The following is a 115343-nucleotide window of genomic DNA, read 5'->3' as shown; positions in this document are numbered from 1 at the left end:
AATTAACTTATTTGTTTCTAGGTCGATAGCCATTGAATTGATAGTAATATCTCGGCGGGCTAAATCATCCTCAATAGTGATGTCAGGTGATGCATAGATAACAAAACCATTATGACCTTCAGATACTTTTCGTTCTTTTCTAGCTAATGCTACTTCACAAAGTTCTCCATCAATATCCATACGATAAACAGGGAAATCTTTACCTTGTAACATAGCAGTAGGGAAGAGACTCTCGAATCCTTCTTGTGATATACCAGTGACACAATAATCTTTATCTTTTGGTACGATGTCTAATAGTAAGTCACGAACAGCTCCACCTACTAAATAAACCTTTGCATTACATGTTTTTAATGTTTCTACGATTTTAGTTAATTCCACAAAGTTCACCTTCTAGCATTTTCTTGTTGTTACTAATCCAAATTAATGTTTTATCTCTGAACTCTGTATCGTTCGGTCCCCAGTGTTCAGCTAATAGTAAGATAGAAGCAGGGAGGAGGCGGATAACTCGCTTCATTAAATCCTGCTCTGGTGCACGTCCAGTTACACTAATAAGACAATCGTGAATAGTGTTATTTATACCTGACATCAAATCACGTCCTTAAGATGTTTTTCTTTTACTGTATCTTGATTAAGTAATCCTTGAAGTTCATCAATTAGGTACTGAGTTTCTTCTTTAGTTAATAAGCATCCATTTAGAATAGACTTACGTTGGCCATTCGCATCGTAGCCGTCATTTTGAATATTTAACTCAATCTTATCCTTACGCTTACGCAAGATAACATTGTGTCTTTTAGCGGTAAACTTATTAGGAGTACCAGGTGAATACGTAACGTTTGTATCTTTTCTAAGGATAACAACATCCTTTGTTTGATTCGTAGTTGAAGTACTCATTACAAGATCTTACCTTTCTTAAATAAAAACTTTTGTGGGTTATGAAGAATCCCATTATCTAATAATGAAGGTTCTTTTAAATAAAAAGAGGAAGACTCCATCTTTATTTCGATATCGGGTTCTACCGCGCGAAAAGAACCTATTAAAAACTTACCTTCATTAAATTCTGCTTCAATATATCTGTTAGAGGCAAAACCATTGCTCAGTAGTAAGTCAAACAACACTTTGCCTTTGTATGACTCTAATTTTTTCTCGATGACAGGAATCTTTCCTAAAGGACTTACGTATGAAAGAGAGTAGATAACAACAGGATATTTACAATCCGATTTCACAATTTCAAAGTTAATAGATTCCTTTGTATATAAATGACGGACAAACTCCAAACGGATATCACAATCTGTCCTATCTAATCGTTTGCAATGTACTAGCACATCCTGGTATATGTTTTCCACGGGATTACCAACAACCTCTACTTCGTAGTCTTTGTCTGTAATGGTTCTAACCCAATACTTATCACCGATAGATATACTTTCTTTATCTGCAAATTTCATAAAAACACACCCTTTTAATGATTTAAGTATTCTCCATGTGTATCATAACCACATCTTGTACAATATCCAGCTTGTTCTATGTCATAACTCCAATAACCAGTAACAACTGTGTAAGTATCCCAATCATGACCTTTATGTTTACATATAAGACGTTTAATAAACTTAATCATATTTGTGCAATCTTCAGTGCCTTTTGTAGTCCACCATTTTGACACCATAGAGTTAAGTTTTCCTCCAGTACTTCGCTAACCTTATCGCAAAGCAGGAGAATCTCTTCCGGATTATAAGCATCTTGTTTAACATCGTTACGAATAGACTTAACTAATTCCTCAATCTCCCCAAATGACATAGGGCGTCGTTCTACAACTTCTACAGAATCAATCTTAGATATCCGTAATCTATTTAATCGAGACTTAAACTCTTTACCATCTATAGAGGTGAACTTAAGCACCTTGTCGGAGCACTCAAATATCATATCTCGATCCAAACAATTCTTTACTTGTTCGAACGGAACATTGAATACCATTCTTTTACTGCTATGTGTCCACAAGCTAACAGTAAGAATGACCTGCTTGGTCTTATTTAATTCCGTTAACAGTTGCTTATAGTTTCTAAACTTCATAGCTTATCTCTCCTCATTATGGCTTCATACCTTCATCTAACATTTTCTTTAATTCCCGTACCTGGCTTAAAGGAGTTCTTATGCAATAAACATAGAAGGGAACTGGTTCCTCATTTGATTTCTTGCAACTTTCGCAATACCAATTCTCATACACATATTGATAATCGTTCATTGTTTTCAAAATATCACTCCTTATTTGATAAGTTCGCCTAGTTCCTGCAGCGTAAATGTGACTTCATGCTTATCTCTTTCATCATCATGATAGATTGTAATTTTCTCTCCTTCTTTAGTCCAACCAGCATGGGGGAGTTCACCAGTTGATTGTTCACTGCCAAGAATACCTTTTAACTGTAATGCCATAACCTCAACATTTTTCTCTGTTTCATTATCGGTAATTATTAAACAGTTACCCATGATACTACCTACTACACGTAAACTTAATCGACTCATATTAATTCCTCCTACATTATTTATTGCTATACTATTTTCTTTTTGCTTTCTGCTTCAAGAACTGTAATTGCTAAATCAAGTGCTTCTCTAAGCATTGTGTATCTTTCAGGCGGGTAATTCGACTTAATTGCCTTTATCGCTTCTTCGTAAGTCATTTTATTCACCCCTTATTAAATGCAAAGTTAATTGCTTCATCTTTGTCGGCAAAGACAGTTAGTTTTTCATAAGATTGAGTGTAGCCGCAATTACCTTCTGAAACGAATCGTTTTGCTTCACCTTCAGATGTAACGGCAACTCCGAATGGCATATCCGTCGAGCGCATAGTGCCATCTCCATCAGACAGTAATACATACACTTCTTTTTCTTTATCTACACTTAATAGGTCAGATATTAAGATAGGTTCAGACTTCCAAGTAACAAACTTGTACTCTCCTAATTCAACAGCTCTGCATCTACGTTGTTCTGCTATAGGTATAGGAGTTTTAGTTTCAATCCAAATGTCATAACCACCTCTTGATTTACCATGAGGGATATAGTTCGTTTCTTTATCTCGATGTGGTTTATTAACAAATACATTTACCGATCCAATTTCATTACGAACTAAGTATGTAAAACCTTTTAAGAATAGATATCGTAGTTCAATTTCTTCCGCGTATGTTAACACCATTACTTTCCCTCCTATAATTTGTAGGTAAATCCTTCAATAAGTCAAAGAAGGAAACCTAGATTGAATGATTACCTTAGCGATAATCACAACACAACAATTCGCTTATTTACTTCCATCCGGTAGTCCATTCACAATCACAATATATACAACTGTAACTGTATTTTTTCTCTACTCTGACTGAAAAGATTCCTTTTGTTCTAGTTGCAACACTTCCTAGGCAGGGTTTACCACATTCAGGGCAAGAAGTATCTTTTTCTCGCTGTGCACGCTCTATCTTTGCTTGTGCAGATGTTTTGGTTATGATCTTAGTCACGCCGTCAATCTCTCCTTAGACATTTTCTTTTAGTAACTCTAAGATAATATCCATGTCTTTATCTTTATCTTCAATGCGTTGATAATTCTTAGCTCTTTCACAGAAAAACTTGATTTTGTGCATAGTCTCAACAGATTTACCCAGGGCGCGCATAGTTATCTCTTCTTTACTAGCTAACTTATCAAGTAATGTATGATAGTCACCATGTTTCTCTATATAGTAATTACAAGGACCAACAGTTAAAGCACCAGTAGGATCTTTCTTCTTCCATTGATCACTAGCTACTTGCATGACATAACCAAACTGATGTTGATTCTTAGATACAAACTTTTGAACATCATCCATAACCTGCTCCTCCTTATTCGCAAACCTGCTCTAATTTTGTAACAACTTCATACTCCCAGTGGTACACACCTTGAGCATCTTCATTCACATTTACCGAATCCTTCTCAATTTCCTTAACGGTAAATATATCTCCAATCATAAAATCACTAGCAAAGTGTTTTTCAGTAATCACGATCTTTTCTCCGACAATAGCTTTCCGTTTAACACTTGCAACTACCTTCGTTTTCGATTGCTTCGGAAGCTGAGTAGTATTATTGTAATTAGGTGTGTGATACCAATTGTTAGGCATTATAAAACTCCTCCTTATGTTGTGATACACTTAATCCTTAACAACAACTTCGTAGTATCCATCAACAAGTGAAGAGTGAGGGATATGGTCAACAAAGTTATCACTTTCGTATAGAACTTTAAAACATGGACGGGGAGAATACCCTTCAGGTGTAAACATAACAAAACCGATTACCTTTGGATTTTCCTTAGAGTGACGAAAGTTATAAGAATGTAGCGACTTTAAATAAATAGGTTGTTCTTGCATATTATTTCCTCCTAAACATCATGACTTGTCTTCCACATGAATCAGTGAATGTATGATGTAAGACACGACCTTCTAACTCTTTAACATCTACATGCTCACCTGTATAAACATTAATAAAGACTTGTACCATAGCAGCTACTTTCTCATGCTGTGCAGAACCTATATAAACTTCCAACATAGTAATCTCTCCTTATGGTTTAACTTTGCCTTCAATTTGTAGTTTCATTACTAAGTGAGATGCTAAACGTTGTTCATTTTCAGTGAGTCTAGCACCAGTTAGTTTCTTATATATAACTTTTAGTTCATTACTAGTGAAATTCATATTACGTGTAAGATTCATATTCTTGTACACTCCTAAACTTTTTTTGTGAAATCGACCGAAAAATACCGAAATGATATATATTATATAGTGGGCGGGAAAATTCCCCGGAAACAAATCTACTGCTTCTTCTCTCTCTATATAACCCACTGTATAGACTCATATATACATACCTATATAGACATAACACTATGACATAACGATTATATAGAACTACACATCTACTACTATATAGACCTACATGTAAGACGCTATTACACAAACTATATAGATAAACATAACAGCATCTATAGACAGTAATACTAGACCTAATATATATAGGACATGATCAGTTTCATCCATTCAGTAACCTCCAAACCCTTGATATGACTGCGTTTGTACTTCTCTATATATGACAAACACTTAGACTATTACCCTATGATTATGTGTATCTACTATATAGACATTCTCTTTATCTACTGCTATATAGACAGAGACACACACCACTATATAGACGTCTACTATATAGGGAGAATCACATACTTTATGTTTACGTACAGGTAGGAAAGGGGATAGACCACCACCAAAACCTATGGCATTCAGAAGGCTTAGAAGGGGCGGAGACCCGCTTCACCCCCATCGAGAGGTGGTGTTTCAGCCTATTTTGAAAAAGCCCCCTGTAGGGAATTTATACGTAGTTTGTTTGTCTACTATATAGGTGACGAAGGCATTGACTACACCGACTGCCAGTTGCCATTCTTCGACCATCTTTTTTGCACGATGGTATGCGACTTCTTTCGGATTGTTGACCCAGTTGATGACACGTCGTTCTTTGCGAGTGACGGTGCCGTCTGTATCTATATAGATGACTTCGTATTTGGTGAAGGCCCAAGTGCGTTCGTAAATGTTGACGATGAACGTTGGCATAGTAATCTCTCCTCAGTGAATAAAATTGTATGGTTGCGAGAAGGCATCTTCTACACGTAAGCCGGGTGTCGTTAGTTCTTCTTTGAACATCCAAGCCAGTGAGTTTCCTGTCTCGATTAATTGTTCTGGTATGAATAGTTCAAGATGGGGGTTTCGCAAGTTCACCACTGCATCCATCTCAATGTCGCCTTCGATGACGAAAGCTAAGTATTTGTTTGTTTCGTGATTATATCCAGCTACGACAACGTGACCGATAAATGATGACATTGTATATGCTTCGGAGTGAGCAGGGGAGAAGCCTGGACAAAGTGGTGAATTCTTCATATATGATTCCTCCTATATATACTTATGAGAATAGTACTCGTCCGTTTTTGTCTTTATCTAGATAGTCTTCACAAAGAACGATTGGTTGTTTCGCTTCAACTAACATCCCTTTAAAAGTTAATCCATCAACAATTCCTTTAGATAAAGACGGACGACCTTTGAATACGTCATATGTTCCGTCCTTCATCTTCACCGCAATAAGATCCGCTGCCCAAATAATTTGTTTAGATGTAAAACTTTGAAAAATGCTTCCTTTTTTGTTTTCCATAATGTTTTCCTCCTATATAGTAACCATCTTAGTCTGGGGCTAACGCCCCAACGCTACTTATATAGTTCATGACTATATAGAGCAGGGTCCATGTAACCAAGTCGTTCAAGTTTGTCATAGGACGCCGCAGCTTCTTCATGGGAAGAGTAGCGATGAGATATATGTTTAAATGTCATCCAAGTATCAGAGTGATAGAACTGTAGTCCTATATAGTAAGAACTGTCATCTACTTTGATAATGGATATTCTCGTTGAAAAGTGTTTCACATAATCATCTTTCTGTTTGCTTAGTATGACGAAACCGCTGGTTTCGCTGATGTGTGATATTGCATGTTTCGTAGCAGTCTGTCGAATTCAACTTTATCGAAGTCATTGAATTCTCCGTTACGCCAGCTAGACGAATGAACAATCTTTTGCATCAAGTTGGACATGTCTTTTACAAGTGCCATTAAGTCTTCATGTACTTCTTCGTCAGTCTTACCTGTATGTAACTGATCGAAAGAAATCTTGGATTTGTTCGGGCGCATAGCTGCCGTCATCTTCCACATGGTATTGACTGCAGCTTCGGTAGTTGACTTGATGTAAGGTTGTCCTGCTACACGAGGGATCAATAGTGCGATGTCATCTCTATATAGTTGATCGACTTCATCTGTGTTGATTGTTTTATTGTTGATAGCTACCGGAATTAATTCGTTCATGATTATCCGCTCCTGTTCGATTGATGACTAAACCTAACCATCTCATTAGGTAATGTCTAGACTTGTAATACAGTTGTAGATGTGATATAGGACATGGACGTCGTTAGTTCTACATTTGACTAAGGGGAGATAGTCGAAATTAAAATGGACGTCGGTAGTCCTATATTTAAAAAAGGGGAGGGGAGTGATCCCCTCTTATAGTTGTGGCGCAGGTTGTACCACTGTTTGTTGTGGTTGTTGCATAGCCATCATAAATTGTGTCATCTGTTGCATCATTTGTTCCATGTCCTTCTCAAGCTTTTCTATACGAGAGTTGTCCTCTAAAGGAATCTCTGTAGTAGTTGGTTGAGGTGGAACTAAAAAGGACGACGCCTGTTGAGGAGTCATCCCTTGTTGTGGTTGCATAGGATTCTGCATCATTGGTTGCATCCCAGGCATAGGAGCCATAGGCATGAACATGTTCGGTGCAGGTTCCGAAACAAACATATCTTTAATTTTAGAAACGATAGAACCACTATTCCCTTGGTAATGACTTTTAATCAAGTTGTTAACTTGACGTTGCTGTTCAGCTTGTAAGATACCATTAACATGTGCTTGCTGAGCTTGTTGCATCAACTGGTTGTAGTCGATACCTTTCTCTGCACATAGTAATTGAGTCATCATATTGTTAGCTGCACCTTGTATGTCTGATTGGAATTGTCCATATAAGTTATTCATGATTAAATCTCCCCGTTCTAGTTATTGTTAATACACAAAATGGGAGTAGGCGTTAGCCTACCCAAACAAAATCCTCGGCATCATTGCTGATTTGAGAAACCTTACCTTCATTGATGTAGTCATTCAGGTTATCTACTTCAATTAAAATATGTTCAATCTCATCCACTGTACGGAAAGACAACGCACCTTGATTAGCATTGTTCTTTAATACTTGGATAGCATACTCTGCTTTCTCACGATAAGATGTCCCGACTGGGGCAAAAGCATATATAGATTGACCATTGAAAATAATATCAGTCGGCTGTACAGGTTTACCTACGTGGTTATACAACTTGACTGTAACGTTATCAACTGCAAGTTCACCTATGTTGAATGTCTTAATCTTTAAGTCATCAGCATATAGAATGCCTTCTACTTGATTAACTCGTTCAAACTTAGAATCAACTTTCTTCTTTTCTTTCTTAACAGTAGTATCAGAACCATTGTTAGGGGCTGTGATACAAATACGAATAAATAAAGCAAACGTTAATATCATTCCAATAAATAAAACCCAACCGTTACCTTCCATGACGATCTCTCCTTAAATTGCAATAGTGTATGTGCCATAAGGATTGGTAGGTTGATCAGAATCTATAACAGAAACAATACTGATTATGATGTCACCTCCAACTCCTCTTAATGAACCAATGACAGAGATGCATAGCTCTTTGTCAATTACGATAAATCTCTCATCGTTGTGTAAATCTAATATGTCATCAAACGCATTCTGAATCATCATTACGACAGCAGCCTCGAATACGACGCGGTGCTTACTACGTTTGATAGAGTGATAGGAATACTCAATCACTGTCGGTATACCATCAATGGTGATGCAAATATCTTTGTTACTATCAATCTTACTTTCGAACTTTGTATAACCTTCGAATAAGGTGCTCATTACTTTTGACCTCATCTTCCTATTTAATTGTCATAAAAAAAGAAGCAGGGGACTAGACCTGCTTCGTTAACGATTCAACATACTTTAAAACTTGTGCCTTCAACTCATAGCTGAGCTGAACATTCTCGTAGTACTGTGGATTGCCTTGTACTTCAACTTGTGTTTGTCCAGGTGTGATTAGATAGATTGTTCCTGGATTATTCTTTGATTCAGCAATTGTTACACGAATCGTTCCACAAACTAAATATAAGATACAGTTACAAACCATACCGTATGACTTCTGTAGAGCATTTGCAGGATACACCTTAATATCCTTTAAACCGTATTCCTTGTTGTGTGTTCTTACTGGTACATTTACTGTGTGGTACCAAACTGATGATTGAATTTCTAACATGTTAATATCTCTCCTTAAAATATATTTAGATACAAAAAAGGAAGAGGACGTTATCCTCTTCGACGTTTACGTTGTTCCATGATGTTGTCTGCTACAGTTAAACGAATGCAAAGAAGTCGATCCTCTTTTGACATTGCTAACCATTCTCTAGTGTTAATCTTCATTATGATAACTTCCTTTCATCTACAGGCAAGAACCCTATAATAGTAGAGTTCTGCCTCCCGAATTTTGCTATATATTCAAATGTGTGTTCCCGATTATTAATGGTGCATGTTCCCACTAGGGTGTATTCATTAGGAAGATCAAATTCCTCTACGTCTTGGAACACGACTTTTTCACTGCCTCCATCTACACGTAATACATGTAAGGGCATATTCTTTATATTTTTTTCTTTCTTTATTCGAAGACCATTCCATACGTTGGACATCATTAAGCCTTCAAAACCTTTTTGCATTAAGCAACACCTCTGACCGCTTTATCTACCTCTGCATAGTCAGCCTCCATAAGACCAGCAATCATACGTGATGCTAGAAGACTTGCAGATTTAAGTACCTTAGTTACGCCATTACAGAAATAAGTGATCTCGATAATACCTTCCTCAATCTTTCTGGCTACTACAGCAACTAAACCTTTTGTTTCTTCTTTTGCAAGGTAAATTGAATTGTCGTTCGTTGTGATTTCTAACATGATGGATTCTCACCTTTCGGATTTAAGTTTTTTGTGTAAATAAAAAAAGAGAAAAGGGGATACCTTCTCTCTTAGATTGGTAAATCTTCTTCTTTAACAGTTGGTTCAACTTTGTCTCCTGCATCAACTGGTTGCTGTTGTGGTTGTTCAACTGGCTGTTCAGTTTGCTGTGCCATATCCTGAGGAGCAGGTGGCGTATAAACAGGAGTTTGTTGACCATACTGCGGAACTTGCATAGGTTGTTGCATACCCATCATAGGTTGCATACCCATAGGCTGTTGACCATACATAGGTTGCTGACCATAATTCATAGGTTGTTGCATACCGCCCATACCCATTGGTTGTTGCATTCCGAATTGTTGCTGTGGCATTTGTTGTTGCATAGGAGCTTGTCCAGTCAACATCGCTTCAGCAAAACGAAGAATTTGAGCTTTAACTTGTGGAGTTAAGTTAATGTGCTCCCAATAGTTCTTTTGACCTGTTTGTGTATCTACTCCATTTTCAGTTGAGATAGTCTGTACGAATGGTGCTTGTGTACGAGGACTCATACGAACTTGGAATGAAATACTACCAATAACAGAACGTAATAAACCATTGAACATAATGCCATGTGGCACTTGGTTAGCAGATGCAGGTTTCAATGAGATATTCTCAATACCTAACTGCATATTGCTTGGTGCATTTGTTACACCATACAGATAACTACTATTTTGACGATACCAGAACGGGTCAGACTGCTTCTGTTGCTGTTGACCAAATTGTGGTTGTTGTCCAAACTGTTGTCCGTATTGCGGTTGTGTAAATTGTTGAGTTGTCATAATAAAATCTCTCCATTTCATAATTAAAATTTTTAAATCAAAAAAGGTAGGGGAGTTAGCCCCTTGAGTAGTACACTTAAACTTTTACGTACTCTATATTTAATTAGAGGAATTATTACCTCAAGAAAGGTAAAGGAGTTATCCTTGTGGGTACAGAACCAAACGTCCAGTTCTATATCCAAACCATTCTTTACATCACTATCGGATAGGGCGTTAGCCTCTATCCATTACGAGGGCACGTCCAGTTAAAGATTCCCGCTCTACTATTAATAGGCGGAAGGATAGGCGTTAGCCTGAACGTTAGTGAGGGTGCGTTAGCACCTATACGGTTGACCAATGCGTTAGCAGTGGGCAACAGCCCTGGCCGAAGGCCCGGGTAAATCCCGTCCTTATATCTACGTTCTTCATAGAAACGCACATATAAAAACAGGAGCAGGGAAGAATCCCCACTCCTACAAATCATCTTACAATTACTAAGTTTTCTACTGCTCGTGTAACTACTGTGTATAACCATCTGTTAGCATTCTTATATCCATCAGCTCCACGATTAAATACTCCACTTTCATTAATTACATATACAGTCTTCCATTGTGAACCTTGAGAAGCATGTCCAGTAATAACATATCCAAACTGAACTTCTACGCCTAATGGGATTTCGCGTTTTCCTTGAACTCTAAGCTCCTTGTTCTTCTTACGAATCTCAGAAGCTGTCTTTCTCTCAAACAATACATCCTCGTTTACTTCAATATAGCGATGTCCATCAAATGCTTCAGGAGTAAACTTGAACTTAATATTTCCGTTACTTAGTTTCTTAACTTCAGATACTTTACCACGCATACCGTTAGTGACTTGAATCTCACCATTGTTACCACCATCAATGTTCTCTTTGATTACAACAGTTTCATCATTCATAAGAACTGGTTCATTAAAGCCAAGGTGTGAACGAATAGCTTGGTTTAAACTTTGACGAGTTTTATTCATACCTGCAATAACAACACCGCCGTTAGAAACTACTTTTGCATATTGAGCAATAGATACTCTACTGCGATTAATAACAAATACTTTCCCACCAATGTTCTGGTCTCTATTAGGGAAGATGTATGGTGCTCCATTTTCTGTAGCCTGACGAATAGCCATTGATAAAGCAACAATTGGATTATCTGCAGCTTGGCGTAATACCTCAGTAAGGATTGCATCTGGATTAACAAAGAAATACTCTTCATCTTTAACAGGAGGTAGTTGCCCAGGATCTCCAACGATTAATACTTTGCATCCAGCTTTCTTAGCCATAGGAAGAATTTCCTCAGCCATACGTCTACCCGTCATAGAGAACTCATCACCAATGATTAGTCTTACACCGTATAAGTTTTCTGCAGAAGGGACAAAGCGAGTACGTCCATCTTTCATTAACTCAGGAACATAGAATAATCGATGTAATGTAGAGCAAGAATATCCAGGTGTCTTTTCTTTTAATACAAGAGAAGCAGTACCAGTTGGTGCACACATACGAACTTGATCCGCTCTAATTCCAAGTTCCTCTAAGATAAAGTCAACAACAGTGGATTTACCTACACCAGCAAATCCTGCTAATTCAAACTTTCCGTAACCATGAGTAGTAGAGTACCATCTCTTAATCTTGCTTACTACTGATTGTTGACTAGGTGTTAGTACGATATCTCTTTTCTTCTTACGCTTATCTGGTTGAACAGGTTCAGTAGTTTGATCCACATTGAATACAGGTTTAGGGCTAGCTACAATATCTTCTGCTACAGTTACAGCATCAACGGGATTAGTAACTGGCTTTTCCTTCTTTGTGTTTAAGTGGTTAAGTAATTGGTTTGTTGTCATAATAGTCATATCGAAATCTCTCCTTATAATTGGCTTTTTAGTTTTAAGTCTTTAATTTTTATCTGTCTATATAAAAGAAAAAGAGCAGGGAATAATCCCCGCTCTGTTAAATCGGTAGAACGATGTCACCTAAGTCTAGAGTTGCTTCTTCTGGTTGTGTAGGTGGTTCTGGATATTTAACTTCTGGAATAAGAATTGATTCATCAAACATTGATGGTGCTACTACAATAGGTTGAACTGGTTGAGCTTGTTTTACTTCTGTAACTACTTCTAAGATTTCTGCATATAATCCAGTGAAAGTAGAGTTTGCAACATTCTTCTTTAAGTGAGTCATTACGCGAACAGTGTGACCCATATACTTTTCTAATTCAGCACGAATCGTTTTGTTCTCTCTATTGTCAGCAAGAGAACCAATGAATTGACCATCTTTATAAACAAGGTAAGATGTTGTCATTGTTTGTTCATTTACCTCAATTTTCACTTCCATAATACCTGCATCAACAGCTGCTTCTTTCATGTTCATGATTCCACACTCTTGTGCAATGTGAGATGCCTTTAAGTCGCAAGAAGATGCGAATGGACATCCTTCACATGGCTTATCGATACGAACATATAAGTCATACTGTTTGTTGCCAAGTATATATTCTTGTGGTGCAGGATCTTCTACGATATCTTCCACTACTGGTTGTGGAGGAATGAATGGTGCTGGCACTTCACTTGTGTGTTGTACAGCATCTGCCGCTTGTTTCATTAAAGCTGGCATCATAGCATCTATTTGTTGTTGTACTAATGTATTAACATCTACAGACTGTTCTTGTTGAACAGGTGCAGTATTTGATTGTTGCATCCAAGTTAAGCCTTGTTGTAAAGCTTGTGTCTGTTGGTTAAGAGCCTGTGCTTGTTGGTTTAATGTGTTCATATACATTGCAAAGATTTCGTTGTTATTCATATTCATTTCTCTCCCTTTATCTGATAAAATAAAAGGGTAGCGGATTAACTCCACTACCCAAATGATTGTTTTTAATTATTAGAAGCGAACGATAGCAGTCGTTCCTTCTTCGCCAAATGCGATTTCTGTAACAGGGATTTCATAGATACCAGCCATGCTGAAGTTTGTTGGAGCAAACCCCATGTATGCTGCATCTTCACGAGTAACTGCCATAGCGTCAGTAACTTGTGCATCTTTGTTTAAGAAGTACATTACAAGGCGAACAGAATCTTGCTGTTGTTCTGGTTTAATCGCAACACGAACGTTACGGTTAACAGAAACAGTTTTATTCGCTACTTTTGCAACCGGGTTCATAACACGAACTTTCACTTGGTTAGAAACTGCAGTTGGAGCTGCAACTTTCTCAACTAAGCTAGATTGTAAAAGAGTGAATGTAATATCTTGTGGAACGAAATAAGTCTCAGAAACTCGGCCAGAGATTAAAGAGTTCATTTCTTCCGCAAACACTTCGAATGGTAAAGCAATGAATCCGTTAGATGCTACGAAACGATATTCGCGGCCATCTTTACGGTAAGCAGCTTTACCATTTGTTTTTGCTTCATTAACTAATAGGTATAGAGTACCAACTAATTGACGAACATCTAAACCTAATTCTTTTGCAGTTGCATACATTTCTTTACGAAGTTCTGCTTTGTATAGGTCACGAGCCATTTTGTATTGAGATAATGTAGCATCGTAATTAGCACGGATCTTAGCAGTCTTCTTAGCTTTAGTTAGAGATTGCATGTTTTTCTTGCGGAACACACCAGCTTCTTTAAGTTCAGCTTCAGCTTGGTGCATAAACTCTTTCTCAGCAGCCGCGCGAACATTCTCTTTTTGAGTGTAAGCATTGTATAGGTTAGCAACATAGTACTTCACTGCATCAATTGATTGTGGAGCAACTTCCATATGTGTAGCAATACGAGTACGAATTTCATTCTTAGCAGTATTGCTGTGACCTGTTTGGAACTTCTCACATAATGCCACGATAGCTTCTTCTGCATAGTTAAATACAAACTCATAAGCACTATCATTGTTTACAACACCAAACTCATCTTTCTGAGATGCTAACCATTGTGGCTTCTTAACTTCGAAACCAGTGATTACAGCTTGACCAGATACTTTATCTTGACGTACAACCGGGCTGAAGATATGAGCGTAAATACCTTTTTCTTCAGCAAGTAATGCGAACTTAGCTTCATTTGTTAATTCTAATTCTGCTTCTTCAAAGAAACGACCTTCGAAGTTAGCGAATAATTTGTTGATAAGAGGCATAGATAGGTAAGCACCACCGTGTTTAGGACGGTCAATTTCCCAACGACCAGCAGTACATAAAGCAAGTAAGTCAGCTTCAACTTCCGCACGTTGAGCAGCATTTAATACTGAACGAGAAAGAAGGTCAGTTAAGATCATTGCACGGTTAGCAATTACACCGATTAAGCTTGCTTCAATTGTATCAACAGTGATTTGTTGAGATAGTCCAGCAACTACTTCTAAGAAATCATGACGGCGAGCAGTACCGTTCTCACCTTTTAATTCTTCTGGATTGAAGATTACATTGTTACCTTGAACGATAAATCCATTTACATCTTTAGCTTCTGGCTTAGTTTCTTTTGCTTTAGCAGCTGCAGTTACGTAAGTAGGGCAACCTGTAGAGAAGTCAACAGCAACACCATTCTCGTATTTAACATAAGCATCAACGAATGGAAGTACTGCTTGATTACCGTATAACTCAACTTCTTTACGGATACGAGCATTAACCATTACTTCGTCAAAGATGATGATTGAAGTATCACCATCATGGTCAGCACCAGCTTGTTGTGCAACAACCCAAGAGAAAGCATCGAAGAACGTAATACCTTGCCATAAACCTTGTTTAACAAACTCAGCATACTCAGCAGATTGAACCGCAGTTACAACTGGAATTTCATGAGTTACTGTAACAGGGAAACGAACAGATAATGCCTTACCTTCTTCTAGGAAGAACTCTTCATCTTTCTTAGATGGTGCAACTACTTCATAAGCACCTAATACAGCATCTTCTTTAATTGCAGTGTAACGACCTGCTTTAGCTGCATTGTAGATAGCGAATACATCTGTGAACATATAACGAGTACGAGCTTGAGTAGTGAATAGTTTAGAATCTAATAATTTGTTAAGCTTCTTAACTCCTAAACCAACAATCTCATCTTTAATGTATTGCTCATCAAGAATGTCACCGAACTCTTGAGCAAGACGTACATAGTCAACCGCCGCGAATTCTGTTTCTGCTTCTTCCTCAGCTGCATTAAGCATTGTTAAGATATCAGCAGTCATTTTCTCTTCAATAGAATTCTTAACGAAATCAACGCTATTTGTAACACCTTGTTTTAATTCTTCAACAGATAATCCCATTTGTTGTGTAGCTTGAGATGCAACCCAGATACCGTCGTTACCATCTTTACGTTGTCCAACTACGAATAATTGGAATCCATTTTCTTGGATATCAGCTAAGATATCTTCTGATTTAACCATACCGTCAGTAAGGATGATATCAGCATCGAATAATTCACAGATTGGGTTGAACTGGAATGAAGCCCCTTTAACTGCGTTAGAGATACGTAATTGGAATGCATCAAAGCTATTGATTACTCCTGCAGAACGTAAACCTTCAGTGATACGATCATTGTGCCATCCTTGTCCATCTGTAAGGTTACGAGAAAGAAGAGCTTTAACAGCATCTTTGTTATCCCAGTTATTGAACTTTTCAACACCTACAAATGCATTATCTTTATTTAATACGTTTAACATAAAGTCTTGATCCATTGCGATTTGACCAGTGAAATCATCAACTAAAGCGATTGTGATTTTCTCGCCATCGTTGTTTGTTACTACGATGTAAGCTGGTTTAATTTCACCAATTACATTACGAGTTCCAGCAGGGAAGAACTCAACTTTGTGGTTGTGGCTGAATGTGCTTAATAAACCTTTATCAGCTTTAAGGCCATTAGAACCTGCTAACATGAAACGTTTGTAAGACTTAGCAACATCCATTACATTGTATCCAGTTGCTTCACCATTTAATTTGTGCTTTTTACCATAAGCGCGCTCATCTTGACCAGTTCCTAAGAAGTAAGTAATTACATCTTCAAGAGTTTTGAAACCAACAGCACCATTAGAACGAGCTTGAGACATTGATTTAGCATACGTTTTGTAAGAGAATGTTTCTTCTTCAGATACAACAGAACCGACTTCTAATTGACCATCTTCACGGTGTAATACAGATACCTCAGAGAATACCGCTTTTAATACTGCGCCGTTTACTTCTTCACCAAATGGTAGAGAAGCAGATCCGTCGAATGTACACATTTCATCAAGGATAACTGCTTTCTGTGGTTCTTCAATACGTAGAGTCATACCATCCTTGCTGTACTCTTTAACAACATTGATTGTTTGAGTCTTCTTACCTTTAGCCATTGCAAAACGGTAAGCCGCTAAGCTACCAGACATCTTTTGGAATAGAGAGTTAACATTAGTTAGATTGCTTACATTAGTATCCTTAGCAATGTAGAAGCGAACATCATCACGCAGTACTACCTTCTTGTTGTCGTCTTTTCCTACTTGAACCATTACATTCTCCATTAATTCCTCTACATCGAAGTCTACTAATTTACCTAGTACTTCACCACTAGATGCTACATAGATATCACCCATGTTTAATGCTGCCATTAATACAGTTTCACGAGTCTTCTTACCGTGTACTTTAGCCTTAGCAGTAAGACGGCCTTTTAAGTTTAACTTCTCTAATGCTTTGAATTCTGCAGATTCCATGAACTTAGGGAATAGACCAGGCATAACCACCATTAAGTAATCGATTACTTGCTTACCAGTAGCAGAAGAGAACTGGATAGATGTTTCAGTACCAGTTTCATTTGTTACTACGAATTTGTTACGACGAGCATCTACAGTTAATGCAGTTGCATCAGTACCAATGAATTGTGAGAATAATGGAGCCTTTACACCCATACCGAATAATGCTTTAGCGATTTGTCCTGAAGCGTTTTGTACTACCTGTAAGTTACCTGCTGTGAATACTACTGTTTTGTTTGTCATTTTAATCTCTCCTTTAGTTGTGTTGTTTACAGTTGTGTTAGTGTTGTTAGTCATAGTTGTGTTCTCTCCCTTGATTGTGTTAGTTCCTTGAGTTGTTGTAGCTGTAGTAGTGTTAGTCATGATAATTCCTTTCGTATGCTCTCATTTAACTGGTCAGGAGCTAGACCTATATTTGTGGGTCGGTAGTAGGGGGTGGGCATCGAAAGTCCACCAAGTAATACCTATATATACCACCTTGCGCCTCAAAAATTTTTAAAAAATCCAGCCTATATAGGGCAACAAGTCAGGAAGAAAGAAGGCGGTTATCTGTAGGGCACAGCCCAACAGCGGACGACTACCTTCTTTTTATTTGTGCCTACAGTCAGGAATGAACGAGCCGGTGATGAAGCCAATAGTATTTGATTGAGAAAATGTGACAAATTGGTTAGGTTATGGCTGAAGTCAGGAAAGGAGGGCGAGTACATGGAAGGACTTATGTATGAACGATTTGAACAAGACCTACTTGATCATTGGGTAAAGAGTCAGGAGTCAGCAAGGGTGGGACAAAAGACCACTGTTGTATGTCTTCAAATGAACAATGGGTTTGAAGTAGTTGGACAGTCAGCTTGTGTAAACCCAGATGAGTACGACTATGAACTAGGTGTCTATTACGCTACTAAAGACGCGCTTAAAAGAATCGCTGATATTGTAGCTTACCTTGAACATGAAGGTACATTTTAGGTATCAAGTCAGAAGAGAAGAGCGTGGGAAGTAATCAGTGCTCTTACATGTTTTAATCTTTTCAAAATGAACCGCATTTAAAAACCTCGATATAATATCCACTCAAATAAAACACATACAGGAGGAATCACAATGGATTTCGGACAAGCATTGATCTCATTAAAAGAAGGAAATAAAGTAGCACGTAATGGTTGGAATGGTAAAGGACAGTGGATTGTACTAATGCCTTCATTATTTCTAGAAGCAGGTGTAGTAAATGGACGTACATCTAAACATCTAGGACAAGGTGTAGATTTAGATTCTCAACCATATTTCGCCTTATATACAGCTCAAGGCAAATGGCAACCAGGATGGGTACCATCTACATCAGACGTTCTATCAGAAGACTGGGAAGAAGTAGCTTAACAATAAAGAGAACCAGTCAGGAGAAAAGGAGGGCGGTAAAATGTCTGTAGAAAAACGTATGGAAGAGTTACGTCAAATGGAAGTAGAGACACCTGAACAGTTAAAGGTAAGAGCTACAAATGAATTAGTATTACCTTCTACTTGGAAAGTGTCCAATGAGACAAGAGGAATGATTAATCAGTCTATGGAGATTTACAACACAAAACATGGACTATATGCTTCTGTTCCTATGCTATGCCAAGGTGAGAGTTGTCCTTATGCAAGTGTTTGTCCGTTACTTGATGGAGGAATGGATCCAAGTGGTTCTCGTTGTCCTCTTGAGATTGGACTTATTATGAAACGTGTAGATGAATACCAAAAGGAATTCCATGTTGCTGATAATGACGTAGTTGATATGAGTTTGATTAAAGACTTAGTAGATTACGATGTTCAGTTATTCAGAGCAGAGAACCGAATTGCTATGCAAGGTGACTTCATCGAAGACGTTGTTGTAAGTGTAACGGATAACGGTCAGGAGATAACAGCCCCTCAAATATCTAAGGCAGCTGAGTATAAAGAGAAGATTATGACGAAGAAACATAAGGTTCTTCAATTGATGCACTCTACTCGTTCTGATAAAGCAGGAGATAGATTAACTCTTACATTGGACCCAAGTTCTTATGCATCTCAGTTAATGTCTCAAATTGCATCCACTATGGAGCCTGGACAGATATTCGATGCAGAGTTCGACGAGGTTGGGGAATAGTTTTCAGCCTTGGCAAAAAAGCTTTTAGAATTGTATTAATCGTGCCGGGGGCGAACTTTCCCCGGTGCGAGGAATCAATTGTCGAAGACGTTTGATAACGCTCTGGTTAGCGGCGCTTAGTCGAATCATTTTTATCATACACGGAAAGTAGGTGGTATCTATGACTGCTAAAGAGCATGTAATTGACACTTTTGCTACCTCTAAGTTTCTACAAAAGAATAGGTCGAAAATAGCGATGGGTGCTGTAGGTTTTGGATTAGCTAAGTCTATTGTAGATGGAGAAGAAGATGATTTATTTACTTCTGCAGGAAAAGGAATCAAAACAGGTGCTGTAGTTGGTGGTCTAGCTTATGGTGCAGAACACTTAATGAAAACTCAAACTGTTCAAGATCTAGTAAAAGGTGAGATTTCTGACGTAGGAAAAGAAGCTATTAAGAAAGTGAGTAAAGGAAGTAAAATGCTTCTTTCAGGTAACAAGCTAGGTACTGCTATGAAAATGGGTATGTACGCTGTTGGTGCTGCTACTGTTTTAGATGCAGGACAACGCATGGGTGAAAACCGTGAAGCAGAAAAGATTAAGAGAGAGCAAGAATATCGTCTTGAGCAAAAAAAGAAGAAACAGAAGGATAAGAACAAGAAGTATTCATATGGAAACATAAATCAAGGAGAAGTCGTATTTGACCTATTTGAAGCAAGAACAGGTCATCACAAGATGGGCAACGCTAAATTTAATTAAGGCGGTGTAGTTTATGGCAAGATGGCATAAAAGCGCAGAAAGAGTAATGAGCGCAGTAAGTAGGAAGATCAATAATAGTCCTGAACTGCTAGAGCGTATGACATCACCAGTTAAAGGTGTAACTAGAACAGTAAATGGTCCTATTGCACGAACTCCTAATTTTGTTCCGTCTAGCTCAACAAACTTGATGGACGACATGATATCTAAGGCTACTGCGCCAAGAGATAAGATTCGTGCAACAAGAGCACAAGCAAGAGCAGGACAAGGTTCTAAGAATAAAGGAAGTCTTAGAAATGCAACTCCGGAACAAATTCAAGCTAGGAAAGAATCGGCAAGAAAAAGTAAGTCAGCAAGAGAGACAAGAAAAAGAGTAGCAGGTTCACAAGAAGCTCTTAATGGTGCTACTCCAAACGATAAGTTTCTTGGCCGTATAGGTGCTAGTGCAAAAACCTTACTTGGCTCAGGAATGGAAAACCTTAAAGCAGAAGGTAATTTAAGAAAAGCAGGTATAGGTGCATTTCAATCATCGGCTGCTTCTGCAGCTGTGCATGGTGGTATTGGTTACTTACAAGGAGAAGATCCTTGGGAAGCAGCTAAAACTGGTGCAGTACGAGGTGCTTTTGCGGGTGCAGGTTACCACGGTTTAAAGGCTGCTACACACGCCAATAAAGGTTCTATAAAGGGCAATCTTAAGCACATAGGTTCTACTACTCAACAAGTTTACAAAGCCCATACACCAGCAGGAAACGCTGCTATGAGGCAGAATGGTGTGTCTAATCAATTAAAGCGTGTGCTAGAGGCAAATCAGATGACTCAAAAAACAAATAGCATATTCGGATTTAATAGATAGGAGGTAAACAATGGCTATTTTAAATTCAGTCAAAAAACTTGCTAAGATAGGCGTTCAAAATACTAAGATTGGTACAAAGATGGCTGCTCATAGTGTTAAAAACAGTCCGAAAACAATTACTAATGGAGTTAAGAACGCTCCAAAGAATATTGTTAAGAGTACTTTTGTTGATACAAAGGATAAAGAAAAGACGTTGAGTAATTTCTACACTGGTAAAAAATTAAATCCAAAACATGTTATGGCTGTTGGTGGAGGTTACCTTGCCATTAATAATGCTAAGTTAGGGTTTGAGCATAAGACAATTGAACCTCTTAGATTAGCAACTATGAATAACTATCAGGAGATGGGCGCGCCGGACGTCATGATGTATGACGGCGTAGGACAAGAACGTGCCCCTAAGAATCTAAACGCTGATGGTAGCATTGTATTTGGTCTTCACAATAATAGAAGGGGGTAGTTTAGATGGCATTAAAAGCCGTTTCTAGTGTATTAAAAGCAGTAGGTTCTAAGGGTGGTAAGAAACTTGCTACAGCTGGTGGTCTTGCATTCGGAGCCGATACTGCAATGAACTTATATGGTGGCGATGACTTAGGTACATCTGTACTAAAAGCTGGTGTTACGGGTGCTTTAGCTGCTTCAAACCCTCTACTATTTGGGGGAATAACTGTTGCAAGCATGGCGCAAGATGGCTATTGGGGCCTACAGCAATTCAATCACCAAAAGAAACAATGGTGGAATGCACAGTATGCAACAAACAATAGAGTTGGCGGAAATTATGTGGATACACAAAGAGCCCAAACTATGAGACAAGCAGCTGTACAAGCCATTCAAGGAAGTAAGATGAACGCAAGGAGTGCGCTTGGCGGAGAAGCTAAGATATTAAACCCTTACGCATCTAGAAGATATTAAAAGGAGAATAGAAGTATGAGCCAATTTACTAAGTATGACCAGGAAATGCTCGAAATTATTCGTGATCCTGTTAAGTGGACAGAGCATCACTTAGGAGAAAAACCACGTTGGTATCAAGAGCAAATCCTTCGACATCCGCATCATCGTAAAGTTTTACGTTGTGGTCGTCGTATCGGTAAATGTATAGAAGAAAATCAACGAATCATCAATCCGAATACGGGAGAATACCAATCGGTAGGAGAGCTTTACAATGCTCAAGTTAATGGTAGCGCTACACCACTGTTAACGCTAAATGAATCCTATCAGTTAGAAAATAGCGAAGCCTTCTTTATTGAAGATAATGGTGTAAAAGACACATTCGCTGTTGTAACAAAACATGGAGCAAGAGTTGTTCTTACAGGAAACCATCCAGTATTAACAGTAGATGGGTGGAAAGAAGTTGATGCACTTCGCATCGGTGAAAGTATCGCTACACCTAAATTCTTACCTGTATACGGAACAAAACAAGTCGATAAAAACAAGCTCCGTATCCTTGCGTACATGCTCGCTGCGGGCCGTTTTAACAAGGATAGTATTAGCTTCCAGGCGCGCTATGAAGGCGTTAGAGAGACGTTACAGGCGTCTTGTGAGGCACTTGGTATTAGAACATATCGTGAGCGTCATAAGAAGGCTACAATCTATTTAATGAACTTCAGTAGCTTCGAGTTTTATAGAGAAATAGAAGAGAAAAAAATCCCTTCATTTATCTACGAGTTAGATAGAGAACACTTAGCATTCTTCTTAGGAAGTCTGTATTCTGCAGGTGGTTGGTTCTTTGCTGGCCGTATCTGTGAAATCGGATACGCTACGAAACATCGTCAGTTCGCATTAGACTTAAAACACTTACTTCTACGTTTTGGTATCCAAGCGAATTTACTTCAAAAGGAAATGAACGACTCTGTTTATTACCACCTTATGATTTATCACCGTTCCTCAATCTTATTATTCCTCGAACATTTAGCTACACCAGAGCGCAATTATGAAGAAATTCAACAACGCGCACTTGAAATGAACTCTTCTGAACCAACACTCCCTAAAGAAGTATGGAAATACATTGAAGAAGAACGAATTGCTAAAGGAATCAAGAAAGCTGAGGTAGTTGGAAAGGGTAACCGCCGCTATCGTACAGAGAAAGGTATCTCTTTAAGTAATGCTCGTGTATATGCAGAGAACTTACAATCTGCAATGCTACATGACTTAATTAACTCTCATGTATTGTGGGAGGAAGTAGTAGAGATCATTCCTCTTGGTAAGAGACAAACTTATGATGTTTTCGTTCCAGAGACTCATAACTTAGTAGTTGAAGATATCCTTGTACATAACACATGGACAATGTGTGCTCATATGTTGTGGGTGGCATTTACATGTAACGGTGGAACAAGAATGGCAAAAGGAGCAGCTTGCGTTGTCGCGACCCCTTATGATAACCAAGCCCGATTAATCTTCGACCAATTAAAAACCTTCATTGATAATAACCCCGTTTTACAAGAGTCCATCAAATCTATTACTAAAAACCCTTACGTAATTGAGTTTAAAAATGGTTCAGTTATCCGTCTGTTCACTGCTGGTACACGTTCCGGTTCAGAGGGTGGATCTCTTCGTGGACAACGTGCAGATTGGTTGTACATGGATGAGGTTGACTACATGGGCGATAAAGATTTTGAATCTATCTTTGCCATCGTCAATGAAGCACCTGACCGAATTGGATGTATGATTGCATCAACCCCAACAGGTCGAAGAGGGATGTTCTATAAAACATGCACTCAAATGAAGCTTAATCAAGATGTGAAAATGAATAAAAATAACGTTTATGATATGAGGTCATATAACCGTACCTTATCTGAAGGTTGGGCGGAATTCTACTTCCCGACAATGGTTAACCCTGAGTGGGGACCTAAGATGGAACGTGAGTTACGCAAACTATTCTCAGAAGCAGCTTATGAGCATGAGGTACTTGCAGAGTTTGGTACAGAGATGGTTGGGGTGTTCAACAAGGATTACGTTGACGAAGCTTCAAGCATTGGTTACAACTACACTACATCACCAACTCATGATGGTCCTATTGCAATAGGTATTGACTGGGATAAAGCAGGGGCAGCTACACAAATTGTTGTTACCCAATACAATCCTTTTGAGGTTCGTCGTCCAAGACCAGAACTTGGAGAAACAGAACCATCATTCGGACGATTCCAAATCATTAACCGTATTGAAATCCCTAAAGGGGAATTTACATACGATATTGCAGTTAAGAAAATTATTGAACTAGATGGAGTTTACAATCCGTTTGGTATCTATGCAGATGCCGGGGCTGGGGAATACCAAATTGAGCTTCTACGTAAAACACTAGGCGACAAAGTTAAACGTGTTCACTTAGGTAGTTCTCAAATGGTAAGAGATCCACACAGTAGAGAGTTTGAGAAGAAACCGTTAAAAGCATTTATCGTTGACCAAACGAAATTAATGTTAGAGCGTGGACAACTCCGAATCCCTCATCGTGAAAAAGACGAAACACTAGCACGACAAATGACAAACTACCAAGTAACTCGCTATAGTCCAAAAACAGGTGAGCCTACTTTCACAGACGTAGACGAACATGCTTTAGATGGATTGATGTTTAGCTTACTAGGGTTCATCAATGAAAAACCCGAATTAGCTGCAACTGTTATCAATAAGCCAAATGCTAAGACAATAGCGAAGGTGAAGAAAACATTTACTGATCCGTTTAAACAACAAGAAAGTGCAGCTAATTCTAGTGATTCAGAGTTAAGACAGAAATCAAAAACAACAAAAGTAAGACAAAGAGCTGCCCAAGGTTTTGGTTGGGGTAGACGTGGCACTAACATGAATATGCCTTCCCGCGGAGGGTGGTAATAAAGGGCGACAGGTATCCGCAATGGGCCTGTCGTCTTTTTTAATAAAAGGAGGATAACAACATGGATGAAGTTTTAGGAAAGAAAGTTGAAATAGATACCGAATTAGAACGTTCCGTTATAGAGTACAGACCAAGAGTAAAGTACGAACCGAATAAACCGTTCACTGTACATTTGCAAACAGAAGAAGTTATAGGAGAAGACCCGGAAGAACTTGAAGAAGATGGTTCTTTTGTTCCCGAAGAAAAACCTGCTAAACAATACGATAAGTTTGTCGATACATTAGATCAGATTAAGGTACTTATTGATTCTGTTGAGAAGAAGATAAAAGACCTAAAGATTCCTATTTCTCAGGTGGAATTAGAAAAAATCTACGAATCACAACCATCATTCGATCCAAGCATAGCTAACAATGGTTTTATTGATTTTGATATATACAAGAAAACATTTGAAGATCCAGAAGCTCCTGCAAATTCACTTATCCAAGACATTGTTCATTCATATGCAGAAGATGTAGAAGGTAATTTAGATCTTGAATTTTATGAAGACCTAAAGGAATTGCAATTAACAGTAGAAGAGGGATACTTCTTATTTAAAGAAACAGTTTTAAAGAATTACCTTGATGGCGACATTCCTGCTGAACCAGAAAGAAATAAGGACTTCACTGAACAAATCGAAGAAGCGGTTAAGAAACAAAAAGAATGGTTTGGACAAGTAACAAAACTGTATAAAAACAATGAAGGTACATATTATGAATCCCTTAGAACAGAGTATGGTTCTCCTGAATTCTTTAAAGCAAGTGATGAATATTTAAAAGCAAAACGCCCTTATGATATTGCGATTCGTGAGGAAAAAACACTTAATGAAATGAGTTCTCTTGTAGATGGTCTTCTTATAGCCTCGGAAGATTGTTCCGACTCTATTAAATCCGGATTAGTTTTAGGTAGCGAGATTGATAGTGAAGGGGTTATGAATTTATTAGAAAATCAAGCTTCTACTAAAGAACAACTTACCGATTTACTCAAATTAACGCAGTTATCCTTGAAGCTACAACTTAACCAACAAATTGAAGATAAAAAACAATATCGAGATGTATTGAAGAACATCAACAATCTTTCTCGTAAAAAGCGCTCACATGATGAATTACTTATGGCGTTCGAACTTCGAAACAAGATGTATCTAAACATGTATGACTCATTGCAACACTTAGAATCTCCAAGTAAAGCACCTGGGGTGGAATCATTCCTAAACCAAATGGCTGGAGGATTAAGTCTTGTACAAGGACAGTATGATTCATTCCTGCAAGATGTGTATGCAATGTATATGTCTGAATACGAAGTGAGAAAAGAGAAAATCGATAAAACGTTAAACAAGGAAAATGCAAGAGCCGGTTATTCTTTGGTATTAGAGTATCTATAAGAGAGGTGTACTAAATTGAATATGATAGAACGAATTCGTAAAGGAGTTCGATTAAGAACTATTAATGAAGCACCTTCCGCAACTAAACGTGACCCAAAGAAAATTGCAGTTAAACGTTTAGGGCAAGCCGTCAAAACTGCGGGTGGGGGAGGAGACTTCGAGAATTCGCCAGTTGATTTAGCGGAAATTGGACGTGCTTATTATACGGACAGTTATATTCGCAGAGCTGTCGATAAACATGCAGCCTTAATGTTTAAAAATGGTTGGGAGATTTCGGGGAAGAACGATCAAGCAGTTGAGTATGTATGGACCCGATTAAAACTAATGTCAGAAGCAACAGGTCAAAGTATAGATTCATTCCTACAAGAGATTTCTGACAACCTAATCCTTTATGGTAATGCCTACGTTGTAAAAGCTCGTGCAAAGACGGGTGGGTTACCAACTGGTGTTACAGCTATAGGATACACAGGTAAACAACCAATTGCAGGTTACTTCCCCTTAGCTGCTCCAAACATCACAGTAAGTCGTGATGATAATGGTAAGATTCTAGCTTATGAGGAGACTGCAGGTAGTGGTGGTGGAGAAGGTGTTCAATACAAACCAGAAGATATGGTCCACTTCACCTATCGCAAACCAAGTGGTCGTGCTTACGGTATACCATTCATCTTTAATGCTTTAGATGATGTTAAGCTCCTTCGCCAAATCGAAGAGAACGTAGCAAGATTAATTTACCGCAACCTATTCCCTCTATATTTATACAAAGTCGGTATTGATAAACCGGGCTTTGAAGCCACAGATGAAGAAATAGAAACACTTCGAGAAGAAATCCGTAACATTCCTGTAGATGGAGCCTTAGTTGTTCCAGAGCGTCACAACATTGAAGTAGTTGGTTCACAAGGACAAGCTATCGATGCAAATGGATACTTAAAGTATTTCCGTCAACGTGTATTCTCCGGATTAGGAGTAAGTGACACAATCATGGGTATTTCGGATACCGCTAATAAATCCACATCTGATAATCAATCCTCAGATTTAAATGACTCCGTGAAAGACTTCCAAAAAACATTCGCCGATATTGCTAAGTTCGCAATCATTAATGAGCTTCTTTTTGAAGGTGGATTTGATCCTATTTTAAATCCAGATGATGAAGTGGACTTTATATTCCACGAGATTGAATTCGATGCAAAAATCAAACGCGAAAATCATGTTGTTCAATTGTTTATGCAAAACACAATTACGTTTGAAGAAATGCGTCAGTTACTTGGTAAAGACATAACAGTAGATGAATCTCGTCTATATGGAAATATGTTTAGCGCAGCAACAAGCACATCTGCAGATAGTGAAGGTGCCGCTAATCAGGGTAACAACAAAGATCAGCCAGAGAATCAACATGGTAAGCAGACAAGCCCAGGTAAGCCTAAAACATCTGAGACGAAAAATAAGAGTGTTTCAGTTTCAGAAAACACAAAATTGACCGAGGCTACTCAACTGGTTAATTTGTCTGAGTCATTACAAGTTGGTTCATTCACTGAAAAGATGGAGAAATACTGGTCTGATGCAATGGAGGATGTCCAAGATAGAGTTTCTAATCAACAGGACACTGAAACCATAACTGCATTTACTACTGGTCTTGTTACTCAACTATTCTATGAAAAGACTCGTCCATTTGTAGAGCGTTCATTCCTATATGGATTCCAAGATGGATTAAACCAAATGGGGAATCAGTTAACGAAATTACAGCCGGGCGATACAGAAATCGCGGTAGAGAAACATAGCCAATCATTTAAGAAGTTAACACAGGATATTACAAGTTCTGTATCAGCCTGTTATGAAAAGGAAACACCAGTTGCTCATGTTAGCCATGCATTTATAGCTAATCGTTATCGTATTGGATTTATCGCGAAACGAATCGCCTATGAAGTTTATAACTATGGAGTTGCACTAGCAGCGGAGAGAGCCAAAAAAGACAGGGTTTATGTTAAGCATAAACCTAATTGTTGTAAGACATGCTTATCCGCTTCTTCTGAAATCCTCTTAACTGATGGTTGGAGAACACAAATACCACCTCATCATACCAACTGCGAATGCACAATTGTACTTACCAACAAGGAGGTCATCTAAAGATGAACATTTTAAAGTGGAAGGGTCTTGATATTGACCCTAAGGAAATTCATGAATCTGTAACTACGAAAGCAGAAATCTCACAAATAGATACAGCATTTAATGAATCTACAAGCGAAAGTGGAATTACTGTTCTTTATCCAAAGATTGAAGCAATCCACGAAGGAAGAACTCGTAACTTTAACCGCTATACTGCAGAAAAACTAAAAGGAAATCACGAATTAAAAAGTGGTGTTTATAGTTGGACGCAACCTTTCCCCAAACCCGTTATCCACAATCACGACGTTAATACAGAAGCTACTGGTCGTGTTTACTCCGCTTCATTCACTGAATATACTTCAGCTGGTCGCCCCGGCATTATCGTAACTCCTAAAATTACTCAAGAAAAAGCAATCAAAGATATTCTAGAAGGTCGTTTATTAACTGTATCTATCGGTGCAACTACAAACGCTGCTGTATGTACTGTTTGTGGAACAGACATCATCAACGAAGGTTGGTGTGGTCATATGCGTGGAGAACAGTATGACGGCAATGTATGTGAATGGGTTGCTGGTGACTTATTCTTCGACGAATTAAGTTGGGTAAACGTACCTGCCGATTCCGATGCAATGATTACAACGAATGGATTAACTAGCAACACAATGTCTACTGGTGAAGGTGTTACTGATTTAGGTGGGGGTAAGATCGTGGCAAGCTCAATCAAAGCTAATCATATCGATACTTCGACTTCAACGTTGACTCCTGATTCTGGAGTGGTTAAAAGTGTAAGTGAATCAAATGAAAAGGAGGAAAACATAGTGACGCAAGAGGACAAAAATGTTGTAACTGAGCCAGTGGTAGAAGAAGCTGCTCCGGTTACAGAAGAGAAAGATGAAGCAACTACAGAAGAAACTGTTGTAGAAGAGACAGTAGAAGAAGCTACTCAAGAAGTTACAGAGGAAGAAACTCCAGCTACGACTGTTGAAGAAACTCCAGTAGTCGAAGAGCCAGTTGTAACAGAACAAGAAGAAACTCAATCTGCTGAACTTACTCAAGTTCAAGAAGAGTTAGTTGAAGCTAAAAATACGATTGAAGAACTAACAAGTGCAAATGAGAAACTTGCAAAAGATCTTCATGAATCTACTGTTGGTTTCCTAGTTGATCTACGCATGGCAGTGGGTAAAGAATCTAGTCGCGAAGATGCAACTACAAAATTTGCTGCTCGTTCTATCGAGTCCTTACGTGATTCTATCTCAGACATTCTAGCAGAAAAGCCACCTATTCAGACGACTCGTACTGTTGAGCATGTAGAGAAACCGGTTGGAAAAGTTGTTACTGAAAGTAAAACGTTGGCAACTGAATCATTAAAGGTTACAAGTAATGAAGAAGCAATTATTCGTCTATTAACTGGACGTAGATAAAACCCCCAAATAACAAGGAGGCACATTCAAAATGGCACAATTTCCAAATGTGAATGGTTCTTACAAGTTCAAAGGTAAGACACATACTAACTTAGTAATCTCTGAAGGTAATGCTCCGGCGGAAGATTTAATTATCTCTCGTACTAACGGTGCAGAAACTTTCATCTATGAGTACGGCCCAGAGGGTAACCAAACGGTAGTACTTGCAAAAGGTAAAATCGTTGAATTAGTTGGCGCTGAGTATGATCCTGAAACAGGTCATCAAAAAACAGCTGTTAAACAAGCGACAGATGCAGCTGAAAAAATTGCTGGTGTAAACTTACACAACGTTTATTCTCGTCGTCGTGACGGAATGCATTCAACTTTAACAAAACCAACTGTTATCACTCGTAACTATGTTGAGGTTCCTTTATTCGAAACTGAAGGTACTGACACTTTAGAAGCTGCTCAAGTACTTGCAAAAGCAATGAAATTTGGTGCTGCTGTATCTGAGAAAAAACAAGATACAACAAAATTAATGCCTGGTGACCGCGTTGTTTCTGACAAAGACGGTAACTTCCGTAAATACGTAAAAGGCACAGATGCTCCTGAAGCTATCGTTGGACAAGTTTGGGCGAAAGAAACTGAACTTCCACCAGCTGGATTCCTTCAATACTACTCAGAGTTAGTTAACCCTGAAATGGAAGCATTCTTAAAACAAATGTCTCACGCTCCATCTCCAGGTGCTCCAGGTACAGGTATAGGCGCATTCCCTTATGGATCTTCTTACACAGAAAAAGGTTGGAAGCCTGAATTCGAAAAAATGTTAGGCGCTAAAGGTTTAACTGGAATTCCATTCTTAACTGACGGATTCTTCCGCGCTCAAGAAACTCGCAACTTCGGTGTTGCTACTGGAACTGCTGGTGCAATGACACTTAACGCTAACGTTGAAGCTGTTCGTGGTGCTGAAGGTACTACTTTCGACGCTAAAGACAACAAAGTAGTAGTTGGTGCAGGAGTTAAAAACGCTGCTGTATTTATCAAATTAAAACAAAAAATCGATACTACTAAACTAGCTAACGTAGCTGCTCAAATCGATGGTAAAGCAGTAAATGCTAACGATATGCACGTTGACGTTACTCACAACACTGTTGTTATCTACTTACCAATCAATGAAACTGATGCAGCTGTAGAACACACTGGTTTAACTTTAACAGTACCAATGGTAGTTGATCCAATCGCTGGAATTCCTACTGCTTGGGATCACAAAGGTTCTGTTGGTGCAGTACGTATCTTACTTCAAAAATAATCAACTTCGAAATACCCCTCACTTATCCTTCTAAACATGTAATCTCCTAAAACAATAACCTAATAGTTTAACCTTTACGGTCCTGAGATCAACAGCTTAAAAGATAAGTAGACACAATTCCCATTTAAGGTGGGGGCTGGAAAGTCTATAATCCCCCACTTTAAATCTCACCACAAACACTCAGGAGGATACATATATCATGGAAAAAAATCAAAATATTGAACTTCATGAGAAGTACACAAAAATGATGGCATATGCAGGAAAAGTACCTGCTAAGCAACGCGTACAAGTAAGTGAAGCATTAACATCGGCTGATGCAAACATTTTAATCCCGAAAGTAATCTCTACAGTAGTATTAGAAGCTGCTGAACCTTTAACATTAGTATCTAATCTATTCCAAAAGGTTACATTAAATGAAGGACGTTCAATGGAATTCATCCACTTTGGAGCAATTCGCGCATTCGAAATCGGAGAAGGACAAGAATATCCAAACCAAGCACTAGACTTAGCTCAAGGCGGAATCGGATCTGTAGATGTTAAAGTTAAGAAATACGGTTTGAAAATCGCTATTACTGACGAAATGATTTCAGACTCACAATGGGATGTAATCGGATTACACCTTCGCGCTGCTGGTCGTGCAATGGCTGCTAAGAAAGAAGAAATTTGCTTCAACGAATTTAAGAAAACTGGTCACGTAGTATACGATGCAGAATTATTCCCAGCTGGTACTGACGGACACCCTACAGGTCGTGGATTCGATGGCGAACTTAACGGTACATTATCTGCTGAAGATATCATCGACATGGCTGTATCAATCATGAGCGCAGGATACACTCCTACAACAATCATCATGCATCCTCTTTGCTGGTCTCTATTTGCTAAGAACGCTGCTTTAGAAGGCACAAGCGTTGCTGCATTTGGACAAGGCACTTCAAACTTTGACCCTCGTACATTCAACACTTCGAACGCATTAGGCTTAGAAGTAGTATTCTCTCCATTCGTTCCTTTCGATCAAGCTAACAAGAAATTCGATTTCTTCCTAGTAGACAAAAACAACGTTGGTGTAATGCTAGTTAAAGACGAAATCTCTACAGAGCAATTCGATGATCCAACTCGTGACATCCAATCTCTAAAATTACGTGAGCGTTATGGCGTAGGCGTACTAAACGGCGGAAAAGCAATCGCTGTTGCTAAGAACATCAAGTTCGCTAAAACTTACCCAGCTCCAACTCGTAGCTTTGCTGATATGCCTTTACCAAAGGATATGCAAGGTGCAGAAGCTAAGAAGCACGATGTTATCTAATTAAATAACAATTATGTTCCTACGGAGCTCCTACAGTTGATGTAGGGGCTTCTTTTATAGGATAGACCAAAACATAGAACTGAAAGGATGTATTATTCATGAAAGAATTAAAAGTATTTTTATCTCCATTTTATTTTGAAGAGGAATTCGAAGAAGAAGTGAGCGGTATCTTATTTAAAAAAGCTGGAGAGCATTCTATTAGCTCAATTTCTGTACATTCAATTGATATTGAAGAGAATAAGCTGTCAGGTATCCAATCCGCTTTACGTAAAAACATCTTACTCCCTTATGACAAACAAACTCTAGAATTCGTTAATGGCAACAACATTGCTGAAGATGAAGAACCAGTTAAACCAGAAGAACCAGTTAAACCAGAAGAACCAGAAGTAGTTGAACCGGAAAAAGAAGAACCAGAAGTAGTTGAACCGGAAAAAGAAGAACCAGTGATGGAAGCAGCTGCAGTTAAACCAGTTAAGAGAACTCGTAAAAGCACTAAAAAAGAAACTGAATAAGCGAGGTGAGGTAGATGCCTTCTAATGCATATCTAGTATTGGGTGTTAATCCGGTATCGAATGAATCAAATGTAGAGCTATCTACTAAAATAACAATCACGTTCGCTAAACATATCAATCTTGATACGTTAAATAATAATACGATTCGCCTAAGAAAAGTAAATGGTGATTTCGTAGAGCACACTGGGCGATATAACAACGTGAATAAAGTGTACGAGATTACTCCTAACACTCCACTTGAACCTAATACACAGTATCAAACAATGGTAATGGGCGGGGCAAGCGGGGTTGCTTCAATCGATAACAATTATCTTCCTAGTACAAAGACATATGAGTTTGTAACTGTTCAGAAAAAGGGAATTACTGCTTTAGAAAACTTGGTATTAGCGCAAGATTATTACTTTGTTTCTGCTAAGTGGGACTTGCCTAATGGGTTAGTAGATGGGGAAGAGATTTACTTTAATGTTCGTCTATCAACATCTAACAATCCCGAAGCGTATGATTTGTGGCCAAAGAACCCACTAGAGGGTAAAACAACAAGTCTTAGCTTCACTATCCCTTATCGTTTAGAACCAGAGAAGAATTATTATGTACATGTTCAAGGTGTTACAGGTGATAAGGAGACAGCTTGGTTAACAAGTCAAATTTACATCGAGAAAAAAGGAGAACAACCCGTAACTCCACCAGTAGTAGAACCACCAACTACAGGTGATGGTGGAGAAAGCGGCGGGGGAGGAACAATAGTTGGTCAGTTATCTATTGTCGATCATTTCCCTCAAACAGGAGAGTTACAAAAACCTTCGGAAGTAGTTGTCGTGTTTACAGATACTATTGCTAGTAGCTTATTCGGGGAAGATCAACCCGAAACAAACCCTTTATTCTACGTTGTAGAAGCTCCATACAAACAACAGCTTTCCTTAATTGATATGAGAGGTGCATATAGCCCTAATAAGGCTATAAAAGGTCGTATAAGCCTAGATGAAGAGAATGATAACGTATTAGTCTTTACACCTGTAGAAGGCCCTACTGTCTTTAGACAGGGTAAGGAATATACAGTAGTAGTTTCTAAGAATCTAAAAGGCGAAAACACTTTACCTACTGGAATGACGTATACATTTAGTTTTGTAGGTACACCAGAGCATCTACATGGTGACATTACTCAAATCAGAGAGGTATTGAAACAGTTTGGATTAAATCCATCAACTCGATTCCTTCAGTCATTAATGAGAAAGTACAGTCAGTTTGCATGTGATATATGGTTTGAATCACCAGCATTTGATGAAGAACTTCATAAAGATGGTGACGCGCCTTATTACATTAATGAATATGTAAACACACAAGTAACTATCGACTCGTTACTAAGCGGTGGAAGTGCTGTTTCTTCAAGTGGTGATGAGAGCATTAAACTAGGTGACTTATCCGTAACGAAGAAGGCAGGAAGCTCAAGCTCAAACAATGTGTCTTCTATGATTAGAAAACTACAAGGAGCATTAAAACCTTGGGAAGATCTTATTCATGGTCATCACAATAGAGGATATGCAAAACCAGGTAACGCAGTAAAAGGTGAATCAGTATCACCATATCCTGATTTCGTAACAAGAACTACACTGAAAGACTTCGATAAGTAGGTGAATAGATAATGAGAGTAAGTTTCGACCTATCTAATGAATTCAAAAAGATCTTGGAAGAGTACGGTCATGATGTACTGGTTCTTAGACAAGATAAAAAGCTTTTATGTTCTTGTTATAACGAAGTAACCCAAGAGGCAGATCGTAATTGTCCGATTTGTCTCGGACTGGGTTATTCTTTCATTGCTGAAAGGCATACGACAAGAGCTGAAACGATTGCTTTAGAACCACAGTTAGCAGGACTCTTAAAGGAAAATCCTATTGGAGATGTATTAACAGGAGGTAGAAAGTATTACTTCCAACCAAACATGATAGCTAACGAAAAAGACTTGATTGTAGAAGTGGATTGGGATAATTTCGGACGACCTTCTTATAAAGATGAGGGTATATGGAAAATCACAAACGTAGACCACACTCAGGATCTTGGAGAAGGAAAAACAATTTACAAGGTCTACTATGCTACTGTACAACCTGTAAGAAGCAAAATACGTGGCATTCGCATTTCAGAAATAAACGGCGTAAAACAATACAATATTTTATTGGAGGGGTAAGAATGTATAAATACAATCAACTTATCTTCCCTTCTCACATGGAAAAGAATACTCGCTTTCTAGTGTTAGCGGGTTTTTCTTTTAATGGGCCAGTAGGGACACCTTTTATCATCCGAGAGAACACAGACCCGTCTTATGTTCTTGGTGATTGTCGTCTAACGGAAAACGTAAGAATGGCAAGAAAGAACAGGATTACACCACTAATCCTACGATTAAATGGAACACATGGGGAATGTGTAGTTGATCATGATGAATTAAACACTCCTGCACTTCGATTTAAAACATTAGAAGCAACGGATGAATCAAACCATATCAGTATTCACTTATTCCCAACTCATATGGTGGTTAAAGGTATAAACAATAGTTACTCATATTTGTTTGCTGATTATAAAGGCTTAGATGAATTAGCTTTTGCAATCAAACAGGATCTCTATTTTAAAGCAGGAGAAGTCGATGTAGAAGTTGTTAATCAGATTCCTATAGCAGGATTATGTTTAGCAGAAAGACACGTTCGATTTACAGGAGCGGACGATGGATTCCATTATGTAAGTAATCATGATGATTCAGACTCAGACGATAAGCTCCAAATGCAATTACAGCTATTAAGAGATAGTTTAATTGATGAAGATGGAAGCGAATTGTTCTTTACAGGGGAGCTAAGTAGTTTTCAAATAGATACACTTCTATTTACAGACATTCCTTACGAAAAAGCATCTGCTGAACTAACCTCTATATTTGGAGAATTTGCTAAGACGAAAACAAGTGAACAATCGATTTTTTGCTCAGCTGTTTTATGCTCTGACTTGTTCTCAGGAAATCGTTATGGAGTGACAGGTGAAGATACATATGAACCTCAGATACAAACACTTCTAGAAAAGGCCTCTACTAATAAGGAAAAAAGTCGTCATTTGGAACATGTAGAAGTTGTAGTTGGTGTGCAGGATTCGGAAAATCCTAAGTACTTATCTATGCCAGCCGCAGCAACTTACGCTTGTATGCGATACAAACTACCTAATTTCCACAATTCAGCAACTAATAAACAGCTACTGTATATAAATACGTTACAAAGTAGGGAACTCAAAAAGGTTGAAGTTGCTAAATTAACAAGTAGTGGTTATATATGTATCGTACCATCAATTAAAAAAGGATTTGTTCCTTTTTCCTCAAAAAATCTTTACCCTCAGAACACACTCTATTCAAAACCTCATTACCTTCGAAGTATAAGTTACGACGTTAACCGAATCGCTGGATTCTTCAATCAATACATTGGAGAGCCATTCAGCTTCGTATTACTTCAATCCATCATCACACAAGTTGATGCCTTCATCGATAATCTTTCAGAAGATCATCCAATCTACAGAAATGTAAAAATGGAAGTCTTAGATTATGACCAAGTAAATCTTACTCTATCAATCTCATTTGAGTTGTATGGGGAAATTGAATCGGTTAAAACTTCCTTTAGTTATATTCCATCAAGTGAGGTGAATGTTTCATGGTAGTAGAAATCAATAAGCCAACTCAAGCAAATGGTTCTATGGACTATGAAGACATGACAAAGACAATCAAGTATTTATTAGATGCCGCATGGGGCCCTAAGTGGGGAAGTTTTATTCCCGACGGACCAAATGTAACAGATGACAAGCATGTAGAATACCCGGTCATCGTTCATTATCTTAGCGTAATGCAACCAGGTTTAATCGGTAAAAACACCAGAGAAATTAAACCACGTCAACGTTACCTTGCTTTTAATGAGGATTCTAATGGGACTCTACCACCTGCAACTAAGATTTATGGACAGGTATTTGATGCGGAGATTGTTTTTGAGATTTGGGAAGAAACCAATGCGCGAGTGGACAAGCTCACAAAAGAGTTTCGTCAAACGCTTGCAACATACACGGGATTCCTTAAAGAGAAGGGGCTTAAAGAACTTCAATTCGTAAGGATGGAAACAGACTTATCAAAGGCAAATATACGTGATGCTAGTAAGACTCGTAGACTTGTTTACTTTGCTAAGTTCGAAGAATTAACAGAAGTCCCTGTAGATATCTTCCGTGTGATAGATGTCGTAGAGAAGAGACTCCAAGAAACAACAAACACTCAACTGGGTGAATAGCGCTCGTCGCTTTTCAAATACAACAAAATAAAGAGGGGGCAAACCTATGCTTTACGAAAATCTTCCTGGCATTAATGTCACGCTAAAAGATGGTGGCTTAATTATTCCAGAACGAGGCGGATCAGAGTCGATCCTAATCATCGCTCCATCTCTTGCGAAAGATGCTCCTGAAGAACCAGTATTAATCCGTAGTTCATCTGAACTTGTGCAAGCTGGATTCGGTGATTTCTATGTAGCAGGAGAAGTTAACCCGATTGCTGCAGAGTGGAAAGCTGCTACTGATGGCGGAGCTAGAATGGTATACCTAGTAGCTCTTAAAGAAATCAGCACAGAGCGCGCTACTGAACTTGAGCAATTTGCAATCGATGCTTATGTAGCTGAAGGAAACACTTCACAAGAAGCTGAAGCTAAGTTCAAAAACGTTTTAGTTGGTACTACAGAAGCAGTTCGTATCCGTCGTAAGTTTATCTATTTCTACGACTTACTAATGAGCGACTTACTTGATTTTAATGTAGATCACGTAGTTCTTAAAGGAGTCACGCTTGAGGACGAAGCAACTAACCTAGTTGGTGAATTCTTCCCTGAAGTTCCAAACTCTGAAGATTTCCCTTACATCAGTGGAATGGTTACTTCTTCTTATGTAATGGAATCTAATTCTATTGTTTATCCAGTAGAAATTACAACTGGAACTAACGATAAGCTAGTAGTAAAAGTTGATGGTAAAGATCTAACGTTTACGCTTCCTGAAAAGACTTACAACGGCAGCACACTAACTATTAGTGACTTAGTAAAAGATATCAAAGCTGTTATCGATGCAGATCCAACTGGTATCAAAGCTAACGTAAGAGAAGACAGTGGTAAAATTGTTCTTTACTTCGATGCTCCTGCTTCTGTACAAGCTGGTACAACAGCTACCGGTCTTCAATTAAGTAATCAAGTAGCTAAATGGCAAAAAACTAGCTTTGGTGTAATCCATCGCGGTTCATTTGCTCAAACAGTTGCTGATTATTGTTCTATGAAGACTTTAATGAAGTCAGCTGCTATCGGATACATCGGGGTTAAATCTCCAGTAGATACGAAAGTTTCTACAATCCGCAAATATGTGGACGAGCTAGCTAAGCTTGACACAGAAATCTCTCCTTACCTTCAAGTAGTAGGGTCTGAAGTTGGAGTAATCATGCCAACAACAAACTCAATGCACTATGTAAATGGTGCGACTCACTACGCTGCACTACTTTCAACTCTTCGAAAAGAAAGTGCTCCTACAAACAAACCAATCAAAGGTGTTAAAGCTATCCGCTTTGACTACTCTCTTCGCCAACTTTCTAAACTGACTAGCAAGAAAATCGTTACATTCCGTTTGAAAGATTCAACTCAACTAGTTGTTACAGACGGAATCACAACTGCTCCATCTATCTTTATGGCTGGAAAAGTACGTGAAAGTGACTTTGCTCGTTTATCTACTCTTCGTATCACTCAGCTTGCAATCCAAGTTGTTCGTGAAGCAGTAGAGCCATTCATTGGTGAAGCGAACGAAATGCCACAATACAACGCAATGAACACTGCTATTAAGTCGGCATTAGAAAAAATCCGCGAAGCAGGTGCTATCCAAGGATACAAATTTACAATCGGGAACCTTGGAGTTTACTTAGACGAAGCAACAGTTAATTTAGAAATCATCCCGGCATTTGAATTACGTCGTGTAGAAGTTCAAGTTAACTTAGCTCCTCCTGAGTACATGCTACAAAGCCTTGGTCAATAAGAACCATTGATGAGAAGAGGGGAATCAACGCCCCTCTCTTACATAAAAGAATAACAGGAGGTTACTAACCTATGAGTACAACAGCTTCTCGCTATAGCAAAACATTTACTACTTACGGTGGATCAGACATCGTATGTACATTTAATGGACAGGTAGTTGGTCAATTACAAGCTATTACTTACTCAGTTACTCGTGAAAAAGGTCCTGTGTATGTAATGGGTGACCCAAACCCAAAATCTTTCTCTCGTGGTAAACGTGGTATCGCAGGAAGTTTAGTATTTACTATCTTCGACCGTGATGCACTGTTCAACCTTAAACAACAAGCTACTGTTCACCGTCATGGTTTAAACCAAACAGATGCCCTAGCAAGTAGCACTACTCAAGTTTTAGATGTAGATGCAAACGCTGCAGCTTTAACTCAACGTAATGACCTTGTACAAGGATGGCAGACAAAACGTAAAGCCAACTTCATCGACGAAATCCCTCCATTTGATATCACTATCAACTTCCTTAACGAATATGGACAAGCTAGTAAAATGGAAATCTACGGTGTAGAGATTCTTAATGAAGGAATGGGCTTAAGTGTTGATGATAACACTACAGAAAAAGCTTGTACTTTCATCGCTCGTAACATCGTTGAGATGCGTCCACAAGATGATTGGGAAGTAGAATAATAACAACTAAAGAGGTGCTTCGGCATCTCTTTTTTGTATTTGGTAGCAAAATTATTTTCGAGTGGTTATGTTCCGTTTATAGAAAATAGAAAGGCAGGTGTCTTCATGACAAGTAAATACCAGAAGACTTATACGAGTTTTGCAGGTACGGATATTGTTGCTGTTGTAACTCCCGAAGGCGGTAAGTCTGTAGTGTTAGGTCAATTACAGACAATCTCTTATTCTGTATTTAGACCAACAGCTCCGGTGTATGCCTTGGGGCAGATTGCAGCTAAAGGTGTTGTGCGTGGAGCAAGAACGGTGGCAGGAAGTCTAATCTTTACTGTATTTGACCGTCACGTTTTATATGAAATCATGAGAGATCATAATAACAATTCAGGTAATTGTCCTATTAATAAGAGTGATGAGCTTCCACCATTCGATATAACAATTAACTTTATGAATGAGTATGGACAGTCTTCAAGATTAGTAATCTATGGGGTATATCTTATCTCAGAAGGACAAACGATGTCGGTTGAAGACATGATTACAGAAAATACAATGGAGTTCATTGCTTTAGATATAGACACAATGAAACCAGATGTTTTTGATGAAGGGTGGTAAGAAGTATGAGTGATGGAGCTTACACACCAACAGGTCAATCTAAAAAGGGTTATGCGAATTATTACTCAGGAACAGATATCAGAATCTATTTCGGGGACAACTGGATAGATGAAATTGTAGAGATTGAATGGACAATGCAAGAGCAATTAGCACCAATTTACGGATTTGCTTCATATACGTGGGACAAGGTAGCTAGAGGAAATCGTTTTGTTCAAGGTTCTTTTTCTATCAACTTCAAAGAAGCTGGTTATTTACAAACCGTACTTAATAGTTTAAGTTCTGAAATGACAGACGAACAAGAGTGGTTCAACCTATCAGAATTTAACGGTGATGGTGGACAGAGTGCCCACAAAAACACAAAGGTTGAAGACCTTATAGATAACTTCCAAGCATTAGCAGATGATTATGAAAATGCACTGTGGGGAACAAACTCTAATTCTTCTAAGTTAATAGATAGTCGTAAAACCGATACATTCTTTTATAGCACAAATGAAAACGCAAAGAATAAGGCTTTAAAGGAACATGGTTTCAATATCTTATTAACTTACGGGAATAATCCTTGCGCTGTTAGAGGAGCAGGAAGCTACAAGACCGCTCAAACAATTGTCGGTGTACAACTAACAGGTGTTTCTCAGAGAGTAGATCCATCTGGAAACCCCATTTCTGAAGTATATACTTTTATAGCGAAAGATATCTCAGGAAATGTACAAAAAGCGTATTAGTCTGACTAGACGGTTTACATAACAGAGTTATAGTAACCTAAAAGTCGTTTATATTTATGAGAGAAAGAGGAGGAAACACAATGGCAAAACGTACTGAAAAAGAAGAAGTTTTCATGGAGGATCAAGAAGCTCCAGTTGTACCAGCAGGAGAAAAATTTGATGAAGATGATGTTTCAAAAGCAGAACAAGAAATCTTCCCAGGTGGTCCAACTTATAACGAGTTAGAAAAATGGAAGTCAATGTACGCAGGAGAAGTATACTACACTGAATTTGATGAAGAAAACCAATTCGTATGGCGCCCAATTAAGCGTAAAGAATACAAGGATATTGCTAAAATTCCAAATGCAGATAACTTCTATAAAGAAGAACGTATTTGTGAGAAAGCAGTTCTTTTCCCTGCTAACTACGGTTTCATGAATATGACAAATGGTAAAGCTGGTATTCCTACACTGTTACATGAAATGGTGTTAGAGAAGTCAGGATTCGTAGCGAAAACAGGCGCAATGCGCTTAAGCTAAAAGCGGAGGAGGCGTATTATCGCCTCCTATTTTTATTATAAGGGGGAAATAACATGTTAATCGATCCTAATTTATTGAATGACAAGGTAGAAGAATTACCTATTGAATTTGAAACGTATGAAGAAGAAGTATACTTCAAAGAACAATTGCGTATGTGGCATGAAGAACACGGACATATTTTCATGCAGGAAATAAGTGATGTACTATTTTTCTTCCGTGCATTAAGTAAAGAAGAGTTGAAAATCGCCCAGGAAGTATACAACGATGACTATGAACGAACAGAATACATCTGTAAAACTTGCGTTATCGAACCAGTTATTGAGGACTACTCATTAGATATTTTTGCAGGTGTACCAGAAATTCTTTGTCGTTCTATTCTAGAAGAGTCAGGATATACAAAGGCACAAAAAGTTAAGATCATGATAGCTAGATGGGAAAAACATATGGAGGATTCAGAAAATCAACTTCCATTAGTAATAAAAGAAGCATTTCAAGATATCCCATTAAGCGAAATAGAATCATGGCCAATGGCTAAAACAGCAGAGTATTATGTTAAAGCTAAATGGTTGCTTGAAAATCTAAGAGGATTACAATTAGTGAATGAATCAGATATGCAACAAGAACAGTAAGGTGGTGAATAAGTATGGCTGATAAACGCTATACGGGTGAAGAGAAAGAGAAGAGTCATCTGCTTAGTAATATAGCAAAAACAGGTTCCCTTATCGGTGGAGGAGTAATGGCTTACCGTAACCGAGCAATGATAGGTAAAGCTATGTCTGATTTATCTAGTAATGCAGCGGTCACTGGAAGTAGGGTATTAAGCAAGGATGGACATGCATACAGTGCTTTATCCGATGCAAAAGTATTTATGAAGGGAATATCTGATGCTCTTGGTGATAATCCATCTGTTATTAGAACATTACGTGGTGGATTTGATAGTAACATACAGGAGAAAATGCATAAAAACTTCGAAGCTTCTGTCCGTAACAATATCAAGAAGAGACAAATGCTTACGAATCGCCCAGGTCAAAACAATACAGAATTCGTTAGTCGTTACTATAAAGAATTCCATAAAAGAAACATGGGTGGTCTTAATAAGTTTGAATACGCTGCTACTCAATCATTCCGTCAAAATAAAATCCTTGAAAACCTACGAAAACAATCCTCTATTAAAAACAATGGTGGGGACAAGATTCTTAATGCTCTTACCCATTACCACAATCAGAATAAAGGTATTTTTAATAGTCCTGCTGATCACGTTGATGACTTCATAAAGCAACTTGAAAATGGGAAGTACTCTCATAAGGTTAAATTCCAAGATGATACACAACGAAATGTATTCCAAAAACAAATGCTTCAAACTCTTGAGCAGTATAAAGATACTAAAAAAGTATTTGAGGGGAATAAAGGATCAATCCTATCTCAAGCGAAAGCGATGGAGACTGCTTCTTCTTATGGTTTCATTCAAGATGCACTCAAGCAAACTGATGTATTAAGTACTCAATTTAAGAAAAAAGGATTTAATCACACTACGTTAAAAGATGCTGAGAAGTTTGACGTAGCTACTAAACGTAAATATGGATTAATTGTTGATGATATTGATGAAAAAGGAAATGAAAAGTCTATCGATGTTACTAAGGAGTTAAGAAAATTCTTAGACAACAACAAACACAATGAAGATTTAAATGCACTGTTAGGTAAAAAAGGAATATCTTTTAACTTCGAAGATATGATTCTTGATAAGAATTTATACACTCATGCAAAAACAGGTGAGATGATAGACAATCGACATTTAAAATCTGGGGCTGTTAGTGCAATAGATTCTTTCCAAGAAAGTGTTAAAGTTCCCTTTCTTAATATTAACCCGGTTGATTTAACACCTTGGCAAGCATTCCGTTCTGGTCAAGCAAAAGAGGGGATTCAAGTATTAGGTGCTGGACAGGTTCACGGTTTTGTAAGGAACTTAGGTGACCAAGCTTTCGATGGGGTAGCTAAAACAACTCAAGAAGGAGCTATCCGCAATCCTCTAAAGAATAGTGATCATTTCTATACTGGTGGAAATGTTTTTCGTTATACAGAAACAGGTGGACTAGATTTAGTTGATGAAGGTCTATACTTGGCTCCATCACAATTCGGTGCATTCTCACGTATGCATAAAAACATGACCAACTACAGTGAAAAAGATGTAGTGGATGAACGTGGATGGATGAAGAAACTATTCGACGTTGGATATCAGGAAAATGAAAGCCGAGCAGAAACATACAGAAAAGCATGGGATAAGCTTGCAGATCCAATGTACGGGCCAAATGCATTAAGAGGTTTAGTATATGATTTACATACCTCTAAAGAAAACCAATCAGATATGATTCGTGATGTTTACAATGTTATGCGTGTTGGTATGGATAAGAGCGCAACAAGTCTTACCCGTGAAGCTACAGAAGTTCTTTCTCCTCACGTAAACAAGCTATTTGACCACATTAAAGTAAATGGAGAAGCTTTTGACTTTGCTAGATTAACTGATGACGACTATGTAAAAGATGCAGCTCTTATATTTAATAAAGAGCTTAAAAATCAATCATCTAACATAGGAATGTACAAGTCTCATACTCGTTCTGTATACAATGAAGACTTATCAGGTAGAGATGCTTTAAAACATTATGAAGATCCATCTGTTAAGGAATTAGGTAGATGGACGCAGAAGTACATTAATGACCCTGAAGGATTTAACTCCTCAAGGGAAGCAGCAGTCGATAAAAACCTACCATCTTTAATGGAATTTATGGTTCCTACATTTGGTGACGATGCAGCACTTATTCCTGCAACTGAAAAACTTCGACGTTCTTTCCATCAATATGCTTTAAGAGCATTAGATAATGAAGCAGGAGACTTTGCCCCGGATGTTGTTAAAAATGGAGCAAGACAAAGAAGTTCCCTTGCATATTTAATCGATGCAAGAAATAAAGGCATTCTCTCTGAATCAGACGTAAAGAATGCGAAGGATTTAGAAACATTAACTGATATTCTAGGTTATGACAATATCCACAGTATTGATGCAAGACCTCGTGAAGCGAAGACATTCCTTGAGGACGTAATGAACATTCATAAAGGCGATGTTGGTTATGATGATACTAAGTTAGTATTTGAAAGCGGCGGAGTTATTCTAAATGGTTTTGGTCAAGATCTTCAAGAAGGTATTCTACGTGCTCAACCTCTTACAGGTAGAAAACCAGAACCGGGCAAGCCATCTCCTAATGGTGCTGATTTCATCATCATGCGTAAAAGTGGGCTTGGTAAAGCTGGTAAGGAAATCGTATCAGAGCTAAACATAAATAACCTAAAAAATTACGGTCCAATTGATGATGGTTGGGATCTTGCAATTAATACAGAAATGTATGCAAGAAATGCTTCCTCAACATTAGTTCAACAAGGCCTAGCAGTTTCAAAAGAGATGTTAGCAGGAAGACACATTAATGGAGATTCCTTAGAAAATGTAACAACTTCAACTGCTATTATGTACGGATTGGCAGAACGTCTAGATAATCAGTTAGGTAACTTCGGATTGAGTTTATCTCAGAAGAATCTAGGTTCTTTCCAAAGTATTATCGGTAATCAATATTTACGTCGTATTGTTCTTCCATATGCAGCATATCAACAAGCTGTTTACTTTGATGGATTAACAGGGGATACGGTTAGTGATACAGCAGCAGACGCATACGTAAACACTCATACAACTCTTCAAAGTATTAAAGAAGGGCTTGGTATTAACAAGGCGTTACGTCCTTGGGCAAATGTATTTAAAAATGCAGGTGCTGACCAAGTTGGAGAATGGCTTGGAGTTAAGCAATTAGACTTTTTAACATTCGGCATATTTAGTGATTTCCGTAGCGGTGAAGATACTAGAGAGTACTACGAATCTGGTGAAGATGCAATCCGTAAAAATAGATACTGGGGAGTTGGTTCTCCTTCTCCTTGGGCTGGTGGAGGAATCGACCACTTTGAAGCCAACTGGTATCGTAAATTAAAGTCTGATTATAAATTCACAGATACTATGTATGGTAGTGAAAGTGAGTACTGGGCAAATAACTGGATGCCTACATTAACTCATCCGTTCGCTCCTATTAAACACTTCCTAACAGACCCTTATCATTATGAAAACAAACACGAACTAGATAGACCATATGCAATCACTGGTGGTTTCAGTGAGCTACAAAACATTCCTATCGTCGGTAACCTTGTCGATGGAACTGTTGGTCGAATCTTAAAACCTCGTAAAGAGCACAAGGGGTTAGAAAAAGCACATGAAGAATATATTTCTTCTATCAACCAATTCATCCAAGATAAGTATAGTCCAGTTAATGATGGTTCTTATGTTGGTATTTCTGGAACAGGTGCAGTCACACAATATAATATGTACGCTGATCAAGGAACAGGTGATTACTTTGGTGGTTCAGCAGCTAATTATGGTGCTGATGCTGGTATTGTTAACTACGGCAATGGAATTACACCTACGTATAAAACAAACGTTGCAGGCGGTGGTGCAGGAGGCCCTGTAGGTTCTATAGGTGGATCAGGTGGAACAGCGGTTGGCGGAAGTATTATTGGTAGAGGTATGAGTGGTGCTACAAGAGCCCAAAACATTTTAGCTGAACAAAACTATGAACTTGCTCAAATGGGTGATGGTGTAGAAGCTAGCACAGTTAATAGTTTAATGAAGCTTCGAAATATGGGAGTCCCTCAAGATCTTGACAGTATTGGTCAACTTGATAATTTAACAGGCTTGCTTAAAGACGGATTCTACAGTGCTTCTGAGTTAGGTGGTATCTATGGTTTCTTAACGAAAACAGGAATTGGATATGAAGAGTCATGGCGTGGAACAACACTTGCTCCATCAACATTAATGACTTCTCCAAGTCGTGCTTTTTGGGATATGAACCTTGGTGGTGCCGGTGGTGCACTATCGGAGATTGGTCGTCGTTATGTTCCTCGTGACCCTAACAAAGATTATTACTCTCCAATTCGAAACACGATGCCTGAATGGTTGCCAGGTATAGGTTCATCAACAGATTTCTTACACGGTGATCCATATGCGAAAATACAGAAGGGTGAAATAAGACTTCCTGGTAAAGCATATGAAACTCTTTATAAGCTTCATCCGGACGGAACTGGTTCTGGTGAATTTGCAGACTACGGTGTGTTTGACCGTTTCCGTATCTTAGCAGATGTTGATCCTGATAGTGAACAGTATAAAGTAGCTAAGCATCAAATCTCATTACTGCGTCAATCTGGTGGTCTTACAGAAGATATGGCCAAAGAAGTTGATGAGATTAAGAAACAGGTTCACGACAAACAGGATACATATCATTGGTACGATAAGAAGTTTTCAAATGCTGACATTCAAGAAAAGAATGTAACAATCTCTAAAATTATCGATGCAAATACGTTCATGGTTCGAGAGTTCGATGCTCCAATTAAATTAGCTGGTATCAAATTAACACAAAAAGATAACCAAGATGTTATTGATTGGATGGGGCAGTATCTAAAAGTTGGTGAGAAAGTTAAGATTGGTATCGCTGACGACCCTGTTGCACGAATGAATACTGACACATATGGCTCAATGGATGCTGTTGTATACACGAACAAAAATGAAGATGGTCGTTTCTGGTTTGAGACTAACAAAGGTCAATCATTAAATGCTCTTATCGCAAACCGAACTTGGAAAAATCCAGTTCAGATAAAAGATGATGGCAGCCCGACTTCTACAAGGGCTCTTTATTCAAATGACATGGTAACTGTCGGTAAGTATACTGAGATGTTAACGCATGATATTCTTCCTAAAATACCTTTCGTCGGAATCTTAGCTGATAAGTTTTTACAAGTACGTACACCGATTGAAAGTTATAAGAGAGATCAAGTATACGGTTCAGATTGGAGACCTTGGACACAGCCATATGAAGGTTGGATTAAACCGATGGTAAATACGGTTGCTTCTCAAAATCCACTTATTGCTGGTGCAGAAATGGCAGCCATTGGTCACCTTTGGGGGAAGACTACAAAAGCTAAAGGGTTAGGACGTGTCGCTGGATTCGCTATCGGTGCAGGACTTTCTACTCTTCGTGTATTAGATGAAGGAGCAGGCAGAATCCTTCCTGGGTTAGATAATGTTTGGATCCCTCAAGAGCGTGAGGATGAGCGAGAAATTAACCAGTACTTTGACCGTTTAAAATACGTTAAGTATCGTGGTCTTTACGAAAAAGCTAGTCAGCTTGCTAAAAGTGAAGAGGACGTAGATGTAGAAGAATTCTTTGATGCTGCAGCAGAAAAAGGACGAAAAAATAAAGGCTTAAAACGTTACCTAACAGACAAGAAGAAAACATTGTCGTGGGCTAAAAAAATGGGTTATGGTGACACCGAAGCCGTTAAATCACAAATTCATGAACTCTCTGACGAAATAGAAGGTATTTCTTCTGCAAAAGAAGCCTATCAATCAGGTAAGTATACATCTTTAGCTATTAAGTATCGACAAGAATATGAAGGTACTCTATATAGTATGGGTGAGACTGGAGCCTCTGATAGAACATCGTTAATGAGAGCCTTAACACCAAAAGAGCGAGAATACATTCCTCGATTCCTTGAGACGACTAGTAGTAAAGAGCGTCAGGAGATTCTAAAGTATGTTCCTGAGGACATTAAAAGAATCTTACAAGGTAGTTGGGGGCTTAAGGTAGATAAGCAAGAAGATATTGAAGATTACTTTGATAGTCATTATCTACCGAGTGAAAATTGGTCCGGATGGAACGCGGGTACAAATCTTGATGATATAAAAATCAAGGTTATGAAAAAGCAAGGTGTAAACCCAACTACTTCTGGTTATTGGAGTAAAGACCAAGCTAGAGCGGAGAAATCAGGAGAAAAAGCAATACCAATACACTCTTTAAGTAGTTTGATCGATACAGGTCGCTTGCGTGAGGTGTTATCAGGAATGGGATTGTCAGATGTAGATGTCCAATTAACAACTTCTTATGGAGAGGGACCAGGTGGAATTAATACTTCCATCGACATCATGAAAGATATGCAAAATGAAATTTTAGATAATCTTAATGCAGGGATACATTCCTCATTATTCTAAAATACATTAAGCGGCGTTCAGTCTTTTTAGACGGGCGCCGTTATTTATTAGGAGGGTATTATGGAAGGAATCGAAAGAGTACCTATAAAAAACAGAGCACTAACACCTGCTTATGAATCTGCTGATGGTTCAGGCAAGATTAGAATGGAGAACGCAGCAGAACGTACTGCTGCTGAATATAGACAAAGCGCAATAGCTCAAACATATAACGAATTAACAAAAGACAATCGTATTAGTTCATTAGGAATTTGGGAGTCAGCTCGTACTCCAAATAGCTTTAATGTGAATGCTCAACAAGCATTAAATCCTTTTATGAGTCTAAAAGGTGATGACAACGTATTGTTCTTTGATATAGAAGCGATTGGTACACCCGAACACATGAGAAGTAATAAGGGGTTAGATTTGTTTGCAATGACTGAGTTATCCTTTGGCGGGACTAAATTTAATGGAAAAGATTTTGTTAAAAATCATGGCTCTATTGTTTCAATGGCAGTCGCTCCCGGAAAAGATGAGTATGCTCGACTAAAGCAACAGATTAACAGATTAAAACAAAATCCAATGATGGCAGTTTCACAAGATATGCACCGTACATTACTGGATTTAGCTAAGTATTCTGATGCGAGTAAATTTAAAAGTGCTACAAGTAACGGAAAAGCTTACATGTCTTTACTAGGACATTCTCGTGTTCCTTCTGCAGGTACAGCTTTTACAAGAAATACAATAGAAGAAATTGAGAGAGGCCTTAATAACCTTTACCACAAAGGAACAAAGGTTGAAGATGCGTTATCTATCTTCCAGAATCAGATTAGATCTACTAATTCAAAGTTAGGTGGATACAACATTCACCACTATGACTTACCAGCTATTATTGGTGCTGCGGGAAATAAAAGCACAAAAGAGTTCTTTAGAAAAGTATCAAAAGATTCATTAGATTTTTATCATGGATATTCTGCTACTGCTAAAGATCCATACTCATTAACTGGTTCAAGTTTACGACAAGAACATATCCATCAATCTTTATTAAGTAAGAAAAAGATTAAAGCGAATCAATCTTCTTATTTGTATCACTTAGCAAAAGACGATATTCAGGCGAATATTGAAATTGCGGGATTCACCCACAACAAAATCAAATCATTCATCCAAGAATCGAAGAAATCTCCAGCTTACGCCCTTAATCCTTCTACATTAAAAACAGAAATCCTAAAAGCGGGACAAGACGTATTCTCTTATCAAAGTGGTTATTTTGATAAAGAGAAGCACAAGTACAATCTTGTGGGAACAGTTGAGGGCGATGGAAAGATGAAACCCCGATGGGCTAATTTAAACACATCTCTTCCTTCAAATGAGAATTTCACAATTAAAGAATTTTTACAAGACGTAGCATTACCAGGAACAGATAAGAAAGGGTTCGGTGCAAGACTTGATTCTAAAGATATTAAAGGTAAAAGCATCTTATTAATGTCTGAAACTCAAGAAGGACTAGCTCAGCAAATTCATGGTTCTTTCATGCCAATGGATGATGCAATTTCTAAAAGCCTGCGTGATTTAAAAGTAAAACATGACGCTTCCTTCCGTGAATATGAAAGAATGTTCGATAATAATGGATGGAAGAAAATGAATGAATACTACAACTATCTAGATAAAGCAGGTAGTGTCGGAGAAGGTTTTGACTGGAAATCACACGTTGTTAAAAATGGAGGAACAGAAGAACTAGCTATGAAGTTCCCTCATATGGTCGCACGATTAGAAGGGGAAAGAGACGTATGGGGAACAGCTATGAGCACTCTAAAAGCTTCAGGGTTAAGTGACGAACAGAAGTCAATTGCTCTGCGACACCTTAAAAATAAGTTAGATGAACAAGGCGATAACAAAGCTCATGTAACTGCTAAAGGAAATAGATTTTTCGATTTTGCTTTTGGAGAAGAAGATAAAACAATTTTCAATGCAAAAGATACGAACTCAATCAAAGGTTCTTTCCGTTCTTACATTAATGGAAGAAGAGGGGATCGCATTGGAAATCCTGAAAAGTCATACAAGATGGCTCGTATTGACGAATTACAGGATATCATCATTAAAAACTTCAAACTTTCACCGGAAGGTAAAGCTTCTAACGATGTAAAATATCTTATAGGTCAGATGAAACAGGAAGTTATGTCGGGTAATAAAATCGAAACAGCTCTTACTGAAATGTCTAATCTTGTTCGTGACAAGGTAGAAAATATGGGTACAGACAATTTCGTTCGTGAAGTAACTAATCAAATGACGGATAACCGAACAACTGCAATCAAAGGGTTAATGAAGAACCTACCAGATGTTATGCATGAAAGCATTGAGAACGCTCGTTCATACAAAAATGCTAAAGACATATTAAATGGTAATAGTCCACTAAAAGGATTCTTAAGAGAGCAGGATAATCGTATTAAGAGATTATTTGAGAAGAATTTCGGCACACATGGAATGAACGATGCAGACACAATTAGTAAAGCAAGTGGTATGGCTGCAAAGTATGAAGATCTTGTAGGTAAGATTTTATCGTCTTACAGCAATGACTTTAATACTCAAATTCGATTTATGGACGGCGGAAATCCTCTACTTATCTTAGCTGATAAAAAGAGTGGTATGGATTTAAGCGAAGTAAAGACATATGAAGAATTAGTTCGTAACCCTAGACTAGCTACTATTGAACTTCCATCCTTTGATAATGATATGAAGGTAAAATACGGTGGCAACCGAAAAGCTTCTGTTGTTCGTTCTGGTATTGGTGCAAAAGGAGCTTATCATAGTACATCAGTTACAGATGCTCTTAATATGATTCTTGATTACTCTAAGAAAGCAAAAGAGTTGTCTGAGATAGCTGAAGGTACAGGAAATAAGAACGCATTTGTTCAAATCAGACAAGGACTTCGTTATCGTGTTGGAAGACAGGTAGATCCAGTCCCTACTGATGCAAGTCGAAAACTACATTTCGATGATAAAGAAATGTTTGATATTAAATCAGCTATTAGTGGTGAAGTTCGTTCAAGTAAATGGGATATCACGGGCTATGCAGAAGCTTGGTATAAGGCAAATCAAAAAAGATTAGGTTTGAACACCTCTGCTGATATTATTGCTCAAAATGCAAAAGAAAAAGGGATTACATTCTTTGAAGCAATGGGACAAAGAGCAAAAGGTTACGCTACTGCCGGAGGACTTCTTGATTTCGCAAATGGTGCTTCTGGATTAAAAGGAAGTATGTTTGGTATTAATAACCGTTCTGCTTCAAAAGGTTTCGTCGGTACTGCAAATACAGATGCTCGTACTTATATGGCATTAGGTAACTACTATGCTGATTCAGTAGAGAATCCACACAAAACAATCAACTACCGAAAAGTAGACCAAGAAGTTGCATCGAAAGTATTACGTGGTTCTGGTAAAGACCAATCGTTCCGTACAAAAAACAGCTTTATTTCGTCAGCTGCATATAAAGCACTTGATGATGCAAATGAGGTCCGCGGTATTACAATGCAAACAGGTTATATGACAGATGAAGAAATTGCATTGAAGCTAAAAGATGCTAATACTGTTGCGAAATACAAGAGCATGATTGATACAGCTCAATCTAAAAATCAAATCTCACCTGTAGAAGCAAGACAAATGAAGAAATCTTTAGATATGGGTATGCTTTCGACTAGTGAAGGTCTAGCGTTTATGGATCACAAGCTAATGAAAGCCTTTGATGGAATGGACGAAGTTCGTATTAATATGAACGCTGAAAAAGTAATGTTCAACAATTCTATTGAAGTAGCTATTGAAAAAGAGGCTGAAAAACAAGGTCTTGGTAATGGTCTATGGAAAGAGAAAGGAATCACTTTTGATAAGCCATTAAATATCGATATAAATTCTATGTTTAATGAGAAGAATCATCTTACACTTGGAAAATATGAAATTAACAATATTAAAAATGAAATTGTTGATGACAAACGTTTTAAGAAAGGTGATAAAGTATCTATCCTTGGATTCAACGCAGATGACATTGATAAGAGATCTCTTGTGTTAGGTAGACAACGTAAAACAGGACATGGATTCAAAGCAGTAACTGAAGGTGGTTTCCGTGCTACTATGACTCCTATGCTTGGAGAAGTTATGAGTGACTTATATGGCGTAGAAGGAGTAGAGCAGGTAATTTCTCATCTTGGAGAAAAGAAAGGTGCTACTGATTTACCGGCATTAATTCGTGGTTATGATACTCAGATTCGTCAACAATTCGGCGGCACAGTAGATAAGAAAATCACTGGTTACGGTTCGGAAGATAAAGCACTGTCTTCATTCTACAAAGATGTTGAACAAATGCTTGGTATTAAAACTACTAATCAAAATGGTCAATACGTTGTAGATTCCAACTTTGGTTTAGATGGAAAACAGCTTGATCAAAAAGGTCGCGAGAAACTTTCAGCTAAGTGGATGAATGAGTTAGGTCTTAATCGTGAAGTGTTTGCTGATATCACAATGGCCCATGATGTTTGGAATCGTCAGGGTGGAATTGACCGCGGTAAGATAACTGTTAAAGAGATAGATATGTTAGATCGTTCTTATACTCGAACAGGCATATATAAACCAGGAGAGACTTCTACACATGCTAGCTTCATGCGTGATATGGTTTATGGTTCTCAAACTGCACCAGAAATTAAAGCTCAGCAAAAAGTATTTAACGAAATGGTTAAAGTTGCTGGTAATTACGATAACGGTTGGACTCCTAAAGCAGGAGATGTAGTTATTGATTACACTTCTGATGGTATGGGGGTAATGACGGATGTAAATGCACAGATGAAAGGTGGAGTACTTCATGTAAGTAAGGATTCATTCGAAGCAATTCCTCAAAAGCCTGGTCATAGTCAAACATTCACTGTTGGTGATTACAATAAAACGATTATTAATGCCGGAGCAATAGAGTTTAATCTAGAGTCTGGTGGTAAAGGTAAAAAGATTCAAGAGCACCTACTTAGCACAAAAGGAACAGCGTACTTAAAACTTCCGGAGTTCGCAGGGAACCAACACATTCCTCTTCTTGATATCAATTCAATGAAGCTACCTAGTGATGTTAACTATGTTGAGAAGACAGAGTTCCTCGATACATTAAAAGGTCACTATGCTTCTATTGCGAGAAAAACAGAAGAATACAATGGCTTATTCACAACAGATAAATTCTCTGCAGAAGATGTAGCTAAACGACGTGGAAATTTAGAAACAGAGATTAACAGAGAAGTTTCTAATCTTGTTACAACTCTTGGTGATTCAACTTCAAAAGAAGGTATGGCTAAGATTATGGCAAGAAGACTTCCAATGTCTTCTCAATACCAATTTGGAGGCGTTAACCCTGCTTTAGCTTATCAGAAAGACGGCGAAAAGTGGGTAAACAATGGTATCGCTAAAGAGGGCGAAGTCTACATGAACGAGAAAGATGTTCGTAATTTAATTGGCGACAAGGCTGAGAACATTGCGAAATCTTGGGGTACAGATACTGCGAAAATCAAACCAGAGGACATGACGGATTATGTTGTGAAAAACTGGAACAAAAACGATGTGTTCTCAACTACTATTCGTTACCCATCGATTGACGTTGGTACGACTCAAGCTCTTAAATTGAAAATCAGTGATGCTGTTGGTGAAGGGCAAGTAGTCGGATTGCGTGGTATGGCCGAACGTATTTCTGGTGACTTTGACGGAGATAACTTAGCGGTATTCTTAACTCATTATGGAATAGATGATGAGAAACAAAGAAGTGCAGTATTAAAGGACATCACTAAGCTACATAATTCTGATACAGCGAAGAACCAATTGGCAGCTGACGTAATTATGAACAGTATGGAAAAAGACTTCCGTACAAGCGTATCAAGTGCTACTGGTTTAGACGCAACTCATAAAGATGTTGTAGCTGCTTCCGAAGCATTCTTCTCAGGTAATAGCACTAAGAATCTTACACTTGGACACCTACACGGTGCTGAAGCACATGAAAAGATTCGTGAATCTCTTCAAAGTACGGGTGTATATGATGATTGGGGAACAGTTAAGAATGGTGAATTCGGACTAGGTAAGGCCGAACACGAAAAATCAATCTTAGCTCGTGCAACTTCTTCTACAATTGGTAGTGTAGATAATACACGTATGAGAATGTCTGCAGCGTTTATGACGATGGCGGAAACGAAATACAAGCTATTCAATGAAGCAGAAGGAGCAATGAAATACTCTAGAGATGATTATGTACGAGAAACTGCAATGGTGGATGAATTCCTTCGTGAATATTCTCAGAAGTCTATCTCGGCTAAGAAAGTAGAAGGTTCTAAGCAAACTGCAGAAGAGGTAATGGGCGACCTTTACAGCATGATTGATAAAATTAATAATCCTAGTAACGGATTGGATTATGATTTAGCTTCAGCTGACCTTGTTGATCGTGGTCTATTTAAGAGCAAACCATTCCTAGAAGTAGGAAAAGGTGAAGTTTACAAAGGATCAAATCAGGAATTCATTAAGAAGTCTCTTCAAATCTTAGGTGGAGCAGAAGAAGTTTATAGTGAAATGGGTGTTCAAGGATACCGACAATCAAGTTTACTTGTAGCTGCTTCTCAAGGTATTGGATTCCATAACTTCTCCAACATGGTCAAAACAGGTGAGCACATCCCAGGCATGGATGCTGTAACTGAAATCTCTAACATTGCTAAAGAGTACGGTAATGCGAGAATGGCTAAGCACCAGGAATTCTTCGAAAAATCTGTACAACGAATTCATGAGCGCAGATATGCAAACATTGAAGATCGTTTAGACGATGCAGTTAGTTCTGTTGAAATCATGGGAGAAAGAAAAGCTGTTGAGCCAAAAATCATGTCAAATGAAGCAATGCCACTTCATCGTACAATGAGAGATGAAATGAATGAGTCCCTTTCAGATATTGCAACTGCTGGTAAGAAAGCATTTAGTGGAAGCGCAGCAAGTTTCGCGGGGGTTGGACTTATGGGGTTCGGTGCATTATGGGCAACAAACGCCCTAATGAAAGGCGCACCTACACCAGAAGGGTTACAGGAAATGGCACCAGTGGCACCAGAAACTTTAGGGGCTCCTACAGCTCGTGTAACACCTAACCAGAACGGTGAATACATCAATATATCTGTAAAGGCTTCGGCTGCTAAGAGAATGAATCATAATGACCTAGCAGCTATGCTAAACAATGAAATCATGGCTATGTCGAATGTCAAAATGAGTACAAATGTGAATGTAAATGACAATTCGAGAAACATAGATAACAAGTGGTTAGAGGGCGCGGTTGCAAATGCAATGAATAAGGGTTATGCATATTAATAGACAAATGAGAGTTAACATTTTGTTAGCTCTTTTTGTTTTACTACAAAAAAGAGGTGACATGAATGAAAGAGAAAATATTAATTACCTCTCTAACAAGAGTTAGAAAAGATGCGCCTTGGCGTGTTGGTATATACATAAATCAGAACTACACGTTTATTAATGTAGGGAGCAAGGGGAGTGTAGCAACTAGCCCAAGATTCAACATGTTCCTTAATGAAGTAGAAAAGAAAGTGTCTCGTTACCCTGTAGACATTAGTTTTTATTCAATAGCTGATAATAGAGAGATGGAAGTCACTACGATGCGTAACCAAATCATCTATTTAGATTGTGGCTACAATTCTCACAGACTATTATCAAGCGCTAAATTCTACTACGAAAAAGAAGTGCTTGGCAATCCGTTAGAAATAGCGCAGCAAAAACCAGAAGAAGAGAGCAGTGGATTCTTTAGTGCAATGGAAGAACATAAAGAATCAGTTGTTACTTCAGACTATATTGCGGTTGGAAGATTAGAGAAAGTTACAGATGGTGATACAATTGATGTAAAACTGGTAAAGTTATCTGATTTCTTATCTTCTAAGTTAAAAGTAGAAGAAACAATCACAATTCGATATAACGGCGTAGAAACACCAGAAACATTGCAGCCGGGAGCAGAATCCTATAAAGACCCTAAAAATACTAGGTTAGGAAAAACATACGGGGTTACAATGCAAGATATGTACGAAGTAGGGGAAGAAGCCCATAAACAAAACGAGACACTCTTAGGTTGGAAAGCAAACCAAAAACCACTTGTTGTTATTCACTTTGATCGTCGGAAAATGGGAGAAGCACCTCTGACTGATGCAAAATATGGTCGATATATTGCAGATGTTTATGCTACGGAAGACAAAAGTGCTGATATCCTATTTAACAGGGTTAATAGCGCAGAAGGTCAGAAACTTGTACACGTAAACAAGTCCCTTTTAGTAACAAAATCTAAGAAGTTTCCTCAAGTTCCTCTTGGTATTTTCCCATTTGAGTATGCAAATACTTTAACAGTTCTTAATCCATTGAGTTGGATTCAGGAATTAAATTTAAAAGCATATGACACAGGTATTGGTGCCCCTTCAACAGGTGGAAGCGATGCAGAGAGTACTCCTGATATCGGTAGTGATGAACCTTACGATGAAGATATCAATCCCGAAACGACAAATATAAAAGGAACAACAACTCCTGCTCATAACGCTTTGGACTTTTTCAGCCCTTATGACGATAGGGTGTCAATTTTTACAGAGGGTATTAGTTCAGTCGAAGATTTAAAAAGACATTCTAAAGTTAGGATTGGTGATGTAATTCTTACAATTCCACCTACTTCTATTGATGTAAACAAAACTTCAAACATCTCCAAAATAAAAACACTTCGTACAAAATCCTCTGTATTAGTTAACCGCGGTCAAACACTTACTACGTTAAGCATGGATCTTTATTTCCACGATCTAGAATCAATTAATGGTAAGAAATACCCTTGGAAGAAAGAATACGGAAAAGGAGAAGAAGCTAAGTATTTTTACGTTGATGGACTTAGACCATTACTTGCACAATTCGCTAAAGCACCGTTTCTTCCTATTGATAACTACTACATTAATGATGTATTAGGTATTCGTGATGTAGCTTTAATGAATATCGAAGTAACGACAGTTCCTAATTTTCCAGAGTCCTTAACTGCCAAATTAACGCTTGTTGAATTTAATTCAGAAGCATACTTAATGGATAAAAGTACACTGGGCGATTCTGTAAATTACCCAATGCTAAGATGGTATTACAATCAATCCCTAGCTCCTCGCGGAGACAAGTACCGTTACTTCAAAGGATTAGATGGCCAACTTAAAAGTGATATCAAATTTACTCTTGCTGATGAGTCATTCCTTACAGCTCGAAGAGACGCTATCAACTACATGAAGAATGCAGATTCTCCAGAACTAAGAAAAATCGAATTAGAGACAAAGAATGATGAGTACAAATACAAAAAAGAAGATGCTTCTGTTGCTAATGAAATCCTGGATCAATATAAACGCTATAAAGATTCTACGATTAAGCCAGAAACAATTATTGATGATCTTCGAATGGGATTTGCTGATAGTAACTATTGGTACATGGTTAGCGAACTTAAAAAGAAATACAACAACTTAAAAAGAGAAGAAGCAGAAAACGTTCTACGTGAAGGAGCGGAATTGTTTGCTAGAATTTACGATGGTAAACACAAGGGCTCCTTTACTAATCTGCGTAATCAAGAAATCTTCATTCCATACCAGTCTCGTTTGTACTTTAAGACTCGATTTGATTGGTCAGGTATATCTGCTGGGCTTAATTACTATGACGAAGATCCTCCAGTAGATTACTCAAAAGAACCATACAAAGGAAAAGAGGAAGATGGTCTTATCCTTATAAAGGAACTTAAAGATCCTGGTAACCAAAAAGCACTTGAAAAGGAATTTAAGAAGTATTATGAGAAAGGACTATTCCGTATTCCTGCTAATGATGCTGGGATAAAGGCAATTAAAAACATTGCAGACGGTGCAAAGAAAATGGAAGATGAAGTAGCTAAATACAAAGACGAATTTGATGAGTACATGAGAGTCATTGAAGCTAGTGAACGTTTGATTCCGATGAGAGAATATCCGATCTCTGGTAAGGTTATCCCAATCTCTATCAATGCTCGTTTCTCAAATGAGTTTAGTATATCTCATGTTCAGTCTAGTGAAGCTGCAACCCTGCAATATATGGGTGGTGGAGATCCATACATTGATTTACTCTTGGAGGTAGATGAAGATGGCGCAAGAGATTTCAACAACCTTATTGCAACTTCTGACCAATACGCTAAGAAATTTAATCAAGGTATTACAAATGGATATATCGGTATTGAAAATGATCTTTCTCAGTTATTTGGTATTCGATATGTAATGTTCGAAAGTATCTCTGTAAATACAGTTCCTAACTTCCCAGGAAGATACCAAATCATGTTACAAGGTATTGGGTTTGATAAAACGCAACGTCAACGTGAAGAATTAACTGCACTACCTGGTAATAGCAAACAAATGGATCTTGAGAAGTTAAAGATCAACAAGACAGCATTTATGAATGACCGTATGATTGAAGCTAGACTTCACAAGCTAGAAGTTTATCCTGATATGGAACTTCCTACTTACGCTCAAATTAATGCCGTATTGCCAGAGCTGGATGCAGGTACAAAAGAATATCCGAACATAACAAATGGAACATATCTTGATCCCGACTTCTATTTCTCTACAGGTAACACGTTAAGACAATTAATTGAAGAGTCGTACCTTGGAAACCATCAATTAAACATGTTTGATGCTACAGGTGTAGCTGCTTTCACAAGTAATCAATCAGAGAAATTATTTGATACGACTGAAGAGGACTGGGACAAGCTTAAGAAGTTAGAAAAGACTGAAGGTGTAGGACCTCTTGACTGGAAGTTTGATTGGGGTAAAAAGGAAGATGCTAAAAAATCCGACGCTCCAAATACATCAGCAGGAGCTGTTATGGCTGACCAAGGCGGCACTGCAACTGTAAAGAATGCAGACGTTCAAAAGTTTTTAACAGATAAAAAAGATGATAAATTTGCTTATGAAACTTTCCCGACTATGGAAGAATGGAAAACACTCTTCCCTGATGGCGGAAATGATTATGGTACATTATCTAAAAACCCTAGTGGCGATGAAGCACTTATATACCAAGAACTTAATAGTCTAGTTGATAAGTACTTTAAGAAATACTATTCAGCTCCTACATTCATTGAAGAGTGTCGCGGGGATTTAAAAGAGGCAGACAAAACTAAAAAGGTAGTCTCTTATCAGCCTGCGGAAGATATTTATTACGCAAGTTTCAAAGTGAGAAGAAGTAAATTAAGAGGCCCAGATACTACTGCTATTGGTGATTTGATCAAGAAAGAAGTCATTAAAGAGCCTAAAAAACCAAATGGTATGGATCATATGGACTTCGCTAAAACAGAATCAAAAATCACAAAAGAACGATTTATGACGCTTATGAAAGCATTCCTTGATAAAACAAGTCAGTGGAAACATTTCAAAGGGACAAAACCTACTGTAGGCAAGTCTGGACGTGTAGGGTTAGCGCAAGTAGATGTTTCTTCAGCTGATATGAAGGTTGATGAAGTAAAACGCTTAATGTACAACTGGAGATACAATTTACAAACAGCAGTGAAGCAGCTTGCGGAACACTACGAGAAGCTAGATAAGTTAGATAAGGATCGCGAGAACTATGAAGTTTATTGTCGTCCTTGGGATGGAATGTTTGCCCTGTATGAAAAGCCAGATGCTAAAATTAAATTCTCTAAAGATATCGAAGATAATAGTTTTGCAAGTGGCGTTATGAACCGTTTCAACCATTATGCGACTAAGCCATTTAATACATTTAGTGGTTATAACAAGGATGTATATAGAGGGTATGCCGGACTAACTCTAGACGAGGGTATTACGATGGGTGATGGAAATAAAGATGACTATGTTGATGAACTTCTTGAGCTTGAGTACTATGATTTATCAGTACTAAAAGCGAATAACTTGAAAGTTGATTCCGATAAGAAAAATATCAAGAAGGTTATGAAAAAACATCTAGAAACCCTGGATAAAAATTCACTATACTCTATTTATGAGAAGCATTTAAAAATGCTATATGAATTAAGTAAGACAGATGGATGGGTTGAAAAAGGTATAGACTTTCTTGGGAAATACAATCCAGGTAACCTTGCTACGTTTGGTGCACTTGGAAAAGCTACCGATAAACTAACAGACAAATTCGCAGGTAGTAAAAAAGATAAGAATGGATACGAGTATTCACAAAAAATCTACGAAAAAGGTGCGAAGCTTTATGAAACAATTCATCAAGTTGATGAGACGGCTGAAGCTTCAACAGGATCTACAGACCTGCGTTTGTATAATGATGTTGACCCGCGAACCCTGTATGAGGAAATGTTCTATGATTTAAGATACCATGACCAACGTGGAAGAATGCTTCGTGCATTCCCAGGATTCCAGATGTTTATTATCCATGAAGGTGATTACTTTGGTAAGTACAAGTTTTGGGATAATATGTACGGATTCAACGCTATTCAAAGTATAGACGTTCACCGTTCTCGTAAAATTGCTGCAGATACAGCAGTAATCTCTATGACTAATGTTTACTCAAACTTAACAACTCGTCGTACCGATGTTGACTATGTAGACCGTCAGTTAAAATGGTGGGACAACTACGTTTGGAATGAAATCCCTCAAGATTTAATTGATAAGAAGGAAAACGAAATTCACAAGAACCTTTTCCTAGAAACAGGAGCGCGTATCCATTTAAGAATGGGTTATGGTGCTACAGCTAGTGCGTTACCAGTAGTGTTTAATGGTACGATTTCAGAACTTGAGATTGGTGATGTAATTGAAATTGTTGCTCAAGGTGACGGAGTTGAATTAGGAAACGTGGTGTCTGGTGACCCTGATGATGATAACGATGGAATCTTCAGTGTAACTGAACCACGAGACTTGATTTGTAGTCTTATGAGTTCAAAAGGAAGTTGGTTTAAAGACTTCATGAACGGAGTAGTAGATGAGCGACTATTCAAAGACAATCCTCTAGGAATCATGCATTTTGGACAGCCATTTGATTCAAAGGGCACAACTGATTCGAAACCTATGGGTAACTTAATATGGTTCAACGATGAATATGGTGAAGTAGCCCAAAATATTTATTCCTCAAACGGAACTCCTACATTTTCACAATGGTTGCACCCTAATGGAGAGCGAAATAATATTTTCGAAGATTTTAGCTGGACGCGACTATGGGAAAACAAATTTAAAATCCTTAACCCAGGTGATGAAGATAACGTAGTTGTTAAGTTCTACAACAACACCGTTTGGGATATTATACAAACGATTACGTATTCGACTCCGGACTATATATCTGCTGTCCATCCGTTCGAATTACGCTCGACATTGTTCTTCGGTAAACCGTACTGGCGTTGTGCGTTCGAGTATGATTCTCGATATGAGTTTGATCCTATACAAAAAACATGGTCAAGATACCTTACAGGACAGTCAAAACGTCCGTACATGCAAAACAAATTCTACATGTCAGCTTATGATATTATAGAAAACAATATTAAAGCTAGTGAGGATAATGTTTTCACAAACGTTATCGTAAACTATGACGGAAAACAAACACCGGTGCTTTACGCGGATGCGGATATTCGTTATGACAAACAAAAAACAAGAGTAGTAGAAGCAGATATTGTAGCAAAGTTTGCGGACTTCTATACTTCGGAAGTAATGGCTACATACTTCGGACAGTCTACTCTTAGAGATAGCATGAAAGACATGTACAAGGGTAATCTGTTGGTGCTAGGAGATCCTACCGCTAAACCTCATGACATGATGTACATCAATGATGAGATTAACGACCTGCAAGGAAATGCGTTAATTAAATCAGTTACACATCACTTCAGTATGGAGACAGGATTCATTACTTCTATTGAACCAGACTTACTGGTTGTAAACGATGACCAGGTAATTCTTGAAATGAGTAAGTGGTACATGAGTTTTGGACAGTCATTAGCTGCTACAGTTGCAATACGTGCAGCTGCTAATAAAGCTGGAAGAAACTTAACTAAATGGATTACTAAATCAAAAGGGATTCCTGCTGGTGTAGGTAAATGGGTTTCTACTAAAGGATTTAGACATACAATAAGTATGGCGAATAGTAGTGGAGATATGGACAAGATCCTAAAAACTCTTGACGAGATTGTCTCGAAAGGAGATGGGGATGTTAAGGCTCTGCAACAGAGGTTAGTAAAGGATTTTGAAGAAGCAGCCCAAAACATGACCAAGGCTCCCGGAAAATCAGGTTTTCTTAAGAACACAAGTAAAAAGGCTATTCTGCAATCAGGAAGTGCCTTTGCGAAAGTTCTATCAAGCTCTGATGACATAGCGAAGATTGGTAAAGGGGCATTAGGCGTGATTCGAGGAGCAGCTTCCTTCACGCCAGTTGGATTCATTATTAATGCAGGAATATGGATTGGTACAGAAATGATATTTGAACATTATCGTCGATTCAAAGAAAACCTTCAGTGTGTTGTGGCGATTCCATTAAATTATAGAGGGAAGGAATTGACGGCAGGTATTAACAACCATGCAGGTATGATTTATGGTGATGCACCAGGTCGATACGATAAAATGTTCAATGCAACATTATTCCATGATGACGGGGATGATGTAGAATTCTTCGGTAATGCATTCATAGAAATAGCTAACTTCTTTACTGGTTCAGGAGGAGAAGAAGGTGTGTATGCAAGAACTGAAAAAGCGTACCAACTAAATCAATTAAACAACAGGCAACAACAGACAGCAACATCAACAACGAAAGAAGGGGCATAGCCTCTTCTTTTTTGTGTTAACTATAGCGAAAATCAAAATAAATGGTTAGCTTATCAAAATAAGGAGGAATAACTTTATGGCACAAAAAGATAAACAAACCTATAACACAGAAATGTATATAAAGAAAATAAAAGCAGCAAAAGAAGTATATGCAGAACGTAAGAAGTTCTTACAGAGTTTCTCACTTAAAAAGACAAAAGAGAAGCCAAAAGAAGGTGGCGGAGAAGTCGCAGCATCAAGTGGAGCTGGCGGAGCAAACTTTAATGGTGAGATGCCTACAGTCGCTCAATACACTGGACCAGATAATTACTTCGACAAAATCATAAACGGTAACTACCAAACAGGACTTAAAGGTAAGGTAGCTGGTACTGATAAGTGGAATCAACATATTAAAGAACAAGCAGCAAAAGCTGGAGTAAACCCTCTTATGGTTAAAGTGATTATGGCAACCGAATCTGGCGGAGAACACGATTCAAGACCAAACCCTTATAACTGTGTTGGATTAATGCAGACGGAAAAAAATATTACTGGTGAGCTAGGTTTAGATTTTGGTAAGGCATGTAATGACCCGATCTATAATATTTATGTAGGTTGCATGATTCTTAAAGAAAAACATAACTATGCTGGAGGAGTTATCTCTAGGGCTGCTGACAGATATTCACGCTTTAAAAGTCAAGGGTATGAATTAAAGCAAAACGTTCATGGGATTGCATGGCTATATAACGGTTTTAGTGTACCTAGTAACGGAAGTAGTAAGGTTACAACTGGTGGGTATATTTATGGGAACCAAGTAGCTGAGATGTATAAAGGTTTCGGAAGAGATCCATATGTAGAGTCAATTTTAACCCTAGATGTTTTATCTGGTGGAGGCGCTGGTGGAAGTTCATCTTCTGCTGGTGGTAAAGGAACAGGTGGTAAATGGGAGTACGGAAAAACATTTGCAAGCGGTGCAGAAGTAGTTAAATTCTTAGACACTGTAGATACGACTATGATCAATGGTATCTATGTCCATCATACCTGGAACCCAAACCATACAAGTGCTAAAGGTCAGACACTAGCAAAACTAAACGACGACATGAGAAGATTTCATACACAAACAAATGGCTGGGACGATATCGCGCAACACTTTACTATCGGTGTAGATGGACAAGTAATTCTTGGACGTAACATTTCATCCGTACCATGTAGTGCAAAAAACTATAATGGTACAGCTGCTAATCATCCAGCAATGTATGAAATGATTGGAAACTTTGATAAGGGCAATGATACTTTACAAGGCAAACAGTTAGAATCTGCTGTTGCTATCGCCAAGTATTTTGCTGGCAGACCAAATGGTGTGAAGTTTCACCGCGAAGGATTAATTAATGGTCAAGAACCGAAAAGTTGTCCTGGTACTGGAGTTGATAAAACTTGGTTTATGAATCTAGTTACAGGCAAGGCAAAAGTAAGTGCATTTTCTGCTCAAGCAGCACCTTTATCAGATAATGAGATTGAAGGGAATTATGCAGCTGGCTGTGACCTTTATCAAGATCCGGTAAAAGAAGTTGTTGCTGAATCCCCAGCCAAGCTACCACCAACAGAAGAGGAATTAGCATCCGCTAGAAGTTTTGCACTTAAGATAAGTATTCCTACTGCAAAACTAAAAGAGAGTAGAATCATTGCCCCAGACTACCCAAGGTCAAACTATGTGGAAGACTTTAAACTGTCATCCAGTTATGACATGAAGAAAAAATATTCCCCATTACCTCCAAACGAGTTTATTCATTTAAATGGACCTCAAGAGAATTTCTACACAAGTGAAGCAAGACAAGCTTTTCGTCTTCTTAAAGATCGACTCGGATATAGAACCTTAAAAATAGCTAGAGGGTTTGATCCTTCTGATGGAGAGTCTTCTCATTCTATTGGTATTTCTATGGATATTTATGCTGATTCAACGGAAGAAGCAATTTATATAGCTGACACTGCATGGTTAACAGGATTCCGTGCTATTGCAGTTGGTCCTAATTTTGTTCATATTGATATTGGCCCTGAATCGACTTGGGGCTATGACAATCTACCACTTTATAGAGGACCAGGTACATTAAGGGCAGGTGAGTTTAGTTATGGCTACAAACAAAGAAACCTATAACCTCGAATCATATAAGAGAAAAATTAAAGCAGGTAAGGAAGAGTATAAAAAAAGAAAAGAGTACCTTGCTAAATTTGAACTTCCTAAAACCGATGAAGAGGAAGAAGTAGAAGAAACTTCCGATGATAGTAAAAAGTCTGAAGACCAAGGTAGCGCCGTAAAAGAACCTGAGGGAGGAGTTGGTAGCTTCACAGGTTCGGGTGAACTGGGCGTTCCTGCAGAACCAAAATCATATAGGTTCACTTCTGTTATGGGAGCACGTTGGGGAACAAACCATAATGGGGTGGATTTAGCTCCAAACACACCTGGCGATACCAACTGCAAGATACTTTCTGCAGGTGATGGGGTTGTTCTTCAAGCTAGAAGTGGGGTAAGTGGATTTGGTACTTGGATAGTTATTAAGCATAAGGATGACTTATATACGATTTATGGCCATATGCCCCCTAATACACTAAAAGTAAAAACCGGAGATGCGGTAAAAAGAGGACAACATATTGCAAATATGGGTATGCAAGGGCAGTCAACGGGTGTCCATTTACACTTTGAGGTTTGTACAGACTTTAATAATAGAAAAGGGACAACAAAAAATCCTGAAGACTACGTTAATATTCGAGGCAGCGCTTCAGCTATTCAAGTAAATTCTATTGCACCTAAGGTTAGCTTCTCAGCAAAAGCAGATGAGAAAGAAGAAGGCAATGAAAAACCAATGCATGCTCTTTATGAAAAGGATGGAGCAGAATTATCGGAAGAAGAAAAACTAATTGATCAGACGTACAGAAGTTCTTTCCCATACCTACCAGTTCAATTCATAGAGGATTCTCTTAAGAAGGGTGACATGACAAGAGAGTACTTTCTCCTTAACCGTGTTGGTTGGGCTCGAACTACCAAGTATGAAAAAATGGTTCCCTTAAATAAGGAAAGATTTATTCATAGTGAAAAATACGATGGTCATGAGGGGAATCTTTATTCACCAGACGCAAAAAGGTTGTTTGAAAGCTTGCTTTTGAAAACCCAAAAACCTTATTTTGAGGTTATTAGTGGTTTCCGCTTTAGTAACCCCGGTCAACTTTCACCTCATGAAGCAGGTTGTGCAATCGATATTCTTGTTAGAAGCATAGACGAAGTAAGAGAAATTGCAGACTGTGCATGGCAATTAGGTGTAAGATCTATTGCGATTGGTGGAGACTTCGAAAACAATAAGGGGTTCATACATATAGACATTGCTCCAAAAGGGAAAGACATTAAATATGATGGAGTTCCTATCTATGGTGGACCAGGAAAGTGGGTGACAGCATGACAATTAAAGAGTATTTAGAACAGCATAAAGGTACAACATGCATTGAATATGGAACTTTATTCATTGGTATAAGTGAGGATCATGGCGAGTTATTTTTCTATCATAAAGAGGATGGGAAAATCAAAGGACCATATCAATTTCTTGTAGCCTATGAGCATATGCAAGAATTAATCACTAAACCTATGACAGACGATTTCTTAACTCAAGAAAGAATTAAAGAGAAGGTGATTCGATGAATTTCAACAGTCCAATTCATCAATCTATTTACAGTAAAGTAGTTGTACCGTCTTTAAATAGATTACAAGGAACAATCGAAGGCTATGTGATCCAAGTGGATTATACGAAACTAACATGTGAAGTAGTCTACTCCGATGAAAACAGTCATGCTTTACGAACAATGAAAAACGTATCTTTACCTAAAGATGGGGATGGTGTATTTACACAAGCTGTTAAAAATGGTGACAGGGTGTCTATCTCTTTTAAAAACAAGTCAAAAGAGTCACCTTATATATCTACAGTGTACAAAGCAAATCATAGTGATGAAAATTATCTAAGTCCCTATGGTGGAAGAACAATTCGTCAATCTCGTATTTTTTAGAAAGGAGGATTCCAATGAATGAAGCATATGTAAATAAGACATATGGTGATGGAGATAAAGATATTCATTATCCTTATTGGCGACAAGTATTACAAGAGGAACTCGTTAATTTTAAAACTAAGAGTTTGGAAAAAGAATTAGAGAACTGGCAATTTATTAGTGAAGATGAAATTGCACTTAAACATCCAGTTACAGGTTCAACCTTTAAACTCTGCGATGATGGTTCAATTGAAATGTTTGTGAATGAAGACACAGGTATTCGATTGGATGCTAAAGATAATGGAATCATCTTTTATGGTGACAGTATTCATTTTGCTACAAAGGAAATGAGGATGCATACAAAACCATACGGATTCATTTGGAATAATCATAACCTAAATCCTTATCTGTATTATGGCGACAAGGTAGGGGAAAAGAGACATATTCCAAAAGCTTCAATGGTTTCTATGTTGCAAGATGGACCGAATAATATTAATGTTCCTTTATTCCAAGAACAAAAGAGAAAGCACTATTACGATGAAAAAGTTACATCTATGATTGAGGATCTAGGAATAGAAACTTCAAGAATAAAGAGAGGAGGATAACAAATGAAAGTCGATTTTCGTTTTACACCGGAAGGAGATTTAGAGCTTGGTTCTCCTAGTTACAACGACTTTGATGAATTACTCTATATCGATTCGGTTGGAAATATCTCAACAGATAGTTCAGAAGGATTATTAGTAAGAGATATCCCGCTTCAAGTATCCTATTTGAGTGAGAAGCAGGTAATACTCAATCGATTAAGAACAGACAATCCAGATTGGTTTATACATCAAGATATAGGAGCAGACTTATCTGAATTAATTGGTCTTCCTAATACAAGGGAGACAGGAGAATTAGGAAAATCCCTAATTGAGAAAAGTTTAACTAGTGACAAGTTCATACCACCTAGTGACTTAAGTGTTAGACCAGTTCCTGTTAGTTCTAGCGAAATACTTTTCTATATAACTGTTAGAAGAAAAGCAACGGATCTAGTTTTACCAGTTCTATTCAATTTAGAACATGGTTTGTTATCAGAATATGAGGTGAACAGTTAATGAGAAAATCAAAAGATGAAATGCTCGAAGCGGTTTTGACTCGACTTCGAACTGAAGGTGGAATTACTGAAACAAGTCCAGGTTCCATTGCTCGTATGTTTTCAGAAGTAATGATAGAAGAGTTTAGTCCCTTCTACGATGAATTAGAATTAATTATTCAAATGGGCTTTATTTCAACATCAACAGGTGGATACTTAGACCTTATTGGTGAACTGTTAAACTGTACTCGTGATGGAGATGAATCTGACGACAACTATCGTGCAAGAATCTCCAATCAGGTATCTGTTGAACAGAATGCAAATCTAATTGCTATCCGTTTAAAAACACTGAGAATTGATGGCGTTGCAGATGCTCAATTCAAAAGATTTACAAGAGGTACAGGCTCGTTTACTTGCTATGTTACTCCTCAAGTTTACCCAATTGAAAACGATCTACTAACTCGTGTAGAAAGCGTTATAGATGAAGTGGCTGCTTATGGTATGAATGTAGAAGTAAAAACAAGTGAGTACAACCCCGTGGATATCACCCTCAACTTAATTTTCCACTCTAAAACAACTTCTCTTGAAAGACAACACATCCGTAACAAAGTCGTTCAAAATGTCGGAGCGTACATGAAACAATTAAACATGGGTTCTCCAATTATTATCAATGAAATTATTCAGCGCGTAATGGAAACAAGCGAACAAATTCTTGATATGGAATTTAAAAAACTTGTTGTTGGTGAAAAAGAATATTTCATTAAGAATGTTGAGCCTTCATTAGAAGAACGATACTTCTTAAGAAAAATTAATGTAGCTTAGAAAGCAGGTGACACCATTGTTAAACAAACATACAACAAGTATGATGTCCATGCTTCCGCAATGGATGAAGATGGCCAAAGACGAGAAATCTGTAGGGGCACTATTTTTAGATGCATTTGGTGTTGAACTATCAGACATTGAACGTTACATAGAGCAAGCTTGGAACAACATGTATATCGGTACAGCAAACTTACAAACAGCAGATTACTGTTATAAGATTCCGCTTGCTACTCGTGACGTTGTAGATGTTGAAACACCAAATCGTCACGTTCGTTTAGTTATTGATGGTGTGCGAAGAGACTGTATGCCAATGGATAGTTTACGACTATTTTTTGAGAGTGACGACAACGCCTACATGATTGATACCATTGAAGGTTATGTATATATCAAAGTAACGGATTACTACATGCAAGATAATATCTTTAAACCATTCGATGCAATTGAAGTAGGGGATACCCTTCATTATGAATATATGCTTCATCATATCTGGAACGTATTTGATGAGTTTGGTATGTTGCTAGGCATTTCTAGATTACCGGGCGAAAGAAACGAAGCTTTCAAGAATCGTATCTTAGATGTTTTTAAGAATCCTGGTGGAGCAACAAAGAAAGGGCTTATTAATGGTATTAGTAGAGAACTTGGCATTGATAAATCTCAAGTTGAATTAGGCTCGCTATCTGATGATAAGTATGTTCAAACAAAACTTATGAATACAGATGGGACACCTTCTCAAACATATATCCAATACGTAAATCAGATTAATAGTAATCTAGGTTTCTCTTGGGATCATATGAACTGGGGAGAAGCTTATTGGCGCAGCATTGAAGAAAACAATATGGGGTTTCATTACCTGCCTCATATCTGGGACGGTTTCTCTGCTTCATGGAAGGATAACGAAGTTCAATCAGGAATTGGTAGCGGTGATGACTTACTAGTAACTGCTCCAAAAGAAGAGTCTTCTGTTCGCGAATTCAAAGCCTATGTTGGGCTACATGGTACAGAGGAACAAATTGAAGAGAATCACCCAGAAATTCAATTTAAGTACAAGATAGTTGCAAAAGGGAAAATACCAAATGATGAGTATGATTTAGAGGATTACAAATATACAGTAATGGCTTCTGAAATTATTCCACTTCATTACGTATTAGTAGCTTTACGTGAATTCCTATATCAAACTCATATCACTTGGGATAATCGTTACGGTTATACTTTTAGCGACAACACATCTCCTGGTATGGAAATTGTTACAGGAGAAGATATCCTTCACAATAATGAAGAGCCACAAATTAAAGTCCATGTAGAAATGAAAACTGCTGATAGAACAGTGACACCTGTTTTAGAAGAGCTTATAGTGGACTGGATCGATCAGAGTGACGCACCGCAGTCTTACAAATTAACAACTGATGAGGACTTTACTCTAAACAATACAATGACCCAAACAACGTTAGCCGATGTAGAAGTTGGTAACGGCTCTGTAACTCTTGGTAGGGGTTCATTCTCTGCAGTAATAGATACAGAGGGTTCATTTTTAAGAGGATCACAAGGTATATCCGTAAGAGTTAACCGAGAAGGTTCTTTATCTCTTAACCTACCAAAATAACAAGGAGTGGATAAATAATGGCTGAAACTGGATCAGTACAAAATGCAGTTGGGAATAATATTTATCCCGACTTAGTTCTTACTCGTTTCCCTGAATTATTCGATGAGCGTAGTGGTTCTAAGTCAAATCCCAACTTGCTTCGATGGACAAACCTTAAAGATTACAACATGGCTGAACATGTAAACTCGCTACAGGATGCTGTAATGGCAGTACAACGTATGCTAGGAGAATTAGCTCAAATGCCAGCTGCACCAAAGGATGTAAACGGAAAACCTATTACAGACCCAAACGTGCTACTAAACCTTAAACGAACTTCTACCGTTAAGTCTCGTATAGATGCACTTGAGACTCATGATTGGTATGCTGAATTCGATAAGCGATACGGTGGACCTACATGGGCTTTCGATAAGGATAAGACTACAAATCCTACAATTCAACAACACCGTCACTTAGGTAGTACTTCGGGGATTCCTGGTATGCCGGAGAAGATTATGCTTACACAAGAAGTACAAGGTAAACTTCCAAAGGCAAACGTTGATTTAACAAAGACTGCTACAGGAATCACCGGTTCAGATATCTATGTAGAATCAACTTCAAATACAAAAGTAGCTGATGCGATTAACGACAAGATTTCTGAAACAACAGGTGGAACAATCGCACAAAATGCAGAGCTAAAGGTATTAGGGAAGACAAACACTCGATGGACAAGAGAGTTCGATTCAAATGATGCATCTTCAACTGGCAACACTGCAGTTGCTGATTCAAAAACATTATTAAACAAAGCAATCGAGAGTGGTGCTACTGCTGCTTCAGACCTGCTAAATGCACCATTAGATGGAATGCATTACGGTCGTTATGTTGCGGTTGTAAGATTATCAGCAAGTAGTCTTCCTTCTAATGCGGTTGTTGAGGTTTCTGCAGTTAACTCAAAGACAAACCAAGTTATTAACAAAACTACTTTAAACGGAACAGACTTCGATACAAGTGGACAATATAAAACATTCTACTTGATCTTCAATCATGATGGTTCTACAAAATTACGTGTTCGAAAACTAGCTACAACTTCTTCTGTAAAAGTTCGTTTCGATTATGCGATTGTTGAACCAGTTCACCCAGCGGTATTTGATCGCTAAGAAAGGATGTTATATAAATGGCAAAACGACCAGAAGGGTTATCTCCTAATTTTAACTCCATCGTTTCTCCAGACGTTCCTTCCTCACTCATTTTTTCATGGACATTCATTAAAGAAAACTCTAATGATTATCAGAAAGATGCAGAAGTAAAGGTATATAAAACGGGCTCTAACACAGCCCTTGTTACCTTCCATTCAGGAACAGATACTCAAGTAGATATAACTTCTCATCAGGGTGTTCTTGACCTAGAGCAAACTTATGAATGGGAAGTAAAAGTAACAGCTGCTAACGACTCTACTGCTTATAGTGGAAGAAAAAGATTTAAATTTGGACCTGTATTTTTACAGGATGGACTTGTATGGCCAGATGGACCAGAAGCATATGAGTACATCGGGACTCGTAAATACTTTGAGGAAATTAGAGAAAACGCTGCCTCAGTAGTAGATGATTACGTAGTAGATTCTATAGAAGAAAATGATGCGTTAGAAAAAGCTTTGGCTTTATTTACTCGTGAAACGGTTCCTAGCCGTACCGATTTTGAAAACCTCGAAAGTATCCTGTGGTTAATTGCAAAAAAAGAAGATACATATCGAGATGAAATTCAAAGACTTATTGAAGATGGTCTAGGTGCTCAAGATATTCACAAGATATATACAATCTTTGACCGTCTTATTAGAATCCCACCAAAAGAACCAAGTAATGTGTACTTAACATTTGGTGGCTTTGAAAAGCTTTATGTAAAAAGTGGAAGGGCGTACAACAATGGTAAAGAGGACTTATCTGTTGATGTTAATTGGCAGCCCTCAGATCTTAAACCAGGTACATGTACGGTTAACTTTTTAAATGAGCTATCAGAAGATGTTTCGTATTACAAGGTTGAGCTAGAGGTTGGTTTCACTGACAAGACTTGTACTCATACATTATTTTATCGAGTAGAAGATGTAGAATCATTTGGAAGAAAAATCAATATTCCAATGGATCATATTAATTTTGTACATCTTTCTTCCTCAAAAGAAACGCGTTATGTTTTACGAGTTTCTGCAGTAGACAAAAGAAAAGAACAGTCAGTGCCTTACTACAAACCCTACAAAGTGGACAATGTTCCCCTTGGTGTAGCAAGTTATAACCTACGTGTTCAACAATACGATTTATCAAATCAGTGGATAACCCAGTATTACTACGACATTTACAACGGTCCAAATACAGCTTATGTTCATAATGTAACAGGCAATGTAGATGGTGTTTATCATTATGCTGTTCGTGTATTTGATATAAATGGGAATGTAAGCGATTGGTTTTGGATCTTGGATTATATAAAAATTGATCCACTAAAACCTCCCGCAGCTCCAAAACCTCGTATGGCGTGGTCTTCACAACATGAACTGAATTTCATTTGGGATGCTGTTCCTACCGCTGAGTATTATGAATATTTACCTACGTGGTGGCCAAACCCATCTATACAAAGAACAAACACTTTGGACTCACCTCATGTATGGTTAAATCCAGATACAACATATGTTCAAAAAGTAAGAGCTGTAAACCGAGCGGGCGCATCACCTTGGGCTACTGTTAGTGGTAAAACACAACCAAGACCAATTATTGAGAAGTACCAAAAGGGTGCAGGAAGCAGAACATGGCGTACAAATTATGTCATTTTAATGCAGAATGGCAGAATTATAAGAAATCCATCTGAATGGCGCAACGAGTACGATGATCGAGAAGTATTTCATGGAGAATGGATAGAGCTTGAAGCCAAAAATCAGGACGGCCTTGATGTTAAAAAGGGAACAAGATGGGGTAACAACAAATGTTTATTCTTCCTTGATCATAATGACTGGAGACAAAAATTACAGGGGAAAGAAATCTTAGATGTTCAGTTTTATATTCGCAGAAGAAATACCGGACATGGGTATAAGAATGATGGTCGTTTTCTTCATGTGTGGGCTCACAACTATGGAGGTAAATGGGACCTCCCTTCAGCAAAAGATGGACCATATCTATTTAATCATCAAAAGATAGAAAGAATAGATTTCAACCGAGGAGAGTCTCACTGGATCTCTCTTAATAAATCGTTTGGTGAGGGATTACGTGACGGATGGATTAAAGGAATTGCATTCTATCATCCTGAGGCGGAGTATGGCCCATACTCTTACATGCGTTTTGATGCTTACACGTTCCAATTTTACGTTAAATATCGATAGGGAGAGAGCAATCTCCCCCTTATTTTTTTAAGGTGGTGACACAGATTGGCACAGTACCAAAGAAACTTTTATTCTAGTTCATTATATGGACGACTAAAAGCATTTTATGGAGATTATCTAACAGAAGAATTTGATGCTCAAGAACCTTTTAGCTATCATATTGATGCAAAAATCCAAGCACAATTACCTTCTACTTTTTACGCAGCAACAAGCAGAGAATTTACAAGAACCGATGCAACCAAATGGACAGTATCGGGGACTGATATTAAAACAAGAACTGCTAATACACCAGTGGAATTCTTGGCTACAGGTGACAATTTGGAAGTTCATGTACGACTTCAAAACGTGGGTACTCAGAACATCGAAGCGAAGTTGTACAAAGAAGAATTAGTATCAGAAACATACCAATGGGTAGAGAAACAAACAAAGTCAATCAATACATTATCCCTAACAAATCCAAATAAAGTAGATAAAATCGTTTTTGATTCTTACGGTTTTGGTGATTATAAAGTAGTTATCAAAGCACTTGATACGACAGCAGATGCAATCATTGTTGGAGGTAAATTAAGAACAAGTGATTTCAATATTGAAATTCGTACCTCTGCTAATAAAACTACATGGTCGCAATGGGAGCCGATTACTTTAACGAAAACATTTATTCAAGGACAGGATTATTTATGTACAGGACAGAGCACAACATTATATCAAAACGTTCGTTATGTTCAAGGAAAAATAATTTTACTATCTTCGGATAATGCTACTTCTCCAATTATTGATAAGGTTGAATTACGTTCAGAAGATAGTGGGTTGTATGATCAAAATGGTGATTACACTGTTAAAATCGATATGACGCAAGTAGCAACAAGTGTTGGTAAGACATTCAAGTATGCAAGTAAGATACGTTTTGTTCAAAAGCAGCCAACTGGTACTGAAATGAATATTCGTTCTTCTTCTAGTCGAGACAATATATTCTGGGGCCCGATAACAGCACCTTATCGCCAAAATACAAAACGTCTTCGATTAAAGCGCGGAGTAACAAATCATAGTGTGACATTAGGCCCAATCAATGAAGGAACTAAATTTGACTTTAGTAAGACAACAGCACTTTTAAATTGGGACACACAAGCGTTTCCTCCAAAAGATACGAGTAATACCAAGATATCGTATGTCTTCTCTAAAACAAGAACAAATCAAAAAGACCCTCGAAATCTTCTTCAGGTAATTGATAATCCGATGAATGTAAAAGATCGAGCAATGAAGTTTTCTCCTCAACCATATTTCCTAACTGTAGAAATGACACGTTCTTCAGTAAGAGGAACACCGGTAGTTGACCTTATAGATATTTACCAAAACATCTTATACAAAGAAGTAGTCAATGTAATCAACAAAGATGTTTCTGCAGTAGATGGTTTAAGTACAGGAAGAAAATCACTTCAAAAGATTAGTGATTATCCGTTTAAGTACCCAAGCACCTCAAATCAAATTCCGTTTAATCAGCAACAAATTACTTCTGCTCAACAAAAGTATGAGCTTACAGACCAAACAAGAAGACCTTCTGATGTAATGATTTACCTCAAATCAGAAGAAAGTAAAGGATCTAGAACGGGCAAATCTACATCTGCATCCGATGAAGTAATCGCAAAAGCTATTCAAAGGAAATTGGAGTTTGGAGGAAAAACAGGAGTTCTTATGCATTACCAATATGGTGCAGGGAAGGTTCAATACTTAAGACCTTACGAAAGAGAACTGGATTCTACATTCACACCATTCTTACTATCTAATCTTAAATATCGTTATTACATTCAAAATGGATGGCCAAACGAATTACATAAGGTTGTTAATGGGCAAACATTGAATGATGTAGCTGAAATGTATAACACAACGGTAACTGCAATTAAAGCTACCAATAAGGATATTCTTCTGAATGAGGATGGAACATTAGTGAAGGACCAACTTATCACGATGCCAAACATATCTAAAAACAATGAGGTTTCTCTATTGTTTAAGAACGGTACGGTTTATACGCAAAAATCTAGTCATAACTCAGTCTATGACAAAGATCATGGTGTAAACGTTACAGACTTCTCAAGTGAACCAATAAGTATTAAGGTTCCAAACACTCCTCCAAAAGGGTATGTAGATTGGGCATCAGAAGAAAAAATTTATACTGGTGTAATTAATGCGAATGATATCCGCGGTGAATTTGTTCGTACACAATTCAACCTTTCAACTCTTGCAGATTTCAATCGTGAATATGTAGTAATAGAGGGTGATACTTGGGAAAGCATTGCTACTAAGTACGATATTCACGTACAAGATCTGAAGGTAGCTAATGATTCAATTGAAGAATTAAAAGTAGGAAGTATAATCATCATTCCTCCAAATATCATTCTTCCTGCACTAGCTCCTGAAGCCGAGTTCGAAAATGCGATGCCTTATGAGATTTCTATTATTGAAGATTCTGTTCATAAGAAAAATGGAGTTAGAATTGATGAGTCCTTTGTTCCTATTGATTGGAATGGAAAACACCTTCCTCTTGAAGTTACATATAGAACTTCTGAACTTCTTACAGCTGAAATGGTCAGAGGTGCAGATGCTAATGGAATGGACCCCCTTCCTTTAAGTGATGTTATTGAGATTGTTTCTTGTAAGAAAAAGACTGGAAGTGTAACATATCACATCTGGAACGACACTTTAAAAACAGGTGACTTCAAATTAAAGAGCAACTACATTGATTGGTCTCCATCTCAAGCAGGAGTACTAGAGCCTGCAGCAGGAGAGGAATACGTTGTTGTTTATAAGCGTCGTGAAGTAGACAGCGTAAAAGTTCATTTAGATACAACTTACTTTGAAAAAATGGGAACAGACATTGTATGGCGTTCACCTGAAGTAAAAGTATTTGATGGGGTTTGTACACCAACAGAAGACTTTAAACTGGAACTTCCTACTCCTCAATCTTTCGAAAGATATGATAGTATCTACAAGAATATCGGATACATTATTGAGGATAATGACTTGTGGGTAGAAACAAGTGTTCAAGATATCGATGGCAAGAAGTTCTTAGTAGGAACTCTGAATGGAAAAGATCCAAGTAAGAATTGGCATCCTGAAATTCAGAAGGGGTACTACTACCTAAAAGAACAAGAGCACTACCTATATTCAGAACCATTAAAAACGGTACTTACTGAAAAAGAGTTACCAACAGCTGATGGTATCGAATATGTAAATGGGCCAACTGGAATAGGAGCAATGTTATTACCTACTAGTAGTAACATTGTTAAAGATTCTGTATTTGAGAACGATGATTGGAAAAAGGCTAAGGTCTTTAATGCCACATCATTCTAGAGTAGTTAGGGAGAGGATAGATTCCTCTCCTTTTCTTATGGACATTAATAAGAAATAAAGGTTAGATTGTCAAAAGAAATCAATAAAAAGGTGGTGCAGAAATGTTCACTAATCCGGGAACAATTATTAAACATGCTACAATCCCAAATGCTATTGTGTTCCAAAGTGAGGGATATGTTTCTATTTCAAATGAACTCTATGAAGATAGTAAAGTAGTATTCTCGTTTGCTAAGCCAACGGAAAAAGTAGTATTAATCCCTAAATATTTAAGTGATGGAAACTTTTTGTTTGCTTCTCTAGATAAAGAATACAAGTTGCATATAGGCGGAATCGTAAAAGATTCTGAAAAGATTTATGGAGTCGTAGATGTAAAGGATAATATCTTAGATTCTAACACCCTAACAATCTCTTCGAACGGATCTCATTTTACAGTTACCTTAAACAATAAAACAGTTTTTAAATTTGAGTCTGCTTTATTTGTTAATGGTCAAGTTCGTGTATATGGAGAAGCAGGAGAAATCTTTTACTCTTGTGAAATACAAGAACCTCAATCTACTGCATGGACAAGTAATGCAAACGGTGGAGGAATAGAGGTAAAAACAATTAAAATAGAAGACCATGAGTATATAAAACTCTTAGGCTCTACAACTAAGAAAGCGATGTTCTCTCAATCTATCTCTCTACTTGCAAAAGACCATACACTTTCATTCAATGCTCAAGGGAATGGTGAGTGTTTAATCAAGTCTGGGGAGACAGTGTTAAAACAAATTCCTATATCAAAAGGAGAGTTGTCCTACATCTCTCAAACTTTCAATGTAGCAACCCCACAAACAATTACTCTACTATTCCAAACAAATGGAATTCTTATCGTGGGAAAACACCAATTAGAAGACCGTGTAGATCCTACTCCATACATTCCGAATTCTAATATTACTAGTTCAGTAGTTCGTAAGGGGTCATCATTAAAATTCCCAGTAAAGAACTTATTTGATAAAAAAGCAGGGAGTATCTATTTAAAACTAACTACAAAAAACCGTATCGATAGAGATCAAACCCTTTTCCGTTCAGATACAAATGAACTATCTCTTGCAGTACGTGGAACTAATTTATCCTATACCGTTGGTGCAAGTTCAATTACTATCCCTAAAACACTTGAAGGAAGTACGTCATATGAATTGCTTTGTAGTTGGAATGATGAAGGTATTGAATTAACTATTAATGGTGAAAATGCGAAAGCTTTAAATACAGGACTTCTACTTACAACTCCTCAAGAATTGATTTTCGCAAATGAAGAAACACCTATTCAGGAAGAAGTTGTTTTAGAAGAATGGGCATTATTTAATAACAAATTACCAGCTACTTCTAACATTAAAACGCAGCTACCTTTTGCAGTTATGCAGTCTTTATTCGATGGTGGAATTAGTGGCCAGAATGTTACATGGTCTGAAATTCCCGTAGCTCCAATTGATCATTCACCTATCCTAGTTCAAAAAGAAAATGGAGATACGTTACAAAAAGTATCGTTCTTTGATCATGAAACAGGAGCATATCAAACATGGAATCAAGAACCATTCCGGTATGACGGTAAAAGTGACTTTGTTGAAGTTGCGTACAATAACCTTGATGAACAATTTAGGGACATCGCTATCCGTACAGAGGATGGAGAAAAAATAGGAGAACCTTATCGAATAGATGGTAAGAGATTCTATTTCTCTATTCACACAAACAGAAAAGCAGTATTAAAAAACAAAACGCTTTATGCAACGTACCAGGTAAATGATACCTATACAATTGATTACAATATCAAGGCTGTTGATGGGTACCGAATTGATTTTGCTAAACACGATGGTGGAAAAAGAATTGTATATCAAGAAGGAAATCGTTATGGTGAGCCAAAGAAGCTAGCCACAATGATTGATATGAATCCAATTCAAAACCAAAATCATGAAGGGTTCTTATATATTACAAACACAATAAATAAGACAGATAGCTTTAGAATTACAGCTACGCCAGATCGATTACATGCAGATGGAGCGAGTTTCTCAACACTTATTATCGAGCCACTTGATTATCAAGGAAACTTCTTGTCTCACTCTAACTTAGAGATTGTTGCTTCTAAAGGATTTGTTTCTAGACATGTATCAAGAGATGCAGTTGAAGCGCAAAAACGTTCAGGGCAATATCTATATCAATACCATGCTCCATATATCCAAGCAAAACGCGCAGGTGAGATTGTAGAAGATTATATTTGGATCACAGACAAAGATAATAATATCGGCGTTTGTTACAAGATATTATTAAGCCCTGTATCAAAACCAGATAAGGTTCAATTAACTCAGAGAGAGAAGAACTTGTTAACTGCAAAAACAAAGATCATTAACTACCTCCTTATGTATGAGGGAGTAGAAAGATATGAAGATGAAGTGCTTTTCTCTATCTTAGATTTTAATCAAGATGGTCGCGTTACGATGGACGAGATTTTAGTCTTAGAAACAAATCAAAAAGATAATGGACTGACTGTTATCTTAAACAAGTTGAAAGAATGGGAGGATACAAACCATGCAGCTGCAACCTCATAAAGACCTTGTTCGTAGTGGTCAAAGAAACCGCGGGTATGCTATTCGTATTGGTAATAAGGTTCCTAAGAATAGTACAAACCTTGCGTATGTACAATCAAAATCTGTATCACCCGAGGAGAACATCTTATTAGAAGATGTTTCTTCTCAAATTAAAGAAAACGGATTATCTAATTTCATAGAGAAAGATTACATGGTTTATCCAAACAATAAATTCTTATTAGAAACAGAATCCGGACAAGCTATTTTTCCTACTGATGCAGTCTATGTAACAGATGAATTTACTATTCGAAAGAACCGTCAAGATACTCCAAAACCAGTATTTTATGAGATGGAGTTAAAAGGACGTTTCGATGCAAGAACTGCTCAGGTTATTCCTTATCTGGGTGGCTTTTCTTCTGAAACTGAACAAGAAGCTATACCTCTAGAAGAGGTTGTACTAGATAAAAGAAATGACCTAGTTTATGTAGGGAATAGTATTCGTATTGAAGCAAACGGTGGACCATTACAAGAGGATGATATGTACAAGGTTCAATTAATTCGTGAAGATAATTTCATATACCGTATTGTTGTATTTACAAATTTCCGTAACAACAAAGATGTTACATACAAAGTAGTGTACCCTAACTACAGAAGTGACATTAAACAGAGTGAATTAAAAGAAGAAGTTCTTAATGCATATCCATTTTTCAAACAAGTAACAATGGATGAGTTTGAAGACATTGTTACTGATATGGAATCCGATCCAGACAAATACAAACACTTGAAAGTATACGCAATTGAAGAGAAGGGGAATGATTTTTCTTTCTACGCAACATCTGACGTTATGATTGCTAATTATCAAACACGTACACCTCAATTGTTTAAACATCGCGTCGAAGCTAAATTAAAAACAAAACTAAGTGAAACAAACCCAGGCAAGATGAACATTGGTTTTAGTTTTGTTCAATCGGTAGTGAATGTTGAAAACCTATCCTCAATTGGTAAGGCGATTAATGAACACCTGTCTCTTCCGAAGTACGTAGAATTACAAAACCCACATCCAACAGCAGTCGATCTCTTGAAAAAAGATGTTCGATATTGGGCAGTTAATCTTGATATGCCAGACCATCATTATGAGGATTATGATTTGCTTGTTATAACTGGTTACGGTAAGGCTGACTTGTCTATGTTTAAAGACAAGTTTGAGCATTACTTAAAGAATGGCGGTACGATCTGGGTAGATAATGCTGGTAGCGGAATCAATATTCTTGATTTCAAAACGAGCAAAGGGAATACATTCATTTCTGATATTGGGTTCTCGTCAAGCAGCAATGAATTTGGAGTTAAAGAAATTAAAAAAGACTCTCCATATATTAGCCGTTTGTTACCGATTCAAAACGTTGGGGCTTTAGGTTATGCGGATATTTCTCCTGCTATCTTATTTGGACAAGATGAAGTGAGTACGCAATGGGATACAATCGTAAAACACTTAAATGGTGGGCCTTCTATTATTAAGAAGACATTGTTTGATAAAGGTACTGTTCTTGTTTCTAACTGTGGAATATTTAGAGCTTTTTACCATAATCAGAAAGAGAGTGTAAACCTTGTTTTAAACTCAATCCTTTACCATTCAGAAGAACAATGGGTGTTTACTCCTTGGAGAAATGACTTTGTGTATCATCGAGATAATTTATTTGCTCAGGAATACAAAGTAAATAACACGGATGTTTATATTAATGACAGAAGTGATTACAACGCAAACCAAATTGTAGCTAAAAAAATCCTTTATAAGAATTGTAAAGAGTATGTGAAAATCTATTGCAAACCTTGGTTCTATAATGCTACAGGAGTGTATGAACATGCTGTAGATGGTGATAAGTCCATTCCTATTAACAACAGTGGATTTGAAAGCGGTCAGGTGGATGCAGGTGGACAACCTGTTACATCTTGGACAGCAGATACAGTAAATGCAATACCTTCATGGAATACAAAGAAGTTAGCTGGTCAAACCGTAACTTTCACACACGATTCTACAAAAAGTTTATTTGGTGTTCGTCAGGTATCCTTAGACTCTTCAAATGGAACAACGGGTGCTCAAGCCTTTTGGGAAAGTGAAGACATCTATGTATCTATTGATGATTATAAAGCGACTGTGTGGGCAACCATTGATCAGGTGCGAGGAATTACAACGGATGGTGTGAAAATCGGTATCTATAATTTACAGGGTGAAAAAATCTCTTCTTCAATTTCTATTACAGGGAAGAAAGATTGGGTTAAACTCGAAACGATCTTCCATATCGATAAACCTCAAAATATTAAGATTCGCATAGGCTTTGTAGATGGTAATGGATTCGGTAAAGCAAGTTTTGATGATGTCACATTAGATACAATTGGAGCGGTTAGAGGTGTTGCACAGAATGAAGGAGAAAAGGCTCTCTATGCATTCAGTATTAAACCAAATGCTACAACGATTGATATTGAAGCAGAAGGATTTGGAAATGCAGATATCACTAGGGCAACACCAGAAGTTCCATTCACATATACGATTATGCCATTTATCCATCAATGGATTTCTTTCGGTGTAGATGCAGGAACAGGACTAGAATATGGTCGTTATGAACGAATGTATGGGCCACCAGTTTCTTATTCTAAATCAATTCGTAAAACAGAAGGCTTAAAGAATTTAGGATACTTACATACGCTACTTCCTCCAGTGCCGAGTGGGAAAGAATGGTACGACAAGAACAAAATCTTCTACAAGATTGCACTTGGTTCAGAGAGTTTAGAAGAAAACAACTTAGTTAACCTAAAACTATTTGACCGTAAAACAGGCATGGAATGGTTCTATAGTGGAGATCTTGTTATTGGCCATAAAGATATTTTCTGGGCAACAGATAAACCAAGCTTTGTTCTTCATGCTGAAACTGGTTTTGAAACAATAAGAGCTTCTAAAAGGAACTTTGGATTGAAGTTAATTGATGACCGCCGTATCTACAGTGAACTTCCCCAGACAAAGGATGCTAAAGAAAACTGGTATTTAAGAATTCATAACGGACAATTCATTAAAGATGATCTTGGATATAAAGAGTGGTCAGAATTACATGTTAGTAAAAATCCTGATGTAATGAACCAGTACAAAGAGCGAGTTATGAAAAAAGAGAAGTATCAGGTTAACGAATACGCTTCTCAAATCTTTAATCCTTCTATTGGAATCATGACAGTAGAAAATGAAATGGAATACATGACTCCTTCAACAGTGAAAGTACCTCACAACAATCTGTTCGTAAGCCAAGGCTTTGTAGAAAAAGAACAACTTTTAGTTGAGGGCTTAGCGAATTCAGCCGGAACATTATTCCGAGCTAAACAAAAAGACTGGATTCGTAATGACAAGGTTCATATTTTTATCGATGCTGCAAATAACGGAAACATGGTGGAGATCTTCGAAGAATACCCATTCGAGATTAACCATGATGAAGGCACTATTTTCTTCCCAGGTAAAAATATAACAGGTAAAGTATACGCTACTTACGAGTACCGTAATTTCCGCTTGTATAAGAGAATCTACAAAAACACAAAAATGTCCGATGATTTATTAGAAAACAAACGTGTTGATCCAGTTACGAAAGAAGTAATCATGTATGGTTCGAAAGAAAACTGGTTAATCCAACCGGTACCAGTTCTAAAAACTACTAAAGGCAAAGCGACATCAGCTAATACAATTCCTGCTACAAATTATCGAATCGATTATGAAAAAGGGAAAGTAGTCTTTAAATTTGAACCAGTTGGTCCTGTATATGCAGATTATGGCTATTTCGAAAACCAAGAGCTATCAGCAAATGATTATGATATCCAAAATGGAATCTTCTTCTTAAAAGAAAACATTTCATTTAAAGATGATTTATTTGCTAAGTATTCTTATTTTGATAACTTCTACGAATACAAAGGCTTCTACAGTGAAACTCTTCGGACATTTCTTCATTTAGACCTCAATCCATCAGTTGGACATTACTCAACTCTTCCGATGACAACTTATGTAAATGGTGTTCAAAAGGTAGAGTATAAGAAAGTTCCATCTTCAAAGCTTCTTAATAAACTCATCCACATTTACATCGTTCCGGATTCTGAAAATGGAAACTCAATTCGTCACTGCTTCAGTAGAGAAGAGTGGAGAAATATTCAACAGTCGAACCCTATGTACTTGCTACTTGCCAAAGTTCAAGTCAGAGAGCATACAAGTGTTAAAGATGTAGTTGTTATGGATGCACGTACTCGCGGTGGTGGTATCTCTGAATCGCTATCAACTAAAACGATCGATGAGAGAGTGCAAGGAAGACAACGTTATTGGGACATTGGCAACTGGGATGGAAAAGCATTTTACCGAAATGGTGTCTTAATTGTCGCACTACCAAAGTCTATTCTTACTGAATACGGTGGCAGCTTATCTGAAGAATATGTAAAAGAAGTTATCGACAAGCACGTTGCTTATGGAACGTACTGCATTATTGAATGGGAGTGATTGGTGTGAATTATCCATTAGGAGTGTTCCAGTACTACGACAAGGAGACTGATACAACCCACTTACAGTGGAGTTATGTTGATGATCCGAATCTTACTCATTTTGAAGTTGAAATCTATGACCAAAACTTACGCAAATGGGTGAAGTGCGATGGGCGAAACGGCATCATAGAAAAACAACCGAAAATAGGAAGTAACTATTAACCAATGGGGCGGATAATTCCGTCCCGTTTTTTATAGCAAAAGTATTTTGTAATGGTTATAAAAGAAACATATTAAAGACAAAGTAGGTGAATGTATGGAAAAGGAATTGATTTTCCCTGTGCCTTTTTCTGAGTTTGTCCGTAAAAAGGATGCAGAGTATGATGGAGATCCTAATGGTGATTACGTCATGTCTGAAGATGTTAATGAACTGCAGGAATCTATTGAACAGATAGAACGCGTCATTAACTTTAAAGAGCTAGGAAACACAGTCTCAGGTGAACTTAATAAAAAAGTAGATAAGGCAGCCATATCTGATTTTGGTAGCCCGTTATTCGTTGGTTATAGAGGTGCATCTATTAACACATATGATTCTATCGAAAAACGAATCAATGCTTTTAGTTACATTCCTCATGTCATGATTAATAAAGAAGAATCTACTAACTTTAATTTCTTTGTAGATGAAGTTAAGAAGAGCGGAACGCTGCTATATGGTATTATCAATTACCCTAATGTTGTTTTAAATAACATTGAAGCTGATATAACATGGTTCGAATCTAAAGGTTTTCATGGAATCTTACTATCTAATTTTGGATTTGAAAATGGATGGAACAGATCGCAACAAAACCAAATTCTTCAATACATTCATGCAAAAGGAATGTCAGCTGTTATTACAGGTGAAATAGAAACCACGTTATTTAATAAACCTCATAAAAATAACCCTCAACAAGCAGACCTTAAAACATCAAAAGAGGACATCTACCTAGCGCAAGATGTTTTCGTTTTAAATGGTGCTAAAAACAATCCTATCGTAATTCCTTCCGTTGTTTTCAATTTAAACAAAGCCCAAAAAGAAAGAGGAATTCAGATCTTCGTTGAAGATACAGCAGATGCAAGTAATGATAACAATAAGCTTTATTTATATGGAAAAATGTTATCTACACTGTATAACTTAGATGGATATAGTCTCGCTCCTCAGAGTCGATACGCTTTAAATGAGAAGGTAGAAAGATATCTTCATGGTTTTGAGCTAGGGAAATGGAAGACTCAGAATCCAGTTTATGTAGAAGAAACAACTGCTACATCTCGTTCTTTTTCTAAGGGAAGCATTGTGTTCGATAAAGTAAAAAACGAATGTTACATAAAAGGAGTAGGGTTAAACCCATCAATCTATACATGGCAAGATAAACAAATCCCTGGTAAAGCAATTGATTTTGCTAGTGCTATTTATGGTTCTGAAGGTATTGAAACTCTTGTCGATGCAATTAATGACAATAATCATCTAATTCATTATTCGAAAATTGATGGATTGACTGGAAGTGGAGCAACTCCAGATTCAATCAAGGATACAGTTATTAGGGCAATCAATAACTCTCCTGCAGCTGTAGCCAAGAATGGTCCTGGTGGCTATGATGAAATGGCTGGTAATGACTTCTTGCATGGAGGAGTTATTGACTATATTGATGCAGGATCTATTAAGTCTGGGATACTTAATATCGACCATATTAAAACAAACATCATTGAAGCGATTAATGCTTATATTGGTACAGCCAAAATCAATACTGCTGTTATTGGCGAACTATCTGCAGAACATATCGCAGCCAATGTTATCGATGCAATCAATATTTACGCTTCAAACATTTCTGTTGGTTCAGCTTTGATCGATAATGCTGTTATTGGTGAATTATCAGCAGAGCATATTAAAGGGGCAGTTATTGAAGCTGTAAACTTGTATGCAGGAGAAGCTGTAATTGATTCTGCAAAGATTAGTCAACTTGACGCCGAACATATCAAAGCAAGTGTGATTGAAGCAATTAATGCCTCAATTGAAACTGCTGTAATTGACTCTGCAAAGATTGGTACCTTAACTGCAAGTCATATTAAAGGAATGGTTGTTGAGGCTATTAACCTTTATGCAGGACAAGCTAAAATCGATGCCGCTCAGATTGGTGCTTTAAAAGCTGAAAACATTTCAGCAGGGCTAATTGAGGCCTTAGAAATCTCAGCAGGAAGTGCGAACTTCGATAGATTACAAGCTTCTGTAATTGAAGCGATTAATGCCAGTATCGAACATGCTTTTATTGATGGAGCTATTATTGGTGAAGGTACAGTTGACTCTGCTCAAATCGCAGATGGTAGTATCACAGATGCAAAGATTGTTAGCTTAGTAGCGAATAAAATTGTTGCAGGTACTATTGATACTGGACAAGTTACCCTACAAGGAACAAATGGTCATTTAAGAATTACAGGTAATAGATTACAAGTTTTTGATAATCAAAAAACACCTGTTGAGCGTGTGTCTATTGGTGATGTTAATGCCGATGGATCCCTGTATGGATTACGCGTTCGTGGTGCTGATGGGGTAACTGTTCTGTACGATGAAAAGGGTGTTTACTCAGAAGGTATTACGGATGGTGCTATTACAAATCCAAAAATCCAAGAAGGCGCAGTCGATGGTGGGAAACACATTGCAGTCAATACAGTAACTGCTGATAAGCTGGTGGCTGAATCTATTACCGCAAGAGAGTTAGCGGCGAAATCTGTTAATGCTAATCACTTACAAACAAACTCTATTGTTGCGGGTAGTGGGGTTATTGGAAAAGGTGCTATTGGTGAGGCTGAAATCGCACAAGCTAGTATCACAGATGCCCATATCAAAACATTAAGTGCTAACAAAGTAACTGCTGGTTCTATCCAGATGACGAGTAGAAACTTAGTATCGAATGCAACACTTAGAAAAGGGACAATAGATTGGACTCTTGACTCAACTTTTAGTACATATGAAGTGAGTGAAATTGTTCGTTTAAATACAACAAATAGTCTTCATTTGTTTACCACTGGAAAACCTCTACAAAATTCAAGTGCGTATTCCAAGTTTGTTCCCGCAAGTGCAGGAGAAAACTACTCTGCTTCTGTATATGTCCTCACAAAAAACCTCTCCGGTTATGATGGCGGTCATCCTAGAGTTGAAATCGAATACCACAATGACTCCGCTCGTATCATATCAAAAACCACCACATCTATACTAACAGGAAATGATATATGGCAACGTATTAGTGTTACAGAAACTGCTCCTGCAGGAACGACAAGAGTTCGTTTACGAATCTATCATCCTAAAAACGGGGATTCTTATTTCTGTAGACCAATGCTTCAAAAAGGAAATATCGTAACTGAGTGGACTGGTGACGGTTCATTCATGACTGAAGATGGTTTTTACACAGGGGAATTACATGCGGAACAAATAACTACTGGAAAGATTAAAGCTGGTATGGTTCAGATCGGACCAGATACACAGTTTGAACCAGGGTATAGCCCCGGTGAACTTCTTCAAGAAATAGAAAAACGAACTCCTTATCGTGTAGAAATAATAAGTACAAATGGAATGTTCTTTAAACAAGGTGTTGTTTCAACGACATTAAAGGCTCAAGTGTATAAAGGATCTTCCGACGTAACAAGCCAGTTACAAAACAATCAGTTTCTATGGAGAAGAGTAGATAAAGATGGTAATGAGGATATTCCTTGGAATCAATCACATGCAGGTTTAAAAGAAGTACCAATTACCAGACAGGATTTAAAACAAAGAGCAACATTCCTTTGCCAGATTATTAGCAATTAGGTGTTGCGATTCTAAGATGTAATAGATTACTTTGATTGGGTAAAACAAAGTAGTCTATTACTTTTTTTAATAAAACATAAATCAGAAAGAAGGGAACAATATGGAAGTATTAGCAACTGGGCACATATCACTTGTTGATATTAACGATGCAATTGTATCAGATGTACCGCCCGCTGACCCTTCATTAGGAGCACTTTGGATTGACACAACTAAAGACCCTAATACATTAAATAGTTGGGACGGAACTAATTGGGTTGAGCAATCATTATCTATTTCCTCATTAGATCCATCATTTTATCAAGACGTAGAAAAACTAAAAGATTTTGCTGATAAAGCAGGAAGTGACGGTATCATTTCTTCAGGCGAAAAGGCAAACATTAAATTAATGCTAATGGAAATCACAGGTGATGTTCTATCTGGACAAACTCTTCCTACTCTTGCAACAATTGATACTGCAAAAGGTGGTCAAGTTTATTTAGCGAGAGCAGAGGCAAGAGCTTCGGGTATTCCGGTAACTCATGCGGATTATACAGCTTTTGAAACGGCCTACAGTGATTTGAAAACATATTTAGAGTCATTAACTCCAAAACCTTGGTTAACAGGGGATACAACAATTGATCCTGTTACATGGACGGCTAAATGGGATGCTTACTATGAAAAACTTTCAAGATTAGCAGTAGCAACATCTACATATCTAGCAAACAGCATTAGACCAGGAGAAGACTACAATGGTGTCACTATCAATACTGATAAAGGTATCGTTGTTTTAAGAGGTGATAATCTTTTCAGAACAATTCTGAATGCAACTGAAGGTATTTCTATTGAAAAGAATAATGCAGGTACATGGAACAAAATGTTCTATACAAACCTAGATGGTAAAATTTATGCTCATGGTTTAGTTATTAGTTCTGATTCTACAATTGCTGGAACTGATGCAGCCACAATCAAAGATAATGCTGCAAAAGGTAAGGCGGGTATTGATGAATTAACAAGTGACTTAAAGGTTACTCCAGTGGAAAAAGCACAACTAAGCCGAGAGTGGGAAGCTATTAAAGCAGAATATACACAAGTGTTAGCACAAGCAACTTCTCTTGGCGTTGCTACCTCTACTTACACGACATCTTATACAAATCTAGATGGCGTTACTCCGAAAATAGCAGCCGAAGTATTAGCTACTATGATAACCACTTATACATTCGCTTCAGCATCTGCGAGAGATGCATTTAGAACAAAGATAAACTCTTATTTTGCTGAGTCTGAAAAGATTAAAAAAGCAATTAACGATGCAATTAATAACTCAGCAAATAATGCTAATAACAAAATCGACAATTTAAAAGTCGGTGGACAGAACATCGTTAGAAAAAAACAAGTAGTTCCTATCAATGCAGTATCTTCATCATTTGATGATCCTACAAATACATGGACTCTTACGATTAATGATGGTGCTGGTGGATCATGGGGAGCAGGTGTGCGAATCACTGACAAGTTTTCTGTTATCCCTATTGGGAGTTGGTACACAGTTAGTTTCGACGTGTATTCACCTGTGGATGTAACATGGAGTAATGATACAAATAACTTCCCAATTGGTACATCATCTGGCACGAATGATAACGACGATGTAGCGCTAAGAAAGAATTCTGGTAGAAATATAAAAGCGAATACATGGACTAAATGTTGGTTCTCTTATAAAAACAAAGATAATTCAACTACAGAGTTATACGACCAATCTAATATTGGAGTGATTAATAACACTGGTGCTCCTCTTACATTTAAAATCAGAAACGTAAAAGGGGAGCTAGGTAGTGTAGCAACTGACTTCTCTTTATCCCAAGCTGACATTGATGATTCAATTGCTAAGGTACAGGATAACCTTGATAAGCTTTCTGTAGGTGGTAAGAACCTATTATTAGAATCCAATATGGACTTCTCAACAACAGATTACCTTATTAAGATGTATAGTTTGTCCGAGGATTGGATTACTGGACAAGAGTACACTTTTGTTATCAAAGGAACTGTTCCTGCAGGACAAAAATTTGGTATATGGCAAAATGGTGGTTCAAATAAAGTAGGGGAAGCCACAACAACATATGTGAATGGAGTAACTTATGTAACTTTCAAAGCAATAGCTACAACAACTGGTAATGAAAGAAAACTAAGTTTATATAACTACCCTCAAAATACCACACTATCCACTGTAGATTGGGTTGCCCTATACAAAGGAAATAAGCCAATGGACTGGTCTCCTGCTCCGGAAGATATTGAAAATACAATTCTCGGACAACTCAACAGTGGTAATAACTTATTTAGAAATTCTGGAGATTTCAGAAATCTAAATGGTTGGGCATTGAATGGTGGTACATCTCTAAACATTGTTCAAAAGGATGGCTTCTCTGTATTAGAAGCAGTCGGTTCTATCCTTTCTAATAATACAGTAAATGTCCCTGTAATTAAGGGAGGAACAGAGTATGTATACACTACAGAAATTATGTTTAGTGAAGATACAGCAATAGCTAGCACAACCCCAATGCACTTTTGGTTCTTTGATACAGGCGGAAACAACAATGCAATAGAAAGAAGTTCATTGATTTCTAGTGATACCATTGCTAAGGCAAACACTTGGACACGAATCTCGATACTCTTCAAGACAAAACCTACTATAACTTCAGCAGCTTATTTCAAAGCCTTTATCTATGGTGCTCAATTAACAGCTACTAATAAGTACTGGGTTAAAAATGTTATGTTTTCTGAGGCGAACAGAATTGTTAACTGGTCTCCATCGACTCTTGATGTTTTAGATATGATCACAGATATACAAGTTGGTGGAAACAATATAATTCCAAACTCTTTATTTAAAACAATGGGTAAATGGAGAGCTTTTGGTACTTCTGGCGGAACAAAAACAGTAGGTGTAGATGTTGATTTAGCAGGGTTTGGAACTGGTTTTCAATTTGAGTCAGCCGTGAATGGTGAATATGGTCTTGCATTAGACAGTGTTAAGGTTACTGTAGGAGAAACTTACACACTTTCAGCTTGGTTTAAATTAACTAAAACTGGTGCTATTAAGATGCAAGAAGGAAACTCGAATGTGAAATGGACGTATACAAAGGCTCAACCAGAAGTGGGGAAATGGGTTCGTGTAGTTCATACATTCGTTGCAAAAGAAAGTACATTAAGTGTTTATGCTGGAGCAGACTCATCATCAGTAGCGACTGCAGGATTTGTTACTGGATTCCAATTAGAAAGAGGAAATAAAGTAACAGACTGGAGCTTAGCTACTCAAGACATTAATGATTTAATCGATGCAGCAAATAAAAGATATGACGATATGAAAGTCGGCGGTACTCAAATGCTGACTGGAACAGACTTCAAAGATGCTTCAGGTTGGAATCGTTGGGGGAGCATTGGAACTATTGGTCATTACGCGCAACCACAATTACCGACAGGAAAATCGTTATTTATGGAAACTAGAACCGGACAAACACAACTACCAGTTCCCTTAGGTACTAAAGTCGGGATGACAAGTGATGGGAGAAAGTTTGCTGTTAAAAGCGGACGAGAGTACACACTTTCTATGAACGTAGCCACAAGCGAACTGGGTGACATATTGGATTACATGTACTTAATGTATACAGTAGCTGGTGGTAACCGTCGTTTAGCTGATATTAAAACAACCAACTTCCCAAAATTCGCACCAATTGCTGAAGGAAGTTTAACAAACTATTATAGTGTTAAACTAACGTTTACAGCTGACCGTGACGACGACAATGCGTACATCTTAATTGGCGGTAGCACAACACGAGAGTTAACAGGTTCTAATGGTTATGCGTGGATTCGTGTTAACTCATTAAAAATCGAAGAGGGTAACATTGCTACATCTTGGGAGTTAGCTCCAGCAGATATCGATAAAGCTATTGCAGATACAGATAAAAAAGCTCAGGATGCAGCAAACAATGCAAATAACGCACTGAAGCAAGGTCAGGTAGTTGTAAATTCAACATTCTCTAACTGGACTCAAGCATTCCCTGCTGGGCTTGGTTCGTGGAGTGGTTCATCAGTTTCAAAAGAAACAACTCTAACAAGAACTGGAAGTGCAATGAGATTTGATGTTCCATCAGATACTGCACAGATAGGGGCACAAATTACAACAGGTTTCTTCATTCCTAACCTTCCAAACAACAAGTATTATGTGGTTGAGTTAGACTTTATGTTAGTAAGTGGATCAATAACAGGAGCATGTGTCTTGTTAGATTGGAATAGTATGAGTCCTTCTAGGGCATCAATTCACCTATCAGATGTGGTACCTACTCCAACTCTAGGTAAATGGTATACAGTTCGAGCAGTTATGAAAAGACCAACAGACAACCTATCTGGTTATTCAGCTATGGGGGGTTTTTTACTTGCTAACTATGTAGGTTCAACTACAAACAAAATTAAGAATTTAATCTTTGACCGACTTGTTTTCAGAGAGCCTACTCAGCAAGAAATAGATGCTTATGAAATCACTACTATTGAAAACGGAGTAACTGTTATTGATGGTGGAAAACTTAAAACGAATTCTGTAAAAGCAGAATCCGTGGATGCAAGACGCTTAAGAGTAACGAACAATAGCGGTACTGTTACATTAGAGATTACCGATACAGGGGAAGTAACTGTTAACGGTAAGGTTTCTATTAATAGTAGCTCAATGTTTGCTCCAGGATATGACCCGTCAAAAAATGCTGGTGGTCGCAACATTCTTTTAAACTCTCGCTTCGCTACTGCAGATGCAACAAACTGGAATAACTGGGGGTCTCCTTCTGTAAGACAAATCGAGGATATTACTGACTTGCCTGGTTTTGATAAAGCAGTTAAATTAACAACGACAGCAAACAACCAAGGCCTTAGCCAAAGTGTGCCCGTTGTTACTGGTCAAACTTACACCGTTTCTTGTTATGCTAAATCAGCATCAGGACAACCAGTTCTACAGATATATGACGGTGTAGGTTATCCTTCTGTATCGATGAAATCAGAACATGTTGGTAAAAACCAATGGGCTAAGTTATTCTTGACGTTCCCTGCTAAAACTAGCACAGCACGAGTAGAGTTTGGTAAAACTGGTGGAGGAACATTAGGTACTTACTGGTTCACTGGTATTAAATTAGAAGAGGGAGACAAGACAACAGGTTGGACTCCTGCTGGTGAAGATGCTGATGGGTTGATCGGAAAAGTAGTAACTCCAAATGGAGATATTAAAGCACTTGATATTGCTTCTTCTATGTCTATCACACCAGGAGCGATTGATGCAGTAAGTAAATACATCAACTTAAAAGGTAAAGTTACCTTCTCTGATTTTGCTTCTGGATGGGCACTTGATTCAAAAGGAAATAAGATTAGTAACTCTGATCAACCAGGTTATGATCCAGCAAATCCACTTTATCTAGATATGGATGGAAACTACAGACCATTATCAGATGAAAAGAATTTCATGTCGAACCTATTTACCAAAGATGACACAACTGGAGTCACAGTTATCGATGGTAACTATATTAAGACAGGAACAATTCAAGCAAAATACGCAAACTTTAGAGATGTTCAAGTATACAATGATTCAGGTCAACAGACTTTCCGTATCGACACGAACGGTAACCTATCTACATCTGGTACCTCTCAATCTATTGGATACGAAAGACAGAAAAAAGGTTGGAAGATCGATGCTGATGGTTCTGCTGAATTCAATGCTGCTACATTCCGTGGAGACATTGAATTGGGGTATTATAACGCACCAACGGATACTTTCGTCGTTACTGGTGGTCTATTAAGTAATATTGGCGGAACTGGTAAGGATTTAAGATTCTGGGCAGGTCCAAATAAATCTACTGCTCCATTTAAAGTTTTCTCAGATGGTACTTTAGAAGCGACTAAAGGATACTTCACAGGAACTTTCTCTGGTGAAGTAGTCGTAGGGAATATCTCAATCAGAGATACTGCAACAAAAGGAGATGCGAAAATTATCCTTACTGATGATTCTAAGATCCAGAAAGTGGTTCTAGGTGAGTCAGTAGTAGAATTAAATACAAAAACGACTTTCGGTAACTTTTTAACGGTAGATATCACCAATCAAAAACTCGATTTTGGAGCTAACGATTTCGGAATTGATTATAAAAACAATACGATCAAAATGAAAAGCTTCTCTATTAGAGGAACAACAGCTTTAGAATTTGTTTCTGATGGTTCATCTGGTGATGATTTCGTATTTAAAAACGTAACTGGTGATACATCTGTTCGAGTAGATGGTAGTTTTATTGCTAGGGACGATATTGAGATTACGAACGTCTTACGTATGAAAAAGTCTACAGATGCCGGTAATAAAGGTATAGACTATGTATTCATTTAGTAGATAGATAAATTAAGAGAGGAGTAAAATATATGGAGTTATTTTCAGCATTGGCGTCGGGTTCATACCCGACCATGCTTTATACAGTTTATGCAGAACAGACAAGTCGTTCTGCGAATTCAGTTACATATAGCGTTACATGTTGGGCTAGGTTAGATAACCAAACTTACGATTATTTTGGTGCACTTGTTTATCCCAAGATTAATATAGGTGGTACTACTGCTTCTTTTGCTGCTTTAGGTACATTCCCAAAAGGAGCAGGAGCTAAATTTAGCACAATCAGCGTAACTGTATCTGGAATATCAGCAGCAACATCTAGCTTGTCATACACATTCTCAGCAACGTCACAACTTGGTGGAACATCAAGTAGTACAACAGGTTATGTTGGAGGTAAATCAGGAACCGTACCTGTTTCCGTTTATGCTACGACTCCTTCATTAGGTGGTACAATTACCATCAAGGATGGTTCGACAGTAGTTTCCTCTTATTATAGAGAGAACCTTGGAACAGGCTCCTTTAATATTAGCTGGCCAAGTGCTACGGGAGCAAACGGAACTCTTGTCTATGAACTACAAAGAAGTATCAATGGACAAAACTGGACTATCGTGAATAGCGCTATAAGCGGTACATCTATTAATGATGCTCCAGGAGCAGGTGCAAGCTCTGTTCGATATGCTGTGTTGGCAAAGAATAGGGTAGGAACAGACGAAATGATGTCTGGGTTTATTTACTCTCCAACAGTAAATAAAAATGAGTTAAAATCACCGTCATTAACTTCTAGTGCTAATGTTACCTACAATACAAGAACCTTTGTCGTAACACTTGGAGCCGCTTCTGACAATTTGGGTTCTTCAATAAGTTACACCATTAGTGGGATATCAAGTAAGTACACAACTATTAATGGAACTACTAGTGTTCCACCAGGGAACATTACAATCAATGCAAACAATGGTACAGGCGGTACTTATATGACGCTGGCCAATCTAAAGGCGGCAGCACTAAATGGGGCTGCCCATTCAGATACAAACCCCTACAAAGGAACCATTGATTTACAGGTAACCGCTACAAATGGTAAAGGTTCATCAAAAACCGAAACAGTAGCTATTCCGATTAATTTAGGAATAGATGCCCCTGTAAATGGAACCCCTAGTGTTTCTATAGCTGCTGCTTCGTACTACACGATAAATTCAGTTAACTACATTTTTCCTGAATACAAGCCCGTTTCACTGTCAATTCCAGGAGCAATCAAAGATATGCTCGGACGAAATTGTAGTTACGACATAGTTATGGTAGAAGGAAACAGTCAAGCCATTATTAAAAATACAGGTATTGTTACTGCTGCGACTACAGCGACCGTTAACCATGTAGAATCTGGTTTGCTAACTAGTAAGAAAAACGTTTCTTTCTATGTAAGAGCACAAGCATTAGGAAACGAAGGAAAGTCTTCTGCAGAAACCCCAAAAGTAGATCTTCACTACTATAAAAAACCAAGTGTTACTTCTAGTGACTTATCTCGTATCGTTGGTAAAGCAACCTTCAAAGTGAATATCACCCCTAACACTTCATTAACAGGATCTACAAATACCTCAACAATGCCATCAGGATATACAAAAGGAACTTCAACTATAACTTCCGGAGTAGAGTCTTACACAGTAACAAGTAGTACAACTCTTGCTGATTCGTATACTGCGACAATTTCTGTTGTAGTTCGTGATTCAATAGGTTACATATTAAGTGGTTCGAATGACGTTACCCTAAAAGTTACTATTCCTACATTTACACCTGCATTATCTATCCGTGAAAGAGGGGTGGGTATTAATGGTTTTGCTGGAACGACTGAAAAACTTTATGTTGGTGGTAACGTAAAACTTACTGGAAACTTAATTGTCGGTGGAATAATTGACATGGGTAATACGAACATCGAAAACGTAAATCATATTACAATCACTGATCCAGGTGGTGGAGAAGGACTAGAATGGAAAGATCCTACAAACAACTGGAAGATTGTAGTTGCTCCAGACAACCTCGGAAATGCTACAGGTGATTTACAGTTTGCACGAAATGGTGTAAGAAGAGCAACAGTAAGAGCGAATGGCGAAGTTGCAGCAGTAGGTGGTTTTGCTACAACCAATCCTAGTAATACTGCAGCATCAGTTTCGTTAAACTTCCTTAACAATATCGCAAGACTTCGTACTGGCGGAACAGGTGCTGGTGCAGATAATGGATTTGAAATACATGGAACAGGCGATATTGTTAGGTGGAAAGTAGACGGTGCAGGAAACGTATCGAACTACGGAGACCTAAGAGTGTACAACGGTAAGCAAATTCAATTCATGAATAGCTCAGGTATGGCAATGGACGGATACGGGAACATAAAACCTAGGGATCCTGCAAGTCATGCACCAGGTGCAAGTTGGTGGGTTTCAGATGTAAAAGGTACCCAAATAATCAGGGTTAACACGGGTAGTACTGGTGGTTTTGGGGAAATGATAGGTAGGCCATTTACACAAGTAACAGCATTTACAAATGGGTGGCAGGACTATGGTTCATTCGGTCCAGTAGCATATACAAAAGATGCAGCAGGTTTTGTTGTACTACAGGGATTACTAAGAGGTAATAGTGGTACTAGTGGATCTGCATTCCAATTACCTGCTGGATTCAGACCAAGTACAACACGTATATTTAGCGCCGTTAATGGTGTTAACGGTCATTCTCGTATAGATATAAATGCAGATGGAACCGTTGTAATGCAAGGTGGTGCCCCTGATTTCTGTTCTCTAAATGGAATTAGGTTTCTAGCCGCATAATAAAGGAGGAGTCGTTATGGAAAATATAGGAAATATTACAATCGTAGGAGAATTAGAAGACGTAGAAGAGCCTATCGAAGAACCTATCTTTATAGAGGTAGAAAATCCGTGTTGGGAGATAGATGAAAAAGGTTATGTGATTGACCATTACTTAATGTCAGATAGTGAAATAGAAAAAGCCTTATCTGAAGGAAGAAGAATTCTTAAGTCCTGTTGGAAAGAAAGCTTCTACAGACCTCGATTCGATGAAGTCTTAAATGATTGGGTCGAGGACGAGGATGTGGAAGTGGTCTTGACCCTCGTTAAGGAAAATAAATTTAATGAGCTAAACGATGCATGCAACAAAGATATTTTAGGTTATTTTGACGCTTCTGTTGGTTCGGAGACATACTCATTTTCTTTTGATGAAGAAGCACAATCTAATTTTATTGGTAGCTTAGCATTATTTAACGAAGGGCTTATGACAGAAGTTGAATGGACTGCATGGAAAGGTGATAAAACTCATAGAGTTACTTTAAGTAAAGAACAATTTCTTAATGTAGCATTTTTAGCATATCGAGAAAAGGATGCTAAGATATCTAAGCTAAGAAATGTACTACAACCAAGAATCGAAGCATGTACAACCATAGAAGAAGTACAAGCTATCCAGTGGGATGAAAAACCAACACAACTAGCTTGATATTTTAGTAAGTAGTCCATATGATGTGTTCAGCAAATAACATGTTCCAAATGTTCAATAGGAGGAAAAACAAAAATGAATCAACAAGGGAATACAACAAACTTAGATGTGAATCTATTAATCAAAGAATATGAAGCTACAATTACTACGTTAATTAGTGAAAATGTTAAGTACAAAACACTTCTAAAACAAAAAGCTATTGAAGAACAGCAACGTCAGGAAGAAATGATGCGACATGCCGCACCACCGGCACCATCTGCTGTTCCAACAGAAGAAATAGTAGAAGCAGAGGTCGTAGCGTAACAATAACGGATTATATATTGACTGGTTATATACGAATGGTTACGTTCATGAGGGAGCAAAAGCTCCCTCATATTTTATTTTGGAGGTGTTTTTCTGTATGACACAGGTACGAATTCGTTTTATTACAAGAGACGAGAAATCTCCCTGGGTTTATATTCAAGAAGAGATCAGACAGGAAACTCCAAAAGCAAATGCATTCCAAGTAAAAGCCGAACCTGTTACAAGACGAAATTCTAAGACAAATCAATACGGACGTTTTCGTTACAGTGAAATGCAATATGGAAGAATTGAAGCAATCTTAGCTTCTGCTTTAGAGATAAGTAAATCTCCTATAAGAATAAGAAACCAAAATGGAGAATGGATTTATATTCAGCAAACAACTATCGACGGCGCTTGTCCTTCTATTCGGATACGAAACCGAAATAGTGAGCAAGTAGGTCCTTGGGTTTATATCCAACATAAGGAGGTGTAGATATGGAGTATTTACACAATTATTTATCGGTTCTGCCTGATTACGACCGTAAAGAAGTAGAACAGTTAGTACAAGAAAATATGGATTTGTTCGATGTAAAAGTTATAACAAAAGAAGAGTTCGAAGCACTTATTCAACAACTTGCAAATAGACAAGAAAAGGTTACAACTCTTACACCAACTGATGAAAAAGTTGATGCCGAACATTTTAATCAGTTGCATTCGAATGTAGCTTTAGATCTAAAGCGACTTTACAACTCGCATCTTATCATTGAGAAAGTAATAGCCAATTACGACAGAATCCTTCGAGGAACATTAGATGATGTAAAGAGGGAAGTGGATTCACTTTCTACTCGTGTTGAGGAATTAAACCTCAAAGCAAAAGGAGAAGATGGACTAGTTGTAAAAACATATGGTTTTGAAGAAAAGGAAAAGAGCTTGTATATGGAAACAGATCGTGACCAATACGCTCACTTATTCTTAGACCGCGACGGTAAATCCTTACCAAGTGCATCACTAAATCGTAGCTTCCATCAACACTACCTATCTCTACCTATTAGAGAAGTAGAGGACGCTCTGCAAAATTCAAATGGAGCAACAACTGCAAAGATTGAAATCATGTATCAAGCACCAAATAGTATTTCAGACAGAAACCATACATTGGAACATGCAATAGATGATTCACTTGAGACGTATTGGGCACAAGCGGTTAAAACAAATGCCCCTGCTTATACAGAAATAACCAAACTATAGAAAGGAGGAAAGTGAATGCCTACTCCCATTTATATCGAACAACATTATTCATTATCTGTATCTGAATTTGAAGGACTATGGGAAATGACATTTATGCACCCATACAATCGACAAGAGCATTTCAGTATCTATCTAGTTGCTCCTAATAGTGACTATGAACATGCTGAACTTGATGACCGACCAATTGTAGAAGCTGGACCAAGATTAACAGAAGTATTAAAACGACTACTGTACAAAATCGAATATTACCCGTACTCTTGGGACTTCGCCGGAAAGAAAATCGTTTCATACGGATACGATTTCGAAACAGACTTTACAGGTACAGGTTTGACCTATATTGACTTAACAGAGATTGCTCTTAAAGAAGTAAATGAATACTACAACTTCTTTTCTGAATTAGAAACAGATGTAGTAGATGAAAGAGAAAAGGTCAGTGGGAAAGGTGTTATGGCCAAACTAAAAATCACATTAGACAAGCCTAAAACCGTAAATCACTTATCCGTTGATTTCTTCACAGAGTATCCAATCGAATTAATGTCATTGATGTATCAAATTGACCAGAATGAAGAATCCACTACTTACGAAATTCCTCTTTCAAAAGCGGTTCAAACAAATGGATCCATTTATCTTCATTTCTCTCCTGTATTTGCAAAGACGTTCTATTTAATCATTAAGCAAGAGTCTTATACATTGTTAGACCAATCAAAGACAGAAGAAGAAGTAATGAAAGCTGAGCTATGGAATCAAGCTTCAACGAGAAGCCAATCTATTTATGAATCTGCAGTTGGAGAATATGTAGACCAATTATTATCTTCTAAGTCTGGTATTCAGCTGCATCAAGAAATCTTAGACAGTTACCAAAACACGAATGTGAATCATACGCCAATGTCAGCAGAGCCAATGAATCCATACCGTAGTGATTTTGAACAAGCCAAAAAATCTTTAGATAGCCAACAACGATAGAAAGGAGGATTTAGATGGTTAACAGTTTTGAAAGTGCAAGCAAACCAAAGACAACTTTACTGCAAGGTCAAAGTGCTACAAGCAGTACAACACCTGGGCCACTTCCTCCAATCGTAGAAGGAGTTGGCTCAAGTAACCGTATAAATAGCTCAACAGAATATGTTTATCAGTATGGGGTAAAGAACCTGCAGCTAAATCATTCCTTATATGAACAAGCAGGAATTTTCGTTACAAAACCAATTGAAGTAGAGGGGAATATTGTAGAGGTATCATTATCTACCTTTGAAGACCATCCACTGTTTAATGAGTTAGATGGAATGGCTACAGACCGTGTTACTTCTATTGAATACTACATCTCGTTAGAAGAGAATCCTTCACTTAATGATTGGGTTTCAATTCTTCCAGAAGGTACAAAGAATGTAAAATGCGAAAAGCTTTTCTTCCGTGGTTCAAGTGCAGAACTTCGATTCCATGCAGATATTAGTGATGAAGATAATACGAAAGTATACCGCAACAATATCTTAATGAATAGAAGTGATTGGTACTTTACAGAGAGAGGAGCTGCTATTCAGTTAGCTGTACCTCACGACAATAGTTCAATCTACACAATTGATTATGTACCAAATGCAAACCTATTTGATCCTTGGACAGTTAAGGTAGGAGATCGCTTCTCTAAAAGAGTTCGTAAGGTGGAATCTTTCCCAAATGGAACTGATTCTAACAATACGATTAAACTTTCTAAGTATCCATTTGTTGATTACAAACAAGTGAATAGTGGAGAGAGCTATGATCCGAATACAAGTGAGTATAGACCAATTGATGTATTCCTAACGAATGGAGCTATTGTAGTAGGAGGCGGAAAGACTCAACCAGAATTCTTCCCAATCGCTTACTCAAGTAAAAATGAATTCACAACAAAGAACCGTACAGATTATAAAACTAGCAAAGATGCGTTTTTAAATAAGTACAGTATTGTTCCAGATTCTGCTTATAAGACATTTGAGTATAAGCAAGAGAAGAATAAACTTATCTTCACAGAAAGCTTTAACCGTTCGGATCTTTATTATAACGAAGCAACAAATCATGGTAACGCTACGGTGGTTGTTCACTACGATTATCTAGTGACAAACTTCCGACTAAAAGTTATCTTACGTAAAAACGTAGGTGATGAACTAGTGGTGACGCCAATGGTTGATAGCTATCAATTAAAATTCAAAGTTATGAAGTAGGGAGGTGCAAGGATGAATGCCCCTGTTATTGAATCTAAAATATTAGAGAAACAAAGAGAGTATCTTTTAGAGCAAGCAAAGCTACGATTAAGTAGTTCTGCTACAAAAGAAGAGGTATCTCAATTAGCGGATGAAATCTTTTACAGATATCAATCTTGCATAGGTAAACCTTTATTCCAAGCACAGAAAGTGGTGTATGGAGAATTACCTTTCCTTGAGGATTACTATAGCAACAACAAGGAAATGGAAACAGATTTAGGTATTTTATTCTCAGAACTAAATACCATTGCTACTTACCTGGTGGATTACTTTAATTACTCTCAAAGTGAGAAAGACAGAATCTTAGCTATCGTTCGTGGTATTAATGGAATTGTATCAGACCTTCAAATGTTAACAGAAGAAACAACGCCTAATACGGTTTATTTAAAAGAATCGTTTACGAATTACGATAACGTAGATACTGTTTTAACTCCAGTGGAAAACCGAAGTATGATCCACACACAAGAAGGAGTATTAACTCTTCGCCGTACAAATGCTTTAAATAGAAGCATCGGAAGTAAAGTCCGAACCATAACTGGTAACGGTATTGCAGGGACTTATTATTTGTCTCGTAAAGTTAAATCGGATTCAGAATTCGAAAACTACGAATATGTTTCTTCTCAAATTAAGAACGATGATCCAAAAGCATTAATCGATGGGAACCCCGATACAGTATTTGAATTCGAGATGGTTAACATTCCAGAGAGCTATAAGAAGCAAGTATTCTATTATGATGTTGAATGGGCAAAAGGAAAAGAACATGACGAACTATTACGTGTAAAGATTGTAGTTCAATTACCTAAGAGCGAGACAATCAACTGGATTAATTTAAATCCTTATCATGCTGCAGGTAGCCCAGGTACAGTTAATGTATATTCTATTCGAACATCTAATGATGGTATTGAATACCAAGGTCTTTTCCAAAATGACCAATTTGTATTAAACCAAGAAATCAATAAAACACCTCAAAGCTATAGAGCAGAGGATTTATTTGATGGCAGCGAAAACTTTGCTAAAACTAAATTTTCTGGCCAAGGTGTTTGGAGCTTTCCATCAAGAGAAGCAAAATACATTGAGTTCGTATTAGAGCAACCTAACTCCTATAAAGAATTGTTAGGACAAGAAGCTTTCTATAGAAGAAAAAAGGATTCTACTTCATTTACTCGTATTCGCAAACAAGAGGTGCCAAGTAATATCATTGATGAAAAATACGGTATCCATACTGTTAATAGCGACTATGAGATTAAAAAAGTATTAGAAGCTATTGAGGGTTGGCGTTACGCTATTGGAGTTCGAGACATCGATATTATGAGTTTTGAATTCGCTGAAACAAGTGAGTATATTAGTAAACCGTTTTTACTTGAAGATGGTATTAAGAAAGTACTTCTATACGCAAATGAAAAAGTTCCTCCTATGTACAAAGAGAAAGTAAGTGAATCTAATGATTGGATTCAGTACTTTGTTTCTTTCGATGACATAGACTGGCATAGAATTTCCCCACAACATCAGCAACCGGTAAACGATAAGTTCCCAGCAAAGATTCTTTCGATTAACGATAACGAGTCTGATATTGAAAATGCGTTTGCTCTTCACAAACAAAACCTTCAATTAAAAGAACTTCCAAAGCAAGTAAGATTAAAAATCATTATGAAGCGACCAGAGAAAACAACAGAAGATGAAATACCTCTTCTTCATACAACACCACTCGTTGAAGACTTCGCTTTAAAAATTCTTACAGAACAGAAAGGGGTGTAGGAGATGTCTATTAACATTCGTCAAAAACGTTTTACTGTAGCGGTGAACAAAATCCTTCAGGAAGAACTTCGAAAGGGGAATCTTCCTACATCCAAGGAGTTCGGTTCTCGTTTAAATAAACTATTGAGAGATCAAGATTTAGGCGCTCCTGAGTACACGTTCAAGCGTATCCGTAATGGTGAACTAGCTGAGTCTGACTTCTACAATGAGGTTGTTGGTAAAATCCAAAAGGACTTGATGATTCTTTATGAAAATACAATCGCCGTTCATGATCAGTTAAAAGGAAAGTTTAATTGGTTTGAGGTAGAAAAGAATCGGTTAGAGTATGAGGCTAGAAGATTAGAGACGGAATTAAAAGAGAAGATCTTGTTGTATGGTAAGACGGGTTACTTAGCTAGTATCTTTGATACATTTGATGACCTGTCTAAAATCGATTCGGAAGACAATGTATCTATTGATATAAAGAACCATCAGATCACACTTAAGAAACAGGAGAATACTTCATTTTTAATTAATCCTGCTAGTGAAATTAAATTCGTTATGCCGAAGAACTCTGCAAGTACATTTAAAAAGATTCCTATTTCAGGGAAAATCGAACAATCCTTAAATGTAAATACAAACGAAACATTTCAAGAAGTATGGTTATCTAAAACAGAAGGTCCAGCTGATGGGTATGTAGATATTACATTCAATGGTAAACAAGTACTAAATCGAATTGATTTAAGCTTACATACCATTAAGGATGTCACGGTATACATTGAATTCACGTTAGATGGATTAAACTACTTCCACTTACCATATTACCCAGAAGGTAAACAAACGGGTAATAACGTATCTTTTTATTTCCCAACAACAGAAATGAAGAATATGAGAATTTGGATTCGTAAACAAGAGAGCGATAAAGAGCTTGTACATCCTGAAGGTTATTCATACCAGTACTTATTTGGAGTTAAGAAAATTCAATTCTTCCAACTAAGCTATCCGGAAAGAGGAGAGGTTGTTACAAAATTCCTTACTCCGAATACAGATGAAACATTCTCTATTGGGAAAGTATCATTAGTTACAGAAGAAGAGATTGCCGACGGTACAGATATTGAGTACTTTGTACGTGTAGATAATAGGGAAGAGAGTTGGAAACAAATATCTCCTGTTAACAGAGATACTGCACAAGCACCTAACCTAATTGATTTCAAGTACGTTGTTCATGCCAGTCCAACAAACTTAGGTATTCCAGAGAATACTGGTGGCCAAGAATCTGAGGTTATTGAATTACAAGCAAATGGAATCGCATTCTATACATTAGGTTCTATTGAGAAACGTAAGATCGTTCCGCGAACAGAGCGTATGTATATGGGTAAAGATGCTTGGAGTGTTCAGAAGACAGTTGAGAACTTTGGTGAAACTCATATCCCTTCATTAGATGACTGGAAACAACCATCAAATGATATTGTTCGAAATGTAATTCCAATTAAGGAAGGGAATCGTGGTTTGATTCTACAAGACGAACAGTTCACGCAACATACACAACTGTACTATGGAATGGGTATTTTCTATGAAGGAAAAGAACAAGTACTTCCTACGATTCCATCAGCTACAGAGCCAATTACTATCTTCTTAAATGGAGAAAAATTATTTGAGGGAATACCTTCTTCTCAAACCAATGTGAACTATAAGTTTAAGCAAGGATGGAATGACTTAACCGTGTTGGTATATGTACAGAGTTTAAACAAGGACTGTACGATTGATTTAGGATTTGATCCGATTCGTGTAAGTACGCATTGTTATTCTACAAGTCAGTTCTTAGAAAAGGTATCTGTATTCGACCTTCGATACAACACAAAGAATAATGATTGGTCTAAGTACGCTCTTTACGAGAAAGATGGAAAGGTCTATATTGTGGTTAATCATTCGTTACCTGGTGTAACATATGACCTTTACTATGACTATGTAGATGAAGTAGAACATCGAGATATCCAATTAAAAATTGCTATGAAACAATTCTCAGTAGGGCAATATACAACACCTGTATTACGTCGCTACACATTACAATTTAGTTAGGGAGGAGTAACTCTATGAAAATCGAAAAGAAATATAAACCTTCCTTTCATAAAGCCAATGCTCGTTATCGTGGTGTAACTGAGCTTTCCCAATATACGAATTTTGTTCTTGAATCTGCTCATGACCTTTTACTATTAGGACACATTACAGAAGGAAATGAAGCAACGAATAAAGATGGCCACAAAAAAGAAATGTACAATAATTTCGTTTCTATCATGACAGGTGATCGAGAAGTAGGGAAGTCGAATGTATTTACGGCTTCCACGCTTCAAAAAATTGATTACTCGCGAACAGTTCCTGTTCCTGAATTAGATAGTTGGAGTCCATTAAATGGATGCACAAAAACAGCTGCCGGTGATGCAATTAAGCTTTCCTCAAATGGATTGTTAGACCCAGTAGGTATGTTTAGTACTCTTTATGTAGAACCAGGGGATAAGCTTTATATTCGTATGAAGGTAAGAAGTACAGGTGGTTCTGCTGATTTTACCTTTGGTTCAAACAATATGCGTATGGGACCAAATGCAAATGGTGACACAAGAAAGGTTCCTTTACCACAAAGTAATGAATTTATCACTATCGATTACGTGTTACGTTTCCAATATGCTGAATCAGTATCAATTAATATAAACGTTCATGAAAAACCGAATGTGTTAAAAGCAACAAATATCGAAGTAAAAGATCTTGAGATATATTACTTCAATGAAACACCAATTCAAGTCTCATCTTTTGATACAGTTATTAAACCAAATGTTGATGAACTAGAAGAAAAAATCAATTCGATACGATAGGGAAGGTGAGTACATGCGCCCGATTACATTAAGAAATCCGAATCTAAATAAAGGGCCCAGCTCTTCTGAAGAATTTAATAAACTACGTAATGATATTCAAACTGACATTACTACTTTGTTTGATATTGTTAATGACCATGATGGTGTAATTTCTGAAAACATGGATCATATCTTACGTGAAAATTACTTCTTACAAAACCGTCTAAAGAAATTAGAAGGAAGAGTGTATGAGTTAGAAAAGGATTATCAGAACAACAGTATGGTAGGGGAGAGTATCCTTACTCGATCTTTCTATCATGCAAGCAATATCATTTCTTCAAACGCAAATAGCCCCGTTAATGTAGATACACTTCATGGAATTATTACCCCAGTTGTTGTTCGTTCTCATGATAAGATTGCCTATAAGAATGACTTAGGTGAATACATATTACCTAGTAATCTAGAAGTAAACGTATATGAGTCATCAGATGTAGAACCAATTGATGAAGAAACAAAACAACGTAAATTCTACGAGGTAGATTCTAGTGGTATTACAAAAGCATTTGATGGAGATAAGAACTCATTCTGGGTTCGTCAATCTGAGACAAATGAAAATAAATGTGTAACAGAAGTGTATGGATTGATTCATGTGAAAATCCCGCAAAACATTTCTAACAACATTTATACAAACACTATTACTCTTCATCCATCTCCAGAGTATTCTATGAGTGTTCTTGATATCCAATACAAGAATCAGAATGGGGAGTGGAGGCGTATTGAAACTTACCCAGTTAAAAAGGTAAATAATACAGACGTACCGGAAGAGATAGTTGAAGCTGGTAAGTTAGTATTTGCATTCCCAAGAAGACAAGTAACGGAATTACAAATCAAAGTAAAACAACCTTACTGGTTCAAGCATGACAATAAAAGAATCTTTATGTATGGATTCCAAGACATCGTTGTAGAGTATCGTGAGTATTCCCAAGATACTGCAGAGTTCACAACAAAGTTCTCATTAGAAGGAACAGATCGTCGTTTCACAAATGTAAACACACCAAAGGTAACAGTACCAGTTGGATGTCCACCATTTAACGACTATACTGTAAAACATGAATTGTACTTTGATGAGGGGTTAACGGAGAAGTTTGATTTCTCAACAGACATTTTCCAACCAATTCAATCTGTATATGTAAAAACACTTTTAAAAACAGCAGGAGATCAGGTACCATTCTTACGTGAGATTGAGTTACCTTACCGACATGAAGAATTAGAAGTACTATAAAAAGAGAAGGGAGCATAACCGAAATGGTATGCTCCTTTTAAATGGCTTTTAATATGTAATTCTACTGCTAACGAATAATACCTTTTAATTGTTTAAATCATAAATCATACCAGCAAAAAATATTCCTATAATCACAAGTGCTATAAGAGCACCTAATAACATTTTCCCAAGAGAACCAGTTAGAATTTCATGTAACATTCCTTTAGCGTGTTCCTGAGGTTTTCCTCTTAAAGTGAGTGAAAGAATAAAAGTGATTACTAGTAAAAATAATGCCGCAATTAAATATCCCATTGTTTGTGTATCTCCTTAGTCTAAATTGTTCAATATATTATACCAGTTAAAGTTCTTTGTTGGTGACTGTTTTTTACATTGAATGATAGAATCCATCTATTAAAATTAGAACATAACTCTATCAATTTCCTAAATATTGAATTATAGTATAAATGTGTTAAAAAATAAAAGAAAAGGGGATTAATAAAAATGAAGATTTTAAACAAAGGACTCCTAGTAGCTTTTACAACAATGCTAGCATTTTCTTACACTGTACCTTCAAGTATTTCTTACGCTGATGAAAACAATACTGTCAATACTGTTAACACAGCTAATACTGAGGTTAGCAATGCAGAAGTTACTAAAACTAAAGAGCTAATGGATATTATTCAGGAATTGGATCAAAATTTAGACATGGAAAATCTATCTAATAATAATCCAGAAGATATTTTAAAGTTGAGTAAAACAGCACAAGATTTTTATCACTCATATAAAAGTATAAGCGATTCAAATAACGGAAGTGTAAGCGCAGACAGTGTAGTCAACCTTATAGCATCTAAAGTTAATGAAAACTCTATTAATAATAATCCAAATTACGCAGCACAGTATGCTGTAGTAAGATCAAAAGACTTTTATATCTCAAATTACCAAGTGAACCAAGTAGTAAAACTTGCCGGCCTGCATGGGACTGGATGGGGATTCGCAATTGCATTAGCTAAAAAATTTGGTAAAAGTCCTACCTGGGTAACACTAATGATTGTTGCTGTTCCAGCTTTAGGAGCGGCTACTCTTAATTATTGTAACAGTAAGAATAAGGGGGTTATTATCAATAGGCTTTCTATTGGTGCGACTCATAACTTTAGTTGTCGTTCACAATAAAAAGGGACAAGGAATTAATTCCTTGTCTTTTTATTCATGATAAAATCACTTGCAAAAAATATGATTAAACCCAATACAAGTATTAGAAAGGAACTAGATATAAGTTCTCTATCAAACAATAACTCAAATATAGAATTTATAAATAACACAAGTCCCCAAAAACAAAAAGTAATCCAACATGCATTATTAGATGAACTTTTCTTTTTAGTACTATCATTTTCAAAAAACATATATACCTCCATTAATTAAGTGTTCGTGTTGTACCACTTTTATAACTTATTAGACACACTTCATAAAAAACCTTTATATATGGAGGAAAAGAGGCAAGATAAAAAGCGATTTTTTTACAATCGTTATTATACTGCTCTTAAATCAATTTTAGAATTTTTACGTGAATAAGAACCTTTACCTTTTTTGGCTTTATCAGCTCTTGCTGGTGGCGGCATAGTCCCACGGTTTTGTGTCATAATTCCAATGGTCTTTTTCTTACTCTGTTGTTTATTCATAACAAATTCCTTCTTTCTATATAAATGAATAGAAAAAGACAGCCTGCGAACGGCTGCCTTAATCCTTAGGGAGGAAATAAATGATTTGGTAAAGTAGATAGGTTTTAAACAAGTTCGAATTTCACCGGGGAGGTGTGAAAGCGTAAAACTTGCGAGGTAACTTACTCTCTTAATAAAACCTTTTCACTGTGTATATGCAACTTTGTATTACAATAAAAATTCCGGATGATTCATTTGAATATGTTTCGCATCATCAAATGTGTACGACGACATAAAGTCTAATGTAGTTTCATAATCTGTAAACTCCTTAACATACAAACCCAGTAAGATGAAATTAACTGCTAATGTTTCGTTGTATCCCATACACAAATCAATTCTCATAATAAAACCTCCATTAAAAATATATGTAACTAACCCGAAGAGGGGGATTAAAGTCGCTCTTTAACTCTTTCAACATAATACCAATTTAGTTGAAAGACCTCGCCTGAAAATAAAAACAGGGGAAAGACCCCCTGATTCTAATGAACAATATGAATTCTACCGTCCTCAAATATTTCGATACTTTGATAACTACCTAAGTATTCCATTGAAGTTACAAGCATTCCATGCTTTAGCAAAATCTCTCGACCCTTAGTGAATTCTTTTTCATCTAAGATCAAGTAGTAAAAATAACATTCTTGGTCATCGATGGGTTCAGAACCTACTAATTGAAAAGTATTGCCGTATTTATTTATAAACCAATCACGAGCTTCATCATGGCTAGAAAATGAAGGAATTTTCGCTTCATCTTCACGAGATATATGACCTGGAGCGTACATAGGATCGCCAACTTTCTGCAAGATTAATTATTTTATAGTTTATTTTCCATTATTATAGCACATATTTTTTTCGAAAAAGGTATATCTTAAGCCGAGAAATATGACTTGACGATAATTTTATTATGTTAACTCTTTCTACTAAAAACGCTTATTGTTGAAAGATGTCGAACCAATAAAAACTCCCTTATGCAGCAACAAATAGCTTTTCTTGTATAATTGCATTTGCTTTTTCTGCTGTAATTTTCTGAATTTCTCCGTTATTGATTAGGTAGAAATACTTATTCCCCACAATGTATGACTTGTATAAATCGAAATACATTGGATTAAACTTATCCTCTAAAGGAATATAATGAGTGCCACTACTTCTTAATAACCAAAGAGCCTTCTTATCCCCTGTTAGATACGCATGAAGATCATGAAGGTAAAAGTCATTTGAGTAATGGTTTACATGACTTGTCACTACCTCCTCCATTGCTAACAATTCAGGATAATCTTCTGGGTTAATACCTGCTGGGAATGCCCAGTGTTTCACACCATATTTCTCATTTAGTTTATTCGTAGCATCATATAGCTCAGATAATACAGGATTCTTCAGTCCACTACGTCTACGAGCCCATTTGTTTTTTACACGCGCATAAAATTTAATATCTTCCATTAATAATCTCTCCCTTTTATATAAAATAAAAAAGCCCCTATTGTTATAGGGACTCTTCATCATTATTCGTATACTAAGAATTGTTCTCTTTCTTCATCTGTTAAATCTTTGGGCTTTACTCCACGTTCATTACAGTATTCAAACAAAGCTTTTACTTTTATTCTCGGTTCTTTTTTGTCGCTTGGTTCCACATATACTCCGTCAGGGAACCCTCTTTCGAACCTATCCATTTTTATTCTGTTAACCATAGCACCACGCACCTTTTTTTTAGTATGCCCAGTCACGGAATTTTTAACAAAATCAACTTTAACAGCTGTTCCTCTGGCTAGTTTAACCATTGTATTGCACCTCCCGGAAAATGTGTTTTGGCCAAGTCCATACCTGCTTTTTCATCAAATACAATTTCTTGACTTCCCTCATATAAGTGCTCACCCTTAAGGTGTTGTGTATAGAATCTTGTTGTAGTTGTTTTAGATTTTAAATACATATGTCCTCCACAGCCCTGCTCTAAGCTGTATTGACAAGCAAATGATACTAAATTATAGCCTATACCTTTGTATATTCTATTTGTATTAATATCATTCCTGTTTCTACTCCTAGTGAAGTTTTTGTTATGATTAGCTGCCTCTATAGATTTAACATAAACAGTAGATTCATGTATGCGTGCTTGAAGAGATATAACCCCTTGAGCCTCTCCCGGATACTCTAACGTTTCTACAGTAAATACATCGTACCCTTCTTCAAGATCGTGCTTAAAATTAAAAAACCATTTAGGCGGAACGTACTTCCCTACATTATTAAGATTTATTTTGCGATAATAACAATCATTGAATCTTTTTGTCTTTAAATTGTATATCATATCATCAATTCTCTTTCTATTATTGTCTCTATATTATAACATATATTAGTTATTTTTTGGGCGATTTACCAATTGTACGTGGGTAAATCATCAATTATTTCAATATCTCTATCAAGCATAATCCAAGAACAACCCTTTCCCATTGCGTATCCAAATATGAACACCAATGACTCTGGTAGTACTTTACTTGCAAACATTTCTGGATACAGAGGGATAAATGCTCCATACTCACCTTTTTCATAAACAATAAGTTCCATCTTATTCTCTTTTGTTTCTTCGACTTGTCTATCTAGCCATTTAGCTGTTTCGTAAGTTATATGTGCAGTAGATACTTCTAACATTTTTTGAATCAGGGTGTTTTTGCCCAAATCCCCGAAAAGGGGGAATTAGCTAAATTTATACACTATGTCAAAAAGTACACTTTATGACATAGCTAAAAATCTAGAATTTTTCATTTCAAAAATACAACATATACTTATTTGAAATGTTTCAATTAAAATGTATATGTTTGGGGTCACCATATCATTTTAAGAAAATTGTAGGCTAAGGGATTTATAAAGGTTGTTGGGATTTAATAAACGTTTATAAATGTTTTGTAACATGTTTATAAACGTGACAAACCTTGATTTTATAAGGATTAAAACTTCGTCCTTAAAGGTATACCTTTACAAACCAAGAGTGCTTTTCCCATTAGTGAAAGGAATATTCCAGTTGACATTTTAGAAAATATCGAATTTCCAGTACCAAATAGTCCGTATTTAACTAAAAAATAGTCTTAGCGTACAGAAAACGCCTTAAATGTGTCCAAATTGTGACGTAACGTACAATTTTCTTTTTTTGATATGGTGAGGCCTGTTTTGACATGTTTATCTTAAAAAGAAATTAAAACCCTTTATTTATAAGGGGTTTGTTACTAATTTGCTTGCTATTCCCCCATTTCGAGGGGATGGGCAAAGATACCCAATCATGCTTCTTATTCCTCCATCGCCAAATAAACAAAAAAAGATCCCGAATTAACGGGACCTTTCTTTATAGGGTATTTGACTCATTTTTATTTTAACAATATATACAAAAAATGTATACTTTGTTTTTATTCCTCGTCTTCAAAATCACGTAGGCTGTTAAGTAATTCTGTAAATGTAGAGCAAACAGGATATATTGCTTTCTCTATATCTTCTTCTTCATGATCCCAAAATACGATTGTTGGTAAATCAGGATTGTTTCGATAATCAAAACATAAGAAATTTCCAAATGAATCACTTGCAAATGGATATACTAGATCCACCAACCATTCTTTTATATTCTCGTATCTTTGGACAATTGAATATTTATCATCCATATGTAGAGTTAATAGATCATTAAATGTACTTTCATCTTGTCCTGCTATATCAAAAACTTTAGGCTGAGGATATCCTCCGTCATTTTCTTTAACACACTCAATAAAATCATTAGGTAGTTTAATGTTAAAATACTCTTCTACTTTTTTTATCTCATTATCCGTAATTTCTTTTTTACTTACACCAATCCATGTAATGTTGCTCATGGGTTAACCTCCTTATTTTTCACCTTTTTTGCCCCAAATATTATATCCACCAGTATGGCCAGTTTTCTCATGCAGGAACGCGTCTACGAGCTGCATTCTACCTGTATCCTGATGGTGATGCCATGTATACGTCTTAGGTTTTTCACCCTTCTTAAATAGTTCAATTTCCTCTGCTGTAAATTTAGCAGCTAATTTGGGATCTTTTAATATTTGTTCATATAATAACTTATTACATATTCTATCATGTGTGGGTCTTGTTTTTTTAAAATCAGCTTCTTTTAATTTAACTTCAGTAATAGCATCGAAAATAGGGAATCCATCTAGATCATATGGCACGCCTGAAACTGGATGTTTATCTCCCGCCAAATCCCCTTTTCTTAATTTAATTGTCTTTGGACCATTTTTACCTTCATAAGTATAGGTGACCGCTTTCTGTATATATTGTTGTGTGCTACCAATTCCCGCATATGAAAGGTGATTACCACCTTTAAACTCATAGTTATTTAATATATGCAATGCATTTCTGTAAGCAGGAGAATTAATTACAAGTGATTTCCCCTTGGTAATCCCTGCAATAGCAGCTACCTTCCCTACTTGTCCTGCTTTACTAAGACCCTTATCACCCAGAAGTCCGAGTCCTAACGTTGCTACACCATAAGCTACATAATGCTCTCTACTTTCCAGATCTCCATTCCAAAACTTATTCATAAATGTATCTGAGAAAGCGTTCCATGCAGCAGGAATAGTTTCCTCATAGTTTACAATCGCATCTCGCATATTCAGCCAGGTTTCTTTATCACCTAAGGATATGAGTCCTTCCCACGCATCCACTGCACCATCTACAAAACCAGTAGAAATACCAGTCCACGCAGCATTTAAATCCTTTTTATTCAGAAAGGACTCTTCTGATTTTGGAGGAAGTTTTCCACACATGGCTCCTTCTTGAATATCAGAGTCAACTAAATTCCCACCATACAACTCATCGGCTTCGCGGAATTTAACAGCTGCACGTTCTAATTCTACTGCAATTTTCTCTAATTCCTGTAGAACATTAAACATCATTGGTTTTGTATCATTAAACATATGGTAGAACCGATCACTCGTTGCTCCGCTCCATTGAGAAGCAATGTATTCTGTTTGTTTATATAAATCTTTATGTATGTACTCTAGGGTTGATCTCGCATCTCTTACGGTCTTGGCCGCATGCTCTAATTGCTCTGGCGTTACCTTAATCTGCGTACTCATTCCATCCCTTCTTTTCTCGTATATTAAGAAAATTATAACATATTGTTCATTTATGTTACTTGGGTTTTGAGTATCAACACATAAAAACTTTTGCTATAAAAAACAAAAAGGACCGCTCATTAAAGAGCAAGTCCTTGTTTATTGATATCCATTAACATCTTATTGATCTTGTCATAATCAGCTTTTGCCGGAAGCTCTGATTTCTCATAGGCTGCTGCTAATTCATTGTCGTACATTTCAACCATTTCTAAAGCTTCTTCGAAAGTGTATTTACCATTACGACAATCTAATAGAAGTTCTCGGTTAGGACGATACGTACTGTAATTACCTGTCTCCAAGATTTCTGTTGCACTTGTTAGTAATCGGATACTGTGCATAAAGAACTTTGTATCGTAGCCATGAGCACCGATTAAGTCACGTCTGCCTGTTCCGTTTGAGTTCTTATTCTTTAGCTTTTGGATTTGTGAATTTGCATATCCACCGAATCGGTACTTAATGTTTTTTGATAAGAATAAGTGACGGTTATCGATTAAGATTTGTCCGAGTGGAGTAACCTTGATGTAATCCTCCGGACGAACAAATAGGATCTCGATGTTATTAGGTACGCTTTGCATAGCATCTCTAACAAACTTGTTCACATGAATGATGTTTACATCGACATCATCCTTCGTGTTTCTGAAGTTTTTACCACCTGATGTGTTGTACTCATTAAATGAATCCAAACCTAAGTAATACTCAACTGGTGGGATGCATACACCCTTATAGTCCTTATCTGATGTATCTGTATCTGTTCCATAGGCATAACTACCTGTAGGAGACAAGAGGATTGTTCTATCTTCTAACCACGTTAAATTGGATTGCTCTAATTTT

The 115343-nt window shown here is 37.3% G+C and carries 96 protein-coding genes (2 of these 96 running past the window's edge); 55 read left to right on the top strand and 41 right to left on the bottom strand.

Annotated elements, in window-relative coordinates; all coding sequences use genetic code 11:
* The 30 genes from ASE54_RS29480 to ASE54_RS29355 all read right to left on the bottom strand — a co-directional run.
* On the bottom strand, positions 1 to 378 hold the start of the coding sequence (locus ASE54_RS29480) for an HD domain-containing protein (RefSeq protein ID WP_000424042.1). 1146 nt of this gene lie to the left of the window's left edge; the window shows 378 of its 1524 coding nt (coding positions 1–378); the start codon lies at positions 376 to 378; the stop codon falls past the left edge of the window.
* Positions 365 to 586: a hypothetical protein gene (locus ASE54_RS29475; protein WP_000014348.1), complete on the bottom strand. Its 222-nt coding sequence runs from the start codon at positions 584 to 586 to the stop codon at positions 365 to 367. Before ASE54_RS29475 ends, ASE54_RS29480 begins: the two co-directional genes overlap by 14 nt.
* Positions 586 to 891: a hypothetical protein gene (locus ASE54_RS29470; RefSeq protein WP_000108080.1), complete on the bottom strand. Its 306-nt coding sequence runs from the start codon at positions 889 to 891 to the stop codon at positions 586 to 588. The genes ASE54_RS29475 and ASE54_RS29470 overlap by 1 nt, the downstream gene beginning before the upstream one ends.
* Positions 891 to 1442 carry a type II toxin-antitoxin system RnlB family antitoxin gene (locus ASE54_RS29465; protein WP_000666522.1) on the bottom strand — a complete coding sequence of 184 codons (552 nt, stop codon included), beginning with the start codon at positions 1440 to 1442 and terminating at the stop codon, positions 891 to 893. Before ASE54_RS29465 ends, ASE54_RS29470 begins: the two co-directional genes overlap by 1 nt.
* 14 nt (positions 1443 to 1456) lie before the next feature.
* The gene (locus ASE54_RS36605; protein ID WP_000589206.1) at positions 1457 to 1612 is read right to left on the bottom strand and encodes a hypothetical protein; all 156 of its coding nucleotides are present in this window, start codon (positions 1610 to 1612) and stop codon (positions 1457 to 1459) included.
* Positions 1609 to 2064: a hypothetical protein gene (locus ASE54_RS29460; protein WP_000672212.1), complete on the bottom strand. Its 456-nt coding sequence runs from the start codon at positions 2062 to 2064 to the stop codon at positions 1609 to 1611. The genes ASE54_RS36605 and ASE54_RS29460 overlap by 4 nt, the downstream gene beginning before the upstream one ends.
* A 192-nt stretch (positions 2065 to 2256) precedes the next feature.
* On the bottom strand, positions 2257 to 2514 hold the full coding sequence (locus tag ASE54_RS29455) for a hypothetical protein (RefSeq protein ID WP_000088889.1): 258 nt from the start codon (positions 2512 to 2514) through the stop codon (positions 2257 to 2259).
* 26 nt (positions 2515 to 2540) lie between these two features.
* Entirely contained in the window at positions 2541 to 2669 is a 129-nt protein-coding gene (locus ASE54_RS37460; protein WP_003310276.1) for a hypothetical protein, read from the bottom strand.
* Positions 2670 to 2674: 5 nt separating this feature from the next.
* A complete protein-coding gene (locus tag ASE54_RS29450) occupies positions 2675 to 3181 on the bottom strand; it encodes a hypothetical protein (protein WP_000244637.1) in 507 nt (168 codons plus the stop codon).
* Between the two features lie 106 nt (positions 3182 to 3287).
* Positions 3288 to 3494, bottom strand: a complete 207-nt coding sequence (locus ASE54_RS29445; RefSeq protein ID WP_000161332.1) for a hypothetical protein — start codon at positions 3492 to 3494, stop codon at positions 3288 to 3290.
* Between the two features lie 15 nt (positions 3495 to 3509).
* The gene (locus tag ASE54_RS29440) at positions 3510 to 3839 is read right to left on the bottom strand and encodes a hypothetical protein (protein ID WP_000342936.1); all 330 of its coding nucleotides are present in this window, start codon (positions 3837 to 3839) and stop codon (positions 3510 to 3512) included.
* A gap of 13 nt (positions 3840 to 3852) precedes the next feature.
* Entirely contained in the window at positions 3853 to 4128 is a 276-nt protein-coding gene (locus ASE54_RS29435) for a hypothetical protein (protein WP_001133506.1), read from the bottom strand.
* Between the two features lie 30 nt (positions 4129 to 4158).
* Positions 4159 to 4374 carry a hypothetical protein gene (locus ASE54_RS29430; RefSeq protein WP_001157798.1) on the bottom strand — a complete coding sequence of 72 codons (216 nt, stop codon included), beginning with the start codon at positions 4372 to 4374 and terminating at the stop codon, positions 4159 to 4161.
* 1 nt (position 4375) lies between these two features.
* Positions 4376 to 4552 carry a hypothetical protein gene (locus ASE54_RS36060; RefSeq protein WP_003310273.1) on the bottom strand — a complete coding sequence of 59 codons (177 nt, stop codon included), beginning with the start codon at positions 4550 to 4552 and terminating at the stop codon, positions 4376 to 4378.
* Positions 4553 to 4564: 12 nt separating this feature from the next.
* Positions 4565 to 4714: a hypothetical protein gene (locus ASE54_RS36055; protein WP_003310272.1), complete on the bottom strand. Its 150-nt coding sequence runs from the start codon at positions 4712 to 4714 to the stop codon at positions 4565 to 4567.
* A gap of 612 nt (positions 4715 to 5326) precedes the next feature.
* Positions 5327 to 5599, bottom strand: coding sequence for a hypothetical protein (locus ASE54_RS29420; RefSeq protein WP_001141928.1), 273 nt, complete (start codon positions 5597 to 5599; stop codon positions 5327 to 5329).
* 12 nt (positions 5600 to 5611) lie between these two features.
* Positions 5612 to 5923 carry a hypothetical protein gene (locus tag ASE54_RS29415; protein WP_000798434.1) on the bottom strand — a complete coding sequence of 104 codons (312 nt, stop codon included), beginning with the start codon at positions 5921 to 5923 and terminating at the stop codon, positions 5612 to 5614.
* 22 nt (positions 5924 to 5945) lie between these two features.
* Complete coding sequence (locus ASE54_RS29410; RefSeq protein ID WP_000428246.1) at positions 5946 to 6191, bottom strand: hypothetical protein; 246 nt, start codon at positions 6189 to 6191, stop codon at positions 5946 to 5948.
* Between the two features lie 53 nt (positions 6192 to 6244).
* Positions 6245 to 6457 (bottom strand): hypothetical protein, encoded by a 213-nt coding sequence (locus ASE54_RS36050; RefSeq protein ID WP_131202514.1) that lies wholly within the window; start codon positions 6455 to 6457, stop codon positions 6245 to 6247.
* A gap of 20 nt (positions 6458 to 6477) precedes the next feature.
* Positions 6478 to 6888, bottom strand: coding sequence for a hypothetical protein (locus ASE54_RS29405; protein WP_001004044.1), 411 nt, complete (start codon positions 6886 to 6888; stop codon positions 6478 to 6480).
* Positions 6889 to 7083: 195 nt separating this feature from the next.
* A complete protein-coding gene (locus tag ASE54_RS29400; protein WP_001061859.1) occupies positions 7084 to 7605 on the bottom strand; it encodes a hypothetical protein in 522 nt (173 codons plus the stop codon).
* 52 nt (positions 7606 to 7657) lie between these two features.
* Complete coding sequence (locus tag ASE54_RS29395; RefSeq protein WP_000398910.1) at positions 7658 to 8173, bottom strand: hypothetical protein; 516 nt, start codon at positions 8171 to 8173, stop codon at positions 7658 to 7660.
* Between the two features lie 12 nt (positions 8174 to 8185).
* The gene (locus ASE54_RS29390) at positions 8186 to 8542 is read right to left on the bottom strand and encodes a hypothetical protein (RefSeq protein WP_000105507.1); all 357 of its coding nucleotides are present in this window, start codon (positions 8540 to 8542) and stop codon (positions 8186 to 8188) included.
* A gap of 52 nt (positions 8543 to 8594) precedes the next feature.
* The gene (locus tag ASE54_RS29385; RefSeq protein WP_000890085.1) at positions 8595 to 8936 is read right to left on the bottom strand and encodes a hypothetical protein; all 342 of its coding nucleotides are present in this window, start codon (positions 8934 to 8936) and stop codon (positions 8595 to 8597) included.
* Between the two features lie 163 nt (positions 8937 to 9099).
* Complete coding sequence (locus ASE54_RS29380) at positions 9100 to 9390, bottom strand: hypothetical protein (protein WP_001169021.1); 291 nt, start codon at positions 9388 to 9390, stop codon at positions 9100 to 9102.
* Positions 9390 to 9623: a hypothetical protein gene (locus tag ASE54_RS29375; protein WP_000890109.1), complete on the bottom strand. Its 234-nt coding sequence runs from the start codon at positions 9621 to 9623 to the stop codon at positions 9390 to 9392. Before ASE54_RS29375 ends, ASE54_RS29380 begins: the two co-directional genes overlap by 1 nt.
* Before the next feature lie 71 nt (positions 9624 to 9694).
* Positions 9695 to 10441, bottom strand: coding sequence for a hypothetical protein (locus ASE54_RS29370; RefSeq protein ID WP_014895375.1), 747 nt, complete (start codon positions 10439 to 10441; stop codon positions 9695 to 9697).
* A gap of 459 nt (positions 10442 to 10900) precedes the next feature.
* Positions 10901 to 12298, bottom strand: a complete 1398-nt coding sequence (locus tag ASE54_RS29365; protein ID WP_000154322.1) for an AAA family ATPase — start codon at positions 12296 to 12298, stop codon at positions 10901 to 10903.
* 97 nt (positions 12299 to 12395) lie between these two features.
* A complete protein-coding gene (locus tag ASE54_RS29360) occupies positions 12396 to 13238 on the bottom strand; it encodes a hypothetical protein (RefSeq protein ID WP_001063225.1) in 843 nt (280 codons plus the stop codon).
* 78 nt (positions 13239 to 13316) lie between these two features.
* The gene (locus ASE54_RS29355) at positions 13317 to 17369 is read right to left on the bottom strand and encodes a hypothetical protein (protein WP_000182705.1); all 4053 of its coding nucleotides are present in this window, start codon (positions 17367 to 17369) and stop codon (positions 13317 to 13319) included.
* A 462-nt stretch (positions 17370 to 17831) separates the two neighbouring features.
* Here ASE54_RS29355 and ASE54_RS29350 point away from each other — a divergent pair, with 462 nt between their 5' ends.
* The 54 genes from ASE54_RS29350 (at position 17832) to ASE54_RS29085 (ending at position 107698) form a co-directional block, all read left to right on the top strand.
* Positions 17832 to 18089, top strand: coding sequence for a Gp49 family protein (locus tag ASE54_RS29350; protein ID WP_000398691.1), 258 nt, complete (start codon positions 17832 to 17834; stop codon positions 18087 to 18089).
* A gap of 132 nt (positions 18090 to 18221) precedes the next feature.
* Entirely contained in the window at positions 18222 to 18494 is a 273-nt protein-coding gene (locus ASE54_RS29345; protein ID WP_000345483.1) for a DUF2829 domain-containing protein, read from the top strand.
* 40 nt (positions 18495 to 18534) lie between these two features.
* A complete protein-coding gene (locus tag ASE54_RS29340) occupies positions 18535 to 19239 on the top strand; it encodes a hypothetical protein (RefSeq protein WP_000110097.1) in 705 nt (234 codons plus the stop codon).
* A 160-nt stretch (positions 19240 to 19399) separates the two neighbouring features.
* Positions 19400 to 19975, top strand: coding sequence for a hypothetical protein (locus ASE54_RS29335; RefSeq protein ID WP_000125495.1), 576 nt, complete (start codon positions 19400 to 19402; stop codon positions 19973 to 19975).
* Positions 19976 to 19988: 13 nt separating this feature from the next.
* The gene (locus tag ASE54_RS29330; RefSeq protein WP_000135146.1) at positions 19989 to 20825 is read left to right on the top strand and encodes a hypothetical protein; all 837 of its coding nucleotides are present in this window, start codon (positions 19989 to 19991) and stop codon (positions 20823 to 20825) included.
* Between the two features lie 10 nt (positions 20826 to 20835).
* Positions 20836 to 21282 carry a hypothetical protein gene (locus ASE54_RS29325; RefSeq protein ID WP_000996299.1) on the top strand — a complete coding sequence of 149 codons (447 nt, stop codon included), beginning with the start codon at positions 20836 to 20838 and terminating at the stop codon, positions 21280 to 21282.
* Positions 21283 to 21287: 5 nt separating this feature from the next.
* Positions 21288 to 21734, top strand: coding sequence for a hypothetical protein (locus tag ASE54_RS29320; RefSeq protein ID WP_001185329.1), 447 nt, complete (start codon positions 21288 to 21290; stop codon positions 21732 to 21734).
* Positions 21735 to 21749: 15 nt separating this feature from the next.
* Entirely contained in the window at positions 21750 to 24644 is a 2895-nt protein-coding gene (locus ASE54_RS37300) for an LAGLIDADG family homing endonuclease (RefSeq protein ID WP_000077448.1), read from the top strand.
* Between the two features lie 62 nt (positions 24645 to 24706).
* Positions 24707 to 26062 carry a hypothetical protein gene (locus ASE54_RS29310; RefSeq protein WP_000344680.1) on the top strand — a complete coding sequence of 452 codons (1356 nt, stop codon included), beginning with the start codon at positions 24707 to 24709 and terminating at the stop codon, positions 26060 to 26062.
* A 21-nt stretch (positions 26063 to 26083) separates the two neighbouring features.
* Positions 26084 to 28183 (top strand): phage portal protein, encoded by a 2100-nt coding sequence (locus tag ASE54_RS29305; protein WP_003254161.1) that lies wholly within the window; start codon positions 26084 to 26086, stop codon positions 28181 to 28183.
* A gap of 2 nt (positions 28184 to 28185) precedes the next feature.
* The gene (locus tag ASE54_RS29300; protein ID WP_003310360.1) at positions 28186 to 29583 is read left to right on the top strand and encodes a hypothetical protein; all 1398 of its coding nucleotides are present in this window, start codon (positions 28186 to 28188) and stop codon (positions 29581 to 29583) included.
* Positions 29584 to 29614: 31 nt separating this feature from the next.
* On the top strand, positions 29615 to 30871 hold the full coding sequence (locus ASE54_RS29295) for a hypothetical protein (protein WP_000046729.1): 1257 nt from the start codon (positions 29615 to 29617) through the stop codon (positions 30869 to 30871).
* Positions 30872 to 31070: 199 nt separating this feature from the next.
* Entirely contained in the window at positions 31071 to 32174 is a 1104-nt protein-coding gene (locus ASE54_RS29290) for a phage major capsid protein (RefSeq protein ID WP_000414480.1), read from the top strand.
* A gap of 98 nt (positions 32175 to 32272) precedes the next feature.
* Complete coding sequence (locus ASE54_RS29285) at positions 32273 to 32686, top strand: hypothetical protein (protein ID WP_003310358.1); 414 nt, start codon at positions 32273 to 32275, stop codon at positions 32684 to 32686.
* Between the two features lie 14 nt (positions 32687 to 32700).
* Positions 32701 to 34314: an Ig-like domain-containing protein gene (locus ASE54_RS29280; RefSeq protein ID WP_001139774.1), complete on the top strand. Its 1614-nt coding sequence runs from the start codon at positions 32701 to 32703 to the stop codon at positions 34312 to 34314.
* Positions 34315 to 34325: 11 nt separating this feature from the next.
* A complete protein-coding gene (locus tag ASE54_RS29275; RefSeq protein WP_001266179.1) occupies positions 34326 to 34865 on the top strand; it encodes a hypothetical protein in 540 nt (179 codons plus the stop codon).
* Between the two features lie 2 nt (positions 34866 to 34867).
* Positions 34868 to 36364: a hypothetical protein gene (locus tag ASE54_RS29270; RefSeq protein ID WP_000280162.1), complete on the top strand. Its 1497-nt coding sequence runs from the start codon at positions 34868 to 34870 to the stop codon at positions 36362 to 36364.
* On the top strand, positions 36358 to 36978 hold the full coding sequence (locus ASE54_RS29265) for a hypothetical protein (protein WP_000259710.1): 621 nt from the start codon (positions 36358 to 36360) through the stop codon (positions 36976 to 36978). The genes ASE54_RS29270 and ASE54_RS29265 overlap by 7 nt, the downstream gene beginning before the upstream one ends.
* A 46-nt stretch (positions 36979 to 37024) precedes the next feature.
* Positions 37025 to 38740 (top strand): hypothetical protein, encoded by a 1716-nt coding sequence (locus ASE54_RS29260; protein WP_000965154.1) that lies wholly within the window; start codon positions 37025 to 37027, stop codon positions 38738 to 38740.
* A 71-nt stretch (positions 38741 to 38811) separates the two neighbouring features.
* Positions 38812 to 39414, top strand: coding sequence for a hypothetical protein (locus ASE54_RS29255; protein WP_000108096.1), 603 nt, complete (start codon positions 38812 to 38814; stop codon positions 39412 to 39414).
* A 105-nt stretch (positions 39415 to 39519) separates the two neighbouring features.
* Positions 39520 to 40017 (top strand): hypothetical protein, encoded by a 498-nt coding sequence (locus tag ASE54_RS29250; protein ID WP_033795263.1) that lies wholly within the window; start codon positions 39520 to 39522, stop codon positions 40015 to 40017.
* Positions 40018 to 40022: 5 nt separating this feature from the next.
* A complete protein-coding gene (locus tag ASE54_RS29245; RefSeq protein ID WP_001279451.1) occupies positions 40023 to 40739 on the top strand; it encodes a hypothetical protein in 717 nt (238 codons plus the stop codon).
* 80 nt (positions 40740 to 40819) lie between these two features.
* Positions 40820 to 41257: a hypothetical protein gene (locus ASE54_RS29240; RefSeq protein ID WP_001129492.1), complete on the top strand. Its 438-nt coding sequence runs from the start codon at positions 40820 to 40822 to the stop codon at positions 41255 to 41257.
* Between the two features lie 53 nt (positions 41258 to 41310).
* Entirely contained in the window at positions 41311 to 41886 is a 576-nt protein-coding gene (locus tag ASE54_RS29235) for a hypothetical protein (RefSeq protein WP_000904182.1), read from the top strand.
* Positions 41887 to 41900: 14 nt separating this feature from the next.
* On the top strand, positions 41901 to 48383 hold the full coding sequence (locus ASE54_RS29230; RefSeq protein ID WP_000764081.1) for a hypothetical protein: 6483 nt from the start codon (positions 41901 to 41903) through the stop codon (positions 48381 to 48383).
* Positions 48384 to 48443: 60 nt separating this feature from the next.
* Positions 48444 to 55712 (top strand): hypothetical protein, encoded by a 7269-nt coding sequence (locus ASE54_RS29225; RefSeq protein ID WP_000398478.1) that lies wholly within the window; start codon positions 48444 to 48446, stop codon positions 55710 to 55712.
* Between the two features lie 65 nt (positions 55713 to 55777).
* Positions 55778 to 63151 (top strand): hypothetical protein, encoded by a 7374-nt coding sequence (locus ASE54_RS29220; RefSeq protein WP_000659956.1) that lies wholly within the window; start codon positions 55778 to 55780, stop codon positions 63149 to 63151.
* 76 nt (positions 63152 to 63227) lie between these two features.
* Positions 63228 to 65279 (top strand): transglycosylase SLT domain-containing protein, encoded by a 2052-nt coding sequence (locus ASE54_RS29215; protein WP_000057448.1) that lies wholly within the window; start codon positions 63228 to 63230, stop codon positions 65277 to 65279.
* Entirely contained in the window at positions 65254 to 66576 is a 1323-nt protein-coding gene (locus tag ASE54_RS29210; RefSeq protein ID WP_000224638.1) for a M23 family metallopeptidase, read from the top strand. The genes ASE54_RS29215 and ASE54_RS29210 overlap by 26 nt, the downstream gene beginning before the upstream one ends.
* Positions 66573 to 66812 carry a hypothetical protein gene (locus ASE54_RS29205; protein WP_000152773.1) on the top strand — a complete coding sequence of 80 codons (240 nt, stop codon included), beginning with the start codon at positions 66573 to 66575 and terminating at the stop codon, positions 66810 to 66812. Before ASE54_RS29210 ends, ASE54_RS29205 begins: the two co-directional genes overlap by 4 nt.
* On the top strand, positions 66809 to 67174 hold the full coding sequence (locus ASE54_RS29200; RefSeq protein ID WP_001010564.1) for a hypothetical protein: 366 nt from the start codon (positions 66809 to 66811) through the stop codon (positions 67172 to 67174). The genes ASE54_RS29205 and ASE54_RS29200 overlap by 4 nt, the downstream gene beginning before the upstream one ends.
* A 14-nt stretch (positions 67175 to 67188) precedes the next feature.
* A complete protein-coding gene (locus tag ASE54_RS29195) occupies positions 67189 to 67758 on the top strand; it encodes a hypothetical protein (protein ID WP_001001212.1) in 570 nt (189 codons plus the stop codon).
* 3 nt (positions 67759 to 67761) lie between these two features.
* Positions 67762 to 68250: a hypothetical protein gene (locus tag ASE54_RS29190; RefSeq protein WP_000861693.1), complete on the top strand. Its 489-nt coding sequence runs from the start codon at positions 67762 to 67764 to the stop codon at positions 68248 to 68250.
* A complete protein-coding gene (locus tag ASE54_RS29185; RefSeq protein WP_001232164.1) occupies positions 68250 to 69050 on the top strand; it encodes a baseplate J/gp47 family protein in 801 nt (266 codons plus the stop codon). The genes ASE54_RS29190 and ASE54_RS29185 overlap by 1 nt, the downstream gene beginning before the upstream one ends.
* A 7-nt stretch (positions 69051 to 69057) precedes the next feature.
* On the top strand, positions 69058 to 70650 hold the full coding sequence (locus ASE54_RS29180) for a hypothetical protein (protein ID WP_003310352.1): 1593 nt from the start codon (positions 69058 to 69060) through the stop codon (positions 70648 to 70650).
* Between the two features lie 17 nt (positions 70651 to 70667).
* The gene (locus tag ASE54_RS29175; protein WP_000852183.1) at positions 70668 to 71783 is read left to right on the top strand and encodes a hypothetical protein; all 1116 of its coding nucleotides are present in this window, start codon (positions 70668 to 70670) and stop codon (positions 71781 to 71783) included.
* A 17-nt stretch (positions 71784 to 71800) separates the two neighbouring features.
* A complete protein-coding gene (locus ASE54_RS29170) occupies positions 71801 to 73984 on the top strand; it encodes a hypothetical protein (protein ID WP_001129305.1) in 2184 nt (727 codons plus the stop codon).
* A 45-nt stretch (positions 73985 to 74029) separates the two neighbouring features.
* Positions 74030 to 77329, top strand: coding sequence for a LysM domain-containing protein (locus ASE54_RS29165; protein WP_000090033.1), 3300 nt, complete (start codon positions 74030 to 74032; stop codon positions 77327 to 77329).
* A 101-nt stretch (positions 77330 to 77430) separates the two neighbouring features.
* Positions 77431 to 79908 (top strand): hypothetical protein, encoded by a 2478-nt coding sequence (locus tag ASE54_RS29160; protein WP_000494916.1) that lies wholly within the window; start codon positions 77431 to 77433, stop codon positions 79906 to 79908.
* Positions 79889 to 84403: a hypothetical protein gene (locus ASE54_RS29155; protein ID WP_001176908.1), complete on the top strand. Its 4515-nt coding sequence runs from the start codon at positions 79889 to 79891 to the stop codon at positions 84401 to 84403. The genes ASE54_RS29160 and ASE54_RS29155 overlap by 20 nt, the downstream gene beginning before the upstream one ends.
* A 5-nt stretch (positions 84404 to 84408) precedes the next feature.
* Positions 84409 to 84606, top strand: a complete 198-nt coding sequence (locus ASE54_RS29150; RefSeq protein WP_001108869.1) for a hypothetical protein — start codon at positions 84409 to 84411, stop codon at positions 84604 to 84606.
* A gap of 118 nt (positions 84607 to 84724) precedes the next feature.
* On the top strand, positions 84725 to 88219 hold the full coding sequence (locus tag ASE54_RS29145; RefSeq protein ID WP_226790177.1) for a hypothetical protein: 3495 nt from the start codon (positions 84725 to 84727) through the stop codon (positions 88217 to 88219).
* Between the two features lie 100 nt (positions 88220 to 88319).
* Positions 88320 to 94592 (top strand): carbohydrate binding domain-containing protein, encoded by a 6273-nt coding sequence (locus ASE54_RS29140; RefSeq protein ID WP_000453380.1) that lies wholly within the window; start codon positions 88320 to 88322, stop codon positions 94590 to 94592.
* Between the two features lie 32 nt (positions 94593 to 94624).
* A complete protein-coding gene (locus tag ASE54_RS29135) occupies positions 94625 to 97399 on the top strand; it encodes a hypothetical protein (RefSeq protein WP_033795249.1) in 2775 nt (924 codons plus the stop codon).
* A gap of 16 nt (positions 97400 to 97415) precedes the next feature.
* The gene (locus tag ASE54_RS29130; protein WP_000427685.1) at positions 97416 to 98078 is read left to right on the top strand and encodes a hypothetical protein; all 663 of its coding nucleotides are present in this window, start codon (positions 97416 to 97418) and stop codon (positions 98076 to 98078) included.
* A 75-nt stretch (positions 98079 to 98153) separates the two neighbouring features.
* Entirely contained in the window at positions 98154 to 98381 is a 228-nt protein-coding gene (locus ASE54_RS29125; RefSeq protein ID WP_001075735.1) for a hypothetical protein, read from the top strand.
* Positions 98382 to 98478: 97 nt separating this feature from the next.
* Entirely contained in the window at positions 98479 to 98853 is a 375-nt protein-coding gene (locus ASE54_RS29120; protein WP_000195544.1) for a hypothetical protein, read from the top strand.
* 2 nt (positions 98854 to 98855) lie between these two features.
* Positions 98856 to 99605, top strand: coding sequence for a hypothetical protein (locus tag ASE54_RS29115; RefSeq protein ID WP_000456123.1), 750 nt, complete (start codon positions 98856 to 98858; stop codon positions 99603 to 99605).
* 15 nt (positions 99606 to 99620) lie between these two features.
* On the top strand, positions 99621 to 100568 hold the full coding sequence (locus ASE54_RS29110) for a hypothetical protein (protein ID WP_001142992.1): 948 nt from the start codon (positions 99621 to 99623) through the stop codon (positions 100566 to 100568).
* Positions 100569 to 100582: 14 nt separating this feature from the next.
* On the top strand, positions 100583 to 101797 hold the full coding sequence (locus ASE54_RS29105; protein ID WP_000248227.1) for a hypothetical protein: 1215 nt from the start codon (positions 100583 to 100585) through the stop codon (positions 101795 to 101797).
* Between the two features lie 12 nt (positions 101798 to 101809).
* A complete protein-coding gene (locus tag ASE54_RS29100; protein ID WP_000993513.1) occupies positions 101810 to 103591 on the top strand; it encodes a hypothetical protein in 1782 nt (593 codons plus the stop codon).
* Between the two features lie 3 nt (positions 103592 to 103594).
* On the top strand, positions 103595 to 105649 hold the full coding sequence (locus ASE54_RS29095) for a hypothetical protein (protein WP_000026335.1): 2055 nt from the start codon (positions 103595 to 103597) through the stop codon (positions 105647 to 105649).
* A 14-nt stretch (positions 105650 to 105663) separates the two neighbouring features.
* Positions 105664 to 106437 carry a hypothetical protein gene (locus ASE54_RS29090; RefSeq protein WP_000687644.1) on the top strand — a complete coding sequence of 258 codons (774 nt, stop codon included), beginning with the start codon at positions 105664 to 105666 and terminating at the stop codon, positions 106435 to 106437.
* A 13-nt stretch (positions 106438 to 106450) separates the two neighbouring features.
* Complete coding sequence (locus ASE54_RS29085) at positions 106451 to 107698, top strand: hypothetical protein (RefSeq protein WP_001247502.1); 1248 nt, start codon at positions 106451 to 106453, stop codon at positions 107696 to 107698.
* Positions 107699 to 107782: 84 nt separating this feature from the next.
* On the opposite strand, the gene ASE54_RS29080 is transcribed toward ASE54_RS29085, so the two are convergent.
* Positions 107783 to 107989: a hypothetical protein gene (locus tag ASE54_RS29080; RefSeq protein ID WP_000540873.1), complete on the bottom strand. Its 207-nt coding sequence runs from the start codon at positions 107987 to 107989 to the stop codon at positions 107783 to 107785.
* 189 nt (positions 107990 to 108178) lie between these two features.
* Between ASE54_RS29080 and ASE54_RS29075 the strand changes: the two genes are divergently transcribed.
* Positions 108179 to 108847 (top strand): hypothetical protein, encoded by a 669-nt coding sequence (locus tag ASE54_RS29075; RefSeq protein ID WP_000698519.1) that lies wholly within the window; start codon positions 108179 to 108181, stop codon positions 108845 to 108847.
* 356 nt (positions 108848 to 109203) lie between these two features.
* Here the strand turns inward: ASE54_RS29075 and arfA are convergent, their stop codons facing one another.
* The 10 genes from arfA to ASE54_RS29030 form a co-directional block, all read right to left on the bottom strand.
* On the bottom strand, positions 109204 to 109353 hold the full coding sequence (gene arfA, locus ASE54_RS36040) for an alternative ribosome rescue factor ArfA (protein WP_003310347.1): 150 nt from the start codon (positions 109351 to 109353) through the stop codon (positions 109204 to 109206).
* A 207-nt stretch (positions 109354 to 109560) separates the two neighbouring features.
* On the bottom strand, positions 109561 to 109734 hold the full coding sequence (locus tag ASE54_RS36035; RefSeq protein WP_153587186.1) for a hypothetical protein: 174 nt from the start codon (positions 109732 to 109734) through the stop codon (positions 109561 to 109563).
* A gap of 137 nt (positions 109735 to 109871) precedes the next feature.
* Entirely contained in the window at positions 109872 to 110171 is a 300-nt protein-coding gene (locus ASE54_RS29065; protein ID WP_000271240.1) for a hypothetical protein, read from the bottom strand.
* A 184-nt stretch (positions 110172 to 110355) separates the two neighbouring features.
* Positions 110356 to 110826 carry a hypothetical protein gene (locus tag ASE54_RS29060; protein ID WP_000389431.1) on the bottom strand — a complete coding sequence of 157 codons (471 nt, stop codon included), beginning with the start codon at positions 110824 to 110826 and terminating at the stop codon, positions 110356 to 110358.
* 62 nt (positions 110827 to 110888) lie between these two features.
* The gene (locus ASE54_RS29055) at positions 110889 to 111164 is read right to left on the bottom strand and encodes a hypothetical protein (RefSeq protein WP_226790176.1); all 276 of its coding nucleotides are present in this window, start codon (positions 111162 to 111164) and stop codon (positions 110889 to 110891) included.
* Positions 111152 to 111685: a hypothetical protein gene (locus ASE54_RS29050; RefSeq protein ID WP_000639963.1), complete on the bottom strand. Its 534-nt coding sequence runs from the start codon at positions 111683 to 111685 to the stop codon at positions 111152 to 111154. The genes ASE54_RS29055 and ASE54_RS29050 overlap by 13 nt, the downstream gene beginning before the upstream one ends.
* A gap of 65 nt (positions 111686 to 111750) precedes the next feature.
* Positions 111751 to 112053, bottom strand: coding sequence for a hypothetical protein (locus tag ASE54_RS29045; protein WP_014895380.1), 303 nt, complete (start codon positions 112051 to 112053; stop codon positions 111751 to 111753).
* A 722-nt stretch (positions 112054 to 112775) separates the two neighbouring features.
* Positions 112776 to 113228: an SMI1/KNR4 family protein gene (locus ASE54_RS29040; RefSeq protein ID WP_000065830.1), complete on the bottom strand. Its 453-nt coding sequence runs from the start codon at positions 113226 to 113228 to the stop codon at positions 112776 to 112778.
* A gap of 12 nt (positions 113229 to 113240) precedes the next feature.
* Positions 113241 to 114473: a WXG100 family type VII secretion target gene (locus ASE54_RS29035; protein ID WP_000107146.1), complete on the bottom strand. Its 1233-nt coding sequence runs from the start codon at positions 114471 to 114473 to the stop codon at positions 113241 to 113243.
* Positions 114474 to 114592: 119 nt separating this feature from the next.
* A protein-coding gene (locus ASE54_RS29030) for a nucleotidyltransferase domain-containing protein (protein WP_000130747.1) crosses the window boundary here: on the bottom strand, positions 114593 to 115343 show its 3' portion. Its footprint extends 11 nt past the window's final position; 751 of the gene's 762 nt are visible here — the last part of the coding sequence; the start codon falls outside the window, past its right edge; the stop codon is at positions 114593 to 114595.

Source organism: Bacillus sp. Root131, from assembly GCF_001429475.1.
Taxonomy (GTDB): domain Bacteria; phylum Bacillota; class Bacilli; order Bacillales; family Bacillaceae_G; genus Bacillus_A; species Bacillus_A thuringiensis_S.
Note: the sequence above shows the minus strand (reverse complement) of the source record. Positions and strands in the feature narration are given on the sequence as shown.

What these genes read in the sequence shown, in the direction of transcription:
- ASE54_RS29110 (WP_001142992.1), top strand. Translation starts at nt 99,621, where the DNA reads ATGCCTACTCCCATTTATATCGAACAACATTATTCATTATCTGTATCT.
- ASE54_RS29335 (WP_000125495.1), top strand. Translation starts at nt 19,400, where the DNA reads ATGACTGCTAAAGAGCATGTAATTGACACTTTTGCTACCTCTAAGTTT.
- ASE54_RS29285 (WP_003310358.1), top strand. Translation starts at nt 32,273, where the DNA reads ATGAAAGAATTAAAAGTATTTTTATCTCCATTTTATTTTGAAGAGGAA.
- ASE54_RS29155 (WP_001176908.1), top strand. Translation starts at nt 79,889, where the DNA reads ATGCAGCTGCAACCTCATAAAGACCTTGTTCGTAGTGGTCAAAGAAAC.
- ASE54_RS29205 (WP_000152773.1), top strand. Translation starts at nt 66,573, where the DNA reads ATGACAATTAAAGAGTATTTAGAACAGCATAAAGGTACAACATGCATT.
- ASE54_RS29035 (WP_000107146.1), bottom strand. Translation starts at nt 114,473, where the DNA reads ATGAGTACGCAGATTAAGGTAACGCCAGAGCAATTAGAGCATGCGGCC.
- ASE54_RS29350 (WP_000398691.1), top strand. Translation starts at nt 17,832, where the DNA reads ATGGAAGGACTTATGTATGAACGATTTGAACAAGACCTACTTGATCAT.
- ASE54_RS29060 (WP_000389431.1), bottom strand. Translation starts at nt 110,826, where the DNA reads ATGGAAGATATTAAATTTTATGCGCGTGTAAAAAACAAATGGGCTCGT.
- ASE54_RS29245 (WP_001279451.1), top strand. Translation starts at nt 40,023, where the DNA reads ATGAGTGATGGAGCTTACACACCAACAGGTCAATCTAAAAAGGGTTAT.
- ASE54_RS29215 (WP_000057448.1), top strand. Translation starts at nt 63,228, where the DNA reads ATGGCACAAAAAGATAAACAAACCTATAACACAGAAATGTATATAAAG.
- ASE54_RS29410 (WP_000428246.1), bottom strand. Translation starts at nt 6,191, where the DNA reads ATGGAAAACAAAAAAGGAAGCATTTTTCAAAGTTTTACATCTAAACAA.
- ASE54_RS37460 (WP_003310276.1), bottom strand. Translation starts at nt 2,669, where the DNA reads ATGACTTACGAAGAAGCGATAAAGGCAATTAAGTCGAATTACCCGCCT.
- ASE54_RS29360 (WP_001063225.1), bottom strand. Translation starts at nt 13,238, where the DNA reads ATGAATAACAACGAAATCTTTGCAATGTATATGAACACATTAAACCAA.
- ASE54_RS29240 (WP_001129492.1), top strand. Translation starts at nt 40,820, where the DNA reads ATGGCAAAACGTACTGAAAAAGAAGAAGTTTTCATGGAGGATCAAGAA.
- ASE54_RS29255 (WP_000108096.1), top strand. Translation starts at nt 38,812, where the DNA reads ATGAGTACAACAGCTTCTCGCTATAGCAAAACATTTACTACTTACGGT.
- ASE54_RS29080 (WP_000540873.1), bottom strand. Translation starts at nt 107,989, where the DNA reads ATGGGATATTTAATTGCGGCATTATTTTTACTAGTAATCACTTTTATT.
- ASE54_RS29135 (WP_033795249.1), top strand. Translation starts at nt 94,625, where the DNA reads ATGGAGTTATTTTCAGCATTGGCGTCGGGTTCATACCCGACCATGCTT.
- ASE54_RS29355 (WP_000182705.1), bottom strand. Translation starts at nt 17,369, where the DNA reads ATGACAAACAAAACAGTAGTATTCACAGCAGGTAACTTACAGGTAGTA.
- ASE54_RS37300 (WP_000077448.1), top strand. Translation starts at nt 21,750, where the DNA reads ATGAGCCAATTTACTAAGTATGACCAGGAAATGCTCGAAATTATTCGT.
- ASE54_RS29065 (WP_000271240.1), bottom strand. Translation starts at nt 110,171, where the DNA reads ATGTACGCTCCAGGTCATATATCTCGTGAAGATGAAGCGAAAATTCCT.
- ASE54_RS29275 (WP_001266179.1), top strand. Translation starts at nt 34,326, where the DNA reads ATGAGAGTAAGTTTCGACCTATCTAATGAATTCAAAAAGATCTTGGAA.
- ASE54_RS29305 (WP_003254161.1), top strand. Translation starts at nt 26,084, where the DNA reads ATGATAGAACGAATTCGTAAAGGAGTTCGATTAAGAACTATTAATGAA.
- ASE54_RS29330 (WP_000135146.1), top strand. Translation starts at nt 19,989, where the DNA reads ATGGCAAGATGGCATAAAAGCGCAGAAAGAGTAATGAGCGCAGTAAGT.
- ASE54_RS29050 (WP_000639963.1), bottom strand. Translation starts at nt 111,685, where the DNA reads ATGATATACAATTTAAAGACAAAAAGATTCAATGATTGTTATTATCGC.
- ASE54_RS29455 (WP_000088889.1), bottom strand. Translation starts at nt 2,514, where the DNA reads ATGAGTCGATTAAGTTTACGTGTAGTAGGTAGTATCATGGGTAACTGT.
- ASE54_RS29320 (WP_001185329.1), top strand. Translation starts at nt 21,288, where the DNA reads ATGGCATTAAAAGCCGTTTCTAGTGTATTAAAAGCAGTAGGTTCTAAG.
- ASE54_RS29085 (WP_001247502.1), top strand. Translation starts at nt 106,451, where the DNA reads ATGCGCCCGATTACATTAAGAAATCCGAATCTAAATAAAGGGCCCAGC.
- ASE54_RS29475 (WP_000014348.1), bottom strand. Translation starts at nt 586, where the DNA reads ATGTCAGGTATAAATAACACTATTCACGATTGTCTTATTAGTGTAACT.
- ASE54_RS29120 (WP_000195544.1), top strand. Translation starts at nt 98,479, where the DNA reads ATGACACAGGTACGAATTCGTTTTATTACAAGAGACGAGAAATCTCCC.
- arfA (WP_003310347.1), bottom strand. Translation starts at nt 109,353, where the DNA reads ATGAATAAACAACAGAGTAAGAAAAAGACCATTGGAATTATGACACAA.
- ASE54_RS36055 (WP_003310272.1), bottom strand. Translation starts at nt 4,714, where the DNA reads ATGAATCTTACACGTAATATGAATTTCACTAGTAATGAACTAAAAGTT.
- ASE54_RS29390 (WP_000105507.1), bottom strand. Translation starts at nt 8,542, where the DNA reads ATGAGCACCTTATTCGAAGGTTATACAAAGTTCGAAAGTAAGATTGAT.
- ASE54_RS29395 (WP_000398910.1), bottom strand. Translation starts at nt 8,173, where the DNA reads ATGGAAGGTAACGGTTGGGTTTTATTTATTGGAATGATATTAACGTTT.
- ASE54_RS29310 (WP_000344680.1), top strand. Translation starts at nt 24,707, where the DNA reads ATGGATGAAGTTTTAGGAAAGAAAGTTGAAATAGATACCGAATTAGAA.
- ASE54_RS29295 (WP_000046729.1), top strand. Translation starts at nt 29,615, where the DNA reads ATGGCACAATTTCCAAATGTGAATGGTTCTTACAAGTTCAAAGGTAAG.
- ASE54_RS29140 (WP_000453380.1), top strand. Translation starts at nt 88,320, where the DNA reads ATGGAAGTATTAGCAACTGGGCACATATCACTTGTTGATATTAACGAT.
- ASE54_RS29210 (WP_000224638.1), top strand. Translation starts at nt 65,254, where the DNA reads ATGGCTACAAACAAAGAAACCTATAACCTCGAATCATATAAGAGAAAA.
- ASE54_RS29470 (WP_000108080.1), bottom strand. Translation starts at nt 891, where the DNA reads ATGAGTACTTCAACTACGAATCAAACAAAGGATGTTGTTATCCTTAGA.
- ASE54_RS29380 (WP_001169021.1), bottom strand. Translation starts at nt 9,390, where the DNA reads ATGCAAAAAGGTTTTGAAGGCTTAATGATGTCCAACGTATGGAATGGT.
- ASE54_RS29225 (WP_000398478.1), top strand. Translation starts at nt 48,444, where the DNA reads ATGGAAGGAATCGAAAGAGTACCTATAAAAAACAGAGCACTAACACCT.
- ASE54_RS29105 (WP_000248227.1), top strand. Translation starts at nt 100,583, where the DNA reads ATGGTTAACAGTTTTGAAAGTGCAAGCAAACCAAAGACAACTTTACTG.
- ASE54_RS29235 (WP_000904182.1), top strand. Translation starts at nt 41,311, where the DNA reads ATGTTAATCGATCCTAATTTATTGAATGACAAGGTAGAAGAATTACCT.
- ASE54_RS29100 (WP_000993513.1), top strand. Translation starts at nt 101,810, where the DNA reads ATGAATGCCCCTGTTATTGAATCTAAAATATTAGAGAAACAAAGAGAG.
- ASE54_RS29130 (WP_000427685.1), top strand. Translation starts at nt 97,416, where the DNA reads ATGGAAAATATAGGAAATATTACAATCGTAGGAGAATTAGAAGACGTA.
- ASE54_RS29280 (WP_001139774.1), top strand. Translation starts at nt 32,701, where the DNA reads ATGCCTTCTAATGCATATCTAGTATTGGGTGTTAATCCGGTATCGAAT.
- ASE54_RS29090 (WP_000687644.1), top strand. Translation starts at nt 105,664, where the DNA reads ATGAAAATCGAAAAGAAATATAAACCTTCCTTTCATAAAGCCAATGCT.
- ASE54_RS29160 (WP_000494916.1), top strand. Translation starts at nt 77,431, where the DNA reads ATGTTCACTAATCCGGGAACAATTATTAAACATGCTACAATCCCAAAT.
- ASE54_RS29265 (WP_000259710.1), top strand. Translation starts at nt 36,358, where the DNA reads ATGGTAGTAGAAATCAATAAGCCAACTCAAGCAAATGGTTCTATGGAC.
- ASE54_RS29465 (WP_000666522.1), bottom strand. Translation starts at nt 1,442, where the DNA reads ATGAAATTTGCAGATAAAGAAAGTATATCTATCGGTGATAAGTATTGG.
- ASE54_RS29340 (WP_000110097.1), top strand. Translation starts at nt 18,535, where the DNA reads ATGTCTGTAGAAAAACGTATGGAAGAGTTACGTCAAATGGAAGTAGAG.
- ASE54_RS36060 (WP_003310273.1), bottom strand. Translation starts at nt 4,552, where the DNA reads ATGTTGGAAGTTTATATAGGTTCTGCACAGCATGAGAAAGTAGCTGCT.
- ASE54_RS29365 (WP_000154322.1), bottom strand. Translation starts at nt 12,298, where the DNA reads ATGACTATTATGACAACAAACCAATTACTTAACCACTTAAACACAAAG.
- ASE54_RS29075 (WP_000698519.1), top strand. Translation starts at nt 108,179, where the DNA reads ATGAAGATTTTAAACAAAGGACTCCTAGTAGCTTTTACAACAATGCTA.
- ASE54_RS29460 (WP_000672212.1), bottom strand. Translation starts at nt 2,064, where the DNA reads ATGAAGTTTAGAAACTATAAGCAACTGTTAACGGAATTAAATAAGACC.
- ASE54_RS29200 (WP_001010564.1), top strand. Translation starts at nt 66,809, where the DNA reads ATGAATTTCAACAGTCCAATTCATCAATCTATTTACAGTAAAGTAGTT.
- ASE54_RS29190 (WP_000861693.1), top strand. Translation starts at nt 67,762, where the DNA reads ATGAAAGTCGATTTTCGTTTTACACCGGAAGGAGATTTAGAGCTTGGT.
- ASE54_RS29230 (WP_000764081.1), top strand. Translation starts at nt 41,901, where the DNA reads ATGGCTGATAAACGCTATACGGGTGAAGAGAAAGAGAAGAGTCATCTG.
- ASE54_RS29250 (WP_033795263.1), top strand. Translation starts at nt 39,520, where the DNA reads ATGACAAGTAAATACCAGAAGACTTATACGAGTTTTGCAGGTACGGAT.
- ASE54_RS29440 (WP_000342936.1), bottom strand. Translation starts at nt 3,839, where the DNA reads ATGGATGATGTTCAAAAGTTTGTATCTAAGAATCAACATCAGTTTGGT.
- ASE54_RS29405 (WP_001004044.1), bottom strand. Translation starts at nt 6,888, where the DNA reads ATGAACGAATTAATTCCGGTAGCTATCAACAATAAAACAATCAACACA.
- ASE54_RS29185 (WP_001232164.1), top strand. Translation starts at nt 68,250, where the DNA reads ATGAGAAAATCAAAAGATGAAATGCTCGAAGCGGTTTTGACTCGACTT.
- ASE54_RS29430 (WP_001157798.1), bottom strand. Translation starts at nt 4,374, where the DNA reads ATGCAAGAACAACCTATTTATTTAAAGTCGCTACATTCTTATAACTTT.
- ASE54_RS29040 (WP_000065830.1), bottom strand. Translation starts at nt 113,228, where the DNA reads ATGAGCAACATTACATGGATTGGTGTAAGTAAAAAAGAAATTACGGAT.
- ASE54_RS29195 (WP_001001212.1), top strand. Translation starts at nt 67,189, where the DNA reads ATGAATGAAGCATATGTAAATAAGACATATGGTGATGGAGATAAAGAT.
- ASE54_RS29260 (WP_000965154.1), top strand. Translation starts at nt 37,025, where the DNA reads ATGCTTTACGAAAATCTTCCTGGCATTAATGTCACGCTAAAAGATGGT.
- ASE54_RS29270 (WP_000280162.1), top strand. Translation starts at nt 34,868, where the DNA reads ATGTATAAATACAATCAACTTATCTTCCCTTCTCACATGGAAAAGAAT.
- ASE54_RS29300 (WP_003310360.1), top strand. Translation starts at nt 28,186, where the DNA reads ATGAACATTTTAAAGTGGAAGGGTCTTGATATTGACCCTAAGGAAATT.
- ASE54_RS29420 (WP_001141928.1), bottom strand. Translation starts at nt 5,599, where the DNA reads ATGCCAACGTTCATCGTCAACATTTACGAACGCACTTGGGCCTTCACC.
- ASE54_RS29400 (WP_001061859.1), bottom strand. Translation starts at nt 7,605, where the DNA reads ATGAATAACTTATATGGACAATTCCAATCAGACATACAAGGTGCAGCT.
- ASE54_RS29290 (WP_000414480.1), top strand. Translation starts at nt 31,071, where the DNA reads ATGGAAAAAAATCAAAATATTGAACTTCATGAGAAGTACACAAAAATG.
- ASE54_RS29055 (WP_226790176.1), bottom strand. Translation starts at nt 111,164, where the DNA reads ATGGTTAAACTAGCCAGAGGAACAGCTGTTAAAGTTGATTTTGTTAAA.
- ASE54_RS29450 (WP_000244637.1), bottom strand. Translation starts at nt 3,181, where the DNA reads ATGGTGTTAACATACGCGGAAGAAATTGAACTACGATATCTATTCTTA.
- ASE54_RS29435 (WP_001133506.1), bottom strand. Translation starts at nt 4,128, where the DNA reads ATGCCTAACAATTGGTATCACACACCTAATTACAATAATACTACTCAG.
- ASE54_RS29095 (WP_000026335.1), top strand. Translation starts at nt 103,595, where the DNA reads ATGTCTATTAACATTCGTCAAAAACGTTTTACTGTAGCGGTGAACAAA.
- ASE54_RS29345 (WP_000345483.1), top strand. Translation starts at nt 18,222, where the DNA reads ATGGATTTCGGACAAGCATTGATCTCATTAAAAGAAGGAAATAAAGTA.
- ASE54_RS36035 (WP_153587186.1), bottom strand. Translation starts at nt 109,734, where the DNA reads ATGAGAATTGATTTGTGTATGGGATACAACGAAACATTAGCAGTTAAT.
- ASE54_RS29170 (WP_001129305.1), top strand. Translation starts at nt 71,801, where the DNA reads ATGGCAAAACGACCAGAAGGGTTATCTCCTAATTTTAACTCCATCGTT.
- ASE54_RS29415 (WP_000798434.1), bottom strand. Translation starts at nt 5,923, where the DNA reads ATGAAGAATTCACCACTTTGTCCAGGCTTCTCCCCTGCTCACTCCGAA.
- ASE54_RS29220 (WP_000659956.1), top strand. Translation starts at nt 55,778, where the DNA reads ATGAAAGAGAAAATATTAATTACCTCTCTAACAAGAGTTAGAAAAGAT.
- ASE54_RS29175 (WP_000852183.1), top strand. Translation starts at nt 70,668, where the DNA reads ATGGCTGAAACTGGATCAGTACAAAATGCAGTTGGGAATAATATTTAT.
- ASE54_RS29325 (WP_000996299.1), top strand. Translation starts at nt 20,836, where the DNA reads ATGGCTATTTTAAATTCAGTCAAAAAACTTGCTAAGATAGGCGTTCAA.
- ASE54_RS36605 (WP_000589206.1), bottom strand. Translation starts at nt 1,612, where the DNA reads ATGATTAAGTTTATTAAACGTCTTATATGTAAACATAAAGGTCATGAT.
- ASE54_RS29115 (WP_000456123.1), top strand. Translation starts at nt 98,856, where the DNA reads ATGGAGTATTTACACAATTATTTATCGGTTCTGCCTGATTACGACCGT.
- ASE54_RS29375 (WP_000890109.1), bottom strand. Translation starts at nt 9,623, where the DNA reads ATGTTAGAAATCACAACGAACGACAATTCAATTTACCTTGCAAAAGAA.
- ASE54_RS29370 (WP_014895375.1), bottom strand. Translation starts at nt 10,441, where the DNA reads ATGACAACTCAACAATTTACACAACCGCAATACGGACAACAGTTTGGA.
- ASE54_RS29385 (WP_000890085.1), bottom strand. Translation starts at nt 8,936, where the DNA reads ATGTTAGAAATTCAATCATCAGTTTGGTACCACACAGTAAATGTACCA.
- ASE54_RS29125 (WP_001075735.1), top strand. Translation starts at nt 98,154, where the DNA reads ATGAATCAACAAGGGAATACAACAAACTTAGATGTGAATCTATTAATC.